The organism is Pseudomonas sp. BRG-100 (genome assembly GCF_000737955.1).
Lineage (GTDB): Bacteria > Pseudomonadota > Gammaproteobacteria > Pseudomonadales > Pseudomonadaceae > Aquipseudomonas > Aquipseudomonas synxantha_A.
The window spans coordinates 5,968,323-6,083,665 of sequence record NZ_JPRX01000001.1; the positions used below are offsets into that span (position 1 = coordinate 5,968,323).

Genomic DNA, 115,343 nt, shown 5'->3' on the forward strand with positions numbered 1-115,343 from the left:
ACAGCACGATCTGGCCGTCTTCAACTCGCTCGGCCGCCAGGCGCGCGAGGTGGCGTTTGACTTCGGTGGTTTCGCCGACACGAGTGAAGAAATCCTTGCCGGTGTCCTTGGGACGAGGCAGGGCACCGCCGTGTACGCGCTGCAATAAACCGGCGGCGGCGAGTTCGCCGAGGTCGCGGCGGATGGTGTCCTGGGACACGGCGAAATGCTCGACCAGCTCGGAAGCCGTGACCTTGCCGTCGCGTTCGAGCAACAACAGGATCTTTTGTTTACGCAGGGAAGGCAGGTCAATGGCTTGATGAACGTTATGCATGTTTATGCGCTTTATTGCGGGTTTATGCGAGATTAGTCATCAGCTTCGAGAAACGCAACGGCTGGTTGCGTGGGCGATGGCCGGTTACTCTCTGTGTTCAGTTCAGGGAGAGGTGACCCGATGTCGTTGATCACAACCATCGAAGACTTACGCAAGCTGGCGCAAAAACGTGTGCCCCGGATGTTCTACGACTACGCCGATTCCGGCTCCTGGACTGAGAGCACCTACCGCGCCAATGAAAGCGATTTTGCGCGCATCAAGTTCCGCCAGCGCGTGGCGCGCAATATTGATGAGCGTTCGATCCGCGCCAGCATGATTGGCCAGGACATGGCCATGCCCGTGGCCCTGGCACCTACCGGCCTGGCAGGTATGCAACATGCCGATGGCGAGATCCTGACCGCACGAGCCGCTGCGGCGTTCGGCCTGCGCTACACCTTGTCGACCATGAGTATTTGCTCGCTGGAAGACATTGCCGAGCATGTCGGCCAGCCATTCTGGTTCCAGCTTTATGTGATGCGCGACCGTGGGTTTATCGAGCAACTGATCGAACGCGCCAAGGCTGCCGGGGTGGATGCGCTGGTGCTGACGCTGGATTTGCAGATCCTGGGGCAACGCCACAAGGACTTGATCAACGGCTTGTCGGCGCCGCCCAAACTGACCCTGCCCAATATCCTCAACATGATGACCAAACCGCGCTGGGTCATGGGTATGCTCGGCACCCAGCGGCGTGGCTTCGGCAATATCGTCGGGCATGTGAAGGGCGTGGCCGACATGAGTTCGCTGTCGTCCTGGACTGCCCAGCAATTTGACCCGCGCCTGAGTTGGGACGATGTGGAGTGGATCAAGCGGTGCTGGGGCGGCAAGTTGATTATCAAGGGCATCCTTGACGTGGAGGATGCGCGCCTGGCGGCCGACTCCGGCGCGGATGCGTTGGTGGTGAGCAACCACGGTGGTCGGCAACTCGATGGCGCGCCGTCGAGTATCAGCCAGTTGCCCGCCATTGTTGAGGCCGTAGGCAACCGTATTGAAGTGTGGCTCGACGGTGGTATTCGTTCCGGCCAGGACGTGCTCAAGGCCATGGCGCTGGGCGCCAGGGGCACCATGATCGGTCGCCCGCACTTGTATGGCCTGGGGGCGATGGGTGAGGCGGGCGTGACCAAGGCGCTCGATATCATCGCCCGTGAGTTGGACGTGTCGATGGCGCTGTGTGGCTATAACGATATACGCGATGTGAACCGCGAAATTTTGCTGCCTGGCACCTTTCCTGAAAGTGCTGCCTGAGCAAAAAAACGTAAAAATATAAAAAGAGTTGTCCACGAAAACCGTGGGTATCTCTGTGGATAACTTTGCGAAGGCCCGGCTGCGTTGGCGATTTGCGTGAAGATCATTATTTGATCAACTTGTGTTTCGGGCCAGTATGGGCAGGGTTTGCGCTTGACAGCCAAACGCGAACCCAGTGTCGAAAAGTGTATTTATGACGCGTTGTCGCGCCCTGTGGAGTGTGTCACTTCCCGGGCGGGTATCTGCGTGCGCATCAGGTTTTCCAGCGCCTTGCCATAGTTGCGAGCGGCCAGGCTCATGCTGTTGTTATGGCTGGCACCGGGCACCCATAACAATTGCTTGGGTTGCTGGGCGGCTTCAAATAATTGCTGGCTGAAGCGCGTGGTTACGTGCGGTAGCTACAAAGTTGTGTAGATATTTATGCGGTGATGACCAGGCAGTTGATCGCCGACTGACGGTTGTTGTCAGAAATTTCCTACAGGAGTACAAATGTACTCCATGACCAACCTGACTCCCCGCCGTACCGCCATCCTGACCTTCATTCGCGAGCGCATCGCGCACCAAGGCCAGCCCCCCAGCCTCGCTGAGATCGCCGAGGCGTTCGGCTTCGCCTCGCGCAGCGTCGCCCGCAAGCATGTGGTGGCCTTGACCGAAGCCGGCTTCATTGAGGTCAACCCCAACCAGGCCCGTGGCATTCGTTTGCTCAATCAACCCGCGCGTCCCGAGTGGCTGGATGTCCCGGTACTTGGCCGCGTGGCGGCTGGCCGGCCCATCGGTGCCGATGCGGACGTGCACAGCCACTTGCAACTGGATCCGGCCACTTTCACCAAGACCCCTGACTACCTGCTGCGAGTACAGGGCGATTCGATGATCGAAGATGGCATTCTCGACGGCGACCTGGTGGGCGTACGTCGCAGTGCCGAAGCCTTGAACGGGCAGATTGTGGTGGCGCGTCTGGATGGTGAGGTCACCATCAAGCGCTTCGAGCGCAACGGCGAGCGGGTGCGTTTATTGCCGCGCAACCCGGCATATCAACCCATTGTGGTCGGCCCCGACCAGGACCTGGCCATCGAAGGGGTGTTCTGTGGCCTGGTGAGGCAAGGCTGATGGGCGCCGTGGTTGCCCTGGACTCGCTGTTCAATGGCGGGCGAGTCTGGAAGGGCCGGCCCGCCGCACCACCGGCCAGCGTGCACCCCACGGGGCTGGCGGCGCTGGATGCGGTGCTGCCCACTGGCGGCTGGCCGGAAGCGGCCTTGAGTGAAATCCTCATGGCCAAGGACGGGGTGGGCGAATTGCAACTGGTGCTGCCAACCCTGGCACGCTTGTCGGCCCTGGGTGAGCGCATTGTGCTGGTGGCGCCGCCCTATACGCCGTATCCCCATGCCTGGCAGAGCGCCGGGGTAGATGTGCGTCAGCTTTCCATTATCCAGGCCCAGGAGCGCGATGCGCTGTGGGCGGTGGAACAATGCCTGCGCTCCGGCAGTTGCGGTGCGGTGTTGTGCTGGCCGCGCAAGGCCGATGATCGGGCCTTGCGGCGCTTGCAGGTGGCGGCGGAAACCGGACAGACCCTGGCATTTGCCTGGCGCTCCTTGAATGAGGCGGTCAATGCCTCGCCCGCGGCCTTGCGCCTGGCGGTCGAGGCAAAGCCTGCACAAGTGCGCGTGCTCAAGTGCCGGGGCGGGTTGGCCCATCCGGCACCGATTGCCCTGGCGGGGCATTGAGGTTGCCATGCGTTGGGTCTGTATCGTATTCCCGCAATTGGCGCTGGACGGGGCGCAGCGTGTGCATCCCGAACCTGACCAGCCTCTGGCACTGCTGGCCGGCACGCCGCAGCGGCGTGTGCTGCAAACCGTCAACGCCGCCGCCCGTGCCCTGGGCTTGCGCCCTGGTCAATCGTTGACGGCAGCCCATGCCCTGGCCAAGGGCTTTGCCTGTGTGGAATACGACCCTCTGGAAATCGAGCGCTTGCAGCAGTTGCTTGCCGCCTGGGCCTACCGTTTCAGTTCCCAGGTCAGCCTGTATTACCCGCGCGCCTTGTTGTTCGAGATCGAATCGAGCCTGGGCCTGTTTGGGCCCTGGTCGCAGTTCGAGGCGCGCTTGCGCAAGGAGTTGACCGACCTTGGCTTTCGTCACCGCATCGTCGCAGCGCCCAATCCGGCGGCGGCGCGGGTGTTGGCAAACCTTTACGATGGCCTGGCCGTGGCCGATGACAACGCCTTGATGCAGGCCCTGGCGCCACTGCCTGTCGACCGCGCCGGTCTTGACCCGCAGGCCGCCACCGCCTTGTCACGCATGGGCCTGCGCACCCTGGCCCAGGTGCAGGCATTGCCGCGGCATACCCTGGCGCGACGCTTTGACGCCAGCCTGCTCAAGCACCTCGACGCCTTGAGCGGGCAACGCCCCTTGGCCCTGGCGTTCTATCAGCCGCCGGACCAGTTCGAGGCGCGCATCGAGTTGAACTTCGATGTGCAATCCCACCAGGCCTTGCTGTTTCCATTGCGGCGCTTGACCGGCGACTTGTCGGCCTTCCTTTGCGGGCGCGACAGTGGCGTGCAGCGCTTTGACCTGCACCTGGAACATGCCCAGGCGCCCGACAGCGTGATCAAGGTGGGCTTGCTCAGTGCCGAGCGTGAGCCTTTGATGCTGTTCGAACTGGCCCGTGGCCGCCTGGAACAGGTCCAGGTCACCTCGCCGGTGCGCGGTTTGCGTCTGGTGGCCGAGGACTTGCCGGTGTTCGTGCCCCAGCGCCAGGACCTGTTCGACGACCGCCCGCAGCAAACCCTGCCGTGGGAACAATTGCGCGAACGCTTGCGTGCGCGCCTGGGGGATGAGGCGGTGCAGGGCCTGCGCTTTCACGCTGACCATCGTCCCGAATGCGCCTGGCAAGCCGCGACCGACAGCCGTCCATGCCCGAGCTTGAACAAGGTGCGGCGCCCCGGCTGGTTGCTGTCCGAACCGACGCTGCTGGCCGAGCAGGGCGTGCACATTCTGATGGGCCCGGAGCGCATCGAATCCGGCTGGTGGGATGGCGCCGATATCCGCCGCGACTATTACCTGATCCAGACCCGCGCCGGCCAGCAAGGCTGGGCCTACCGCAATGTGGGGTGCAGCGATGGACTGTGGCTGCAAGGCTGGTTTGCATGAGCTCTGTAGGGGCGAGTAGCGCATGAGTTACGCCGAACTGCATTGTCTGTCCAACTTCAGCTTCCAGCGCGGTGCCTCCAGTGCACTGGAGTTGTTCCAGCGGGCCAAACACCAGGGCTACAGCGCCCTGGCAATCACTGATGAATGCACCTTGTCGGGCATCGTACGGGCCTGGCAAGCAGCGAAAGCGGTGGATTTGCCGCTGATTATCGGCAGTGAAGTGCGCATCGAAAACGGCCCCAAACTGGTGCTGCTGGTGCAAGACCTCAACGGCTACCAGCATCTGTGCCGTCTGATCACCCTGGCCCGTCGCCGTGCTGAAAAAGGCCGTTACCGCCTGCTGCAGGAAGACTTCGAGCAACCATTGCCCGGCCTGTTGGCGCTGTGGGTGGCGCAGGACCATGACACCCAGGCCTCGATCCAATGGCTGTGCCGCACTTTCAACAGGCGCCTGTGGCTGGCAGTGCAGTTGCATTGCGGCCAGGACGATGGGCGTCACCTGGAGCAGCGCCTGGACCTGGCCGCCCGGTTGCAGATCCCGGCGGTGGCTTGCGGCGATGTGCACATGCATGCTCGTGGCCGCCGTGCCCTGCAAGACACCATGACCGCCATCCGCCATCACGTCGCGGTGGCCGACGCCGGTACCTTGTTGCATCCCAATGGCGAGCGGCACTTGCGCAGCCTCGATGCCCTGACCGCGCTGTACCCGCAAGCGCTGCTTGACGAAACCCTGGCGATTGCGCGGCGTTGTACCTTCGACCTCAGCCAGTTGCGCTATCACTACCCACGCGAACTGGTGCCGACAGGTCATGACGCCGCCTCCTGGTTGCGTGCGGTGACCGAAGAAGGCATTGCCCGGCGCTGGCCCGAGGGCGTCGATGCCAAGACCTTGCAGCAGATCGACAAGGAACTGCTGCTGATCAGCGAGTTGGGCTACGAAAATTATTTCCTCACGGTGCACGACATCGTGCGCTTCGCCCGCAGCCGCTCGATCCTGTGTCAGGGCCGTGGCTCGGCGGCCAATTCGGCGGTGTGTTTTGCCTTGGGTATCACCGAAATCAACCCGAGCTTGAGCGACTTGCTGTTCGAGCGCTTCCTTTCCAAAGAGCGCAATGAACCGCCGGACATCGACGTAGACTTCGAGCACGAGCGCCGCGAAGAAGTGCTGCAATACGTATTCCAGCGCTACGGCCGCAATCGTGCAGCGTTGACGGCGGTGGTCAGCAGCTACCACGCCGCCGGCGCAGTGCGCGATGTAGCCAAGGCCCTCGGGCTGCCACCAGACCAGATCAACGCGTTGGCCGACTGCTGCGGGCGCTGGAGTGATGACGCGCCACCTCTTGAACGTCTGCGTGAAAGCGGTTTCGATCCGGACAGCCCACTGCTGCGCCGCGTGTTGACGCTCACCCGGCAACTGATCGGCTTTCCCCGGCACCTGTCCCAGCACCCCGGCGGTTTCGTGATTTCCGAATACCCGCTGGACACCCTGGTGCCAGTGGAAAATGCGGCCATGGCCGAGCGCACCATCATCCAGTGGGACAAGGATGACCTCGACGCCGTCGGCCTGCTCAAGGTGGATATCCTCGCCCTCGGTATGCTCAGCGCAATCCGCCGCTGTTTCGATTTACTGCGTCGGCATCGCAACCTGGATTTGAGCCTGGCAGGCATCCCAAAGGAGGATCCGGCGACCTACGCCATGATCAGCAAGGCTGACACCATCGGCGTGTTCCAGATCGAATCGCGGGCGCAGATGTCGATGTTGCCCAGGCTCAAGCCGCAAACGTTCTATGACCTGGTGATCGAAGTCGCCATCGTGCGCCCTGGGCCGATTCAGGGCGGCATGGTGCATCCGTATTTGCGCCGCAGAAACAAAGAGGAAGCAGAAACCTATCCTTCACCCGAATTGGAGGCCGTGCTTAAACGCACCCTGGGTATCCCTTTGTTCCAGGAACAAGTGATGCAGATCGCGATGGTCGCCGCCGACTACAGCCCTGGCGAGGCCGACCAGTTGCGCCGCTCCATGGCCGCCTGGAAACGTCACGGCGGCCTGGAGCCGCACCAGAAGCGCCTGCGCGACGGTATGCTGGGCAACGGCTACACCGAAGCCTTTGCCGCGCAGATTTTCGAGCAGATCAAAGGCTTTGGCAGCTATGGTTTCCCCGAGTCCCACGCGGCCAGTTTTGCCCTGTTGACCTACGCCAGTTGCTGGCTCAAATGCCATGAACCGGCGGCCTTTGCCTGCGCCCTGATCAATAGCTGGCCCATGGGTTTCTACAGCCCGGACCAGATTCTGCAGGACGCCCGGCGCCATCGCTTGCAGATTCGCCCGGTGGATGTGCAGGCCAGTGACTGGGATTGCAGCCTGGAGCCCATCGATGGCCAGCAACCGGCGATTCGTATGGGCTTGCGCATGATCTCGGGGTTTCGCGAGGACGACGGGCGGCGTATCGAAGCCGCACGCCACCGGCAACCGTTCAGCGACATCGCCGACCTGGACGCACGCGCCGGCCTGGATGCCCGGGCCCAGGCGCTGCTGGCGGATGCCGGTGCATTGCGCGCGCTGGCCGGCAATCGACACCAGGCGCGTTGGGACGTGGCCGGTGTGCACAAGCAGCTCGGCTTGTTTGCCGGCCAGCCAGGTCAGGATGAAACCGTGGTGGCATTACCCGCGCCCAGCGTAGGCGAGGACCTGCAAGCCGATTACGCCACGCTGGGCACCACCCTTGGGCCGCACCCCTTGGCCTTGTTGCGCGCCGAGCTGCGCAAGCGACGCTGCCGCAGTTCCCAAGAGTTGCTGGCGGTGGAGCATGGGCGCAATGTGAGCATCGCCGGGTTGGTGACCGGTCGCCAGCGCCCTGGTACGGCCAGTGGCGTGACCTTTGTCACCCTCGAAGATGAATTCGGCAACCTCAATGTAGTGGTCTGGCGCGACCTGGCCGAGCGCCAGCGCCGGGCGCTGGTGGGGTCGCGCCTGCTCAAGGTGGATGGGCGCTGGGAGGCGGTGGGCGAGGTGCGGCATTTGATCGCAGGGCGCCTGACCGATTTGACGCCGCTGTTGGATGGCATGGTGGTGCGCAGCCGGGATTTTCATTGAGTTCAGTGGTTTCTGCATTCCAGCGTACACAAGATGAAACCATCCACCGTCGGCGCGCTCCAAAACTTGCGATCGTCCTCTCCTGCGCACAGAGCCCAATGATGCAATTTTTATCCAACCCCCACGGCTGTGAAGGCTGGGCCGGCGAAATGGCTCAGCGGATACGCACCTTTGACTGGTCAACTACCGACCTTGGCCCTTTGGATCAGTGGTCCACAAGCCTGGCTTGCACCGTGCAAATGATGCTGGCCTCACCCGTACCGATGGTGATGCTGTGGGGGCGGGCGGGGTACATGATCTACAACGACAGCTATTCGGCATTTGCCGGCGGGCGCCATCCTTACCTGTTGGGCACGCCGGTGGAACTGGGCTGGCCGGAAGTGGCCGAGTTCAATCGGCATGTGGTGGATACGTGCCTGGCGGGCGGTACCTTGTCGTTCAATAACAAGGAACTGGTGTTGTCGCGTCACGGCCGACCGGAAAGCGTGTGGCTGGACCTCTACTACAGCCCGGTGGCGGGTGACAACCAGCAGCCGGCCGGCGTGCTGGCGATTGTGGTGGAAACCACCGAGCTGGTGAAGTCCGAGCGGGTGCGCCAGGAGCTTACCCATAATCTGGAGCAACGCGTGGCCGCCGAGGTGCAGGCGCGCTCTGCCGCCGAAGACCAGTTGCGCCAGTCACAAAAGCTGGAAGCGATTGGCGGCCTGACCGGGGGCGTGGCCCATGACTTCAATAACCTGCTGCAAGTGATCGCCGGCAATCTGCATTTGCTTGCCCGGCATGAGCCGGACAATTGCCAGGTGCAACGTCGCGTGACCGCGGCCATCGCGGCAGTCGAGCGTGGGGCCAAGTTGTCATCGCAATTGCTGGCGTTTGCCCGTCGCCAACCGTTATCACCCGCGGTGTACAACCCGCAGCGCATTTATGCCGGCCTGGGCGAGTTGCTGCAACGGGCGCTGGGGGAAACCATCCATATCGACGTGCAATTGCCCCAGGACTCCTGGTGCATCAATGTCGACCGCAACCAGCTGGAAAACGCCTTGCTCAACCTGGCAATCAACGCCCGGGATGCCATGCAGGGCGAAGGGGTGATTCGGATCACCGGGGAAAACGTCATCCTCAACCCTGACGATTGCATCGGCAAAAGCATCAAGCCTGGCGAGTATGTGCGCCTGGCGGTGGCCGACACCGGTGTGGGCATGTCCCAGGCCACCCTCAAGCGCGCCTTCGAACCCTTCTTTACCACCAAACGCGAAGGCCACGGCACCGGTCTGGGGCTGAGCATGGTGTTTGGTTTTGTGCGCCAAAGCGGCGGGCATGTGGATATGTGGAGCGAGGAGGGCAAGGGCTCACTGGTGCAGATGTACTTCCCCCACAGCCTGGAGCCCGAGTGCCTCGACGACTACAGTGACGTGGACCCGCAAGGTGGCGGCCAGGAAACCATCCTGGTGGTCGAGGACAACGAAGGCGTGCGCCTGACGGTGGTCGAGTTGCTGCAGCAGTCGGGTTATACCGTACTGACCGCCGAAGATGGCGACCGCGCGATGCAGGTGTTGCAGCGCGGCGAAGCGCCGGACCTGATCTTCACCGACGTGGTGATGCCAGGCCGGGTCAAGAGCACTGACCTGGCCACTTGGGCGCGTACGCAGAACCCGCCGGTGGCGGTGCTGTTCACCTCCGGCCACACCCGCGACATCCTGTCCTCCAATCATTTGCTCGGCGCCGACATCCACTTGCTGAGCAAACCCTACAGCCCTGATGCCCTGACTCAACGCGTGCGCAGGGTGCTCAGTGCAAGACAAGGTTGCCCATGACATCACAGCGCAACATCCCTGCGGTTACCGCCCAGCAACCGGGCTTTGTCAGGGTGCGTGGCGCCCGTGAACATAATCTGCGTAACGTCGATGTGGATATTCCACGCGATGCCCTGGTGGTGTTTACCGGGGTATCCGGCTCCGGCAAATCGTCCCTGGCGTTTTCCACCGTGTATGCCGAGGCGCAGCGTCGCTATTTCGAATCGGTGGCGCCCTATGCGCGACGCTTGATCGACCAGGTGGGCGTGCCGGATGTGGACAGCATCGAGGGCTTGCCGCCGGCGGTGGCCCTGCAACAGCAACGTGGCACGCCGAGTGCGCGCTCTTCGGTGGGCAGCGTCACCACGCTGTCGAGCTTGATCCGTATGCTGTATTCACGCGCCGGCAGCTACCCGCCGGGGCAGGCCATGCTGTATGCCGAGGACTTTTCCCCGAACCTGCCCCAGGGCGCGTGCCCGCAATGCCATGGCTTGGGCCGCGTGTATGAAGTGACCGAAGCGCTGATGGTGCCCGATCCGTCCTTGACCATCCGCCAGCGTGCGGTGGCGTCCTGGCCGCTGGCCTGGCAGGGCCAGAACCTGCGCGACATCCTTGTGACCCTGGGCTATGACGTCGACATCCCCTGGCGTGACCTGCCGAAAAAACAGCGCGACTGGATCCTGTTCACCGAAGAAACCCCCACCGTGCCGGTATACGCCGGCTTTACCCCGCAGCAGACCCGCGATGCGTTGAAACGCAAGCTCGAACCCAGCTACCAGGGCACTTTCAGCGGCGCACGGCGCTACATCCTGCACACCTTCGCCCATACCCAAAGCGCACTCATGAAAAAGCGTGTGTCGCAGTTCATGCAAGGCAGTGCCTGCCCGTTATGCCACGGCAAGCGCCTGACCCAGGCGGCACTGTCGGTGAAGTTTGCCGGGGTGGATATTGGAGAGTTGTCGCAACTGTCCCTGGCGCAATTGGCCCAATTGCTGCGGCCGGTGGCGGCGGGGCAGGACAAGATGAAATTGTCGGTGGAAAAGCGCCTGGCAGCCCAACGCATCGCCCAGGACTTGCTCGAGCGGGTGAACACCCTGATCGAGTTGGGGCTGGGCTATCTGTCGCTGGAACGCAGCACGCCGACCTTGTCCTCCGGAGAGTTGCAGCGTTTGCGCCTGGCCACCCAGTTGGGCTCACAGCTGTTCGGCGTCATCTATGTGCTGGACGAGCCCTCGGCGGGCCTGCATCCGGCGGATGGCGAAGCGTTGTTCAGTGCGCTTGAGCGCTTGAAGGCCGCGGGCAATTCATTGTTTGTAGTGGAGCACGACCTGGAAACCATGCGCCGCGCCGACTGGTTGATCGACGTGGGCCCGGCAGCCGGTGAACATGGCGGGCAGGTGCTGTACAGCGGGCCGCCTGCGGGGTTGGAGGCTATCGAGGCGTCGCAGACCCGTGAATACCTGTTTGCTCCACAGCGCCCGGCCAACGTGGCGCGGCGCGAGCCCACTGCCTGGCTAAAGCTCGAAGGCGTGACGCGCAATAACCTCGATGACCTGAAGGTGGACTTCCCGCTGGGCTGCTTTACCGCGGTAACCGGTATTTCCGGCTCGGGCAAATCCAGCCTGGTCAGCCAGGCGTTGCTGGAACTGGTGGCCACGGGCCTTGGGCGCGTGCTGGAAAATGACGACGAGCCAAGCCTGGAAGACGCCGCACCGCAAGCCAGTGGCGGGCGCATCAGTGCCGGGCTGGAACACATTCGCCGCCTGGTGCAGGTGGACCAGAAACCTATCGGCCGCACGCCGCGCTCTAACCTGGCGACCTACACCGGGCTGTTCGACAACGTGCGCAAGCTGTTCGCCGCTACGCCGGCGGCCAAGAAACGCGCTTACGACGCCGGGCAGTTTTCGTTCAATGTCGCCAAGGGGCGGTGCCCGAACTGCGAGGGTGAAGGCTTTGTCAGCGTTGAGCTGCTGTTTATGCCCAGCGTGTACGCGCCATGCCCCACTTGCCACGGTGCGCGTTACAACCCCGAAACCCTGGCGATCAAATGGCAGGGTTTGAACATCGCCCAGGTACTGGGCTTGACGGTCGAGCAGGCAGTGGAAGTCTTTGCCGAGCAGCCTGGCGTACTGCGCTCGTTGCAGGTGCTGCGCGATATCGGCCTGGGCTATCTGCGCCTTGGCCAGCCGGCCACCGAACTGTCCGGCGGTGAAGCCCAGCGCATCAAGCTCGCCAGCGAACTGCAACGCAACGCCCGCGGCGCTACGTTGTATGTGCTCGACGAGCCGACCACCGGCTTGCACCCCAAGGATGTCGACCGCTTGCTCAGCCAGTTGAATCAACTGGTCGATGCGGGGCATACCGTGGTTGTGGTCGAGCATGAGATGCGCGTCGTGGCCCAGAGTGACTGGGTGATTGACATCGGGCCGGGGGCAGGGGACCTGGGCGGGAAGGTGGTGGCGTGTGGTACGCCGCACAAGGTTGCCAAAAGCAAGCACAGCCGAACCGCGCCTTATCTAACCCAGGCGCTGATCTAGCAGTTGTTGATGACCAAATGTGGGAGGGAGCAAGCCCCCTCCCACATTAAGCCAAGCGCTAGTCAGTGAGATTATGCTGGATCTGCTCCTTGGCCAGCTTCACCACATTCTCCACGGTAAACCCGAACTTCTCCTGCAACTTGGCCAATGGCGCCGACGCGCCAAAGCTGTTCATCACCACCTTGGCACCGGTTTGCCCGACATAGCGATCCCAACCCAGGGGCCCCGCCTGTTCCACCACCACCCGCGCTTTTATCGCAGGCGGCAAGACGCTGTCGCGGTAGGCTTGATCCTGGTCTTCAAACAACTCCCAACTCGGCATCGATACCACTTGCGCGGCCACGCCTTCGCCCTTGAGTTGCTCGTAAGCAGCCACCGCCAGGCTGACCTCACTGCCTGTCGCGATCAGAATGACTTCAGGCTTATCCGCAGCGGCCATTACATAGGCACCTTTGGCCGCACCGGAGGCGCACGCATACTGGGTGCGATCCAGGGTTGGCAGCGCCTGGCGCGACAGCACCACGCAGCTTGGCCGATGGGTTTGCGCCAGGGCCACCTTCCACAACTCCAGGGTTTCATTGGCGTCGCCCGGGCGCAGAGTCAGCAGCCCTGGCGTGGCGCGCAGTTGGGTCAGGTGTTCGATCGGTTGGTGCGTCGGCCCGTCTTCACCCACGCCGATGGAGTCATGGGTAAACACGAAAATCACCGGCAATTCCATGATCGCCGCCAGGCGGATCGGTGGCTTCATATAGTCGCTGAACACCAGGAAGGTCGAGGTGTACGGGCGCAGGTAGGACAACGCCATGCCATTGGCAATTGCGCCCATGGCGTGCTCGCGGATGCCGAAGTGCAGGTTTCGCCCGCTGTAGTCATCGGCGCTGAAGCGCCCGGCGCCGTCGAACGTCAGGTTGGTTTTGGTCGACGGCGACAGATCCGCCGAGCCGCCCAGCAACCAGGGGATCTGTTGGGCGAAGGCATTCAATACCTCGCCGCCGGAGGCCCGGCTGGCGACGCCCTTGGCATCGGCGGCGAAGCTGGGCAGGTGCGCCTGCCATTGCTCGGGCATTTCGCCGGCGCGCATTCGGTGCAGTTCATCGGCCCGTTGCGGGTCGAGGGATGCCAGGGTCTGGTTCCATTCGGCGAACAGCGGTTCGGCGCGTTCGCAGAGGGCATCACGCAGTACCGTGCGGGCTTCGTCGGGCACCAGGAAGCTCGAATCCTGCGGCCAGCCATAGGCAGCCTTGGTCAGGCGAATCTCGTCTTCGCCCAGAGGCTCGCCGTGGGCGGCGGCGGTGTTGTGCTTGTGCGGCGAGCCATAGCCGATCACGCTGTCGACCACGATCAGGGTCGGCGCGCCGGTATTGGCCTTGAAGGTTTCCAGCGCCACGCTCAACGCCTGCAAGTCATTGGCGTCGGTGACGTGCTGGGTGTGCCAGCCGTAGGCCTGGAAGCGCTTGATCACGTCTTCGCTGAAGGCCAGTTCAGTGTGGCCCTCGATGCTGATGGTGTTGTTGTCGTAGATCCAGCACAGGTTATCCAGCTTCAAGTGGCCGGCCATCGAGGCCGCCTCGCTGCTGATGCCTTCCATCATGTCGCCGTCACCACACAGGGTGTAGACGTCGTAGTCGAACAGTACCTGGCCGTCGCGGTTGAAGCGCTCGGCCAGCCAACGCTGGGCCATGGCCATGCCCACGCTGTTGGCGCAGCCCTGGCCGAGCGGGCCGGTGGTGGTTTCCACGCCGGTGGTCATGCGGTATTCGGGGTGGCCTGGGGTCTTGGAACCCATCTGCCGGAACTGCTTGATATCGTCGAGGCTGATGGCCGGCTGGCCGGAGCGCTGGCCGTGGGCGTCAATCTCCACCACACCGGCCAGATGCAACAGCGAATACAGCAGCATCGACGCATGCCCCACTGACAACACAAAACGGTCACGGTTAGGCCAATCGGGATGTTCGGGGTGATAACGCAGGAAGCGACTCCACAACGTATAACCCACCGGCGCCAGGCCCATGGGCGTGCCCGGATGCCCCGAATTGGCCTTCTGTACAGCGTCCATGGCCAGGGTGCGAAGCGTGTTGATGCATTGAGTGTCGGCAGCAGTGGCAGCGTGATTCATGAAACCTGTCTCCCTCGGGTGGCGATCTACAGTGGAGGGCAGGGCACGGCAAAGGTTTGATCCCATCGCATGCTGCACGACGAACGGGACTGTATTGACCTCAAACATGACAAGACCCATTGGAATGGGCTAGCTTCAAGGGCGTAGACCATTGATCAATTTGTGGAGGTACGCCATGCCAGTGAAACACGACCTGTATGAGGACTTGGGTGTCAGCAAGGAAGACGTTCACAAGCGCAGGGCGGACGACAAACGGCTGGATTCGCTGCTCACTCAATATGACGATGCCGACGCGAATGTGCTGGAGGCGGAAAAAGCCAGTGCCAGCGATGAGAAAGTGGAAAACCTGAAGAAGAAACGGCTGCTGATCAAGGACGAAATCGCCGGGCGATTAGGCTAGGCGCAAAACGGCAATATTTGTTCAGATTTGTATGCGGGACATCGCAGGACTGTGTCTTTATGATGCGCCCCGTCCACCCGGCTCTGGGGACTGTTGCGGCGCAAGGATTGTGCCGCTGAGCCGGGGAGGACACCCTATTTCAGGCCAGCAGTGTGCCCAGGCATTCATCAATGGAACGCTGCTGCGTCTCGCCGTAAAGCTGCAACTCATCAATCGTCTTGCGCCCCAGCGCCTGTTCGAATTGCGCCTGGTTGGCGTTGGCCGCGTAATGACTTTGCGCCGCATCCCCCAGGTTTGACTGGAAAATCCCCGCCGCACTGACCGGCAGAAAATCCTCATACACCAATGGCTCCACCGCCACGTGATCGGCGTTGACCAGCGCTTGCAACGTTCGCGGCTGCTCGGGCTGGCCGCGTGCCGCCAGGCCTTTTGCGGTAACGAAGTAACGAAAGTACGCCAGGCCCTGCTCGCGCATCTGTGCGGGGGTATCCGGGAACGCCGTAAAGTGCCGTTCCATCAATTGCACATAACGCTCGGCGTTGGCCTCGTTGGGGAACGCGCCGAGTTCATCGCGGGCGGCGTTCAGCAGTTGGTCGTACAGGGCGCGGCCTTTAGGCGTGAGCGCTACACCGCGTTGTTCGATTTCGCCAAAGCGTGCGCTGTGGCTGCCGTGGGCGTCGGTGAACGCGATCGGTTCGTCGAGCGCCTTGAAGCTGGTCTGGCGCAGCAGGATCGGGCAATGGCGCCGGGGTGGGCCTTCGATCACGGCTTTGGGCGTAATGCCTTTGCCGGGCATGGCGGCCTGTACCTGGTCGATGTCCAGGGTGCGTGGCGTGAGATGGTTGATATGCGGGCCCCTGAAGGCGACCACGTCGGCGATCAGGCGGTGCTGGTTGCTCAGTTGCTCGTATTGCGCGCCTGTCACGGTGGCGGTGTTATGCCAGCGGAACGTCTCCAGCGCCTCGTCGATGAAAGCCTGGGCGTCGCGGGCATTCAAGCCGCCCTGTGTTTCGGCCTGTTCGATCAGCGCCAGGGCGCCGGGGGTGAAGATCGAGCGCTTGGCCAGGGCACTTTCGGCGAAGGTGCGCAGCTCCAGGTTTTCGATCAGCTCCAGGCGCAGCAGCGAGGTGAACACCCGGAACGGGCTGGTTTGCAGCGCGTGCTCATGCACGGCGCGAAAGGCCGTGGAATGCACCGGCACACCGGCGGGGGTGAGGTCGTAGTAGCCCACCGGTTGCATGCCCATCACCGCGAACAGGCGGCTGATGGTCGCCAGTTCTGCGGCAGTGCCCAGGCGGATGGCGCCATGGCGCTCCATGTCCAGGCGCTGGATTTCGCCGGTACGCTGCAACTGCTGCACCAGCTCAGGTTGGCTGTCGAGTACGCGCGCATTGGTTTGGGCCACCAGTTCCAGCAGCGCGCCGTACAGAGGTACTTCATCGCGGTACATGTCGGACATGGCCTTGGAAAAGCCCTTGCGGATCTCATCGGGGCTGACATGTGCAGTGGCGTGCATAGAAAAATTCCTGATGGCTGTGGCGAGCAAAATGACCTTTGCCCGATTTTGTTGAGGCGCAGGCCGGCTTGCAAACGAAGATTCTTCTGGACTTCATTCTGCAAATGAATGAGATGCCATGAACAGGAGCAAACCCAGCCCCAGCGGCTTGTCAACGCCTGGTGCTGTGAGTCTTCATGTGCAACCGGGCACCATTGGGTTCTACACTGCGCCTCACTGTGTAGGTGATGGAGGACTCAATGACGGCCGTACCCGCAAACCGCCTGCTTGACACGATTGAAGGCCAGCGCCTGGCGACGCAAGATGCCGAGCGTTGGCGTGAGTGGGGCCCGTACTTGAGCGAACGCCAGTGGGGCACCGTGCGCGAAGACTACAGCGCCGATGGCGACGCCTGGGCCTACTTCCCCCATGAGCAGGCGCGCAGCCGCGCTTATCGCTGGGGCGAGGACGGCCTGGCCGGTTTCAGCGACAAGGCACAACGCTGGTGCCTGGGCCTGGCGCTGTGGAACGAACGGGATGCGATCCTCAAGGAGCGCCTGTTCGGCCTCAATAACGCTGAAGGCAACCACGGGGAAGACGTCAAGGAACTGTACTTTTTCGTCGATGGCGTACCGAGCCATGCCTACATGCGCATGCTCTACAAATACCCCCATGCCGCCTTTCCCTACGCCGACCTGATCGCTGAAAACGCTCGCCGCGGGCTGGGCGATACCGAGTATGAAATCCTTGATACCGGCGTATTTGAAGACAACCGTTACTGCGACATCAGCGTCGAATACGCCAAGCACCAGCCCGACGATATTTTCATGCGTGTCACCGTGCACAACCGCTCGGAGCAGCCGACACGCCTGCAGGTGCTGCCCCAGCTGTGGGCGCGCAATGACTGGAGCTGGACCTTTGATGCGCCCAAACCCAGGTTGACGCTGGACGGCGACCGCGTGCTCGCCCTTCATCATGAGATGGACGATCGCCAGCTCACCGCCTGGGGCCAGGATGGGTGGCAATGGTTGTTCTGCGAAAACGAGAGCAACTTCGCCAAACTGGGCGGGCAGCCGACGTCCGGGCCGTTCAAGGATGGCATCAACGATTACGTGGTGGAGGGTGATCAAGGGGCCATTCGCGGTGACGCGGGCACCAAGGTGGCGGCGCGATTCAGTCTTGAATTAGCGGGCCTGGAAAGCAAAAGCCTCTATCTGCGCTTTGCCCCTCTGGACGCCCCCGAGGTCAACGCACGCAAGTTGTTCGAACAGCGCCGCCGCGAGGCCGATGACTTCTACGCAGCCCTGCAACAGGGTATCGCCAATGACGATGCGCGCAATGTGCAGCGCCAGGCCCTGGCCGGCTTGCTGTGGTCCAAGCAGTTGTACTATTTCGACGTCAACCAGTGGCTCGACGGTGATCCGGCCCAGCCTGCGCCGCCGCCCGAGCGTTTGCATATCCGTAATACCCATTGGCGCCACCTGTCCAACTTCGACATCCTGTCCATGCCCGATACCTGGGAATACCCGTGGTACGCCTCCTGGGACCAAGGCTTCCAGGCGGTGGCCATGGCGCTGATCGATCCCGGCTACGCCAAGCAACAGCTGCTGTTGCTGGTTAAAGACCGTTTCATGCACCCCAACGGCCAATTGCCCGCCTACGAATGGCGCTTCGACGATGCCAACCCGCCAGTGCATGCCTGGGCCAGCTGGCGCGTGTATCAGCAGGACAAGGCGCTGACCGGCGTGGGCGATATGGACTTTCTGGAGCGGATCTTCCACAAGCTGCTGCTGAATTTTTCCTGGTGGGTCAACCGCAAGGACGCCGAAGGCCGCAACCTGTTCCAGGGTGGTTTTCTGGGCCTGGACAATATTGCCTTGTTCGACCGCTCGGCCACGCTGCCGCCGGGTTACCAGTTGGACCAGGCCGATGGCACTGCCTGGGTCGCGGCCTATGCCCTGGATCTGATGCGCATCGGGCTGGAGCTGGCCAAGCGCAACGCCGTGTACGTGGACATTGCGGTAAAGTTTTTCGAGCACTTCCTGTATATCGCCGGCGCCATCAACCGCGTCGATGACAGTGCCGAAGGCTTGTGGGATGAGCAGGACCTGTTCTTCTACGACGTACTGCACCGTCCCGACGGCCAGAGCGAACCGGTGCGTTTGCGGTCTATCGTCGGCCTGATGCCGCTGTTCGCTGTGCTGGTGCTGGAACAGCGCGAACATGAAGGCTTGGAAGGCCTGCGCGAGCGTCTGCTGGGGTTTATGCATCACCGGCCCGACCTGGCCAAACTGGTCTCGCGCTGGAACGAACCGGGGCAGGGCAATCGCCTGTTGTTGGCGTTGCTGCGTGGCGAGCGTACCAAGGATTTGCTGCGCCGCATGTTGGATGACCAGGAGTTCTTGTCGACCTTCGGTGTGCGCGCCTTGTCCAAGACCTTTGCAGAGCAACCCCTGGCGCTGAAGATGAATGGCGACACCCTGTGCGCCAGTTACCAGCCCGGCGAATCCGACTCTCGCCTGTACGGCGGCAACTCCAATTGGCGCGGGCCGCTGTGGATGCCGGTGAACTACATGCTGATCGAATCGCTGCGTGAATTTCACCGCTACTACGCGGATAACTTCTCAGTGGAATACCCCACAGGCAGCGGCTATCTGGCGTCGCTGGAAGACGTGGCCGACAGCCTCAGCCAGCGCCTGACCGGATTATTCCTGCGCGATGAAAATGGCCTGCGGCCATCCATGGCAGGGTATGCGCAGCTGGAGGCGGACCCGGCCAGCCGCGATCTGGTGTTGTTTCATGAATACTTTCATGGCGAGACAGGGCGAGGGTTGGGGGCGTCGCACCAGACGGGGTGGAGCGCCCTGGTCGCCTTGCTGCTGCAGCCAAAGGTCTAGCACCCATGGCGCGCATAGGTGTCGGTAGCTACACCCCTTTGGCGCCGCGCCGCGTGCGCTCGATCTCTTCAAGCAAGCTATCTATGCCCGCCAGGCGTGCGCGGTTGTCATGTTCCCAAGGGTGAAACCCCGGTTTGAAATAATGCAGCCACGGCCTGAGCATCCGCGGGAACACGCCCTTGGGACCGTACAAGTACTTGACCATGCGCCACAGCCCCTTCAACGTGCCGCCCGAGGTGCGGTCGGCAATCAGCAGCCGCACGTGGAAGTCCAGCACCACTAGCCAGAACATGACGGTGGTGGTCAGCATGGTGCCGGTGCGCAGCAGGTAGCGTGCGGGGCCGGGTTTGATCACCTGGTTCCATACATCGAAGGCTACGGCTTTATGTTCGGTTTCTTCCAAGGCGTGCCAATACCACATCTGCTGGTAACCCTTGAGTGAATCACCAAAGCGCGAGGGGTCGCTCAACAGGATTTCCGCCAGCATCGCAGTGTAGTGCTCAAGGGCGATGGTCACCGCCAGGTTGAACGACGGCGGCAGGTGTTTCTTCTGCAAGTCGAGGAAGAACTTCAGGCGTCGGTCGAGGGTGTGCGCCGGCAAGCCCGCCGCTTGCAGCAGGTCGTTATAGGCCACATGTTCGCGGCTGTGCATGGCCTCCTGGCCTATGAAACCCTGGATTTCCTTTTTCAGTTCGGGATCGTCGATCTGCCCGCGGTAGTGGCGCACGCTGTCCATGAAAAACAGCTCGCCCTGGGGAAACAGCAACGACAGGGCGTTGAAGAAGTGGCTGATGACCGGCCCTTGTTCATGCCAGTCTTTGATGCGCTCGGCAGGCAAGGCAAAACGGATATCGCGACGGATCGGCAACATGCTGCGTCCTCCTGTTCAGAGATGGGACTGGTCGTTGGTTTCAAAGACCTGTGTGCGCGGCTCGGGCGCCATGCGTTTGCTGGCAAACACCACCAGTGCCTGATAGGCCGACGGCAGGCAACGGGCGAGCAGGTCGAGAAAATAGGCGTCGCGGCCGATCAGCACACGGCGCTTGTTTTTGCGTACACCTTGCAGGATTACTTTGGCGGCCTGGTCGGCGTCGGTAATGAACAGCTTTTCGAAATCGGCGCGGGCCTGTTGTTCGCTGTGGATGAGGAAACCGGTCATGTTCGCGTCGATACGGCTGCTGCGGCAGATATCAGTACGAATACCACCGGGGTGCACACAGGTGGCCGATACGCCGCAGCGTTGCAGGTCGAGTTCCTGGCGCAGAGCCTCGGTGAAGCCGCGCACAGCAAACTTGGTGGCGTTGTAACCGCTCATGCCGGGTTGGGCGAACAGGCCGAACACGCTGGAAGTATTGACTATGTGGCCTTCGCCGCTGGCCTTGAGATACGGCAGGAACGCCTTGGTGCCATGCACCACGCCCCAGAAATTGATGCCGACGATCCATTCCAGGTCGGCGTAGTCCACGCCTTCGACGGTACTCGACAGCGCCACCCCGGCATTGTTGAACACCAGGTTGACCTGGCCATGTTCCGCGGCACAGCGTGCAGCCCAATCCTGCATGGCTTGGCGGTCAGAGACGTCCAGCACCTGCGTGGTAACGGTCACGGGCGACAAGGTCGATGTGCGGATCAGCTCCAGGGTCTGTTCCAACCCCTGGTTGTTCTTGTCGGCCAAGGCCAGGTGGCAGCCTTCGCGTGCCAAGGCTAAAGCCAATGCGCGGCCCATGCCGGAGGCTGCACCGGTGATCGCCGCAACGCGGCCATTGAATGACTTCATGACAGGCTGCCTTCTGTTGCGGAGTGAGGGGCTGGTACGGGACGTGGCAGAGCGGGCGCCGGCAACGGGCTGGCGACGTAGTCCTTGAGCGCAAAGTGACGGGTGAGCTGTTTGAAACGCCAGGTAGAACCGGGCCACAGCGTGGTGTTCTTGCCGGTGCGTGGGTCCAGGTACCAGCTCTGGCAGCCGCCGGTGTTCCAGATGGTGCGCTTGAGCTTGTCCTGCAACTGGTGGTTGTAGGCGTGCTCTACGGCGGGTTTGACCTCGACCGTGGCAATGCTCTGGCGCCGCATATGTTTCAAGGCATCGAGGATGTAGGTGACCTGAGCTTCGATCATCAGGATCATCGAGTTATGCCCCAGGCCGGTGTTGGGTCCGACGATCAGAAACAGGTTGGGATAGCCCGGCACGGTGGTGCCTTTGAAGGCATGGGCGCCGTCGCTCCAGGCGTCCATCAGGTCGATGCCGTCGCGGCCGATGATGCAGTCTCGCGGCAAGGGGTCGCTGGCCTGGAAGCCGGTGCCGAAGATCAGGCAGTCAGCGGGATGCTTGATCCCGTCGGCGGTGATCACACCATCAGCTTCGATGCGCAGCACCCTGTCGGTGACTACCTCGACATTACTGCGCGACAGCGCCGGGTAGTAGTCATTGGAGATCAGCACGCGCTTGCAGCCGATGGTGTAGTCCGGCGTCAGCGTCTTGCGCAGGGAAGGGCGGGCCACTTGTTTGCGCAGATGCCGCAGGGCGATTTTCTGCACCATCTTCATCAGGCGTGGGTGCAAGGCAAAACCCACCACCCGGCCTTCCAGTGCCCAATAAAACGCGCCGCGCACCAGCTTTTGGGTGAACGGCAAGTGTTTGAACAGCCAGCGTTCAAGCGTTGAAATCGGCCGGTCCGGTTTGGGCATGATCCAGGGCGGCGTGCGCTGGAACAGGTCCAGGTGCGCCACCTGTGGCGCGATCTGCGGCACGAACTGGATGGCACTGGCGCCGGTGCCGATCACGGCCACGCGCTTGCCTTTCAAAGAGTAGTCATGGTCCCACTGCTGGGAGTGAAAACGCTTGCCCTTGAAGCTGTCCAGCCCCGGGATATCCGGCAGCGCCGGGCGAGACAGCCCGCCCATGGCCGAGACCAGCACCCGTGCGCTGACTTGGCGGCCATTGCTGAAGCTAAGGTGCCAGCGCTGCTGTTGCTCATCAAACACCGCACGTTGCAGGGCCATGCCAAAACGCAGATAGGGCGCCAGCTCAAAACGTGTGGCGCAGTGTTCCAGATAGGCGCGGATCTCAGGTTGTGTCGCGAACTGTCGCGACCAGTCCGGGTTGGGCGCGAAGGAAAATGAATACACATGGGACTGCACGTCACAGGCGCAACCCGGGTAGTGGTTATCGCGCCAGGTACCGCCGAGGGTCTCGGCCTGTTCGGCGATGAAGAAGTCGGTGAGCCCGGCCTCCTTGAGCTTGATCGCCATACACAGGCCAGCGAATCCCGAGCCAATGATGGCAATGTCAATTGAATCACTGTGGGCAGTCATGGGCGTGCCTCATAGATAGAAAGCGGGTGGCCATCGGATGTGCTCCTCTTTTTGTTTTGTCTTTTAGATAGAACACCATTGCAAAGGAAAATTGAATTAATTATTTTAAAAAAGATTTTAAATAATCTACCTGAAAATTTCGCCTACGCTAGGACCTTGTTCCGCATGTGCGATTTGTCCGACGGACGAGCGTGGTATGCAGGGCGCCCAGGTCCAAGGGGTGGACGATGGCTGAGGCCTTGATCAATTCCGGTCGGGTCGCCAGCAGCAGGGAAGCAGAGGACCGAGCTATGGCTGTGGAATGGGTTGTCGCTGCGGGAGTGCTGGCCGGCGCCAGCGCGGCGTTATGGGGCTTGAGTGCCTGGATGACGCGGCGCATTGAAGCGCGGGTTCCGATCAACGGGCGTTTCGTCGAGGTGGATGGCGAGCGCTTTCATTATGTCGAAGAGGGCAAGGGCCCGCCGCTGGTGATGATCCACGGGCTGATGGGCAGCAGCCGTAACCTCACGTATGCCTTGTCTGGTCAGTTGCGTGAGCATTTTCGCGTGATCACCCTTGACCGGCCGGGGTCCGGCTATTCCAGCCGACACAGTGGCACGGCCGCAGACTTACCGGGTCAGGCCCGACAAATCGCGGCCTTTATCGACACGCTCGACCTGGGCAAGCCGTTGGTGCTGGGCCATTCCCTGGGTGGCGCGGTTGCTCTGGCGCTGGCCCTCGACCATCCCCATGCGGTATCCGGGTTGGTACTGGTAGCGCCTTTGACTCACCCGCAACGCATGTTGCCGCTGGTGTTCCTGTCATTATCGGTGCGCCCGGCCTGGCTGCGACGCTGGATGGCCCACACCCTGACGATGCCCGTTGGCCTGCTGAGTAAAAATGCGGTGGTCAAAGGCGTCTTCGGCCCCGATGCCGCACCGCCGGACTTCGCCACCCGGGGCGGCGGGCTGCTGGGCATGCGTCCGGACAACTTCTATGCCGCGTCCACCGAAATCAACCGGGTCAACGACCACCTGCCCGACATGGTCAAGCGCTACCCGCAACTGACCTTGCCCATCGGGCTGATCTATGGCACCCGCGACAAGGTGCTCGACTTTCAGAAACACGGCCAGGCCCTGGCGAGCAAGGTGCCAGGGCTGAAAATGCAAGTGGTCGAAGGCTGTGGGCATATGTTGCCGATCACCGCGACAGAGCGAGTGGTGGCGCTGGTGGAGCAGGTCGCCAAGCGCGTCAGGCCCGGGGCAGGCATCCGGCTGTTGCACCCTCCCAAGGCCCTGGCGAGTAGATAAGGGTGCACCCGACTCGCGGTTCAAAGGCGTTGATGCCTGTCCTAGACACCTGACCAGACGGCTGAAAAAGAGACTGCCCGGTCACGGTAAAAAGGGCTGGAGAAACTAGTTGACGACCTAACGATTCCGCGCTATTTATTTAAAAAAATTATTTCAATGTGTAATTTGAAATTATTTTTGAAATGCCTAAGAGCGAATAAAATAATGAAAAAAACGCCTTTTATCGCATGGTTGATTTCTCGGGGCAGTCAGCGCTCCGTAAACCTGTTGGCTGCCCCGATGCACACCGAATGTGTACGGAGGTTGCCATGAATCAGACCCTGGCCGCCCCGCACGTCTGGACCGACGCAAAGCGCCACCTGTGGTGGCTCGGCATCATGCCACTGGCAACCCCCTTGCTCTCCGGCGCCCTGGCGATCGGCACCGGCGTACAGCAATTGTGGTGGGTGGGTGTGCTGGTGATCTTCGGCTTGATCCCCCTGATCGACGGCCTGCTCGGCGAAGATGTCAGCAACCCGCCTGAATCTGCCGTCAGCAACCTTGAATCCCAACGTTACTATCGCTGGATCGTCTACACCGGCGTGCTGTTTGTGATCTCTTCAGTGATTATCACCGGCTGGCTGGCCGCCGGTGGCATCGACTGGATCATCAACGGCGGCCTGCTGAACGCCACGGCCACACTTGAGCCGTCGAGCTGGCTGGCCAAGGCTGCTGCATTCGTCACCGCACGCACTGAACTGCATGGCCACATCAGCGTGTTCACTTACCTGGGTATGGCAATGTCCACCGGCGCTGCCACGGGCATCGCGATCAACACCGCCCATGAACTGGGGCACAAACCCAAGCCCCTGGAAGTGTTCCTGGCCAAGGTCACCCTGGCGCCGACGTTCTACGGGCACTTCTACACCGAACATAACCGCGGCCATCACGTTCGGGTCGCCACCCCGGAAGATCCCGCCAGTTCGCGGCTGGGGGAAAGTTTTTGGGCATTCCTGCCGCGTTCGGTGTGGTTCAGCGCCGTGTCGGCCTGGAACCTGGAGCGCGAACGCCTGCGCAAACTCGGTTTGCCGGCCTTGCACTGGAAGAACGCCGTGCTCAGTGCCTGGATGTACAGCGTGGTGTTGTGGGGCGCGATGATTGCCTGGTTGGGCGCGGCGGTGATTCCGTTCCTGATCATCCAGGGCATCTACGGGTTCTCGTTGCTGGAGGTGGTGAACTACGTCGAGCATTACGGCCTCAAGCGCCAGAAGTTGCCCAATGGCCGTTACGAACGTTGCTCGCCGCGCCATTCATGGAACAGTAACCGGATTGTCACCAATATCTTCCTGTTCCAACTTCAGCGGCATTCCGATCACCATGCCAACCCCACGCGCAGTTATCAGTCGTTGCGCCACTTCGATGAGTCACCGCAACTTCCGTATGGTTACGCGAGCATGATTGTCTGGGCCTATGTGCCTTACTTGTGGCGACGTCGTATGGACCATCGGGTGCTCAATCATTATGCCGGGGATATCACCCTGACCAATCTTCAACCGTCACAGCGTTTGAAGTATCTGGAGAAGTACAGCAACAGCGCCAAGCCGTTTTGAAATGAAGTAAGCAGTACGTGCGTACTCGGGATCTGTGTATCGCGCAGGTCCTTGTCGCCCCCAGTATCAGGTGCAAGAACGTGGTTTGACCCTACAAAAATAATTTCAAGGGAAGGACGTACACCATGCAAAGTTCTGCCAAGTTCACCGCCCATATCCTGCTGGCAGCGATGGGCCTGATTGTTTATCACCAGGCCCAGGCTGCCCGTATCGAACCTGCTGGCAGTGCCTTCACGGCTCAAGGGCCCATCAGCTTTTCCAAAGGCAAGCTGATCAGCGCCGACTGCATGATCAAGGTGGCCGGCAAGGTCGCGGCCGATGGCTCATCGGTGAATGTCGATAAAGTCGAGTTTGACGGTGGCCTCAAATGCAGTCGTGTCGAAGCGATCAATTTGCCCTGGGTGCTGGTCGCCAAAGATACAAAGAGTGGCTCGATGTCCAGGATCAGCGTCGATGTGCACGCCTTTGGCCTGGGCGGCAAGTGCGGCCCTTCAACCGCCGACGGTACTTGGGATAACGCCACCGGCAAGTTGGAAGCCGCCAATGTTGCTATTGGCGAAGACTGCAAGATCAACACGGTATCCATCAAGATGCCGCCCAACTTCAAAGTGGTCGAATAAACCGTTCCAACTGTTGCAGCGGTAAATGCATTGAAATTTGGCTGGAAAGGGAAGTTCTGCAGTTTCACCGTGACCTCTCGATCATGGCCATTACCCCTGGCGAAATGAATCGCCATAACATGTGAGGAAAAACAATGAAAAGCTTGAAAACTCTCGTGTCGTTGACTGCCCTGGCTGTTTGCATGGGTGCTGCTTCGATGGCCAGTGCGGCTTCAATCAGCCCGGAAGGCCCTTTCACCACGACCGCAGGCTCCATCGTGGTGCAGTCACCGTCGTCGTTCGGGGGCTCTGTGACCTGTGGCATTACCTTCAGCGGCAATGTCAGCGGCGGCGTTGCGACTATCAACAATGCCTCGCTGACCGGCGGTGGCCTGTGTGCATTGCCCACCTTGAAAAGCATCCCGTCGCCAGGCTGGAAGCTGACGGCCTTGTCGGGCACTACCGGCCAAGTAGAGAACGTTGGTTACACCATTAAAAAGACCATCGTAATCCCAGGTACCGACTGCGGTCCATCCACTATCAGCGTGGCCTGGAATGCTGCGACTCACACGCTTACGGCTGCCAACCAGGCTCTGAGCGGTGGCTGCAACGTGGTCTCGCTGACCACCACTGCTGCTGGCCTGACCGTCAATCCATAACGGCTGCTTGTTGCTGGATAAAGGGTTGATCACCCGCTGAAAGGCCGGCACCTCGCCAGAGGTGCCGGCTGACGTGGAAAGCCGGCCATGCCGGGAGCGCATAATAATAAGGAGTGCCGCATGATCAGTAAGAAACAACAGGCTCAAACACTGCTGGGGCTGGCAATATTGGGAGGCTTGATGACGACTGCGTCCGTGCAGGCGGGTGGTTTCTCCACGCCGACTTATGGTGCTCCAGGCTGGGGCCGGGCATTCGGCGGCGGCTCTCTGTTCAAGAATGATCCAAGCTCTGCCTACAACAACCCGGCGGCCATGGCGTTCGTCGACCAGTCCGTGGTTCAACAGACCGTTGACTATGCTCGGGTCAAAATCAAATACAGCGGCCAAGCCTATGATTACACCGGTAACCCGGTCAGTAATACGGCGGTAATGCCTGATGGCAGCTTTGACCCCAGCACTGCAGCACTCAATAACAACGATGGCGGCCAGGGTGGTTTCACCGCCTGGTTGCCTACCGGCTTCCTCGTTATTCCAATCGGTGACCGCTTTGCATTCGGCCTCAGTCAGGTCGTGCCGCAAGGTATGCGCACCACCTGGAATGAAAACTCCAAGTTTCGCGACTTCGCCGTGGACACCAAAATCGAGACCGTCGGTCTGACGGGCTCCTTATCCTTCAAGGTGCGTGACGACTTCTCCATCGGCGGGGGCCTTATCGTTCAGCGCAGTCAAGGCTTCGTCAGCCAGAATGTTGACCTGTTTTCGGCCGCGTCAGTCTCACCAGGCTTGGGTAACGGGGCATTTCCGGCGGGCGTCGGCACCGCGCTGATGCGGGTGAAGGTCGATAACATCTCCACTGGCTGGTTTACCGGTGTTGTCTGGAAGCCGACTGATCGAGACTCGCTGGGCCTTAACTATCACGCCAAAATCAAAAACAAGCTGACAGGCAAATACAGCGTCCGGGCTGATGCCTTGAACAATGGCCTGATGACTGACGATACGATCTTCGGTAACGGCAAGACGCTGGTCGAAACGGCTTATCCGGGCCTGACGCTGTACCCCGGTGGCGCCCATGCCAGTACTCAGTTGGATATTCCAGCCACCGCGGCGCTCGACTGGGTGCACCAGTTCAACGACCGCTGGACCTTGGGTCTCAGCGCCATGTGGACCCAATGGTCGTCCTTCAAGGACCTCACGCTCAAGTCTCAGGGTTCGACTATCGTCGCCATTCCCTATAACTACAAAGATGCGTGGATGTACTCGGTGGGGGGAGATTTCAAGGCAACGGACGAGCTGACCTTGCGCGCTGGTGTGGCCTATGACCAAACGCCAACCCGCAATTCGACGCGCGATCCGCGTATTCCTGACGGTGACCGTTATTTTCTCTCTTTGGGTGCGGGCTACGATATCAAAGCCGTTCCTGGCTTGACTCTGGACGCCGCGTACTCGCATCAATTTGTCGAGAAGGTCAACATCAAGACCCAGAACGTAGACCGACTGGGCGGTGGCAGGCTTGACGGCAAGGCCGAGTCCTCAGGCGATATTGTCAGCCTGTCAGCCACGTACAAGTTCTGAGCCCACCCTGACAGCGAGTACCAGAGCATCTGGTGCTCGCTGCTCAACGATTTTGATAACTGTTTTGAGGCCTTCGTTCGGCCTCAAATTATTGCGTCCAATGATTAAATAAAAATTTCAAAACATAATTTGAATTTAGTCTTTCAAGTTTGTAGTGTGGTTTTACGCCGCCGCGCAGCTCGACCTGCCTGTGCTCTGGCCACATCCCGAATCAAGTAGAGGTATCCCTATGCTTATCTGGTTATTGGTGGGTTTCGCAGCAGCGATTGCCCTGGCGTATCGACAAGCCGCCGCTACCCTGTGGCTGGTCACTGGCCTGGTTTGGCTGGCAGCGGGTTACCTGTTCAACGTCGTGGCCGGCCTGGGCACCGCCGTCGCGGCGGTACTGGTGGTGTTGCCGGCCCTGGTGCTGGCGCTCAAACCCCTGCGCCGCACTCTGTTGACCAGCAAGGCCCTGGGCCTGTTTCGCACGATCATGCCGGCGATGTCCGACACCGAGCGTGCGGCCATCGAGTCCGGCACTGTGTGGTGGGATGCCGAGCTGTTCAGCGGCAAGCCCAACTGGCAGCGCCTGTTGCAAGCCGCGCCGGCCAGCCTGAGTGCGGAGGAGCAAGCCTTTCTCGACAATGAGGTCGAAACCCTGTGCGACATTGCCAACGACTGGGAAACCACCCAAGTCTGGCAGGACATGTCCCCCGAAGGCTGGCAATACACCAAGGACGCCGGGTTCCTCGGCATGATTATTCCCAAGCAGTACGGAGGCAAAGGCTTCTCCCACTACGCCCACTCCCAGGTGGTGATGAAGCTGTCGACTCGCTGCTCGGCGGCGGCGATTTCGGTGATGGTGCCCAACTCCCTGGGCCCGGCCGAATTGCTGCTGCATTACGGCACCGACGCCCAGCGCAATTACTACCTGCCGCGCCTGGCGCGGGGCGAAGACATCCCGTGTTTTGCCTTGACCAGCCCGTATGCCGGCTCTGACGCGGGTGCGATCCCGGACCTGGGCATTGTCTGCAAAGGTCTGCACGAAGGCGAAGAAGTGCTGGGTTTCAAAGTGACCTGGGACAAGCGTTACATCACCCTTGGCCCGATTGCCACGGTATTGGGCCTGGCATTTCGCGCCGAAGACCCGGACGGCCTGCTTGGCGCGGCCGGTTCCCTGGGTATTACCTGTGCGCTGATCCCGACTTCTCATCCAGGGGTGAACAGCGGTCGTCGTCACTGGCCGCTGAATGCGGTGTTCCAGAACGGTCCTACCACCGGCAAGGACGTATTCATTCCACTGGAGTGGGTGATTGGCGGCCGTGAACAAGTCGGTAACGGCTGGCGCATGTTGATGGAGTGCCTGGCCGCGGGCCGGGCTATTTCCCTGCCTTCGGCTAACGTTGGCCTGGGTAAAGTCGCCGTGCGCGGCACTACAGCCTATGCGGCGATGCGCAAGCAGTTCGGCTTGCCCATCGGCAAGTTCGAAGGGGTGCAGGCTCCGTTGGCGCGCATGGCCGGGCACCTGTATGCCTGCGATGCGGTGCGCAAGGTGTCGGTAGCGTCCCTGGATGCCGGTGAGAAACCTTCAGTGATCTCAGCCATTGCCAAATACCACGTCACTGAGCGCGCGCGCATCATCGTCAACGACGGCATGGACATTGTCGCCGGCAAGGGCATCTGCATGGGGCCCAATAACTTCCTCGCCCGTGCCTATCAGCAAAGCCCCATCGCCATTACGGTGGAAGGCGCCAACATCATGACCCGCTGCCTGATCATCTTTGGCCAGGGCCTGATTCGTTGCCACCCCTATGTGTTGCGCGAAATGGAAGCGGCGCGCAACCCGGACCGGCGCAAGGCGCTGGAAGACTTCGACAGCGCGATGTTCGGCCATGTGAGTTTTGTACTGGCCAACACCGTCCGCGCAGCGGTGCATTCCCTGACTGGCGGGCGCCTGCTTGCCGCGCCTGCCAAGACCGACCCGGCGCTGGCGTCCTACTACCGTCAGGCCAATCGGCTGTCGGTGGTGCTGGCGTTGATCTCGGACATTTCCATGGGCGTGCTCGGGGGGGCCCTCAAGCGCAAGGAAAGTATCACCGGGCGTTTGGGGGATATTCTGTCGCAGCTGTACATCCTGTCGTGCGTGCTCAAGCGTTTCGAGGACGACGGCCGGCCCCAGGCAGATCTGCCGCTGGTGCATTGGGCGGCGCAGGACGCGTTGCTGCGCGCCCATGAAGCCTTGGCTGAGGTGCTCGACAACTACCCGTCGAAACCAGCGGCGAGGGTGGTGCGCGCGTTGAGTTTTCCGTTTGGCATTCCCCTGCACAAACCGTCGGATCGTCTGTTGGCGCAAGTGGCCGATGTGGTGCAAACCCCAGGGGAAACCCGCGACCGCTTGCTGGCCAATTCCTACATCCCGCGCCCGGAAATCGACAAGCTGGCCTACGGCGAATTGGGCTTTCGTTTACTGCCACAGGTGGAGTCGATCGAGGCTCGGCTTAAACCCGCCATCAAGCAAGGTTTGCTTGGCCCGCTGCCGATTTCGTCCACGGCCTTTACCGAATGGCGCGTCAAGGCGCGGGCGCTGGACTTGATCAGCGACGACGAGGACGCCTTGCTGGGCCGCTATGTGGAATACGCCGATCACGGTATCCAGGTGGATGACTTCCCCCAGGACTTTGGTTTGCTGGAGGCGTTGCAGCAGCGCAAGCAGGCGCTCGAACCGGCCGCCAAACGGCGCAGCAGCCAAAGCGAAAACGCCCCAGTGAATTGACAGTGTGGGAGGGGGCTTGCCCCCTCCCACATTTGATTGGGTTTACAAGGCAAATGTGTGGCGTGAGTGAGTGCTTACCATGAGTGACAACTACCTTTCATTCGTCAACTCCCCCTGGGGCCGTCGCCTGGCCCAGGCTATTGGCTTGCCGCAACCCTTGCCGCTGCAGCGTCATCGCAGCGGCCAGGCCGGGCTGGCCAACCCGGTGATCATCGCCGGGGCAGGGCGCCTGGCGGCGTCGGTGCTGCGTATCTTCAGCGCCACCGACACCGTCGCCGCCACGGCGGCAACCCTCAAGGCACCGTCCACGGTCAAGGTGCAAGGCGCAGTGTTTGATGCCAGTGGCGTGGTCGATCTGCAACAGTTGGACGAGCTCTACCTGTTCTTCCACGCCAATGCCAAACGCCTAGGCCAACATGGCCGAGTGGTGGTGCTCGGCACCGCGCCGGAACACTGCAAGGACTTGCCCCAAGCCATCGCCCAGCGCGCCCTCGAGGGTTTGGTGCGCTCGCTGGCCAAGGAGCTGCGTCGGGCGATCACCGTGCAATTGTTGTATGTGGCGCCGGGTGCCGAGGAGGCGTTGGACAGCAGTTTGCGCTTCTTCCTGTCACGCCGCTCTGCCTATGTCTCGGGGCAGGTGGTGCGCCTGGAAAGACCTGTGGATGGCAACACCACCGTCAATTGGGACAAACCCTTCGCCGGTCACCGTGCCTTGGTCACCGGTGCTTCCCGAGGCATCGGCCTGGCTATCGCCCAGGTGCTGGCGCGTGACGGCGCCCATGTGGTGTGCGTGGACGTGCCCCAGGCCCAGCAAGCTTTGCAACAGGCCGCCGCCAGCGTCGGCGGGTCGTCGTTGCCCCTGGACATCACCGCCGCCGACACCGCCGCGCTGTTGCAAGCCCATGTCAGCCAATACGGTGGCTTTGATGTGGTGGTGCACAACGCCGGGATCACCCGTGACAAGACCATCGCCAAGATGACCGAAGCCGCCTGGCGCAGCGTGATGGCGGTCAACCTGCAGGCACCGTTGCAGCTCAGTGAAGCCTTGCTCGACAACCAGGGCATCAACGCCGGTGGGCGCATCATCTGCGTGTCGTCGATCTCAGGGATTGCCGGCAACCTGGGGCAAAGCAACTATGCCACCTCCAAGGCGGGCGTGATTGGCCTGGTGCAAGGTCTGGCACCGCGTGCGGCGGCCCGGCAGGTCACAGTGAATGCGGTGGCGCCCGGCTTTATCGAGACCCAGATGACCGCGAAGATCCCGTTGATGATCCGTGAGGCGGGGCGGCGCATGAATTCATTGTCTCAGGGCGGGCAGCCTATTGATGTGGCCGAGACTATCGCCTGGCTCGCTCATCCTGCGTCGGGCGGAGTGAATGGCCAGGTCGTGCGAGTGTGTGGCCAAAGCCTGTTGGGAGCCTGAAGCGATGGACTATGTGACGCAGATTATCGACCCGCCGCCGTCGCGCACGCAGTTGCTGCTCGACGGTATGCGCGCTATGCGCAAGCCCAAGCTCGACGGTGCGCCGCTGTTACCCACGGCGTGCCTGGTGCGCGCTGCGGTGGCGCTTTCCCCCGCGGGTATCGCCGCTTACGCACGGGCCTGTGGCTTTCGTCCCGAACAGGGCGTGCCGCTGTCCTACCCCCATGTATTGGCCTTTCCCTTGCACTTGATGCTGCTGACCCGGCCAAGCTTCCCGTACCCGGCCAGCGGCATGGTGCATCTGGCCAATCGTATTCGTCAGCACCAGCGCCTGCACCAGGGCCAGGCGTTGCGCGTGGAGGTGTACTGCGAGCGCTGGGTCGCGCATCCCAAGGGGCAGGCATTGAGTATCGCCACCCGTGCCTTCAGTGCGGGCGCGCTGGTGTGGGAAAGCGACAGCCTGTACCTGCGCCGTAACGTCAACAACCCCGTGGGTGAGCCATGGAATGACCCATTGCCATTGCAGGAGGAAGGCTTGTTGCGCACCCAGCGCTGGGTGCTTCCCGCCGACCTGGGGCGACGCTTTGCCAAGGTCTCGGGGGATTTCAATCCGATTCACACCTCGGTCATTGGGGCCAGGCTTTTTGGTTTTCGCCGTGCCATCGCCCATGGCATGTGGACGCTGGGCCGTGCATTGGCGGCGCAACAACCGCCCGGTGGCCTGGAGCAGGCGCAAGCGCATTGCGATTTCAAGTTGCCGATTTTCCTGCCTGGCCAGGTCGCCCTGTGGAGCCACCCGGTGACTGGCCCACGCCGTGAGTTCGAAGTGCGCAATTTCGCCGGGGACAAACCCCATATGCGCGGGCTGTTTATTTGGAAAGAGAACCAGTGATGAGTGACTACAGCTTCAACCCGGCGCCAACTCGCCGCGTGGCGATTATCGGCGGCAATCGCATTCCGTTTGCTCGCTCCAACACGGTGTATGCCCATGACAGCAACCAGGATCTGCTGGTCGCCGCTCTCCAGGGCCTGGTCGACCGTTACAACCTGCATGGCCAACGCCTGGGCGAATTTGCCGCCGGGGCAGTGATCAAGCATTCGCGGGATTTCAACCTGGCCCGTGAAGCGCTGTTGTCCACCACACTGTCGCCGCAAACCCCGGCCTATGATGTGCAGCAAGCCTGCGGCACCGGGCTTGAAGCTGCGCTGCTGGTGGCGAATAAAATCGCTCTGGGCCAGATCGAAGTCGGCATTGCCGGTGGCGCCGACACCACCTCCGACGCGCCTATCGGCATCAACGAATCCTTGCGCCATACCTTGCTTGCGGCCAATCGCGCCAAGGGCATGGGCGACAAGCTCAAGCAACTCCTCAACGTGCGCCCGTCGATGTTGTTCAAGCCGCTGCTGCCGCGCAATGGCGAGCCGCGTACGGGGCTGTCCATGGGCGAGCACTGCGAAGAAATGGCCAAGCGCTGGCAGATCAAGCGCCTGGCCCAGGACGAGTTGACCCTTACCAGCCACCAACGATTGGACGCGGCCTACAACCGCGGTTTTTTCGACGACCTGATCAGTCCCCATCGCGGCCTGGCCCGCGACAATAACCTGCGTGCCGATATCAGCCTGGAGAAACTGGCGGGCCTGTCGCCGGTATTCGACCGCCAGAACGGCACCCTCACTGCCGGCAACTCCACGCCCTTGACCGATGGCGCTTCGGTGGTGCTGCTTGCCAGTGAAGAATGGGCCACTGCCAATGGCTGGCCGGTGCTGGCCTACTTGCGCACGGGTGAGACGGCGGCGGTAAATTTTGTCGACGGCACCGAGGGCCTGCTGATGGCACCGGCCTACGCCGTGCCGCGCATGTTGCAACGGGAAGGCTTGAGTTTTGCCGACTTTGATTTATTCGAGATACACGAAGCGTTTGCCGCCCAGGTGCTGTGTACGCTCAACGCGTGGGAAGACCCTGAATATTGCCGCGAGCGGCTCGGCCTTGATGCACCCCTGGGCACCATCGAGCGCAGCAAGATGAACGTCAACGGTGGCTCACTGGGCTGCGGCCATCCGTTCGCGGCCACTGGCGGTCGGCAATTGGCGGCGCTGGCCAAGGCGATCCATGAACGCGGTGGTGGCCGCGGCCTGATCTCGATCTGTGCGGCGGGTGGGTTGGGCATTACCGCCATCGTCGAAAAGTAACGCTTTTAAAAACAACAATAAGGACACTGCCATGAACGCTATCAGCCTGGAACACACCGAACGTATCTGGTTGAACACTTACCTGCCCGGCGTTCCAGCCGATATCGAGGCCGGGATCGAGGAGTATCCGTCGCTGCGTGAAGTGTTCCTGGAGCATCTGGAAAAATTCAGCGAGCGGGTGGCCTACGTCAGCATCGGCACCGAAATGACCTACGCCGACTGGCGGGTTCAGGGCATCGCCTTTGCCGCTTGGTTACAGGGCCAGGGCGTAAAAAAGGGCGACCGCGTGGCGCTGATGATGCCCAACTGCTTGCAATACCCGATCTGCCTGTTGGGCTCGATCCTGGCCGGTGCCGTGGTGGTCAACGTCAACCCGTTGTACACCGCCCATGAACTCAAGCACCTGCTCAAGGACAGCGGCGCCGAAACCGTGGTGATCTTCGAGAACTTCGCCCACACCCTGGAAAAAGCCATGGCCGGCAGCAGCGTCAAGCGCGTGGTGCTCGCGGCTATCGGTGATTTGCTGGGGACCTTCAAGGGCGCGGCGATGAACTTTATCCTGCGCCGCGTGCAGAAGCAGGTGCCGGCTTTCAAGCTGCCCGGTGCGCTGCGCTTCAAGCAGGTGCTTGAACAGGGCAGGGGGCTGCACCACTTGCCGGTTGCGCTGGATCGCGATGAGCTGGCCTTCCTGCAGTACACCGGCGGCACTACCGGCGATGCCAAGGGCGTGATGCTCAGCCATCGCAATATCATTGCCAACCTGCTGCAAGCCAAGGCCTGGGTCGGCGACCAACTGGACCAGCACAAGCAGGAAACCAATGTGACCCTGCTGCCGCTTTACCACATCTTTTCGCTGACCGTGAATTGCCTGATGTTCATGTGCCTGGGCGGGCGCAATATCCTCATCGCCAACCCGCGGGACGTGAAGCGGGTGCAGATGATCCTGCGCAAGGAGCGCTTCAACGGGATTGCCGGGGTTAACACGCTGTTTAATGGCTTGCTGGAGAACAAGGAATTCTGCTCGCGGGATTTTTCCGACCTGCGCCTGGTGATCGCCGGCGGTATGGCCACCCACACCGCGGTGGCCAAGCGCTGGAAGGAGGTGACCGGGCTGCCGATCATCGAAGGCTACGGGCTGACCGAGTGTTCGCCCGTGGTGAGCATCAGCCCTATCGATATTTCGCGTATGCGCGAGATGGAATTTACCGGCAGCATCGGCGTGCCGTTGCCGTCGACCTGGGTGCGTTTCATGCGCGAAGACGGCGAGCTGGCTGACATCGGCGAGCAAGGCGAGCTGCAAGTACGCGGCCCGCAAGTGATGCAGGGCTACTGGAAGCGGCCCAAGGAAACTGCTGAGGTATTGGATGCCGACGGTTGGCTGTCCACCGGCGATATCGGGGTGATGGACGGGCGCGGCTATATTCGCCTGGTGGACCGCAAGAAGGACATGATCCTGGTCTCGGGTTTCAATGTGTACCCCAATGAAATCGAGGACGTGGTGGCGATGCACCCGGGTGTCGCGGAAGTGGCGGCGATCGGTGTGGAAGATGCCGTGAGTGGGGAGAAGGTCAAGATCATCGTGGTGCGCAAGGATCCGGCCCTGACCCAGGAGCAGATTCTTGCGCATTGCCGGGAATACCTGACGGGGTACAAGGTGCCCCGGTATGTGGAGTTCCGCAGTACCGAGCTGCCCAAGACGACGGTTGGCAAGGTACTGCGGCGCGCATTGCGCTGACTCGGTTTACCGGGGCTGGCCAATCGTCAGAGGTAACCATCGTCGGGGAAATTGAGACCAATGACATCCTGGCTGTGGATCGGTCGGATGCTTTTGATCAAGAAATCAGTCTTGCCATTTCCCGTCAAATCGACACCGAGGAAGTACCTATTGGTTTTTGGGTTGAATGTCAGGATGGTATCGCCCGGTTGTCCGCTGTACTGACTGACGTAGTTGAGTTGGACTTGCGAATTTTCGCTCAGGCTGCTCAAGTCGATTTTGTCTTGGCCTGTGGTGAAGTCCATAAGCAAGTCAGCGTTGTTGCGCGGGGAGTCGCCGGCGGCATGATAAGTAAACGTGTTGGAGCCACCGTTGCCGGTCAGTATGTCGGCTCCGCCACCTCCAGTCAGGACGTTGTCCGCACTGTTTCCGGTAATACGATCGTTGCCTGTGCCGCCTTTCGCGTTTTCGATAAGGGTTTGGGCGCTGATGTGCACGTTGTTAGTCAAACCACCCACGCTGGAGCGTGAATCCGGGGTCAGGTTGATTCGCTGGTTTTGCGCGAAGCCAGAGAAGTCCAGCGTGTCATTGCCTTGTTTGTCGTGCACGCTGAAACCGGGCCTGTCGGTGGGAGACGTAAGGCTGGTTTCGGGCTTGCCCGTGTTGGAGTTGAAGCCGTAGACAGTGTCGGCGGCTGTGGATTGCGCAAGTGGAGGCGTAACCGGGGGTGGCGTCGTGGGTACCGGAGTGGGAACGGAAGGGCGTGTAAGTTTTGATTCAGGTGGCACCACTGGGGTGGCATTCGTCAAAATATCTGTGGGCTTTATGGGCTTTTCACTCAGAATCACCAGCATGGAATAGGGGTCGCCAGTTACATTCATGATCAGCCTGTAGCGCTTGATACTCTCATCGTAGTCCAGCGTCAGTTCACCTTTCTTCCCCGTGTGCCAGTCAACAAGCTTGGGTTTCTGGATGCCCGCATCTTTCAACATGGTTGACAGGTCAATCTTGTCGATGCCACTTGTGAAGTCTGTGAGTGTATCGGGGTTTTCACCAGGTGAGTCGCTGACACTGTTATATACAAAGGTATCTGCGCCACCTCCACCGGTCAGCGTGTCGCCGCCAGCACCTCCCCTCATGCGGTTGTTGGCGTTATTGCCGATCAGCACATCGTGCCCCGAGCCGCCAATGGCATTTTCAATAACAACGCCCTTGGCAATTGATACATTACCCTCACGGCCGCCGACATCCGAGAGTGTTCCCGCGTTCAAGTTGATCCTTTGATTTTTTTTGAAACCGGAAAAATCCAGAGTGTCTTCACCGCCGTTATCCCAGACACAAAAGAACGGCAAGTCGTTGGGGGAGGTCAACGTGTAGTGGTCGCGCTCTGTGTTGGAGTTGAAACCGTAGGTCGTATTGCCTTTACGGGTTTCGTCGTTGGCCTTGTATCGCAAATGAGCGCCGGCAATATCGTGCATCATCGGGGTTTGGGAAGAGTCCGATACGAACGAGTTTTTATTATTTTCATTGGGGCGAAACAGGCTAAAGTTATAACTCATAGTGCTATAGACGTCGCTGCTTTGAGGGAGGTCAAGATCCGGATGCTCAAGTCCCAAGGTGTGCCCGATCTCGTGGACCATTGCCGCATGCAGCCCGGCCCCTTCATTTTTTCCGATATTTACGTCCTGAGCGCCGTAAGCATTTGGCAACGTAGCGTCACCGCCCCCACCTGAGACTTCCCGAACTGACAGGTGAGTGTCAGCATTTTTGCCATTTTCGACAAAATTGACTTTTATAACATCTTCCCAAGACCGAAGTGCCTGCCTGAATGCTCTCTTTTTGGTCTCGCTGAATTCGGTAAATGCATAGGACACAGTGAGTTGTCCGTCACCATTGCGATCTTGTATTTTATAGTTGCTGCGAGTGAGACTTTTAGCAACTTCATTGGGAGGATCGGAAGAGAGCGAGTTGCTAGCGGATAAGTTGCAAGTTTCGGTTGTCACAGAGAACGATTTTGCGGGCGGGCAGTAAGCGCGAATCGACGACATGATTGAGACCCTTGAGTAAGTGGGTATTAGTTGCTGGCCATGCTTGCAATTGATGTTGAAGGCGGGGGTAAGTTAGACGCTTTTGGGAGGCTGCTCTAGGGGTACAGTATTTCGATATATGATTGTGTTGTTAGGTAACTGTGATCATGTTGCTAGTGTGCTAGGTGTTGTCGGAATAATTACTTTGTGGGGGAGGTGCCAAGATAGTTAAGCGAAGGGCGAGGGTTATCTTGTCAGATAGAATGGGCGTTGAATGGCTCGTGCGCTCATATTTTCGTTATTTAGAAAACAAGCAATGAGTGCGTGCATAGAACATACAACAATGAGTGACGTCGCCCGTAGACAGGGCGACGTGATTGATCATTTGCACCGTGATTGATTAAAGTGCGCTGACCTTGACCCAACGTTCTTCGAGGGCCGCCACGCGAATCGCTGTCGCCAACCGCTCCACCTCCCATGCAGCATCAAAGTCCGTGCCATCCGCACCTTGCCCCGCAAGCGCCATGATCAACTCCTGCACCTCCAGCGTCTTCAACTCGTTGTAGCCCAACTGATGCCCCGCCGCTGGGCTGAACGCCGCATAGCCGGGCAGCGCAGGGCCTGCCAAGACGCGTTGAAAGCCGTCCTGGCCGACACGGTGCAGGCGCAGTTCATTCAAGCGCTCCTGATCGAACGCCAAGGTGCCTTTGGTCCCGCTTATCTCAAAGCACAGGTGGTTTTTGTAGCCGTGCTTGAGCCAGCTGCTGCTCACCGTGCCGCGCGCACCGTTGGCGAAGCGCAGCAGGGCGTGCACCTGGTCATCCACGGCGATGGATTTCAAATCAGCGCTGCCTTGGGTCGCGGGACGCTGAGCATGCACTGTCTGGGTATCGGCACACACACTGACCACATCGCCGACCAGGTAACGCGCCATCGACAGCAAATGGCTGCCCAGGTCAGCCAGAGCACCACCGGCGTGTCCCACTTCGCAACGCCACGACCACGGCGAGACCGGATCGGCCATGAAGTCTTCGCTGAACTCACCCTGGAAGCTGATGATCTGGCCCAGCTCACCCCGGGCTAGCATCTGGCGCGCCAACACGATCATCGGGTTGTGCTGGTAGTTGTAGCCCACTCGCGTCACCACCCCGGCGTTGCTGGCTGCACGGCGCATGGCATCGGCTTGCTCCAGGCTGATGGCCAGGGGTTTCTCGCAGTACACCGCTTTGCCCGCCGCAATCGCGGCCATGGCCATGGGGTAGTGCAGGTGGTTGGGGGTGGTGATGGCCACGACATCGACCTTAGGGTCCTCGATCAGCGCCTGCCAATCACCATGGGCCTGGTCAAACCCCCAGGCCGTGGCGCAGCGTTGGGCTCGCTCGGTGTCGGCATCGGCCAGGGCAGCAAGCTTTAGCTGTACCGGCAACTCGAACACTGTGCGCGCGTTATTGAACGCTAACGCGTGGGCACGGCCCATGAAGCCTGTGCCGATCAAGCCGATTCCGAGTTCACGCATAGCCGTGGTCCTTTGATTATTGTTTTCAGGGATGGCATTAATGGAATAAAAATTCGCAAATATCAATAGTTGGAATAAAAATTCACTCATCACTTCAGTTGATATGAACCTATTCAGCCGTAGCCAAACGCCGCCAGTTAACAAAAGATAACGTAGCGCCGATTGTCAGACGATTCCAAAGCCCGATAGGATGGCCCGTGCTGACTCCAGGCGCTCTAGATTGCAGGTTTCAACGTCCTGGAAGATAAGCCGACCTAAAAATAATAAATGGGAGAAAGGTCTATGAGTGAGCCTGTCATGGGTTGGGTAGTTTGCCGCCCACGCGCCGCACGCAGGGTTGCGTTGCTGGCCACAGCGCTCTCGCTGCTTGCCGGTGCGGTGTTGTCTACGCCCGTACTGGCCGCCAGCGATACCTCCGCCGCCGCGGTATTTGCGATTCAATCCCCCAAGGCCGCCAAAGGCTTGATGATCGATGTGGTTCACGCCGGCAAGCGGCTGGTGGCGGTCGGTGATCGTGGGCATATCCTGTATTCCGATGACCAGGGCAACACCTGGACCCAAGCCAAAGTTCCCACCCGGCAACTGCTCACGGCGGTGTTTTTCGTCGATGACCAACAGGGCTGGGCTGTCGGCCATGATGCGCAAATTCTTGCCAGTTCCGATGGCGGCGCCACGTGGACCCAGCAATATGAAGACCTCAAGCGTGAAGCGCCGTTGCTCGATGTGTGGTTCAACGATGCCAAGCACGGACTGGCCGTCGGCGCCTACGGTGCGTTGATTGAAACCACCGACGGCGGCACCACCTGGGCCGACGTCAGTGACCGCCTCGATAACGAAGACCAGTTTCACCTCAACGCTATCGCCCGGATCAAGGACGCCGGCCTGTTTATCGTCGGCGAACAGGGCAGCATGTTCCGCTCCAGCGACGATGGCCAAACCTGGGAGAAACTCGAAGGCCCCTACGAGGGCTCGTTGTTTGGCGTGATCAGTACGGCGCAGCCGCAGACCCTGCTGGCTTATGGCTTGCGCGGCAATCTCTACCGCTCCACGGATTTCGGCAGCACCTGGGAACAGGTCGAACTCAATGCCACACGCGGTGCGCTTGAGTTCGGCCTGTCTGGCGCCACCTTGCTTGATGATGGCGCCATCGTCGTCGTCGGCAACGGTGGCAGCGTGGTGGTCAGCCATGACGACGGCCAGACGTTCAGCGTGTTCAATCGCCCGGACCGGATTTCACTCTCGGCAGTCACAGCCGCAGGCAATGGCAACTTGATTCTGGTGGGGCAGGGTGGCGTTCGTGTCGCCACGCCAGCCGGCGCCGAACTCGTAAAACAATAAGAAGGGCGGGGAACGCATGAGCAGTCATCACAACGATAAAGCGACCTTTCTTGAGCGCCTGATTTTTAACAATCGCCCGGCGGTGATCGTCATCTGCCTGCTGGTGAGTATTTTCCTGTTCTGGCAGGCGACGTTGATTCGCCCGTCTACCAGCTTTGAAAAGATGATCCCCCTCAAGCACCCCTTCATCGAAAAGATGATGGAGCACCGCAACGACCTGGCCAACCTGGGCAACACCGTGCGCATTTCGGTGGAGGCGAAGGATGGGGATATTTTCACCAAGGACTATATGGAGACTCTGCGTCAGATCAATGACGAGGTGTTCTACATCTCCGGCGTCGATCGTTCGGGCCTCAAGTCGCTGTGGAGCCCCAGCGTGCGCTGGACCGAAGTGACCGAAGAAGGCTTTGCCGGCGGTGAAGTGATCCCGCAGAGCTACAACGGCTCGCCGCAAAGCCTCGACCAACTGCGCAACAACGTGCTCAAGTCCGGCCAGGTCGGGCGTTTGGTGGCTAACGATTTCAAATCGAGCATTGTCGATATCCCGTTGCTGGAGTCCTACCCGGACCCGCAGGACCAGGGCAAGCTACTGGCCCTGGACTACCAGAAGTTTTCCCACGAGCTTGAGGACAAGATCCGCAACAAGTTCGAGGCGCAAAACCCTAATGTAAAAATCCACATTGTCGGCTTTGCCAAGAAAGTCGGAGACCTGATCGACGGCCTGATCATGGTGGTGCTGTTCTTTGGCGTGGCCTTTGGCATCACCTTGGTCCTGTTGTTGTGGTTCACCAACTGCCTGCGCAGCACCATCGCGGTGTTGAGCACCACATTGGTGGCGGTGGTATGGCAGTTGGGCCTGATGCATGCCGCCGGTTTCGGGCTGGATCCCTACTCGATGCTGGTACCGTTCCTGATCTTCGCCATCGGTATTTCCCACGGCGTACAGAAGATCAACGGCATCGCCCTGCAGTCCGGTGAGGCCGACAACGCCCTGACGGCTGCGCGCCGCACGTTCCGGCAACTGTTCCTGCCGGGGATGATCGCGATTCTCGCGGATGCGGTTGGCTTTATTACCCTGCTGATCATTGATATCGGCGTGATCCGTGAACTGGCCATCGGCGCATCGATCGGCGTGGCGGTGATCGTGTTCACCAACCTGATCCTATTGCCGGTAGCGATTTCCTATGTAGGGATAAGCAAACGCGCCATCGCCAAGAGCAAGAAAGACGCGAACCGCGAACATGCGTTCTGGCGCCTGCTGTCCAAATTCGCCAGCCCGAAAGTTGCGCCGGTCTCGATTTTCCTGGCCTTGATCGCCTTTGGTGGCGGCCTGTGGTACAGCCAGAACCTGAAGATCGGCGATCTCGACCAAGGCGCACCGGAACTGCGCCCGGACTCGCGCTACAACAAAGATAACAACTTCATCATCAGCAACTACTCCACCAGCTCCGACGTGCTGGTAGTGATGGTCAAGACCCGTGCCGAAGGCTGCTCGCGCTATGAAGCCATGGCGCCCATCGACCAGTTGATGTGGAAGATGCAGAACACCGAGGGTGTGCAGTCGGCGATCTCGTTGGTGACCGTATCCAAACAAATGATCAAAGGCATGAACGAGGGCAACCTGAAATGGGAAACCCTGTCGCGTAACCCCGATGTGCTGAACAACTCCATCGCCCGTGCCGATGGCCTGTACAACAACAACTGTTCCCTGGCGCCGGTGCTGGTGTTCCTCAACGATCACAAGGCCGAAACCCTCGACCGTGCGGTGCACGCTGTGCAGGACTTCGCCAAGGAAAACAACAAGGACGGCCTGGAGTTCATCCTCGCTGCTGGTAACGCAGGGATCGAAGCCGCCACCAACGAAGTGATCAAGGAGTCGGAACTGATCATCCTGATCCTGGTGTACCTGTGTGTGGCGACCATGTGCATGATCACCTTCCGGTCCTGGGCGGCGACTTTGTGCATTGTGCTGCCGCTGGTGCTGACCTCGGTGCTGGGTAACGCGCTGATGGCGTTCATGGGTATTGGCGTCAAGGTTGCGACCTTGCCGGTGGTGGCCCTGGGCGTGGGGATTGGCGTGGACTACGGTATCTACATCTACAGCCGTCTGGAAAGTTTCCTGCGTGCAGGTTTGCCGCTGCAAGAGGCGTACTACCAGACGTTGAAGTCCACCGGTAAAGCTGTGCTGTTCACCGGTCTGTGCCTGGCCATTGGTGTGTGTACCTGGATCTTTTCGGCCATCAAGTTCCAGGCCGACATGGGCTTGATGCTGACCTTCATGTTGTTGTGGAACATGTTCGGCGCGTTGTGGCTACTACCCGCACTCGCGCGGTTCCTGATCAAGCCTGAGAAACTGGCGGGGCAGAAGGGCAATTCGTTGTTTGCGCATTAAGCCAATGCAAAAAGCCGCACTGTGCGGCTTTTTGCAGAGCGTCAGTTGATCAGCCTCACAGCTCCAGAAAGAGCTTCTGGTCCAGCGGGGCTGTAATACTGGCTTTGGTTATTTTCTCCACGACGCCATTGTTTCCTGCTTCTCTAATCAAGTCCTTTTGGGTCTTGTAGCGTTGGGATGGGATTTTCAGATGCGCAGCGTTGTGGTCGGCTCGCTTCCAGCCTTTCTGCGGATAGTGGAAGTGGGCATACCACAACGGTTCGACTTCGCCTTTTTTGCGAACTTGGTACTCGGTGAGAAAGTCGTTTGGCTTTAATTGGAAGTCCCGCTTTACCAGGTTGATATCGACAAAGCGATGGGTCCACAAGAAGTCGACATTTTCCGCTGTCGGCGGCTGAACCAGAAAGCCGTCTGCGGCGTGTTGACGGGCCTTTTGCAGCAGCTCATCTGCGGCGGCCCTCCATTGTGCAACTAAGTCGGCGGTTTCCGGTCTGGCTCTATGGCTGGCTTCGGCTTGATCCGCTGTCTCCCTGAGTTTATTGGCCAGCGGTTCTAGCATATCGTTCCAATCCTTGGGGGTAACAGTATCGCGCCGCGCCGGATCGTTAAGTTTGCGTTTCTGGAAAAGAATTGACTGCTCCTCTTTCGCCGCGTCACTCATCAGCTTTTGTGCCTCGCTCTTATAGTTCGCCAGGGACCTCGGGGGGGAGGCAAGGCGGGGAGGTGTGGGCTGCCCACGGATGATCTTCACCCACCCACGATCATTCGCGTGTTCGCTGTAACTCGCCACGGGTTGGCCGCTTTGTGGGTCTATCACATCGACAATGTCAAAGGTCTGGCCCGGTTCCGGAGCGCGCAGGGTGCCGATCAAGGTCTCATTGTCTTCAGTCTTGAATACGCGTTGATTACTCGGTTTGGCCCGTTGGTCGCTGCGTGGGGGCGCTTTTGGAATTAGAAACTGCTCTTCTTCGACGACCTGGACCAACTCGGCTTCCGCTTCGGCGATGAGCTTATTGAGTACCTCGGTGAAACGCTGGTGGTATTGCGCCCGAAAGAGCTCTGGGTGCTCCTCCTGCATAAGGAGGCTGTCGCTCAATACCTGTTTGTATTTAGTGATAATGGTAGTCAGCGCGGCATTGCGTTCGCTCAAGGTGTAGCCGGTGTATTGGTGCAGATCATTAAAAGCGACTATTTCGGTTTTCAGGGATTCTGCCAGGAAACGCTTCATCTGCAGGTGGTCAGTTGCCCCTGCGCTGCGGGCAGACCATGTCGTGGTTAGTAATTTGAGGAACGACATCCTATTCAGTTTTGATGTCAGTATTCTGGCGGCGGGAGGGGAGGTGTAACGCTCTTTGATGTACTCCTCGGCTTTTTTATTACCGAAGGGGGAGTCGTTCTTCCACTGATCAAATGTGTCACTGACCGCCTGCTTCGACGCCAATAGGTTTTCAGTAGCGTGATAGGCCATTTCGGACACTTCCATCAATTCATCGTAAGCGATCTCGGAGTCGTTATTGGACTGCCGTATCAACTCCTCCAGCGAGGCGCCGTTCACTCCAACGTGGCGGGCGTCGTTGGCCAGCTTCGTGTAAACGTCATCTATTTCAGTCAGGGCGTGCAGGACTTTTTCGTACACCTCTGAGCGGTCCTCTTTGAATTTGGACAGGTCGTCGACCCCGCCGAATTTTTTGGGTGCAATGATTTCAATGGCTTTTTCGCCAGCCACCTTTAGGGTTTGTGTCAGCGGCTTGAGCGCCTGAAGTTGCTGGTCCAGGTTGCTCTTGAGCCGCTCGGAGGCCTCGTACTGTTCTAGATAGGGCGCAAGAAATCGCTGTGCCGAACCCTCACTCCTGGATAGGTTGCGAAGCGTCTTGAGTTTTTTTCGAGCGGTCTCGTAGTCGGAGAGGCTGGTTTGGATTTCTTTGAGTGCGCTTGTATGGGCTTCTACCACTTTGGTCAATTCCCGCGTGCTGCGCTGAAAGTTCGCCTTTGCTTGCTTCTGCGCTAGCAGGTTTTTTTTGACCATATCCTGCGGGCTCTCGTTTTTTGGCATGCCTCCCTTGAGCTTGGGTGCCACGTCAAAATGCCAACGACCCTGGGCATCGCGTTGTATTGGCGGTGCCGTACGTGCCTTGTTCTGTTCATCAATAACGTACGGGCCATCCAGGTCGGTCGCTACGCGATACCAGTGATTGTCGATGTTGGCATACAGCTTATCGTTCACTTGGTACAGACCTTTTTTGATGCCTTCGGCGATGGGCAATCCAGGGGCGGTCGGAGCCGTTACTTTGAACGAGTCTATGTGTGCAAGCAGGCTTGGCGTCAATCCACGCGGGCTGGATAAGCGGATATCGATGGCCATACCGTTGTCGCCAAAATTGCCGGAGGAGGGAGGTGTCGGGTCCTGACGGATCACAGCCTGGCGAACTATCGGCTGATTGCTGTCGCGAGGGCGCGGACCGCGGCTGTCGGAATGGGCGTCCTGCTCGAAGTGTTCAAAGGACTGCGCTGGTTTGCCAGGTTCGCCGGTCGGAGCATGGGTCAGCGTCATGCCCAAATTGATCAGCAGGTCGATCACCGCCGAAGTCGGGTCCGGGTCGCTTGGTGTGGAGAGCCGCTTGATGTCCTCTTCGCTGTTGGCCAATTGCAGTAACCAGCCCGCCATAGCCCCCGGCCCGCGCAATACCGGCAGCAACGTGTTGAACAGCAGCCAACCGAGTTCCTTGTGCGAGGCCCAGCGGCTTTCAGCGTCGGAGGTGGATTGGCCTTCCGCCAGGGTGACGAGGCTGTTGGCGTTGGATCGGAACCAATGCGTGAACAGACCACCGTTGAGCTGGTCCTGGCGTAGCGTGGTGGCCTCAGCATAGCCGTCGACGGCGAGGGTGGTGGGCTTGGGCGTGGTGGGTGGGTCGAACTCATTGAATACGGTGAAGCGTGCAATATTGGGGGTGCGAAAACCGCCATTGCCATACACCGCTCTGACCTTGTCATCCTTCAACCAGGCCAGCACGCTGTCTTGCAACGCACCCGGCTGGCGGATGGCTTCCAGCAGCGCGTCGCGGCTTGCAAACTCCAGCAACGCGGGCTTCAGTTGCGCACGATAGAGAATATGTGGGCCGCTGGTGCCGGCCACTGGTTCGATGATGAACATGTTGTCGACAACGTCTGGCGTTGCCCCTGGTTTGCGCACAAATGCCAGGGGGCGCACGGTAATCTCCTGTCCGTCCACCTGTTTGCTGCCCGCACCGGGCTGGGTGAGTGCTTCAATAAAGCGGTAACCCTGGGCGCTCATGCTGGCTTCGCCCTTGAGCTTGAGCTCCAGCGCCTGCATGGCGAGCTGGATCGGTACCTGCTCGACAAAACGCGCTGCCCGGTCCCGGGATTGCTGGGTCTCGCTGAGCAGTTCGCGATTGAGCAGTTGTGGGTAGTGGCGACCGATATCCACGCTGCTGATCAGGTTCTTGAGCATCTGCGGCATTTGCGGATCGCTGACCGGTTGCCCACGCAGATGGACTTCCATCTCGCCCTTGGGCAAGCCGGCGAGATTGTTCAGAGCCATATCCACCAGGCTCATCTTCACCCGCTCGATGTAGCCGCTGCCCAGATTACCCACGGCGACCTTGAACACCACCTCCACATCCTTTGCCGTGTAGCCCTTACCGGACAATTGCTCGTCCAGTTGCTGCTGGGCGTAGGTGCGGATATCGGGAATGCCGTCGAGAAACGTCCGGCCGTTGTTACGTTGTACGCTGCTGGCCAGTGCCAACGAGTGACGCCGGTAAGTGTCACGATCTGCTTCGCTGGCGTTTTTGAGCCAGCCTGGCAAATTATCGCGCAGCCGCCCAAGCTCGGCCGCATTTGCAGCATAGGCTCCGGTGAACCAGGGGCTCGGGTCGCTTGCACGGAAGAAGGCCTGCTCCAGTTGATCAGGCGTGCCCGACGTTGGGAGCTCAATGGATGCGACGTTTTCCACCATGGCATTGAGGATGAGCGCCGCTTGTGTATCAAAAATGTTTGTATCGATTTCCTGGCGCTTCCAATTCAGGCTGTCGAAAACAAACACTTTCTCCAGGTTTCTCCCCCAGGCTTCGCCGAATGCTTGCAATGATTCATACGGTGTGACGACTCCAGCGGGGGTTGTATGCAGCACTTGCGTACGGCCGTCGACTTCTCGTGTGATCAACAGATCCGGGCTCAGTTGAGCTGAATTGCTGGCGCCATGGCTTACGGTGGTGTCGAGGATAAATACCTTGGCCGCTGCGTTGCCTTTTGCGGCTTGGCGGTGCACTTGATCCGGGTAGGTGGCGAGCTGATCGAGAGTCTCGCGTTGCGTGTCGGTGAGCCCGGGTTGTTTCAATGCGGCGGTTCGCAGGGTGTCCCTGAGTGTGTCGCTCAGCCATAGCCAACGGTTTGTCTCAAGGTTGGGGATGTCCTGGGTGTTATAGGCGTTGCCGTTGAAGTGGCGAACCAGCGCTTGTTCGAAACCGCTTTTGAGAGTGGTTCGCAGGCTGCGGATGATCAATTCGATGGCTTGCATATCGATGCCCGGCACCAGCGCTCCCGCCAAGGGCCCCGGTTTGAGCATATGGCCCGTGGCTTGATCAATCAGCGTGCAGGCCAGTGAGTGTTTATCGGTAAAGTCCAGCTCGCCGTCGCGGGTCAGGTGCTTGAGTGCTACGTCCAGCAAAGGGGTCAAGCAGTACTGGGGGGGATTGTTGGAAATGGGTTCGGCCAACGCTGTGTATCGAGGGTCAAACGCCAGGGTGGGATACAGGTTTTTGATGGCGTCGCTGAGCAGGTTCGACACCACTGAGCGCAACGTGGGCCGGCCAGCGAACTGGTGTGCAACCGTATTGGCTGTGATGTCGGCAGCGGGCTGCGGCGTTGAGACCGTAGCGGCCGGCGTTGGGCTTAGCGGCACAAAGCTCAAGCCGGATCTGAGCGATGACGACCCCGGCGATGTTTCGTAATGGACGCTGGTATCGCGCCGGGATCTGCGCAGTGATTGATCGTGGTCCGTTTGGAGCGACGCCTCGGAGTGGCTGCCAGGGGGTATTTCGAGCACTTTCCCCGACTTGTGGGTAACGGGGGGAGCGGTACGGGGCTCAAGGTGTAGTCGGAAAGTCGTGAAGGGTGGTTTCCATGGATCATCGTGTAGCTTCCTTGTCGTTGAGATCTTGCTCGGCGTAGCGATTTGACCCTGAACGCCTAAAGCGAACAGGCGAGCGAAAATTAACGACCGGTGCTTAACCGTCAAATGAACAATGAGTAATCAGCTGTTTCCGGCAACGCTGTATCAGCGGCAAAAGCTGATAATGCGCAGGCCGACGTAGGGGGAGTAATTATGGCGGCATGTGAACGCCCCCGATGGTTGAACGCAGCGTTTAGGCCGATGCAACAATTTGGCCTATCATGAGGTCTTTCCTCTGAACGACTGATGTGATGACTGCCGAATCTGCCACCCTGCCGGACACCCTTGAAACCAGCGACATGCTTGAAATCGATGGCTTGCACGCCTTTGACTTCGAACTCGATAACGAGAAGTTGCTGATCACCGCCATGGACGGCCGTGCAGAAAAACGCTGGGCGTTCAGCCTGGCCCAGGTGCAGACGGCCACGTTCGACGGCACCCTGCAAAGCTGGACCCTTACCGGTGAATCGGGCGAGCACCGCTTGATCTGCATGAGCGCCTTCACCGGCAACAATAACGATGAGGATGTAGCCGATGATGATGCGTAAATTCTGGCCCTTGCTGATGGCGGGCAGTGTCGGTGCCATGTCGGTGCAGGCTGCACCGGCTGACACCTATGAGCTGCTGGTGGGCAGCTATACCGCCGGCACCAGCGAAGGTATCTACCGCCTGCAATTCGACAGCCGCACCGGGCAGTTCAGCGGCAAGCCGGTGCTGGCTGCCAAGACGGCCAACCCGTCGTGGTTGACGGTTTCCAAGGACCAGAAGTACCTGTTTGTGGTCAACGAGAACGGTCCAGGCCAGAAAGACCCGGTGGGTCGTGTCAGCAGTTACAGAATCGACCCGCAAAATCATCAGCTCACCCTGATCAACCAGGTGCAGAGCCTGGGCAACGAGCCGACCCATTCCAGCGTCGCCGCCGATGGGCGTCACCTGTTTGTTGCCAACTATTCGGTACTCGAAGACCCGGGCGGCAGCCTGGCGGTGCTGCCGGTAGGCGCCGAGGGCAAGCTGTCGGCCCCGGTGCAGTTGAGCGGGCATCCGGCCAGCCGGGTAAATCCTGAGCGCCAGGCGTCCAATCACGTGCATTCCGTGGTGTCGTCACTGGATGGCAAGTACGTATATGTGCAGGACCTGGGCGCGGACAAAGTGTTTGTCTACCAGTACGATCCCAAGGCCAATCACGAATTGCCGCTGACGCCGGCCAACCCGGCCTCGGTGCAACTGCCACCCGGCAGCGGCCCACGTCATTTGCTGTTCAGCGCCGACGGCAAACACGCCTGGCTGACCACCGAAATGAGCGCTCAGGTCGCGGTGTTCGATTACAGCGATGGCAAGCTGACGCAAACCCAGCTGCTGGACTATGCCGCTGGCCAACCGGTGTCCGACAAAGCCGGCGCGGCGCTGCATGCGTCAAGCGACGGCAAGTTCCTCTACGTGAGCAACCGCGGTACGGCCAATCAGTTGCTGGTGTTCAGCATCGACCCGGCCACCGCGCACCTCAAGGAAATCCAGCGTCGCTCTGTCGAAGGTGATCACCCTCGTGAGTTCAGCCTCGACCCGAGCGGCAAGTTCCTGCTGATCGCCAACCAGAAAAGCAATGAAATCGTGGTGGTTGAACGCGACCCCAAGACCGGTTTGTTGGGTAAAACCGTGCAGCAATTGCCGATCGATGCCCCCAGCGACCTCAAGTTCCTGGTGCGTCAATAAGCCACAGGCCCCGCAGTGCGGGGCCTGAGCCTTTGTATTAATTCGGTTGATAGCGGCTACTGTTTCAAAGCATTTCTAAGGTCCAACCCTCGGGCGTAAGTTTGGTTCCAAGGCCTCCACCGGCCACTCAACCAAACGAACACAAGGGTTACCGCCATGAACTTGAATCTCTTCTCCATCATCGCCGCTTCCGCTGTTTCCGCCACCGTGGCATTGCCTGCCAACGCCAGTGTGGAAGTCACTGACAAGAAATCCAGTGTCACGGCCTACACCCAGAAATACCTGCAACAGAGTGCCAATTTCTATGCAGCGCTGGATCACAAGACTCAGCACTGAGCTTCAGACAATAGAGGCCTGATGTGGGAGGGGGCTTGCCCCCGATGAGCATGGGTATCTACACAACTTTTGTAGCCACCGCCGAGCGTAACCACGATGCGAAGCGAGCCGCTCTTGATCTTGATCTTGATCTTGATCTTGATCTTGATCTGCTTTTGATCTTAAGCGCCCCGTCAAACCACGCTGGCGGATTACGGGCACACCGAGCCTAGGCGAGGTGCCGAGTGGTGGGGCAAGAGCGTTTTGCTTACTTTTGCGCTTTTCAAAAGTGAGCCGCTGTAAGAGCGGAACCAATAGTAGCCGTTGCCTAAATAACGGATATGTACTCGGTTTGATCCGGCATCCTGGTCGGCCCTGAGGCCGCCATCGGGAGCAAGCCCCCTCCCACAGGTACAGCGCCATACCAGAAGTTGTGTAGATACCTATGCCCCGATGAGGGAGTATCAGTAAGCACACCTGTGACTGACCCACCACTATCGGGAGCAAGCTCCTCCCACATTTAGTCGAGTAAAACTCAGGTTTTTGCCATCACCGCAATAAACAGCGGTGATTCCAGAAACCGTTGAAGCCACGCCTGCAACCGGTAGTACGGCGTCCCCGCAAACCACTCGCGATCTACATGGGCAAACTGGCGCACGAACGGCACAACGGCCGCATCTGCCAGGCTCAGGTGATCGGCAAGCAAATACTCCCGCTCTGTCAGCAAACCCTCCAGCTTGCGCAAAAACACCTCGCCCTCGGCCCGATAATGTTCCATCGGTTGCTCCGGGTAGCGTTCGGCGTACTTGTATCGATTCAAGTGATGTTTGAACACCTGATCGTTCTCGCTAATCAGCGCCAATACCGCAGGCTCACCCTGCAACAACCAATCCTCGGGATCGTGCTGTGCCAGCGCCCACTGCATGATCTCCAGGCTTTCTTCGATCACTCGGCCTTCGACGCTCAACACCGGCACCGTGCCCTTGGGCGACAGCGCCAGCATCTCGGTCGGCTTGGCTTTCAGGCTCACTTCGATAATGTCCACCGGCACGCCTGAATAGCGCAGCGCCAATCGCGCCCGCATTGCATAAGGGCAGCGCCGGAACGAATACAGCAGCGCCTGGCTCACTTGACCTCCAGGGTGCTCAGGCCATTGCCCTGGCGCTTGACCTGGATTTGCACCGGGATACGCTCGTGCATTTCCTGAACGTGAGAGATCACCGCCACCTTGCGGCCCTGAGCCTGCAAACCATCCAAAGCGTCCATGGCCAATTGCAGGGACTCGGGGTCGAGGCTGCCGAAACCTTCATCGATAAACAGCGACTCGATCTTCAAGGTGCTTGAGGCCATGGACGCCAGGCCCAAGGCCAGCGCCAATGACACCAGGAAGGTTTCGCCACCGGACAGTGAGTGTACCGAGCGCAATTCGTCACCCATCTCCGTGTCCATCACCAACAGCCCGAGCATACTGCCGCCGCGTTTAAGCCGGTAGCGGCGCACCAGTTGGCGCAACTGCACGTTGGCATGGTGCACCAGCAAATCGAGGTTGTAGGCCTGGGCGATCTTGCGGAAGGTGTCGCCGGTGGCCGAACCGATCAACGCATTCAGGCGCGCCCAGCGCTGCCATTCTTCATAGGCCTTGGTGATCTGTTCGGCCAGGGCCTGGTTGGCGTCCTGGCGGCGTTGATCTTCGGCTTGGCGGGCGCGCAGTTCGGCGCAATGCTTCTCGCCTTCGGCCAGCCGCTGATTGAGCGCCGCCAGGGTGTGGTCCAGTTGATCGGCGTCGAGATTGCCGTTGTGCAAGGCCTGGTGTTCGGCCAAGCGCTGTTCGCGCTCTTGCAGCAGCACCTTGGCTTGCTCGACAGTTTTTTCGCTGCTGTTCAGGTCCTGGCGTAGCTGCGCGATCTGAGCCTCATCGAAGGCTAATAAACGTGACAGGCCCTGGTTATCCAGATCGGGGTGCAGCGTGCGCCATTCATTGATGCGTGTTTCAAGCGCTTGTTGTTCCGCTTGCAGCGCGTGCTGGCGGTCCTGCTGGGCCTTAAGGTCAGCAGCCAGTTGGACCAGGGCCGTGTGCACGGTGTGCAGCTCGTGGTTGGCGTCGGTCTCGCTTTGGCGTGACTGCGCGACGGTCTGCTCCAGTTGCTGCTGCCAGTGTTCGGCGCTGGCGTGGTCGCCCAGCAAGGCGCTGAGTTTTTCTTGAACAGCTTGTTGCTGTGAGGCCACTTCGGTGACTTGCAGCGTGAGCGCGTCGAGCTGCTGCTGGCGATGTTGCTGGTGGGTCTGCTGTTTCTCGATGGCCTGCTGGCGCTCCTGCTGCTCGGCCAGTTCATCGCGCTGATGGCCCAACTGCTCAAGGCGTTGACTGACCTGCTGGTCGAGCTGCATGAAGGTCGCCGCAGGCGCACTGCGCAAACCCTCCAGGGTTTGGGTGGGCAACAGGGTGGCGAAGGTGGCGAGTTCTGCGTCGAGGCGTTCGCGGTCCTTGGCCAATTCCCGTTGCTGGTCCACCAGCAACTGCCGGGTTTGCTGGCTGGCCTCCTGAGCGGCTTGCAACTGCTGCTGAAGGCGCCCGGCGTTTTGTTGCAGGTTGAGCAGGGCGTCCTGGCGTTGTTCGTCCTGAGTGAGGCTCTGGGTCAGTTGGGCCAGTTGCTGAGCCAGCCAGCCGCTGCGTTTGGCCGCGTCCTGATTGAACAACGAGGCGTACAGCGGATGGGCCTCCAGGCTCTGTGCCAGGCCTTGCTGTTGTATCGCCAGCTGTTCCTGTTGGCGCAGGAACTCCTTCTGTTCGGCGATCAGTCCACCGACTTCACCGCGCAGTTCATTGAGTTTTTCCTTGAGGTCGTCGACCGCCTTTTGCGCCGTGGCTTCTTCGTTCTCGTCATGGCGACCCAGGCTCTGCAACAGGGCTTCGGGCTGGTGATACGGATGCTCGTGGCTGCCGCACACCGGGCAGGGCTGGTCATCCTGCAATTGCGCGCGCAACTCTTCGACGCTGGCGCTGCGGGCCAGGCGCTGACGTTCCAGCAGTTGCTTGGTCACCGTCAGGGTTTGCTCAGCCACGCTGAGTTCGGCCTTGGTTTGCAAACCGCTCTGGTTCAGTCGCTCGCGGCGTTGCGCGGCATCGGCGAGTTGTTGTGTCAGCGCGCCTGTCTGTTGATCCAGTTGCTGCTGGCTGTCCCACAAGCGGGCCAGGTCTTCGAAAGCACGCTGTTGCTTGCGATTATCCTGCAGCAGGCTGGCCAGCAACTGAATTTGCTCGGCCACCGCGTGGGGTTCGGCACCGGCTTCCTGATAGAGCAGGTCGAGCGCTTCGCGCTGTTGGGTGAACTGATCGGCGGCGGCGCTGGCACGCTGTTCGAGTTGCGGCAGTTCGGCCTCGCCCTTGTTGAGGCGATTGCCGATCACCATCAGCTGTTGCAGACGGTCGCGGTAGGCGTTCCAGGCTTCGCTCAGCGGGGCAAGGGCGGTGCTGTGCTCAAGCTCGGCAGCCAGGCGGTGCAGGCGCTCGGCGACTTGGGTTTGCGTGTCTTGCAAACCCTTGAGCAGGGCGTGGCCTTCGTTGCAGGCGCTTTGCTGTTGTTGTTTTTCTTCGCTGCGCTTGGCCAGTTCCCGGGTCAAGTGGGCGAGGGTGTTCTGTTCTTCAACGGCCTGGCGCAGCAGGGGAGCCGCCTCGGCCTGGTTTTTCAGGGCGTCGGCCAGCGCCGCTTGGGCGGCCACTTGCTGTTGTTGCGCCTGGTCCTGGCGGGTATGCAGGGCGACTTGCTGCTCCAGCTGTTGCTGAATCTGTGCCGCGAGTGGCGTCAGCAGGGTGCCGAGTTCAGCCTGGCGCAGGAAGTGATGACGTTGCGGTGCCAATTGCTCCAGGCGATTGAGGTCCTGGCGTTGCGGGCCTTGGCTGTCCCACTGCTGCTGGGCCTGCTGCAGTTGTTCGACGGCGCTGAGCTGGCGCTCTTGCCACTCACGCAACTCTTTAAGCCAGGTGTGCTGCAACTCCAACTGCTTGAGCTGGGCCTGCTGAGTCTTGAGTTGTTGCTGGGCCTCGGCCAACTGTTGATCGAGTTCGGCGCGAGCTTCAGGTGCCAGGGGTACTACGCCGGTGGCCTGGTCTTGCAGCTGTTTGTGAGCATCCCTGGCCTCCTTGGCCTTGTCGAACGCACGTCGACCCAGTTGGGTGTACAGCGCGGTGTCGGTGAGCTTTTCCAGCAGTTCGCTGCGCTCATTGTCATTGGCCTTGAGGAAGGCGCTGAACTCGCTTTGCGCCAGCAACACCGCACGGGTGAACTGCTCGAAGTTCAGGCCCAGGGCCAGCTCAAGCTGAGTCTTGTATTCGGTTTTCTGGCTGGCCAGCAGTTGCTCGCTGTCCAGGTCGATCAAGCTTTGCCGGCTGTTCTGCAACTTGCCGCTGGCCTTGTCGCGGGCGCGGTTGGCTTCCCAGCGCGCGCGGTAGCGACGGCCACTGACGCCGACGAAATCCACTTCGGCATAACCGCCGCCGGTGCCGCGCCGAATCAGCGTGCGCGGATCGCCAATGGAAATATCGGTGTCGGCGTCCGGCATCTTGGCCTGGCCGGTATCGCCCAGGCGCGGCACCGCGCCGAACAATGCCAGGCACAATGCGTCAAGCAGCGTGCTTTTACCCGCGCCGGTCGGCCCGGTGATAGCGAACAGGCCCGCACTGGCCAGGGGCTCGGCGGTGAAGTCGATCTCGAACGGGCCGGCCAGGGAGGCGAGGTTTTTCAGGCGGATAGCGAGGATCTTCATGGCTGTTCGTCCTCCTGTTGCACTTCCTGGAGCAGCACGGCGAAACCCTTCAGGGTTTGTTCATCCACTTCGCTGCCATAGCTGTCCTGCCAGGCACGGCTGAACAATTCCTGGGGCGTGAGCTGGTCGAGTTCGATCAAGCGCTCATCGTCGCTTTCGCTGTTGCCGCGCTGGCCGGCGTATTCGGCGGCGATGCGCACCAGGCGCACGGCTTTGCCTTGCAGGGCAGTTTCGATCTGCTGGCGCAGGTCTGGCTGTGGTTCGTCGAGGCGTACCCGCACTTCCAGCCAAGGGTGACGTTGGGTTTCGGCCAGCAGGTCGATGTCCGGCAGGTCGCGCAGCTGCTTGAGAATGTCCGCCAGCGGTGCGGCTTCCAGACGTTGCAGGTTGACTGAACGGGGGATCAGCAGCGGTTCGACGCCCACCAGCCGTTCACCCTGGAACGTCACGTCGAGCACCTGATGCTTGTAGCCAATCTCGGAAAACGACAGCGGAATCGGCGAGCCGCTGTAGCGAATGCGCTCTTCGCCATTGACCTGTTGCGGCTTGTGCAAGTGGCCGAGGGCAACATAGCCGACGGTTTTGTCGAACAGGCTGGCCGGCAGTGCCTCGGCATTGCCGATGATCAGGCTGCGCTCGGAGTCTTCCGATACCGACCCCCCGGCCATGTGCGCATGACTGATGGCTATCAGTGCCTGGCCTTTTTTGCGTTTGGCATTGGCGGCGGCGATCAGCCATTCATGCACCTGGCCGATACCCCGCAAGTAGTCGTCTCCCAGATGCGCACCGGTAACTTCCGCCGGGCGCAGGAATGGCAGCGCCAGGCACCAGGCGGCAATCTTGCCTTTGGCATCCGGCAAGGGGATCAGCAGGCGTTCTGCGTCCAACTGGCCATCGTCGAGCCACAACACCCGGCCCAGGGCATGAGTGCGCAGGCGGCGCATCAATGGCGCGGGCAGCTCGATACGCGAGCCGGAGTCATGGTTGCCGGCGATCATCACAATCGTCAGCGTCGGGTTTTGCTCGTGGGCGCTGATGATGAAGTCATACAGGCGTTCCTGGGCCTTGAGCGGCGGGTTGACCGTGTCGAAGATATCGCCAGCGATCAACAGCGCATCCGGGCGCTGGGCCTTCAGTTGGCCCAGCAGCCACTCAAGGAAACAGGCATGTTCGAAGTCGCGTTCCTGGCCGTGGAGGTTTTGGCCCAGGTGCCAGTCGGAGGTGTGAAACAGACGCAAGGCGAACTCCGTGGAGAAGATGAAAAGGAGGGGAGTTTACCTGTAAACACGCACACAGTGCCTGCAAGTGGCCCAGACCCGATATAGCAGAGGACTTGCCCCGATGACGGTGAATCAGATATGGATTAATTGGCTGATCCACCGTTATCGGGAGCAAGCCCCCTCCCACAGGGGTTATGGGTGTTGACGGGGTTGGGGGGGGGCAGGCAGGCCATTGCGCGGGCCATGTCGCGTTGGGCGCCAGCCGTGGGGAACGGTTGGGCAGGGGAGGACCACACACTCACGTGGACGCCTTAATTAACCTTCGGAATCAGAGACTCACCATGACAGTTTCAATAAATGCATCCCCTATTAGTCCTTTTCACGTGATGCCTCAGCAGGTGAACCCTGAAAAAACCTCACCCTCGTCCAGCCATCGGCAAGCGCGAAGCGCTGAGGCCCAAGCCGGCGCCCCTCACGCGCGTCCTTTTGGTGGAGTGACCGACCGGCAACTGATAGGGCTGGTCCGCGACCACTTTCGCGAGTTCGCCGCCGGGGCGACAGACAGCTACGTAAACTTCAATGAATTGAAAGAAGCGGCCGGTCTGATAGCCAGCGACAGGTCATTTTCTCCAGAGGCACACCACACGGCACTGGAGTTGTTGTCACGCCCCGAACTGCTGCGCAAGCTGGATATCGGCATCAGCTTCTTTGGTGGCCCCGGCAAGGAAGATGGCCGGTTCGATATGGATAACCTGAACTATCTGTACAAATTCCCCCATCGTGAATGGAAGGTGCCGCGCCGTAATCACTAACATCCAGATGGATGTCGAACAGGCGACACCGCGCAACTGTGGGAGGGGGCTTGCTCCCGATAGCGGTGGGTCAGTTAAAGATGTATCAACTGAAACTCTGCCATCGGGAGCAAGCCCCCTCCCACATGAGTTTGCGGTATTACTTGGGATACAACGGCGGCAAGCTGGTGGTGTCGGTCGCCGGGTCCTGCTCGCGTTCGGCCACGGGGATGGCCTTGATCGCACGCCACAGGTCTTCACCCAGCCAGTACTGGCCGCTTTCGCTGTACAGCGCGCCGTTCAAGCCATCCAGGGCATCTGACAATGGCACAAACCGCGCCGCCATGTCGGCCAGGGTTTCCGGCTGTTGACGCGCCCAGGCATCGAGGGCCTGGCGGGTGGCTTGCGGATCGTTGGCCTGGGTGGCGCGCTTGAGGTCGTCGAGCAGGGTGCGCGGGCTCGGGCCGGTTTGCGCGGCGCGCTGTACGGCCGGCTGCCGACGGGCGCGCCACCACAGGCCGAAGCCCAGCAACGTGGTGCATGCCAGGATCAGTGTGCTCAGTTGCCACAGCCACAGGCGCTCATCGTCGGGTGCAGTGATGATGGTCGGCGTGGCGGGTGCGTCCACCACCAGGCTGGGATTGACCGCCACTTGCACAGTGCGCGCCGGCAGGCTGGTGCGTTCCAGGTGATCTTCGTGGGTGTTCCACCACACCACTTCCACCGGCGGCAGTTCCAGCTCGCCGGCGCGGGTTGGCACCAGGGCTTCGCGGTCTTCACGGCTGCCGATCAGGCCGCGGTCGCTGGTCTGGTTGCCCAGTACCGGTTGGTCCGGGTAGCGGCGCAGGCCGTTGACGTCGGCGCTGGGCAGCGCCGGCAACTGTGCGCTGGATAAGCCCTCGGCCTGCACGGTGAGGCTGCGAGTCAGAGAGTCGCCGACCTGCACGTGGTCCGGCGTAGGGTTCCAGCCTTCGCTCAGGGTCAGGCTGCGCGCCGGCAGCCAGGGAGCGTCGGCGGGGTAGAGGTCCGGCTTGGGTTTGATCGTCAACGGCAGGGCCGCAGAGCTGACGTGGATCATCTTGCCCGGCTTGGTGCCCTGCAGTGTGTTTTCCTGGGGTGGGCGCGATTCGACCAGGGTAGCGCTGAAGGTCTGCGCCGGAATCACCACCGTGCCGCTGTGCTGCGGGTAGACAGCGTAGCGGGTCTCGATCACGCCATGGCGGATGCTGTTGATGACCTTCTCATAGGTACGCGACTCGCCCAGTTGTTCGACACGTGCATCGGGAATCTGCAAGGGCGTGAGGCTGCTGTCGTCATACAGCGATACCGAGTGGTACACGCGTACGGTCAACAGCGCTTGGGCCTGGACGTACACGGCGGTCTGGTCGAGGTTGGCCTCGATAAATACTGGGGCCAGCTCGGTGCTGGTGTTCTGGCTGGCGGTTTCGACCACTTGCAGGGTGATCGGCTGGGTCTTGAGTGCGCCCACTTGCAACGGCGGGATGATCACGTTGCCGTTTTCCTTGGGCAGCAGGGTGATGATCCAGCGGGTGGTGGCGTGGTTATCGCCGCCCAGGGTGGTGAGCTGGTTGATCTGGCGGGTGCCGCTGACTTCAAACTGTGCGTCCAGGGGCGACAGGTCCGGCTTGCCGAATTGGGTTACATCGCTGGACTCCACCGTCAGCTCCACCGTTTCCCCGGAGTTGAGGCGGTTACGGTCAACGCTGGCAACCAGGTTCGCCGCCTGGGCGTGGCCTGCCGACAACGCGAGCAGAAGCAAAAGGGTGGTGCGGCGGCTCATCGAGTCGTGTCCTGATGTTGTTGCTGTTCGTACCAGAATTTGCGCCGCAGCAGCTCACCGGGATTGTCCGGGATCTCTTGCAGCCATTGCTCCAGCGCCTGGCGGCGCTCACCTTCAAGGCGGGTGTCGACAGGGCGCAGGGGCGGCGTGGTGGTGTGCTCGTCGCCCAGTTCGCTGCCCGGCACTTCATTGTGGCCTGGCTGTGGGGCGCCGCCGGCCTGAGTTTCACCGCTGCTGGCTTCGCCCTGGCCCTGGGGCGATTGTTCGCCGCTCTGGCCCGTTTGCCCGCTGGCCCCCGGTTGCGCAGTTTGGCCGGGTTGGGGGCTTTCGTCATCTTCGTTTTTTGCAGGCTGGGTCGGCTCGGGCTCGGCTTGCTCTTGCATCAGGGTTTCAACCAGGGCCTTGTTTTTCAGCGCCGGTTGCAGATCGGGCTGGGCTTCCAGGGCTTGCTCGTAGGCGTCGATAGCGGCTTCAAGTTCACCGGCTTTGGCCAGGGCATTGCCTCGATTGTAGTGGGAATAGGCGTCGTTGCCCTGGGCAAAACGTTTGATCGCCTCGGCGTAATTGCCGGCTTCGTACAGGGCTACACCTTGCCATTGCGGGTCTTGAAAGTGTTCGGCGGCTTCGGCTGGGCGCTTGTGCTTGAGCAGGTATTGACCTTGCTGGTCGGGGCGCAGCCACAGGTCCTGAAGGCCAAAGGCGTAACTGGGTTGTGGCGCGCCCAGCAACAGCAACGGCAGGCAGAACAGCCAGCCGCGACGCCCGGCGCAGGCGGCCAGCAGTAACAGCGGCAGCAGCAGCCAGTAACCCTGATCGGCCCAGGTGTCCAGGTGCAGCACTTGGCCGTCGTTGCGCAGGGCTTGTACGCTGTCGAGCATACCCAGTTGGCGCAGGTCCTTGTCATCCAGGCGCGCTGCACGGTAGCGGCCACCCATTTCACTGGCGAAGGCCTTGAGCGTCGGGCTGTCGAGGCGTGGCACCAGGATCGCGCCCTGGTCGTCCTTGAGGAACTCGCCGCTTTCCTGGGTCACCGGTGTGCCTTCACGGCTGCCGATGCCGAGGATCGACAAGGGCGGTGCCTGGGCGCTTTGCAGTTGCAGGCGGATGCCCTGGCGCTCCTGTTTCGACAGCGAGGAGCCGATCAGCAGCAGGCGCCCCTGGCCGAGCCCGCCTTGCTTGAGCAGGCCGAGGGCTTTTTCCACGGCCAGATCGGCGCGATGGCCGGGCTCGGGCATGATCGAAGGGCGCAGGGCCTCCAGCAGATTGCGGCTGGTGGCCAGGTCGTCCGACAGCGGCACCAGCGTATGGGCGCTGCCCGCATACACGACGATGGCGGTTTGCGCATCGGTGCGTGCTTGCAGCAGGTCATACAGCTTGCGCCGCGCCTGCTCCAGGCGGTTGGGCGGGCTGTCGGTGGCAAGCATTTCCGGGGTCAGTTCCAGCAGTACCACCAGCGGGTCAGCGGGTTTCTGACTGGGCTGTTCAACCCGTTGCCAACTGGGCCCCAGCAACGCCAGCACGGCCAACAGCCAGGCGATGCCCAGCAGCACCCACGGCGATTTGCTCTCGCGGCCGTTGCCGCCACTGAGCAGTACGGCATGGAAGGCCGGTGGCAGGATCATCTGCCAGCGGCCGGCGCGCTTTTGTCGGTGCCACAACTGCCACAGCAACCAGCCGAGCAGCGGCAGCAGCAACAGCCACCAGGGCCGGAACCAGTGCGGCCACAGGGCGATCATCGACGTCTCCGCAAACGCAAGCGCTTGAGGCGCTGGCGCCATTCAGGGTGTTGTTGCAGGAAGATCCCTTTGCTCGACAGCTTGTTGAACCCGCGTTGCAAGGCGTTGTTGGGCCAGCGTTCCTGGATCACCAGCAACAGGCTCAAGATCAGCGCCAGCGCCAGCGGGCCGCTGTACAACGCCTGGGCCGGTCGCGCTTGGGTGGGTTGTTGTTCGACGGGCTCCAGGGTGTCGAGGGTCTCCTTGATTTGCTGCAGTTCCTCGCCGTCATGGGCGCGGAAATATTGACCGCCGGTGGCCTCGGCCATCGCCTTGAGTGCCGGCTCGTCGAGGTCCAGGCTCGGATTTACGCCGAGAATGCCCAGGGAACCGGTTTGCTCCGGGTCGGCGCCAATGCCGATCGGGTAAATCTTCACGCCTTCTTCGGCCGCCAGTCGCGCTGCCGTCAACGGGTCGATCTGCCCGGCGTTATTGGCGCCGTCGGTGATCAGGATCAGCACACGGCTTTGCGCCGGGCGTTGGCGCAGGCGTTTCAAGGCCAGGCCAATGGCATCGCCGATGGCGGTGTTCTTGCCGGCAATGCCGATACGCGCTTCGTCCAGCCAGGTACGTACGGTGCGCCGATCAAAGGTCAGCGGTGCCTGCAGGTAGGCTTGAGTACCAAACAGGATCAAGCCCACGCGGTCACCTTCGCGTTCTTCAAGAAAGTCCCCGAGCAGGTGTTTGACCAGGGCCAGGCGACTCACGTCCTCACCCTGCCAGTGCATGTCGGGGAAATCCATGGAGCCTGACACGTCGACCGCCACCAGCAAGTCCCGGCCACTGGCGGCAATTGGCAAAGGCTCGCCCAGCCATTGCGGGCGTGCGGCGGCAGTCAACAGCAGCAGCCACAGCACCACGAAGGGGGCCTGCTGGCGCCAGCCTGGCAGGTTGGCGCGGGCGCGACGGCGGGCCAAGCCTTCGAGGTCGCTCAGGTAGCTGACTTTCAATGCCGGTTCGCCGCTGTCGGCCACGGGCAGGATCAGGCGCATCAACCAGGGCAATGGCAACAGGGTAAAGATCCACGGCCAGGCGAACTCAAACATGTTTGCGGATCCAGGTGTCGACAGCTTGAGTCAGGCCGGCGATGGCTTTGTCGTCGAGTTTGCATTCGGGCTTGTAGGCGCCTTCCACCAGTACCATCCAGCGCGTCAGGCCGGCGGCGGGGCAGCGGTTGTCGAGGAAGGCCAGCCATTTGCGGCCGTTGAGGGTATGGCTCTGGCTATACGGGTAGTCGTTACGGCACAGGCGCTTGAGCAGGCCGTTGAGTTGTTGCAGCCAGGCACCTGCGGGCGCGCCGTCGTAGGGCTTGGGCATCAAGGCCAGTTCGGCGAGGGCGGCGATGCGCAGCGGGTCCAGCGGTTGTTCGGCGCGGGCCACGGGGCGGCGGGTTGGCAGGAAGCGGCGCAACCACCACAGGCCCCAGCCGAGCAGCGGGATCACCAGCAGCAACAGCCACCAGCCGGGCGCAGGCGGCCAGAAGCCGATGGCCGGCGGGGCGATCAGCGGTTGCAGTTGGTCCAGGCTGCTCATTGTTTTTTAACCGGGCGTTGCGGGTTGAGGTACTCGCGCAGTTGCTCGACCATTTCACTCTGTGTGCTCAACGGCATCAACAATACCCGCAGCTTTTGCGCGAGCCGTTCCCAGCGGGCGATACGCGCTTCGGCCTGGGCTTTGTAGGCCTGGCGCAAATCAATGTTCAGGGTGTCCAGTTCCAGCTGTGCGCCGCGTTCTGCAAAGCGCAGTAACCCGGCGGCGGGCAGGGCGTGATCAAGGGGGTCGGAAATGGGCAGCAGCAACAGGTCGCAATGTCGCGACAGCAGGCTCAGCTGTTGCTCGGCGCTGTCAGTCAGCGCCCGTTCATCGCAGATCACAATCCCCAGGCTGCCCGGTCGCAACACTTCACGGCCACGGCGCAAGGCCATGCCCAGGGCATCAGCTTCGGGGCGGCTTTCGGTGTTCAGGCTCTGGTTGACCCGCACCAGGCGGTTAAGCAGCTGCAACAGGCTTTGTTTGCTGCGTCGAGGCTTGATTTCGTAGTGCTCGCTGTCGCCGAACACCAGTCCGCCGACCCGATCGTTATGCCCCAGGGCCGCCCAGCCGATCAGGCTGGCCGCTTGTGCGGCGAGCACCGACTTGAACATCTGCCCCGAGCCGAAGAACAGACGGCAGCTTTGCTCCACCATGATAAAGATCGGCCGTTCGCGTTCTTCGTGGAACAACTTGGTGTGCGGTTCCTGGGTGCGCGCTGTCACGCGCCAGTCGATGGTGCGCACGTCGTCGCCCGCCTGGTACACCCGCACCTGATCGAAGTCCACACCGCGCCCGCGCAGCTTGGAGTGGTGCAGGCCGATCAACGGGCTGCGCTGGCCGGGCGTGGAGAACAGCTGCACTTCGCGCACGTGGTGACGCATCTCAATCAGTTCACTGAGGGTTACGCGTATACCATCGCTGGCGTTCATCGGCTTCAAGCGACGGCAACAACGTCAAGAATGCGTTGCACCACGCGGTCCTGGTCGATCCCGGCAGCTTCGGCTTCGAACGACAGGATGATGCGGTGACGCAGCACGTCGAACAGCACCGCCTGGATATCCTCGGGGCTCACGAAGTCGCGACCGGCCAGCCAGGCGTGGGCGCGGGCGCAACGGTCCAGGGCGATGGAGCCTCGGGGGCTGGCGCCATAGGCGATCCACTCGGCCATTTCCGGGTCGAACTTGGAAGGCGTACGCGTGGCCATGACCAGTTGCACCAGGTATTCCTCTACCGCATCGGCCATGTACAGGCCAAGGATTTCCTTGCGGGCGGCAAAGATCGCCTGTTGGCTGACGCGCCGCTCGGGCTTGGTTTCGCCATTGAGCGCTTCGCCGCGGGCCTGCTGAAGGATGCGCCGTTCGACGGCGGCGTCCGGGAAACCGATCTTCACGTGCATGAGGAAGCGGTCGAGCTGGGCTTCGGGCAGAGGGTAGGTGCCTTCCTGCTCGATGGGGTTCTGCGTGGCCATCACCAAAAACAGCGGCGATAGCTCGTAAGTGCTACGGCCCACGCTGACCTGGCGCTCGGCCATCGCTTCAAGCAAGGCCGACTGGACCTTGGCCGGGGCGCGGTTGATTTCGTCGGCGAGCACCAGGTTGTGGAATATCGGCCCCTGCTGGAACACGAAACTGCCGGTTTCCGGGCGATAGATCTCGGTGCCGGTGATGTCGGCGGGCAGCAGGTCGGGGGTGAACTGGATACGATGGAACTGCGCTTCGATGCCTTCGGCCAGCTCCTTGATCGCCTTGGTCTTGGCCAGCCCCGGTGCGCCTTCGACCAGCATATGGCCGTCGGCGAGCAGGGCGATCAGCAGGCGATCGATGAGTTTTTCCTGGCCGAGAATCTGCGTAGAAAGAAAGGTTCGCAGCGCAAGCAGCGCTTCACGATGTTCCATCGATGACGGTTCCTGGAAAGATGAGCCTGATGGTGGAGCGCGAGCGCCAGGCTTGGGAGGCTTACTTTAATGCATCGAAGGGGGTGACGACTAACGACGTCACGGGTATTTTCAGAAAAACTTGTAGGCTTTTGGTGTGGGAACACGGTCAATGTGGGAGGGGGCTTGCCGCCGATGCCCGTGTGTCGGGCACCGATGTATTAACTGGCCCGCCGCTATCGGGGGCAAGCCCCTTCCCACATTTGAACCAGGGTGCAGCTCAAGTCCGGATGAAAGTGCCAGTGCCTGCGAGGATTTTCTGCAAGGTTTCCTCCACTTCAGCCAGGTCGGATGCGGCCGTGGCGTGGGTGATCTCCAGATGATCCACGCCACCCAATGCATCGGCATCACCGGCTGCAAGTTCGATCAGCAACGTCGTGGCACTCAAGGTGATCTTCAGCCCATCCAGCGTCGACGGCTCGTAATCCCAGGTCAGTTCCACTTCCTCTTCATCCGGGTAACGGCTCAACATGAACATTTCGCCGTTCTTGCCGTGGCAGCAAAGCATGGCCATGTTGTCTTCTTCTTCGTCGCACGGGGTGGCCATCAGGGCGTCGGTTTTCAGCTGCAGCATGGGAAATCCTGTGTGGAGGAGGGCGTTGCGCTGGCAATTGTGCCATTGCGGCGAATTTTATGCTGCAGGGTGTGTCAGACCCAGGGCATGACCTGGCTTGCGGTATCAGTCATTTTCGGTACTCAGGGGGTTGAAATACGCAGGTTTTTTGCCCGAAAAAACGCGGTTGCCCAAGTTGCAACCTATTGCCTGCTTACCGATGACCGAATATGTCGCAGCGTCGCAAGCAGCGGTCTTCCTACACTCGTTAAGCTGCGCAACGGATGTGCCCCGCGCCCGGCGCCTGACCTGCCCGTCGTACCGTCACCCGGCAAGGTGTGCATCTTGTGGAAGTTGTATGTGACCTGACTGTCCTGTCCAGCTTCACCCACCTGTCGGCCTGATTCGTTTATCGTGACCCACGAACAGAGCTGACGGTCTCCCCGCAAGGGGATAACACGCGACGCTTCCATCAATAACAAGCCCAAGCGGAGTACCACAGATGGCGTTCTTCACCGCAGCCAGCAAGGCCGACTTCCAGCATCAACTGCAAGCGGCACTGGCGCAGCACATCAGTGAACAGGCACTGCCACAAGTGGCGCTGTTCGCTGAGCAATTCTTCGGCATCATTTCCCTGGACGAACTGACCCAGCGTCGCCTTTCCGACCTGGCCGGTTGCACCCTGTCTGCCTGGCGCCTGCTTGAGCGCTTCGATCACACCCAACCGCAAGTGCGGGTCTACAACCCCGATTACGAACGTCATGGCTGGCAATCGACCCACACCGCGGTCGAAGTGCTGCACCATGACCTGCCATTTCTGGTGGACTCGGTCCGTACCGAGCTGAACCGCCGTGGCTACAGCATCCATACCCTGCAAACCACCGTGCTCAGCGTGCGCCGTGGCAGCAAGGGTGAGTTGCTGGAAATCCTGCCCAAGGGCACCCAGGGCGAAGGCATCCTGCAAGAATCGCTGATGTACCTGGAGATCGACCGCTGCGCCAACGCCGCCGAGCTGAACGTGCTGAGCAAAGAGCTGGAGCAGGTGCTGGGCGAAGTGCGCGTGGCCGTGGCCGATTTCGAACCGATGAAAGCCAAGGTCCAGGACCTGCTGGCCGGTATCGACGCCAGCGCATTCACGATCGACGGTGAAGAAAAAGCCGAGATCAAGAACTTCCTGGAATGGCTGGTGGGCAACCACTTCACCTTCCTGGGCTATGAAGAGTTCGTGGTACGTGACGAGGCGGACGGCGGTCATATCGAATATGACGCCAGCTCCTTCCTCGGTCTGACCAAGCTGTTGCGCGCCGGCCTCACCGCCGAAGACCTGCGCATCGAAGACTACGCCGTGGCCTACCTGCGTGAGCCGACGGTGCTGTCGTTCGCCAAGGCTGCACACCCAAGCCGCGTGCACCGCCCGGCGTATCCGGACTACGTGTCGATCCGCGAGATCAGTGCCGACGGCAAGGTCATCAAGGAACACCGCTTCATGGGCCTCTACACCTCCTCGGTGTACGGCGAAAGCGTGCGAGTGATCCCGTACATTCGCCGCAAGGTAGCGGAAATCGAGCGTCGCTCGGGCTTCCAGGCCAAGGCGCATCTGGGCAAGGAACTGGCCCAAGTGGTTGAAGTGCTGCCCCGTGACGACCTGTTCCAGACCCCGGTCGACGAGCTGTTCAGCACCGTGATGTCGATCGTGCAGATCCAGGAACGCAACAAGATCCGCGTGTTCCTGCGCAAAGATCCGTACGGTCGTTTCTGCTATTGCCTGGCCTATGTGCCGCGCGATATCTACTCCACCGAAGTGCGCCAGAAGATCCAGCAAGTGCTGATGGATCGCCTCAAGGCTTCGGACTGCGAGTTCTGGACCTTCTTCTCCGAGTCCGTGCTGGCCCGTGTGCAACTGATCCTGCGGGTCGACCCGAAGAACCGCCTGGACATCGACCCGCTGCAACTGGAAAAAGAAGTGGTGCAAGCCTGCCGCAGCTGGCAGGACGACTACGCCAGTCTGGTGGTGGAGAGTTTCGGCGAAGCCCACGGCACCAACGTGCTGGCGGACTTCCCCAAAGGCTTCCCGGCCGGCTACCGCGAGCGTTTCGCCGCGCATTCGGCCGTGGTCGACATGCAGCATCTGAACAGCCTCACCGAAGCCAACCCGCTGGTGATGAGCTTCTATCAGCCGCTGGGCCAGGTCTCCGGTCAGCGCGAACTGCATTGCAAGCTCTATCACGCTGACACCCCGCTGGCGCTGTCCGACGTGCTGCCGATCCTGGAAAACCTCGGCCTGCGCGTGCTGGGCGAGTTTCCGTATCGCCTGCGCCATGCCAATGGCCGTGAGTTCTGGATCCATGACTTTGCATTCATCGCCGCCGAAGGCGTGAACCTGGATATCCAGCAGCTCAACGACACCCTGCAGGACGCATTCGTGCACATCGTGCATGGCGACGCCGAGAACGATGCATTCAACCGCCTGGTATTGACCGCCGGCCTGCCATGGCGTGACGTTGCGCTGCTGCGTGCCTACGCCCGTTACCTCAAGCAGATCCGCCTGGGCTTTGACCTGGGTTACATCGCCAGCACCCTGAACAACCACACCGACATCGCCCGCGAGTTGACAAGGTTGTTCAAGACCCGCTTCTACCTGGCACGCAAGCTCACTGCCGACGACCTGGAAGACAAGCAGCAACGCCTGGAACAGGCGATCCTCACCGCCCTGGACGACGTTCAGGTGCTCAACGAAGACCGTATCCTGCGTCGCTACCTGGACCTGATCAAGGCGACCCTGCGTACCAACTTCTACCAGACCGACGCAAACGGCCAGAACAAGTCGTACTTCAGCTTCAAGTTCAACCCGCACGCGATCCCCGAGCTGCCCAAGCCGGTGCCGAAGTTTGAAATCTTCGTGTACTCGCCCCGTGTTGAAGGCGTGCATCTGCGCTTCGGCAACGTCGCTCGCGGCGGCCTGCGCTGGTCCGACCGTGAAGAAGACTTCCGTACCGAAGTGCTCGGCCTGGTAAAAGCCCAGCAAGTGAAAAACTCGGTGATCGTGCCGGTGGGCGCCAAGGGCGGCTTCCTGCCGCGTCGCCTGCCATTGGGCGGCAGCCGGGACGAGATCGCGGCCGAGGGCATCGCCTGCTACCGCATCTTCATTTCCGGCCTGTTGGACATTACCGACAACCTGAAGGACGGCGCCCTGGTGCCACCGGCCAACGTCGTGCGTCATGATGACGATGACCCCTACCTGGTGGTGGCGGCGGACAAGGGCACTGCAACCTTCTCCGACATCGCCAACGGCATCGCTATCGACTACGGTTTCTGGCTGGGTGACGCGTTCGCTTCCGGCGGTTCTGCCGGTTACGACCACAAGAAAATGGGCATCACCGCCAAGGGCGCGTGGGTCGGTGTGCAGCGTCACTTCCGTGAGCGCGGCATCAACGTGCAGGAAGACAGCATCACCGTAGTGGGCGTCGGCGATATGGCCGGTGACGTGTTCGGTAATGGTTTGCTGATGTCCGACAAGCTGCAACTGGTCGCGGCCTTCAACCACCTGCACATCTTCATCGACCCGAACCCGAACCCGGCCACCAGCTTCGTCGAGCGCCAGCGCATGTTCGAGCTGCCGCGTTCGTCCTGGACCGACTACGACACCAGCATCATGTCTGAAGGCGGCGGTATCTTCTCGCGCAGCGCCAAGAGCATCGCCATCTCGCCACAGATGAAAGAGCGTTTCGACATCCAGGCCGACAAGCTGACCCCGACCGAACTGCTCAACGCCTTGCTCAAGGCGCCGGTGGACCTGTTGTGGAACGGCGGTATCGGTACCTACGTCAAGGCCAGCACCGAAAGCCATGCCGACGTGGGCGACAAGGCCAACGACGCGCTGCGTGTCAACGGCAACGAGCTGCGCTGCAAGGTGGTGGGCGAGGGCGGTAACCTCGGCATGACCCAACTGGGTCGTGTGGAATTCGGCCTCAATGGCGGCGGTTCCAACACCGACTTCATCGACAACGCCGGTGGCGTGGACTGCTCCGACCACGAAGTGAACATCAAGATCCTGCTCAACGAAGTGGTGCAGGCCGGTGACATGACCGACAAGCAGCGCAACCAGTTGCTGGCGAGCATGACCGACGAAGTCGGCCACCTGGTGTTGGGCAACAACTACAAGCAGACCCAGGCCCTGTCCCTGGCCGCACGCAAGGCTTACGAGCGCGCCGCCGAGTACAAACGCCTGATGAGTGACCTGGAAGGCCGTGGCAAGCTGGACCGCGCCATCGAGTACCTGCCGACCGAAGAGCAGCTCACCGAGCGCGCTTCGACCGGCAAGGGCTTGACCCGTCCGGAGTTGTCGGTGCTGATTTCGTACAGCAAGATCGACCTCAAGGAAGCGCTGCTCAAATCCCTGGTGCCGGATGACGAATACCTGACCCGTGACATGGAGACCGCGTTCCCACCGAGCCTGGTGGCCAAGTTCTCCGAAGCCATGCGTCGCCATCGCCTCAAGCGCGAGATCGTCAGCACCCAGATCGCCAACGACCTGGTCAACCACATGGGCATCACCTTCGTGCAGCGACTCAAAGAGTCGACCGGCATGAGCCCGGCGAACGTCGCCGGTGCCTATGTGATCGTGCGCGATATCTTCCACCTGCCGCACTGGTTCCGTCAGATCGAAGCCCTGGACCACCAGGTGTCGGCCGACGTGCAACTGGAGCTGATGGACGAGCTGATGCGCCTGGGCCGTCGTGCTACGCGCTGGTTCCTGCGCAGCCGTCGCAACGAACAGGACGCCGGGCGTGACACAGCGCACTTCGGTCCGCACCTGGCGGCGTTGGGCCTCAAGCTCGACGAACTGCTGGAAGGTCCGACCCGTGAAGGCTGGCAGAACCGTTACCAGGCCTACACCCAGGCCGGCGTACCGGAATTGTTGGCACGCATGGTTGCAGGCACTACCCACCTGTACACCTTGCTGCCGATCATCGAAGCCGCCGACGTGACCGGGCATGACGCCGCCGAAGTGGCCAAAGCCTACTTCGCCGTCGGCAGCGCCCTGGACCTGCCGTGGTACCTGCAGCAGATCAGCGATCTTCCTGTGGCCAACAACTGGCAGGCCCAGGCCCGTGAAGCCTTCCGCGATGACGTGGACTGGCAGCAACGGGCGATTACCATTTCGGTACTGCAAATGGCCGATGCGCCACAAGACATGGAAGCCCGCGTGGCCCTGTGGCTTGAACAGCACCAGGACATGGCTGATCGCTGGCGTGCCATGATGGTGGAAATTCGTGCTGCGGTTGGCACGGACTACGCCATGTACGCGGTGGCCAATCGTGAGTTGCTGGACCTGGCGTTGAGTGGTCAGTCGGTGTTGCAGCCGGCTTGATGCTTCGGTAAACCCAAAGCCCCCGCATCGTGAGATGCGGGGGCTTTTTATTTGATCTGGAATGCGATCAATGTGGGAGCTGGCTTGCCTGCGATAGCGGTGGGTCAGTTAATAATCGAGTCACTGGTACACCGCTATCGCAGGCAAGCCAGCTCCCACAGTTTGAACTTCATTCGGAATCAGTGGTGTTTGAGTAGCCGGGTTTCCAGGTGATCCAGGTGCTGGGTCATCAGGGCGACAGCCGTGTGGGCGTCGCGCTGTTCCACGGCATCCACAATCGCCATATGCTCCTGCCACGCACAATACGTGCAGGCCTTCGTTTCAAATTGCGCAATGATCAACGACGTCAACGGCACCAGGCTGTTGAGAAACTGTGCCAACGGCGCATTGCCTGCCATGTGCGCCAGTTGCAGATGAAACTCCCCAGAAAACCGGATCGCCGGCCCACGCTGGTCACGCTCAATGGCGTCGCGCTCCTGCGCAATCAGCTCGCGCAGTTGGCGGATTTGCATCGCTGTGGCCTGGGCGCAGGCCAGTTGCACCACGGTCATTTCGGTCAGGCGCCGTGCTTCAAGAATCTGCCGTGTGTGCTGGGCATCCGGCGCGGCGACCTGGGCGCGCTGGTTGGGGCGCAGGATGACCACTTGCTGATGGGACAGCTTGGCGAGCACCCGGCGAATCACGCTGCGGCTCACGCCAAAGAGTTCGCCCAGGCCTTCTTCGGTGAAGCGGCTGGCGGGCGCAATGCGTTGCTCAAGGATCGCGTCGAACAAGCGCGGGTAGATGTCGTCAACCGAAGGCTTCTTGCCCGACACCAGGCGCAGGCAGGGCAGAGGGTCACGTTGCAGGGCGTGGACGTTCATGGCCGGTCTCCAATTATTCAGCTGCCCAGATGGTCATCCGGGATATTCAAGCGAATGCCCATGCGCAAGCCTTCCTGCAGGATGTGCCGACGCATTTCGGCACTGGCCAGGGCGCTGTTCTTGTTGCGGATGGCGCGTACCACGGCTTCGTTCTCTTGCAGGCGTTCGGCCAGGTGTTCAGGGGAGTTGCGCAATACCTGGGCGCTTTGTTTGAGCGCGGTGCTGGTTTGCTGCACCACGTTCTGGAAGATCGGGTTGGAGGTCAGGGCAAACAGTTCTTCGTGAAAGTCGATGTAGGCGTTCATGCCCGCCTCGGCGTCGCCGGCATCCAGGGCTTCGCGCATGTCCATCAGCGTCAGGCGCAGTTGGCCGATTTCCTTGCTGCTGATGGATTGGGCGACCAGGCCGACGATGAAGGGTTCGAGGGTATAGCGCAGTTGCAGGATGTCTTCCAGGCTGGCGTCGGCCACCGCGTCGCTCGACTGCGGCTCGCTGACGCTGGTTTCCAGTACCACCACACCTTTGCCCGGCATGGAACGCACCAGGCCCAAGGTCTCCAGCACGATCACCGCTTCACGCAGGCTCGGGCGGCTGATACCCAGTTGCTCGGCCAGCTCACGCTGGCCTGGCAGCATTTCACCGCGGCGCCACTGGCCTCGCGCCAAGGCGGCGCGCAGTTTTTCTACCACTGAATTGACGACGGTTGAGGTGCTGATCACGTCGAAGGCTCCTTGATGTTGCTCATACAGTATTCAGTCTGGCAAAGGGCCAATGTGGGAGCTGGCTTGCCTGCGATGACTGAGTGTCAGGCACTACATTTGACGCTGACTCACCGCTATCGCAGGCAAGCCAGCTCCCACATTGGATGGGTGTTGTCCTAGAACTCCTGATGCGCCGGCAGCACCGGCTTCTTGGCCTGAAAGGCATAGCCCTGCTGGCCGTCGAGCACCTTGTTGGCACGCTGGATATCGATATCTTTTTCCCAGCGAGCAATCGCCACGGTAGCCACGCAGTTGCCGATCAGGTTGGTCAGCGCACGACCGATCCCCATGAACCAGTCCACCGCCAGCACCAACACCAGGCCCACCACCGGAATTGCCGGGATCGCCGTGAGTGTCGCCGCTAGAATCACCAATGCCGAGCCCGGAATGCCGTGGGCGCCTTTGGAGGTGATCAACGATACCAGGAGGATGGTCAGCAAGTCGGTCATCGACAGCGGTGTACCGGTGGCGTTGGCGATAAATACGATGGCCAGGGTCAGGTAGATCGAGAAACCGTCGAGGTTGAACGAGTACCCGGTGGGAATTACCAAACCCACGGTGGAACTGCCAATGCCCAAATGTTCCAGCTTGCGCATGATCTGCGGCAGCACAGCGTCGGACGAAGCGGTGCCCATCACGATCAGCAGCTCTTCGCGCAGGTACTTGAGCAGCGGCAGCATCCGCAGGCCGGACAAGCGCATTACCAGCCCGAGGATCAGCGCGACAAAGGCAAAGCACGTCAGGTAGAACAGCCCAACCAGGCTGCCCAGGTGTTGCAGCGAGTCCAGGCCGTAGGTGCTGGTGGTGAACGCGATGGCACCGAATACGCCAATCGGCGCCAGGCGCACGATCATGCCCATGATGCGGAAGATCACATGGCTAAGCTCATTGATCAGCCGCGAGATACCGCTGGCCGCTTCGCCCACCAGGTTCAGCGCACTGCCGAACAGCACCGAGAACAGCAGCACCTGCAACACGTTGTTATCGGCAAACGCACCGATCACCGAGTTGGGAATCAGGTCCATCAGGAACTGGCTGGTGCCCTTGATGTGTTGGCCCTTGTCGGCCAGCTCATTCAAGCCGGCGGAAGAGAGTTGCTCAAGATGAATATTGGCGCCGCTGCCGATGCCGGTGCTGAAGGCCATGATCAGGCCAAGCACCAGGGCGACGGTGGTCAGCACTTCAAAGTAGATCACCGACTTGAGCCCGATACGCCCGACCTTCTTCAAATCGCCGGCGCCGGAAATACCGCTGACCACGACACAGAACACGATCAGGCCGATCAGCATTTTGATCAGCTTGATAAAGCCGTCGCCCAGGGGTTTGAGTTGTGAGGAAAATTCGGGAAGGGCCAGGCCGCAGGCGATGCCGAGCATCAGGCCAATCACGACTTGCAGGAAAATCGAACGCGAGCACCATCTGAGCATGGGAGGGATCTCTATTCGGTGCCCTGGTGGTTCCAGGGCTTAATTGTTGTGGTCTTACCGGTAAGTCCAGTGCGCGGCCAGTCTACGCTTGGTTTTTTTCAAACAACAAGTAAATATTCAGCGGTTGGCAGGTCCCGGTCTGACCAGTTGGTCGGTAAGTACGGTGCTTGAGCGGTTGACGGGGATTAATTTTTTTTGCGTATCATCGCCTTGGGCATACGAGGTGATGGATGGACCAATCAGGGCTTACAACCGACGAAGCAGGGCGCATGTATTGCGCCTGGCGCACTGCAGCGCCTGCGTACCTGCATTACCACGACCACGAGTGGGGTGTGCCGGTGGCGGATGACATCGCGTTGTACGAGAAGATCTGCCTGGAGGGGTTTCAGGCGGGGATGGCGTGGATCACCATTCTGCGCAAGCGCGATAACTTTCGGCAGGCGTTCGAGGGTTTTGATTTTCGCCGGGTGGCGCAGTACGGCGAAGCGGACATTGAGCGGTTGATGAGCGAGCCGGGCATCGTGCGCAATCGGGCAAAGATCATCTCGGCCATCAACAACGCACGCCGGGCCTGTGAACTGGTGGAGGAGACCGGCTCGCTGGCGCGCTGGCTGTGGGCGTTCGAGCCCGGCGCAGAAGAGCGGCCGGCAGTGGTGGACATGGCTTACTGGACGGCCAATCCGACCTCAGCGGCTTCGATGCGCTTGTCCAAGGCCCTGAAGAAACGCGGCTGGACCTTCGTCGGCCCGACCACGATGTATGCGTTGATGCAGGCGATGGGGATGGTCAATGATCATCTGGAGGGTTGCGAGTGCCGGCTGCGCATTGAACACCAGCGCGACCTATTCAAACGTCCCTGACCAGACACGGTTAAAACTGTGGGAGCAGGCAAGCCAGCTCCCCCATGGGTTTTGTGGTGTTGCTGATTATTTGGGAAGCGGGGTGAGTACCTCAGCCTTGTCATCCAGCACCATCACCACCAGCAGCCTGGCCGGTTGGGTCTGGCTGGCATTGCTTGACTCAAAATGCCGCGAGCCGGCCGGTTCGTAGAACGATTGCCCGGCTTTGTAGGTGATCGCCTTTTCATCATTGACCCGCGAGGTGATCGCGCCTTCGAGCACATAAGCCACCGCAGTGCCGGTGTGGCTATGGGGCACGGTGGCCTGGCCGGGGGCATAGTCCACGGTGAGCATGATGGTTTTCTTGCCGGGCACGTTGGTCAAGGGGTGCTCCTGCAGCACCTTGAGCGTTTCCTGGTTGTATACCGGGTCGTGGGCAAATGCGCTGAGGGAGGTGAGCATCAGCGTGGTGGCGAGCAATCGTTTCATGATCAGGATTCCGCGTAGTTCGAGACCTCTTCACCCTACGCCGTAGCCTGTACGCCACCAATGACCAATACGCCGGAAAACCCCTTAGCCAATCTGCCGGAGAATATCGCGCACCTTGTCCAGCGCCGGATCGATGTCCAGGGTCTCGATGGCGCCGAAGCCGAAAATCAGCCCCGAGCGTAATGGCACGTCTTGGAAGAATACGTCCAGGGGGTACAACCCCACCTCGACCTGACGCGCCTGTTCTATCAGCAATGGGATATTCAACGCCACCTTGCACAATGCCGCCAGGTGAAAGCCCGCCACCGTCGGAACCGCCTCGAACCACGGTGACAGATCGCCCGCCAGACGCTGCAGTATTCGTTCGCGACGCCCCGCGTAGATGCTGTGGCAACGGCGAATATGCTTGAGCAGGTAGCCTTCGCTGATGAACTTGGCCAATGCCCACTGCGGCAGGGTAGAGCTGTGCTGGTCGGTCAACTGCTTGGCCTTGAGCACCGCGCCATAGATCGCTGGCGGCAGCACCGCGTAGCCCAGGCGCAACTCGGGCAACAGGGTTTTGGAAAAGGTCCCGACGTAGGTGACCACGCCTCGGGTGTCCAGGCTTTGCAGGGAGTCGGTGGGGCGCCCTTCGTAGCGAAATTCGCTGTCGTAGTCGTCTTCGATGATGATCGCACCCAGCTCGATTGCGCGGTCCAGCAGTGCCTGGCGGCGCCTCTGACTCATCGGCATGCCGAGGGGGAACTGGTGGGACGGGGTTACGTAGATCAGACGGGTGCCATCGGGGATCTGATCGACCTGGAGGCCCTGTTCGTCGACGGCCACGCTGGCGACGCTGGCGCCCATCGCTACGAACATTTGGCGCGCGGGGCTATAGCCTGGGTCTTCCATCGCGACCATGCTGCCGGGTTCCAGCACCACGCGGGCAATCAGGTCCAGCGCCTGCTGCGCGCCATTGGTGACCACGATATCGCTGGCGCGGCATTTGACCCCTCGGGAAAACGCGATATGCCCGGCGATGGCCTCGCGCAATGCCGGTAACCCTTCCGGTTGGCTGTAGAAACCACTGTTCTGGGCGATACGGCGCAGCGCATCCTGGGTGCAGCGTCGCCATTCGTCCTGGGGGAATTGGTTGCGTGCAGTCGCGCCGCCGATAAATTCGTAGCGCAGGATGCCCTCACGGGACGGGTGGCCCATGGGCGAGGGCAGTGCTGCCCACTTGCCCAGGTTGGCGGCGCAGGCCAGGTCGGTGGCGGTTTGCACACGATCGGGTTGGGGCGCCCACGCATTGACGAAAGTGCCGCGGCCGATCTTGCCGATCAGCAGGCCTTCGTACGTGAGGGTGGTGTAGGTATCCGACACCGTCTTGCGCGATACGCCCAGTTGTTCGGCGAGCAGTCGGCTCGGTGGCAGTTGCGTACCCGCCGACAGTCGCCCGGTGGCGATAGCTTCGCGCAGTTGCTGATAAAGCTGGGCAGCCAGGTCCTTGCGGCCATTGATGACGAGGTGCAGTTCCATGTTTCATCCTGGAGACAGATCGATCCGCGCCAAGGTTACGCGCAAATCGATCTGAAGAAACCAGGCAGTGTCAGGACAGGAAGCCGCCGTCTACATTCAACGACACACCGGTGGTGTAGCTCGACGCATCGCTGGCCAGATACAACACCGCGCCGGCCATTTCGCTGGGGTCGGCGACGCGCTTGAGGGGGATCTGTGCCAGGGCCACTTTCAGGATCGAATCGTTCTTGACCAGCGCCGAGGCGAATTTGGTATCAGTCAGGCCCGGCAGCAGTGCGTTGCAACGGATGCCGAATGCCGCGCATTCCTTGGCGAACACCTTGGTCATGTTGATCACGGCAGCCTTGGTGACCGAGTAGATGCCCTGGAACACGCCCGGCGAAATGCCGTTGATCGACGCCACGTTGATGATGCTGCCGCCGCCGTTCTCGCGCATCAGCTTGCCGGCTTCCACCGACATGAAGAAGTAACCGCGGATATTCACGTCGACCGTCTTCTGGAATGCGCCAAGGTCGGTATCCAGCACGTTGCAGAACTGCGGGTTGGTCGCGGCGTTGTTGACCAGAATATCCAGGCGGCCGAACTGTTCGCGGATGCCGGCGAACACCTGGGTAATCTGCTCCATTTCACCGATATGGCAGGCAATCGCCGTGGCCTTGCCGCCGTCGGCAATGATCGCGTCGGCGACGTGCTGGCAACCTTCCAGCTTGCGGCTGGAGACGATCACGTGGGCGCCTTGCTGGGCCAGCAGCTTGGCAATGGCCTCGCCGATACCACGGCTGGCGCCGGAAACGAAGGCGATCTTGCCGTCAAGGTCAAACAGGTTGGTCTTGGACATAAGGGTTCCTTGTGGTTGCGATCAGAGCGCTGATTTGCCAATGACATTCAGGCTCATTTGCTCCAGCAGCTTGTTCATGTGGATGAACTGCGCAAAGCGTTTGTCCTGGGTCTGGCCGTGGAAAAAGCGGTAGTAGATCTGCTGCACGATGCCGGCCAGCCGGAACAGGCCGTAGGTGTAATAGAAATCGAAATTGTCGATCGCAAGCCCCGAGCGCTCGGCGTAGTAGTCGACAAACTGACGGCGGGTGAGCATCCCCGGGGCGTTGCTCGGCTGGCGCCGCATCAGTTGCACCGGCGCCGGGTCTGCGGCTTCGATCCAGTAGGCGAGGGTGTTGCCCAGGTCCATCAGCGGGTCGCCCAGAGTGGTCAGTTCCCAATCCAGCACACCGATGATTTGCATCGGGTTATGCGGGTCGAGGATCACGTTATCGAAGCGGTAGTCGTTATGCACGATGCTGGATGTGGGCGAATCGGCTGGCATTTTGTCGTTGAGCCAGGCGCGCACCGCTTCCCATTTTGGCGCATCAGGGGTCAGGGCTTTTTCGTAGCGCTCGCCCCAGCCACGAATCTGCCGCGCCACGTAGCCTTCAGGCTTGCCCAGGTCGGCCAGGCCGCAGGCACTGTAGTCGACTTGATGCAGTTCGACGAACTTGTCGATAAAGCTTTTGCACAGCGCTTGAGTCTTGGCCGCGTCCAGGCCCAGTTCGGGCGGCAGGTCAGAGCGCAGGATGATGCCGTTGACCCGTTCCATCACATAGAACTCGGCACCGATCACTGATTCATCGGTGCAGTGCACGTATGCCTTGGGGCAATACGGAAAACCATCTTTGAGCTGGTTGAGAATGCGGTATTCGCGGCCCATGTCGTGGGCGGACTTGGCCTTGTGGCCAAACGGCGGGCGACGCAGCACGAATTCCTGGCCTGGATATTCCAGCAGGTAGGTCAGGTTCGATGCGCCGCCGGGGAACTGACTGATCGCAGGCGTGCCGTTCAAGCCCGGAATGTGGGCCTTGAGGTAGGGATCGATCAGGCTGGCATCAAGTTCTTCGCCGGGGCGAATCTGGGTCGATTGGTCGTTCAGCGCCATGCTTATCCCTTCTGCTTATTCTAAAGGCCTTGGACTATTTCCTAATCTAATGCGCACCGCCGCCCAGCGACAAGGTCGGGGCGGCTTAATAGGTTAGCGTGTTGAAGGGTGATCAGCGTGCCTGATCGGTCATTTTGCGGGCGCTGGCAGCGCAACCGGCGTGAGCACAGGACGGCCGGCGAAGTATTCCACCAGGTTGTCGGCCACCCGCTGCACGGTGTCATGGGCAGCCTCCGGTGACAGGCCGGCCACATGGGAGGTCAGGACGGTATTGCTCAGGCGCTTGAGGGCGTCGGGCACCTTGGGTTCGTCGTCGAATACATCCAGCGCGGCGCCGCCGATACGCCGTTGCTCCAGGGCAGCCACGAGGTCAGCGGTCACCACCACGCTGCCGCGGCCAATGTTCACCAGATAGCCATTGGGGCCCAACGCATCCAGCGCATGTTTATCGATCAGATGGCGAGTGCTGGCCCCACCTGGCGTGGCCAGGATCAGGAAGTCCGAGGTGCGCGCCAGTTCGACGGCCGTTGAACAGTAGGTGTAATCCACGTCATCGCGGGGTTGGCGGTTGTGATAGCTCACCTCCATGCCGAAGCCGAGGGCGGCGCGCCTGGCGATTTCCATCCCCACGGCACCGAGCCCGAGAATTCCCAGTTGCTTGCCGGCCAGGGAAGGGCGCATGACCTTCGGCCATTCGCTGCGCCGCACGGCGGCATCGGTCTGGGGAATCCCGCGCACCAGCGAGAGCAGCAGCGCCATGGCGTGATCGGCCACCGAGGGGGCGTTCACGCCGGCACCGTTGGTGACCACGATCCCACGGTTGCTTGCCGCTTGCAGGTCTACATGTTCGTAGCCAGCACCGATCACGCAGATGATCTCCAGCAATGGAAGCGCGGCGATTTCCTCGGCATACAGCCCCAGCGGCCCGCGGGTCAGCACGGCCTTGATCTGCCCTGCGTGGGCCTTGATCGCCTGGGCCCGTTCTGCGGGCGTCGGCGCCAGGATCACGTGAAAGTCATTGCTTTCGATGATTTGCAGGTATTCGTTGATGGTTTCAACCAGGACTAGAACGGTGGTGGGCATGGGGCAGCTCTCCGGTGAGTTCGATGCTCGGATTATGCTGCATTTGTGTTGTGTGAAATGCTGAGGGCGCAGAGAAAGCGCCACTGATTTTGCGAAAAGTGCCAGCGTCTCGGCGAGTGGGAGACGCTGTTTGCGCGCGTGCGAATTATTTAGCGGGTACGGGCTTGCGCACCTTGCTCTGTTCGGCCGCTACGATGTCCATGTAATCGTAGGTAGGAAAGAACTCCGTCCTGAAGGGGCCCCATGCAGAGCGTTCGATGGCGAGATTGACTTCCCGCAGGCGCGAGGCGGGGAAGCGTAGAACGATGACGTGACCGATCCCCATGGCGATGTTCCAACTGACAATCTCTACCCCTTCAGGAGGGAATACTTTAAAGAGTTCCTGTTCGGTGAGTTTTGTTCTTATTTCGTTCAAGTTGCGAGATTGGTCATGTTTGAGGAAGACGGTCAACATGACCGCATTGTCAGCGCTGATGGCGACAGGTTTTCCTGACGTGGAAGCCTGCGCATGAAGGCCGCCTGAAACAAGGGTAGAGAGCAATAAAACAGACGCCAATAAAGGCTTTAATAGTGTTTTCATTGAGTGAGGCCTTTTATGAGTATTGTCGCTACTCGTGGGATGAGTGTTGAGGGTTAGTGGGTGGGGGTGGTTTTGACTGATCCGGTATAGGGCGCATGAACCACATGTATTCGAACAAGAGGGTTGGCGTCTATCATGTCGCGCGGCACTTCACGAGAATAAGTGAATTCCTGATTGTTCAACGTCTCAAGTTTTCTGACGATGGTTTTCGTTGCACCTTTATCCGGTATCAGGATATGGTTTTTCTTGTCACCCGTTACCATGAAGTAACCGCCGCCGCCGTTGTCATATTTTGATAGCCCGGTATCGGTGTAGAAAAATTCGTAGCGATTACGTTCAGGGTCCCACACTGATATTCCAACGACACCTGGGTACTTGTCCTTTACGTCGATCTCCGGGGCGCCTTCTATATAAACTTTTGTCGTCAGCCAGCGGGGGGATGTACCCAGGGCACTTGCGTCTGAGTTTTCTACTGCCGGTTGTGCTTGGCTGGCCAATGGGCTGAGTATTCCGGTGGCAAGTATCAGGGAGAAAATAAGGTTGTGTTTGTTCATCTAGTCGCTCCTGATGAGTGAGGTTTTTAATTCTGCTGTGGTGGGTTTAGATGCTTTTGTTTTTTTGAACTGGACTGGAATATAAACGTGATAGAAGGGGCTCTCAATGCCTGGGAAAACCCTTGCAACAAATGCCGCAATCATTAGAGCTTCAATCGAGAGGCGTTGATTAACTGTATGTAAGAACTTTCTTATATGTGAGGGTGTTTAACTTTAATTGATATTGGGTCTCTGTCAGCGGCTCCCCAATGGCGAACTTTGAGTGACTGGGTTTATTTAAACAAAGCTTCGTCGGCCTTGCGTGATCGACCCTCCCAATGCCCCGCTGGCAGGGGCGTTCGTGAGGTGGGTAAAGGCGGTGGACATCTGGCGTTGAATCAACTGAGCCGCCCCATGGGCTGCCTTCCAGCCTTTGCACTGCATTACCGTTCCTCATCTAAGTCTTTGCTTATTCAAGAGAATCCCGGACAATCCGGCCCTTGTTACGGCCAGGGCGCTGCCTGTCAGGTTTTTCTGACTCGTGCTGGCCATGTGAATGCGGAGATCCGACCGGATGAATGATCAGGCCAATAGCGTCGACGAACGCTATGCAACGACACCTGCAACCCTCACAAGCTGGAGCCGCCAGGACACCACCTGGATGCTCGGGCTATTCGGTACCGCCATTGGCGCCGGTACTTTGTTTCTGCCAATCAACGCGGGCCTGGGGGGCTTCTGGCCGCTGGTGATCCTGGCGTTACTGGCGTTCCCGATGACGTTCTTTGCCCACCGTGGGCTGACCCGTTTCGTGCTGTCTGGCCGTGAAGGCTCAGACATCACCGACGTGGTCGAAGAGCATTTCGGTATCAAGGCGGGTGCGTTGATCACCTTGCTGTATTTCTTCGCGATCTTCCCGATCCTGCTGATCTACAGCGTGGCACTGACCAATACCGTGAGCAGCTTCATGGAACACCAACTTCACATCATGCCGCCGCCTCGTGCGATCCTGGCATTTGTGCTGATCCTCGGCCTGCTGGCCGTGGTGCGCTGCGGCGAGCAAGTGATCGTCAAGGCGATGAGCCTGATGGTGTATCCGTTTATCGTCGCCCTGCTGTTCCTGGCCGTGTACCTGGTGCCGCACTGGAATGGCGGCATTCTCAGCACTGCCAGCGAGGTGCCAGCACCGTCGGCGCTGCTCAATACGCTGTGGCTGGCGATTCCGGTGATGGTGTTCTCGTTCAACCATTCGCCGATCATCTCGGCTTTCGCGGTTGACCAGAAACGCCAGTACGGCGCACACGCCGAGGAGCGCAGTTCGCAGATCCTGTCCCGCGCTCACTTGTTGATGGTGGCGATGGTGCTGTTCTTCGTGTTCAGCTGCGTGCTGACCCTGTCGCCCGCGCAACTGGCCGAGGCGAAAGCGCAGAACCTGTCGATCCTGTCGTACCTGGCCAACCACTTCGACAACCCGACCATCGCCTTTGCCGCACCGTTGATTGCGTTCGTGGCGATTGCCAAGTCGTTCCTGGGCCACTACATCGGTGCCAGCGAGGGTCTCAAGGGGCTGGTGGTCAAGACCGGTCGCCGCCCGGCACCGAAGACCTTGGACCGCATGACCGCCGCCTTCATGCTGGTGGTGTGCTGGATCGTCGCCACGCTTAACCCAAGCATCCTCGGTATGATCGAGACCCTGGGTGGGCCGGTGATTGCGTCGATCCTGTTCCTGATGCCGATGTATGCGATCCGCAAGGTGCCGGCCATGGCCAAGTACCGTGGGCAGGCATCGAATGTGTTTGTCACCGCCGTCGGCCTGGTGGCGATTACGGCATTGGTGTATTCGCTGGTTGCCTAAGCCCTGATGCGGTCTATCTGACTGCACAGCTCTAAAAGTGTGGGAGCTGGCTTGCCTGCGATAGCTATGTGTCAGTCATTACATTCATGACTGATACACCGCTATCGCAGGCAAGCCAGCTCCCACATTGGTTTTGTGTTGGCAGTAAAGGTTAGTTCCAGGCATAAAAAAACGCCGCGTATCTTGCGATACGCGGCGTCTTTTACATCAACACACCCTTAAGCTTGAATCACCGGGATGTTGGCGCTTGCTGCGATCTTGCGGAACTCGGCGATCTGGTCGAAGTTCAGGTAGCGGTAGACGTCACTGGCCATGGTGTCCAGTTTCGCTGCGTAGCCCATGTACTCTTCGACAGTCGGCAGGCGACCCAGGGTAGAGGCCACTGCCGCCAGTTCGGCCGATGCCAGGTAGACGTTTGCACCGTCACCCAGGCGGTTCGGGAAGTTACGGGTCGACGTCGACACGACGGTGGAGTTCGGTTCTACACGTGCCTGGTTACCCATGCACAGCGAGCAGCCCGGCATTTCCATGCGTGCGCCAGCCTTGCCGTAGATGCCGTAGTAGCCTTCTTCGGTCAACTGGTGAGCGTCCATCTTGGTCGGCGGCGACAGCCACAGACGCGTCGGCAGTTGGCCCTTGACCTGCTCCAGCAGCTTACCGGCAGCGCGGAAGTGACCGATGTTGGTCATGCACGAACCGATGAACACTTCGTCGATTTTCTCGCCGGCAACGCTGGACAACAGACGGGCATCGTCCGGGTCGTTAGGCGCGCAGAGGATCGGCTCGTTGATTTCCGACAGGTCGATCTCGATGATTTCGGCGTATTCGGCGTCGGCATCGGCTTCCATCAGTTCCGGGTTGGCAACCCAGGCTTCCATCGCTTGGGCGCGACGTTCCAGGGTGCGGGCATCGCCGTAGCCTTCACCGATCATCCAGCGCAGCAGGGTGATGTTGGAGTTCAGGTACTCGGTAACGGACTCTTTGGACAGCTTGATGGTGCAACCGGCAGCCGAACGTTCAGCCGAGGCGTCGGACAGCTCGAAAGCCTGTTCCAGCGTCAGATCGTTCAGGCCTTCGATTTCCAGGATGCGGCCGGAGAAGGCGTTTTTCTTGCCTTTCTTTTCTACGGTCAGCAGGCCAGCCTGGATCGCGTAGTAAGGAATGGCATGAACCAGGTCACGCAGGGTGATGCCAGGCTTCATCTTGCCTTTGAAGCGCACCAGGATCGATTCCGGCATGTCCAGTGGCATCACGCCAGTGGCTGCGGCGAACGCGACCAGACCGGAACCGGCCGGGAACGAGATGCCCATCGGGAAACGGGTGTGGGAGTCACCACCGGTACCGACGGTGTCCGGCAGCAGCATACGGTTGAGCCAGCTGTGGATGATACCGTCGCCCGGACGCAGCGATACACCGCCACGGGTCATGATGAAGTCAGGCAGGGTGTGGTGGGTGGTCACGTCGATCGGCTTCGGGTACGCCGCGGTGTGGCAGAACGACTGCATCACCAGGTCGGTCGAGAAGCCCAGGCACGCCAGGTCTTTCAGTTCATCACGGGTCATGGGACCGGTGGTGTCCTGGGAGCCCACGGTGGTCATCTTCGGCTCGCAGTAGGTGCCAGGGCGAACGCCTTTGCCTTCCGGCAGGCCGCACGCCTTGCCGACCATCTTCTGTGCCAGGGTGAAGCCCTTGCCGGTGTCGACAGGCGCTTCAGGCAGCTTGAACAGGTCGGTAGGGCCCAGGCCCAGTTCGGCGCGGGCTTTGTCGGTCAGGCCGCGACCGATGATCAGCGGGATACGGCCGCCGGCGCGAACTTCGTCCAACAGTACCGGAGTCTTCATTTCGAAGGTGGTCAGGACTTCGTCGGTGCCGTGTTTGCAGACTTTGCCAGCATGAGGGTACAGGTCGATCACGTCGCCCATGTTCATGTTGGTGACGTCGAATTCGATTGGCAGTGCGCCAGCATCTTCCATGGTGTTGTAGAAGATCGGAGCGATCTTGCTGCCGAAGCAGAAACCGCCAGCACGCTTGTTCGGCACGTAAGGCACGTCGTCACCGAAGAACCACAGTACCGAGTTGGTGGCCGACTTACGCGACGAACCGGTACCGACCACGTCACCGACGTAGGCGATCGGGAAGCCTTGGCCGCGCATTTCTTCGATCTGCTTCATCGGGCCGGTCTTGCCTTGCTCGTCCGGCACGATGCCTTCACGAGCCATTTTCAGCATGGCCAGGGCGTGCAGCGGGATGTCAGGGCGGGACCAGGCGTCAGGCGCCGGGGACAGGTCGTCGGTGTTGGTTTCGCCGGTAACCTTGAACACGCGCAGGCTGATCTTGTCGGCCAGGGTAGGGCGGTTGCGGAACCACTCGCCGTCAGCCCAGGACTGGATCACGCCTTTGGCGTGTTCGTTGCCGTTGCGGGCTTTTTCGGCGACGTCGTGGAACGCATCGAACATCAGCAGGGTGTGCTTGAGTTGGGCGGCCGCGACGGGCGCCAGGGTGGCGTCGTCCAGCAGCTCGACCAACGTCACGATGTTGTAGCCGCCTTGCATGGTGCCGAGCAGTTCAACAGCGCGTTTCTTGTCGATCAGGGGGGAAGTGGCTTCGCCCTTGGCCAGGGCAGACAGGAAACCGGCCTTGACGTAGGCAGCTTCGTCAACGCCTGGTGGAATGCGGTTGGTGATCAGGTCAACGAGGAATTCTTCTTCGCCAGCCGGAGGATTTTTCAGCAGCTCGACCAGGCCTGCGGTTTGTTCGGCGTTAAGCGGCTGGGGAACGATACCCAGTGCTGCACGCTCTTCGATATGTTTGCGGTAGGCTTCAAGCACAGTTATTACCCTCATCAGTGGTCCCACGGGACGCTCATCCAGAAATGAACGGCACGCATGCGCTCAGGGGCTTTTTGGGCCGCAAAGCCAGCGCTGCCGGCATTCCTTTACAGAAGCTGCTTTCAAAGTTTTACGCCTGCAGAACGGAGCTGATGAGGGTTGGCGTGGGCTCTGACCTACCGGGTCGAAACCACGCCAACACCGTTCTGAAGGAACGACTGTGCTCGTGACGCTTTGAAAACAGCTTCCAGCGGATTATTGGCGCCTTACAAGGCCGGGTGATTCTACGGCAAAAAAATCTAAAGGTAAGTTGCCTGGCCAAGTTTGCTGGGTGATCAACCTTAGACAAAGGGCTAACATGGCGCACTGTTTCGCTGATTTGCGTGTTGTCGCCCATGTCCAACCAAACCATCAAGACCCCCTGCGTCGGCCTCTGCTCCACGGTCTACGGCGACCTCGTGTGCCGCGGCTGCAAGCGCTTCCACCATGAAGTGATCCAGTGGAATGGCTATAACGAAGAAGAAAAGCGTGCAGTCTGGCTCAGGCTTGAGCAATTGCTGGTGCAGGTGATGGCCGGCAAAGTGGAGGTGTTTGACCCCAAGACCCTGCGCGGGCAGTTGGAGCAACGCAAGATCCGCTTCGTGCCGCACCAGTCCGAGTATTGCTGGGCCTACCAGTTGATCGCACGCGGGGCGCGGGTGATCAATAACCTTGAGGCGTACGGCATGGTGCTGTTGCCGGAGTTTCGCGACTGGCCCTTGCCGGACCTGCGCGATGCGATTGACCGGGAGTTCTTTATCCTCTCTGAAGCGCATTACCAGCGCTATATCGCCCCGGGATTCTTGAAAGATGCGCTGGGCTAACTGATTGACGAGCTCAATGTGGGAGCTGGCTTGCCTGCGATAGCGGTGTATCAGAAGCAAATGCGCCAGCTGACCCACCGCAATCGCAGGCAAGCCAGCTCCCACATTTGATCTCCATTGCCTGAAGGATCGGTGTCAGGGCTTGGTCGCAAGCTCTTGCAGATGATCCATCAACGTCTGCGGCTTGAGCACCAGCACGTCGCTTTCCCCCGCATCCAGCACCACCTCCGCCGTATTACCGATCAACGCCCCCGAAATCCCGGTGCGGGCCACGGTGCCGATGATGGTCACCGCCGCGTGCAGCTGATGGGCCATATGCGGGATCAGCACATCGGCCGGGCCTTCCTTGATATGCAGGTGCCTGCCGTCCACGTCGAACTCGTCCTGGAATGCCTTGCATTGTTCGCGATAGCGCGCCTCGATGGTTTCCTTGAGCTGGAAGGTCGGGTCGGCTGCCGACAGCATCGGTGACGGGTGGGCGCTGATCACATGCAGTTGCGCCTTGGCCAGGCTGGCGATATCAAAGCCATGGTCGATGATCGCATTGTGCAGTGAGCGGTGCTCGCTGTCGGTATTGCCCACATCGATGGCCGCCAGAATCACTCCGCCCGCCCATGGCGTAGCGGTCTTGACCAACAACACCGGCGTGGGGCAATAGCGCAGCAGCTTCCAGTCCGCCGGCGTCAACAGGGCTTTTTTCAGCGGGCTGTCGGGAAAATGCTGTTTGATCACCAGGCCGCAGCCTTCGGCTTGCTGCACCTCGATAATGGTGTCATGCAGGCTTTCGTTCCACGCCTGCTCGGTGGTTACGCTGTAACCGTCGTTCTTTAAACCCTCCTTGAGCACACTCAACAGCGCCGAATGCTCGTGTTTCTTGTCGCAGACCAGCAAGTGCAGATGTGCGTCGGTCACCCCGGCAATCAGCTTGCCACGCTTGAGGGCCAGGCTTTCCGAATGCTCGGGCTCGATGACCACCAGGATGCTGCGGATGGCTTGCATGATCGGGATCTCCAGGAAGGGGCATGCAACAACTATAGTTGCTGCCCGCCAGACGTCATGTTGATGCACATCAAGGCCGGTGGCTGGTGGTCTGCGGCGGGGTCGGTATAATCGGCGCCCTTTTGTGATCCTTTGCCCGTGAGCCCGATGAACCTGCCCGAAATCCACGAATTCCTCGGCTGCCGCACCCCCGATGCCTGGGTCCAGGCCGCTCTGGCCGATCAGGAAACCCTGCTGATCGACCACAAGAACTGCGAATTCAAAGCCGCCAGCACCGCCCTGAGCCTGATGGCCAAGTACCACGGCCATGTTGACCTGATCAATATGATGTCGCGCCTGGCCCGCGAAGAACTGGTGCACCACGAGCAAGTCATGCGCCTGATGAAGAAGCGCAAGGTTGAACTGCGCCAACTGCACGCGGGCCGTTATGCCTCGGGTTTGCGCAAGGTGGTGCGCAGCCACGAGCCGGTCAAGCTGGTGGACACCCTGGTGGTCGGCGCTTTTATCGAAGCACGCAGCTGCGAGCGTTTCGAAGCATTGGTGCCGCATTTGGACGAAGAGCTCGGCAAGTTCTACTTCGGTTTGCTCAAAAGCGAGGCGCGGCACTTCCAGGGTTACTTGAAGCTGGCCTACCAGTACGGCGACGCCAAGGACATCGCCCAGGTGATCGAGCGGGTGAGGGCGGCCGAGCAGGAGCTGATCGAATCACCCGACATCGAGTTCCGCTTTCACAGTGGCGTGCCAGCCTGAGGCCACCGCCACGCCGATCAAGGCGGTGATCCCGGCGAGCAGCAGGATCACCATTTGCGTGCCCAACGGCGCTGCCAGCACGGCGATCATCAGGCCCGCCAACGGCTGTGGCAGGTTGTTGAGCAAGGTGATCACGCCTACCGTCTTGCCGAAATCCTGCACCGGGATCACTTTTTGACGGGTGCTGCGCAGGTACACGTTGAACATCTTGTCGAAGCCCGTCACCAGCAGGAAGCCCACGGCATACGCCCACACACCGGGGCTGACGGCGGTGATCAGCGCGCCGACTGCAATCATCGAATACGACAGCCCACCCATTACTTTCAACGGCAGTGATGAGCGTGCCAGGTAAAACAGAATCCCGATGGTGACCAGCGCGCCGGCGGCTTGCAGCAGGGCGTAGGCATCCTTGTCGGCGGCGTATTGGCCGGTAACCATGGCGGCCGAGGTGGCCAGTGTGACCCCGATAATCAGGTTCACGCCGACTGCCAGAATGATGATGCGCTTGAGTTCCACCAGGTTGCGGATGTGGCCAAACGCGGTGCGCAGCGGTTGCAGCCAGATACCCGGGTGCTGCCCATGGCTTTGCGGGCTCACCGTGGTGTTGCGCTGCCAGATCAGCATTGCCAGGTCAGCGAGAACAAACAGTGCGGCGATGGCCAGCACCACCCAGGGCCAGGCCCAAACCTGCAGCATCAACGCTGCCAGCAACGGCCCGAGCACCAGGCCGCTCTGGTCGGCAATCTGCGAATAGGACAAGGTCTTGGCGTAGGTGTAATGCTGGAAGACATGCGGCATCACCACCTCCCGCGCCATGATGCCCTGAGTGGTCAATACCCCGCACAACGCGGACAGCATCACCAGCCAATGGATCCCGTCGAACAGCCCATACAGCGCCACCGCCACCACGCAGGCCAGTGCCCGATACACCTGGCTGATATGCAGAATGCGTACGGGTGAAAACCTGTCGCACAAGGCTCCGCACACCGGAAATGCCAGATAGCGCGGCAGCGATTCGACAAAAAACGCCAGGCCCGCCCACGACACGCTTTGAGTGGTCTGGAACACGATCAGCGGCACGATGAACAGCAGGATCTGGTCGGCCAGCCGCGAGAGGAACAGCGAAACGAAGAACGCCAGGTAATCCTTGCGCATACAACTCCTTGAGAATGGCGTTAAAGATTGCAGGCTATTTGTTAAAAACTCTTAAAAGCATGAAGCTTCATCAGCTCGTACTGGCCAGCTGCTTCTGTGCGCCTGCTTGCCACCTATAATGCGCGCACTTCAATCTGCGTTTCTACACTGAGAACTTATGGAAAACCTGGGTCTGGGCAAGGTCCTGCTCGTTGAGGACGATGAAAAGCTGGCAGGGCTGATCGCGCAGTTCCTGTCGCAGCATGGTTTTGAGGTGCGTGTCGTGCACCGGGGCGATGAAGCCCTGGCAGCGTTCCTGGACTTCAAACCCAGGATTGTCGTGCTCGATTTGATGCTGCCAGGCCAGAGCGGGCTGCATGTTTGCCGCGAAATTCGCAATGTGTCAGACACGCCCATCGTGATCCTGACGGCCAAGGAAGACGATCTGGACCATATCCTGGGCCTTGAGTCTGGGGCTGACGATTACGTGATCAAGCCGATCAAGCCGCCGGTGCTGCTTGCACGTTTGCGTGCGTTGCAGCGCCGCCAGGTGCCCGAGCCCGCGGCGCGGGGTGCCCTAGAGTTCGGCCGCTTGTCGATTGATCGCAGCTGCCGGGTCGTCAGCCTGGGCGGTCAGACCATCGATCTGACGACCATGGAGTTCGAGTTGCTGTGGTTACTGGCCAGCAGCTCGGGCAAGATCCTCTCGCGCGATGACATCCTCAACCGTATGCGTGGTATTGCCTTTGATGGCCTCAATCGCAGCGTTGACGTCTACATCAGCAAATTGCGCGGCAAGCTCAACGACAACCCACGCGAGCCGGTGTGCATCAAAACCATCTGGGGCAAGGGTTACCTGTTCAATCCGTTCGCGTGGGAGGTTTAGATGCTGCGCTTGTATCTGCGCCTCTATGTGATCCTCGCGCTCGGCCTGGCCGGGTCGGTCTGGCTGGTCAACTATGGCCTGGACGCGTACATGCCCGAGTCCAACGAGACCTATAACCGTGAAGCCTTGCGCGGCCCGGCGTGGGCCCTGGTGGAACAATTGCGACCGGTACAGGGAGAGGCGCGCCAGGCACGCCTGGCTGAGCTGCAACCGCATTATGGCTTGCGCCTGAAACTGGTGCAGCGCGACGCCCAGCACCTGAGCGAGCGCGAACAGAAACTCCTGGCGAGTGACCAAGTGGTGGTACGCGAGGATTTTATGAAGTTCCTGTCAGCGATTGACGGCGGCCCGCAATTACTTGAGATCCAGCTGCCGGAAGAACCCAAATGGCTGTATTTGTGGGCTTATGGCTTTCTGGGCGCAGGCCTGGCCATCGTCCTGTATTTCTGGGTACGCCCGCACTGGCGTGACCTGGAGCATATCCGCCTGGCGGCGCAACGTTTTGGTGACAATGACCTCGGCTCACGCATCCTGTTGCCAAGGCGCTCCACCGTTCGCGAACTGGCAGGGCACTTCAACCAGATGGCCGAGCGCATCGAGAGCCTGATCGCCAACCAGCGCGAACTCACCAACGCCGTATCTCACGAATTGCGCACGCCGATTGCGCGCTTGTCGTTTGAACTTGATCAACTGCGCCAGCAGATCGATCCACGCCAAAGCAGCGAGTTGATTGCCGATATGTACGCCGACCTCGGCGAGCTGGAAGAAATGGTTTCCGAACTGTTGACCTACGCCAGCCTGGAGCGCGGTGCCACCCAGGTCACCCGCGAGAACATCGAAGCCCACAGCTGGCTCGACAGCGTGATCGGCAGTGTGGCCCTGGAGGCCGAAGCACAGGGGGTGCAGTTATCGCTGCGTACCTGTGAGGTCGACTTTATCCGCATCGAGCCACGCTTTATGGCGCGGGCGGTGATCAACCTGCTGCGTAACGCCATCCGTTATGCCGATCGCCGCGTGGAAGTGTCGCTGGTCAAGTTCGGCAACGGCTATGAAGTACGGGTCAATGACGATGGCCCAGGCGTGCCGCTGGAGGGCCGCATCAAGATCTTCGAACCGTTCCTGCGCCTCGACGCCAGCCGCGACCGCCGTACTGGAGGGTTTGGCTTGGGCCTGGCATTGGTCAAACGCGTCAGCCAGTGGCATGGCGGGCACGTGGAAGTGCTGGATTCGGAGTGGGGCGGGGCGTCGTTTCGGATGACCTGGGCGTATGGCGAGTAACACCTTTTGAATACTGCACTGCCCCTCCCACATTTTGATTGGGTTACCAACTTGAATCAGAAGGTGTATTCCACCATCCCCATCACCGACGTCTGCAAGCGGCGCTCCACAATCGGGCTCTTGCCCGCTTTATCCGCCAGGTACTGCACATCCAGCAGCGTCGAGAACTGTGTGTGCTCGCTGATTGGCAAGCTCCACGTAAGGTTCATGCCATTGCTGATATTGCCGCCGCTGGCCTTGTATGCCTTGAAGCGGCTGCGCGCGGCTTGGCCGGTGGTCACGCCGTACCAGGTCTGCAGGTAGTCGCGGTCACCAAAGTGGCTGTTGATGGCGGTATCGACGGAACCGTAACGGCCTTCATAGAGATTGGTCCCCAGGCTCAACTCCAGATGGGTAAAAGCCTTGCCGGTGTCCTTGTGTTTATCTTCTTCAAGCGCATGTTCCAGGGTGGCGCCAATGATCACAGCGCCGAGGTTGTAGGCGGCACTCACCCCCAATTGCGGGCGTGACTTGATCTCGCCCATGCCTTTGAGGCGTTTGGAGCCGGCATGCATGCTTTCGTTTTTATCCTTGCGCGAATCGCTTGCGCCAACGTATGCGCTGAAGCTCAAGGCATTGCCTTCATAACCCCAGCCCAGGCCAGTATCAGTGTCGAGGAAGACGCCCCAAGGGCTGATGATTTTGCCGCCCAGCACAGGCGCCGTCATGCGTTCGTCGCTGCCACTGTAGCGGGGGGCGTTGGCTATGCCGGCCTTGAGGCTGTATTGCCAGTCTTCGGCAAGCGCCGTGTCGGCGGCGGCAAGCAGGCACAGTGAGGTCACTGACAGGCACAGTTTTTTTGCGTGCATCAGGTGTTTCTCCAGGTTAGAAATTCAAGGGTGTGTGGGGGGACTGGGTGCGTTTGAAGGAATAACCCGAAGCGCTCAGCCCGTTGACCTGGCGGCTGACGGTGTCGCCCAGGCCATAGCCGGTGCCGGCGAGTACCGCGTGGGCGTTGTCGACCGGCAGCAGGATGTAGTCAGTCAGAGGCTCGTCGTGCAATTGGCCGCGTATCACCAGGAAGCCATCTTCCAGGCGCACACTGATGCCGCTCAACGGTGCGTCGGGTTCATGGCTGTTGAGTACCTGATAGGTGCCGATGGTGTCGGCCCAAGCCGTAGACAGGGTCGGCGGCTCGATGCGCTCACCGATAGCAATGCGTTGGCCGTGGCTGCGGGCCGTGAGCATCTGCCGGCCTTGTACCGTCACTACATCAAGCTGGATGCGACCCAGGTCGCCCAGGTCCTTGAGCCAAAAACCCAGGACCTTTTTCTGCGCACGCAGCCAGCCCTGGTCATCGCGCAACAAGTCGAAGGTGTAGCCGGCCAGTTCGCCAGCCAGGCGCTCACGGTCATCCTTGATACGGAATACGCCCCAGGGGGTCGCGTAGAACCCGGCCAGGCGCTTGCGGTCGACGGCCGCTGGCACGTGGCGCAGTTTCAGACCGTGGCTGGGAGCCTGGCAGTCGTCGGCGCAGGGGCGCTCGCCGGTTTGTGCCTCAAGCATCAGGCGCAGGCTGTCGATGGACAGCGACACCACCATCTCTTCGGCATTGCTGTCGTTGGCCATGATGATCACGGCCAGTTGCTGGTCCGGCAGCAGAGTCACCTGGGCGGCGAAATCATCGCCGCCGCCGCTGTGCTGGTAAGTACGCACACCGGGGGCAATCGGCTCGTCACCGCATGGCGCCAGAAACCAGCCCAGGCCCATCTGGCAGTCAAAATCCAAGGCGTTGCCGGTGTTTTGCTGGGTGAACATTTGATCTATTGAAGCGCTGCCCAGCACGCGGTTGCCCTTGTAGGTGCCTTTGGCAAACAACATCTGCACGTAGTGACTCAGATCCTTGGGGCTGGCCCACAGGCCACCGGCGGCAAGGTCGCGTACCTGCGCGTCGGTGCTGGCGTTGCCGTCCTCATAACCCAGGGCGCGAAAGCTCAATTGCGCGCCGGTGCCGAGGAAACTGGCCTGGTTCATGTGCAAGGGGGTCAAGAGGCTGCTTTGTAGCTGGGCTTCGAAGCTTTTGCCGCTGCTGCGCTCGATGGCGGCACCCACCAGCGAATAGCCGAGGTTGGAATAAGCCACCTGAAAACCGGGCGGGCTGCTCAGCCATACGCCCGACACGCGCATCGGCATCTGCCCCATGGCATAGGTGCTGTGCAGGTCACGCAGGTGCTCACTGGGCAGGCCGGATTGATGGCTGAGCAAACGCCGTAACGTGATGGCGCGATCTGCTTCGGCCTGGTCGTCATGAAAGCGCGAGCGTACGTAAAATTCACGCAGGGTTTGCTGGATCGGTGCATCCAGTGCCAGGCGCTGTTGCTCCACCAACTGCAGCGCCGCTGTGGCGGTGATCAGTTTGGAAATCCCCCCGGCGCGAAACGCCGTGTTGGGCGTAACCGGCACGCCCTGGGCCTTGTCGGCCAGGCCAAAGCCACGGGCCCAGATCAACTCCTGGCCATTGACCAGGGCAATCGACAAGCCTGCCACATTTTCCCGGACCATCTCCCGGGGTATGCGTGTTTGCAGGTAACGGATGATCGCGCCGTAATCGCCTTTTTGAATCGGCGGCGGAGCAGGCGGTTGCGAGTGGCAACCGATACTGCTCAGCAGGCAACCCAATAGCGGAATACCGCGCAGTCTGCGAAACATCAAGAGCACCCGAATGATGATTTGGATGCTGAAATGCTAGGGCGGCGGGGGCTGAGAATCTTTGAGTGCTTTGTCGGGAAACTGTCAAAGACTGTTAACGGCCAACTGTAGGAGCGAACTTGCTCGCGCCTACAGGATCAGGGCATCAATGTGGCGATCAGTGCCCGAATGGTCCCCGGCAATGCCTCCAACTCGCGCACCAGAATGCTGCGCTCGCGAATCGCCCAAGGCTCGTCCAGCTTCACCGTCACCAACTGCATGGTGCGGCTGTGGCGCTGGGCGGCGGACTCGGGAATGATCCCGATGCCCACGCCGGCCTCGACCATCCGGCAGATCGCCTCGAAGCTCGACACCTGGATGCGCAGCGACAACTGCTTGCCCAGGCGCTCGACGTGTTCGCGCAGGAAACTCAGCAGCGTGCTGCCTTCATGCAGGCCGATATGCTGGTAGGCGAGGGTTTGTTCGAGGGTGACCGAAGGCTGATCGGCCAAGGGATGCCCGACGGGCACCATCAGCACCAATTCATCCGTACTGAAATGCAGCACCTGCAAGCCAGCAGCTTCCACGGGACCGGCAATAATGCCCATGTCGCTGGTGCCATCGAGTACGCCGCGCACGATGTCCCGAGACAGGCGCTCCTGCAGGTCGACGGTCACGCCTGGGCGCTGGGACAAAAAGCCCGCCAGCACTTCCGGCAAGAACTCGGTGACCGCCGTGGTGTTGGCGAAGATGCGGATATGCCCGGCTGAGTCCACGCCGTATTGGGTGAACTCGCTTTTCAGGTAGTCCACCTGACGCATGATCAATCGCGCATGGTGCAACAGGCGCTCGCCCGCCGGGGTGATCTCCACGCCACGGCTGTCGCGGTACAACAGGCGGGTGTCGAGCTGACCTTCCAGGGCCTTGATTCGCGCACTCGCGGCGGCCGGCGACAGAAACGCGCGCTTGGCGCCCTGGGTCAGGCTGGGGGATTCGGCGATATGGATAAACAGGCGCAGGTCGGCGAGATCAAAGTGCATGCAAGACTCCCGGTACAGGGTGGCAGCGTTCAGCATAACCGAACGCTGGTTTATTGAAATGCAAATTCTCAGAACGGGCAGGCCCTTGCATGATCGGCAGCAGACACCCACTGCCTGAGGATCTGCACCCGATGAGCGCCACTGATTGGATCGGCCGAAGCGAGACTGCCCACGATCACCTGAGCCATAACCTGCTCAAGCGCATCGCCGCCACGTTCGGTGAAGGGGTGCCTGCCGACGGTGCAGCCGTACCCGCATTGTGGCAATGGTGCTTTTTCCAGGACCCGCTGCCGGAGTCGGCCCTGGGCAGCGATGGCCACCCGGCTCGCGGCGGGTTCTTGCCACCGGCCGATAACCGTAATCGCATGTGGGCCGGTGGGCGTATCGAGTTTGTGCACCCGCTGCGAGCCGGCGAGGCGGCGACCCGCGTGTCGACCATCACTCAGGTCGAAGAAAAGACCGGTCGCACCGGTTCGCTGTTGTTTGTCACGGTGCGCCACGACTATTCCCAGGCCGGGCGCCTGGCGATCCGCGAGGAACAGGACATCGTCTATCGCGAGCCCACGCCGCCCAAACCCGGCAGCGGCGATGCCCTGGTCCGGGGCGAATGGACAGAAGCGGTGGAACCGACACCAACCCTGTTGTTCCGCTACAGCGCCGTGACCTTCAACGGCCACCGCATCCATTACGACTATCCCTATGTCACCGCCACTGAAGGCTACAGCGGCTTGGTGGTGCATGGCCCACTGATCGCTACCTTGAGCCTGCGCGCGTTCTGCCGGGCGCACCCTGAAGCCACGCTGCGCCGTTTCATCTATCGCGGCGTGCGCCCGTTGATTGCACCGCAGCCGTTTGAAGTAGGCGGGCGCATCAGCGCAACCGGCGTCGCAGAACTTTGGGCCGGCAACGCTGAAGGTCTGGCGCAGACCGCCCAGGTGCATTTCGAATAACCCAAGAACAACAGGCGGAGAGCCGCGCATGAACCCCAATGACAACGAAGAACTCAATGCCATCCGCGAAGGCGTGCGCGCCTTGTGCGCCGAGTTCGATGCCGCCTACTGGCGCAGGATCGACGAAGACAAAGGCTTCCCCGAAGCCTTCGTCAAGGCCCTGACCGCTGCCGGCTGGCTGTCGGCAATGATCCCCGAAGAGTACGGCGGTTCCGGCCTGGGCCTGGCCGAAGCGTCGGTGATCCTCGAAGAGGTCAACCGTTGCGGCGGTAACTCCGGCACCGTGCATGGCCAGATGTACAACATGTTCACCCTGTTGCGTCACGGCAGCGCGGCGCAAAAGCGCTTCTACCTGCCCAAGCTGGCCAGCGGTGAACTGCGCCTGCAATCAATGGGCGTCACCGAGCCCACCACGGGCACTGACACCACCAAGATCAAGACCACCGCGATCAAACGCGGCGACAAGTACGTGATCAACGGCCAGAAAGTCTGGATCTCGCGAGTGCAGCATTCCGACCTGATGATCCTGCTGGCGCGCACTACACCCTTGGCCGAGGTGAAGAAAAAGTCCGAAGGCATGTCGATCTTCCTGGTCGACCTGCGCGAGGCCATCGGTAACGGTCTGACCGTGCAGCCCATCGCCAATATGGTCAACCATGAGACCAACGAGCTGTTCTTCGACAACCTGGAACTGCCGGCCGACAGCCTGATTGGCGAAGAGGGCAAGGGCTTCAAATACATCCTCGATGGCCTGAATGCCGAGCGCACATTGATTGCCGCCGAGTGCATCGGCGACGGCCGCTGGTTTATCGAAAAGGCCAGCGCCTATGCTCGCGACCGCGTGGTGTTCGGCCGGCCAATCGGGCAGAACCAGGGCGTGCAATTCCCGATTGCCGAAGCGCATATCGAGATCGAAGCGGCCGACTTGATGCGCTGGCGTGCCTGCGAGGAATACGACAGCGGCAAGAACGCCGGGGCCAGCGCCAACATGGCCAAGTACCTGGCGGCCAAGGCGTCGTGGGAAGCAGCCAACGCTTGCCTGCAAACCCACGGTGGCTTTGGTTTTGCCTGCGAATACGACGTGGAACGCAAATTCCGCGAGACGCGCTTGTACCAGGTGGCGCCGATTTCCACCAACCTGATCCTGTCCTACGTGGCCGAGCATCTGCTCGAACTGCCACGCAGTTTCTGAGGGCCTGAGCATGCGTCATACCCAAGCCCTGTGCCAATTCCTCGCTGATCTGACCTACTCGCAGTTGCCCGAGCACGTACTGGATCGCATCGAGGAGCTGTATCTGGATTGGCTCGCCTCGGCGCTGGCCAGCCAGGGCGCACACCCGATTCCCCTGTTCGAGCGCTATGCGCAGAAGATGGGGCCGAGCAGCGGCCCGGCCCAGGTGATCGTCAGCGGCGCCAGCAGCAGCGCGTATTTCGCGGCACTGGTCAATGCGGCATCGTCGCACCTGGTGGAGCAGGATGACCTGCACAACAGTTCGGTGCTGCACCCGGCCACGGTGGTGTTTCCAGCCGCGCTGGCGGCCGCCCAGGACCTGGGCAAATCGGGTCGCGATCTGCTGCTGGCTGCGGTGGCCGGTTATGAAGCCGGGATTCGCATCGGCGAGTTCCTGGGCCGCTCGCACTACCGCATCTTCCACACCACGGCCACCGTCGGCACCCTGGCGGCGGCGGTCGCCGTGGGCAAATTGCTCGATTTCAACCAGGAACAGTTCATCAACCTGCTCGGCAGTGCCGGCACTCAAGCGGCAGGGCTGTGGGAGTTCTTGCGCGATGCCGCCGACTCCAAGCAACTGCACACCGCCAAAGCCGCAGCGGATGGCTTGCTGGCGGCTTACCTGACGGCCGATGGATTGTCCGGTGCGCGCAATATCCTTGAAGGCGATCAAGGCTTGGCGGCGGGCATGTCGAGTGATTCAGAGCCGAGCAAGTTGTCCGCTGATTTGGGTAGCCGCTGGGCGCTGGTGGAAACCTCGTTCAAGTTCCACGCCTCCTGCCGCCACACCCATCCCGCTGCGGATGCGCTACTGGACGTGATGCAGCGTGAAGGCTTGAGCGCGGCGCAAATCTCCCGAGTGGAAACCCGCGTGCATCAAGGCGCCATCGATGTGCTCGGCCGGGTGACGGTGCCGGCCACCGTGCACCAGGCCAAATTCTCCATGGGCACCGTGCTTGGCCTGATCGCGGTGCATGGCAAAGCAGGGTTGCCCGAGTTCCATCAGCTGGCGTTGACCGACCCTGCGGTCGCGGCCTTTCGCGACAAGGTCAGCATGACCCTCGACCCCGAGGTCGATAGTGCCTATCCGCAACGCTGGCTGGGCCGTGTCATCGTCACCACCACTGACGGGCGCACGCTGCACGGTGCCATCGACGAGCCCAAGGGCGACCCGGGCAACACCTTGAGCCGCGCCGAACTGGCGGATAAGTTCCAGCGCCTGACTCACTTCAGCGGCGCCCGTACCCCCGCCCAGGCCAGTGGCCTGATCGAGCAGGTATGGAACCTGCGTAACACCGCGTCCATGGCCCATTGGCTTTGAGGGATTTGTCATGAGTAATCAACGACCGCTGGACGGCATCACGGTTGTCAGCCTGGAACACGCGATTGCCGCACCATTCTGTACCCGCCAATTGGCCGATCTCGGCGCCCGCGTGATCAAGGTCGAGCGCCCCGGTGCCGGTGACTTTGCCCGGGGCTATGACGAACGCGTGCGCGGCCTGGCATCGCATTTCGTCTGGACCAACCGTTCAAAGGAAAGCCTGACCCTGGACCTCAAGCAGGACGAGGCGGGCGCCATCCTTGAAGCGCTGCTGGCCGATGCCGATGTGCTGGTGCAAAACCTTGCACCCGGCGCGGCGGCGCGCATGGGCTTGTCGTTCGAGGTACTGCATCAACGTTTTCCAAGGCTGATCGTCTGCGATATTTCCGGCTATGGCGAAGGCGGGCCCTACGAGAAAAAGAAAGCCTACGACCTGCTGATCCAGAGCGAAGGCGGCTTCCTGTCGGTGACTGGCGGCCCGGGTGATGAGCAGATGGCCAAGGCCGGCTGCTCCATCGCGGATATCTCCGCGGGCATGTATGCCTACAGCGGCATTCTTTCGGCGTTGCTGCTGCGGGGCACGACCGGTAAGGGCAGCCGTATCGATGTGAGCATGTTGGAAAGCCTGGTGGAGTGGATGGGCTACCCGATGTATTACGCCTTCGACGGCGCGCCGCCGCCCCCGCGTGCGGGCGCGGCACATTCGACGATTTACCCCTATGGGCCGTTTCCCACCGGTGATGGCGGCACGGTGATGCTCGGGTTGCAGAATGAGCGCGAGTGGGCGGCGTTCTGCGACAAGGTACTGTTCACCCCGGCGCTGGCGACGGACGAACGTTTCAGCGCCAACTTCAAGCGTTCGGCCAACCGCGAGGCGCTGCGCCAGATTATCGTGGACAGCTTTGCCCGGTTGGACGCCGAGGCGGTGATTCAGCGTCTGGAGGATGCGCAGATCGCCAGCGCGCGAGTCAACGATATGCAAGGTGTATGGGCCCACCCTCAACTCAAGGCCCGCGACAGTTGGCGTGAAGTCGACAGCCCGGCCGGGCCGTTGCCCTCGTTGCTGCCACCGGCGCGTAACGCCGCGTTTACCCCGCGCATGGATGGTGTGCCGGCGCTGGGGCAACACAGCCAGGGCATTCTCGACCAGCTGGGTTATTCCGGTGAAGCCATCGACAGCCTGCGTGCGCGCGGCGTTATCTGATCAGGAAGTGTGCGATGCCAAAGCCTTTAGTTCGTTCAGCGTTGTTTGTGCCGGGCAGCCGCCCGGAGCGGTTCGCCAAAGCCTTGGCCAGCGGCGCCGACGCAGTGATTGTGGATTTTGAAGACGCCGTGGAAGAGCCGCTCAAGCGCCAGGCCCGGGGCAACCTGGGGATGTTCCTGCAGGCCCACCCCGAGGCCCAGGTGTGGGTGCGCATCAATGCGCCGGAACACGTCGAGCATTTTGAGGATGTGGCGTTTTGCAAGGCTCATGCAAATGTCGCGGGTGTGCTGCTCCCCAAGGTCGAGAGCGCAGCCCAGGTCGCCGTAGTGGCTGCCACCGGCAAACCCATCTGGCCGATCATCGAAAGCGCTCGCGGCTTGTTGGCGGTGGCCGAGATTGCCCATGCTCCGCTGGTAGAGCGGCTGTCGTTCGGTGGCTTGGACCTGGCCCTGGATCTGAACCTGAGCAGCCATTCCCGCGCTGCTGAGTTTGCCCTCGACCAGGCGCGCCTGTCACTGATCGTGCATTCCCGCGCCGCCGATCTGGTGGCACCGCTGGACGGCGTACATCCGGCCATCGACGACCCTGAGGGCCTGCGCAGTTCGATCCGGCACGCCTATGAAATGGGCTTTGCCGGGGCGTTGTGTATTCATCCCAAGCAGGTGCCGGTGATTCACCAGGCGTTGGCGCCCAGCGCCGAAGAACTGGCCTGGGCCAAGCGGGTAGTGGAGGCGAGTGCCCATGGGGCAGGGGCCTATCAGATTGATGGGCAGATGGTGGATGCGCCGGTGTTGCTGCGGGCACAAAGACTGCTGGCTGCCCAACCCTGACTGGATAAGCCTTCCCACAGGATCGACATGCTCCTTGAGGTTGGTGTTCGGCCAGGCCGAACGCAGGTATCTAAAATTCGAAATTCTCAATATGCAGCACATCAGGCACTTTGCCTTACAACACAACAATAAGAAGGTGATTTCCCATGCTCAAGCTCTCTCGGGCGCTGCTGTGCGCCGCCACCTTGTTCGCCGCGGGCCTGGCCCAGGCGGCTAACCCGATTGTGATCAAGTTCGCCCACGTGGTGGCCGAGAACACGCCCAAAGGCCAGGGCGCGCTGCTGTTCAAGAAGCTCGCCGAAGAACGCCTGGCCGGCAAGGTCAAGGTCGAGGTGTACCCCAACTCGTCGCTGTTCGGCGATGGCAAGGAAATGGAAGCGTTGCTGTTGGGTGACGTGCAGATGCTGGCGCCGTCCCTGGCCAAGTTCGAGCAGTACACCAAACAGGTGCAGATCTACGACCTGCCGTTCCTGTTCAACGACCTGGCTGCCGTCGACCGTTTCCAGGCCGCCCAGGGCAAGCAACTGCTGACTGCAATGCAGGACAAGAACATTCTCGGCCTGGCCTATTGGCACAACGGCCTCAAGCAACTCTCCGCCAACAAGGCCCTGCACGAACCCAAGGACGCCCGTGGCCTGAAGTTTCGCGTGCAAGCCTCCAGCGTGCTTGAAGAGCAGTTCAAGGCGATCCGCGCCAACCCGCGCAAGATGAGCTTTGCCGAGGTTTACCAGGGCTTGCAGACCGGCACCGTGAATGGCACTGAGAACACCTGGTCGAACTATGAAAGCCAGAAGGTCAACGAGGTGCAGAAGTATTTCACCGAGTCCAACCATGGCCTGATCGACTACATGGTGATCACCAACGCCAAGTTCTGGAACGGCCTGGCGCCGGATGTGCGCAGCACGCTGGAGCAGATCATGGCCGAAGTCACTGTCGAGGTGAACAAGCAGGCCGAAGCGCTGAACCAGTCGGCCAGGCAGAAGATCATCGATGCCAAGACCAGCGAGATCATCGAACTGACCCCCGAGCAACGCACGCTCTGGCGCGAAGCCATGCGCCCGGTTTGGCAGAAGTTCGAAGGCCAGATCGGGGCTGAGCTGATCAAGGCAGCGGACGCTTCCAACCAATAATCCCAGGGTGTACTGAGATCCAATGTGGGAGGCGGCTTGCTCCCGATAGCGGTGGATCAGAGACAGATCTGCAAGCTGACACATTGCTATCGGGAGCAAGCCCCCTCCTACATTTGGGCAAGTTCCACCCTGGTATTTCATTTGCCTCGCGAGGTTTTGCCATGCAAACGCTAAGGCGCGTCTGGGAGCACCTGGAGGAAGGCTTTATTGCCTTCCTGCTGGCCGCCATGACCCTGGTGACATTCGTCTACGTCATGCTCAATAACATCTACACCCTGTTCTTTTCCCTGGCCGACAAGTGGGCCTTGAGCAGCGACTTCTTCAACGCGGTAGGCGACGCCACCATGACCTGGGCCCAGGACATGACCTGGAGCGTGGCGCTGACCAAGGCCATGTTCGGCTGGTTGATTTTCTTCGGCATTTCCTACGGAGTACGCACCGCCGGCCACCTGGGCGTGGACGCGCTGGTCAGGTTGACCAAACGCCCGGTACAACGCTTGCTCGGGATGCTCGCCTGCCTGTGCTGCCTGGCCTACGCCGGCCTTTTCATGGTCGCCAGCTACAAGTGGGTGAGTGCGGTAATGACCGCACATATCGGTGCCGAGGACCTTGACCAGTTCGGTATCGACGTCGGTGACATCGTGGTGATCGTGCCTATCGGTTTTGCCTTGGTATTGATTCGCTACCTGGAAATTTTCTACCGCATTTTTACCCACCGCCAGGTCGGGTTGGGATTGGCCGATGAGGCCGGGGAGGCCAGCAAGTTGGCCGGCAGCCATGAGGAGCGTCATTGATGGCCGTGCTCTGTCTGTTTCTGCTGTTGTTCGTGTTCATGTTCCTTGGCGTGCCGATTGCGATTTCCCTCGGGCTGTCCGGCGCGGTGTCGATCCTGATGTTCAGCCAGGACTCGGTGAGCTCCCTGGCGATCAAGCTGTTTGAAACCAGCGATGCCTACACCTTCCTGGCGATCCCGTTCTTCCTGCTGTCCGGTGCCTTTATGACCACTGGTGGCGTGGCTCAGCGGCTGATCGACTTTGCCAATGCCTGTGTCGGTCATATCCGTGGCGGTCTGGCGATTGCGGCGGTGCTGGCCTGCATGTTGTTTGCCGCGCTGTCCGGCTCGTCACCGGCCACGGTGGCAGCGGTGGGCTCGATTGCCGTGGCAGGCATGGTGCGTTCCGGTTATCCGAAGGAGTTTGGTGCGGGGATCATCTGCAACGCCGGGACCTTGGGTATCCTGATTCCGCCTTCGATTGTGATGGTGGTGTATTCGGCGGCGACCGAAACCTCAGTGGGCAAGCTGTTCATGGCTGGGGTGATCCCGGGACTGTTGCTGGGCCTGATGTTGATGATCGCGATCTACATCGTCGCGCGTATCAAGAAGCTACCCGCGCAACCACGGGCGACGTTCCGCGAGTGGCTCAGTTGCGCACGCCGGGCGTTCTGGGGCCTGTTGCTGTTGGTGATCATCCTCGGCGGTATCTACAGCGGCATGTTCACCCCGACTGAAGCCGCAGCGGTGGCGGCGGTGTACTCGGCGTTTGTCGCGCTGTTCATCTACAAGGACATGACGCTGCGCGACTGCCCCAAGGTGCTGCTGGAGTCGGGGCGCTTGTCGATCATGCTGATGTTCATCATCGCCAACGCCATGCTGTTTGCCCATGTGCTGACCACGGAGCAGATCCCCCAGGAAATCACTGCGTGGGTGATCTCCGAAGGGCTGACGCCGATTGGTTTTCTGATCATGGTCAACGTGGTGCTGCTGATTGCCGGCAGCTTTATGGAGCCTTCGGCCATCGTGCTGATCCTGGCGCCGATCTTCTTCCCGATCGCGATGAAGCTCGGGATTGACCCGATTCATCTGGGGATCGTGATGGTGGTGAATATGGAAATCGGCCTGGTTCATCCGCCGGTGGGACTGAACCTGTTCGTGACCTCGGCGGTGACCGGGCTGACATTGGGGCAGACCATTCGCGCGGCGATGCCGTGGCTGATGATTTTGCTGGTGTTCCTGATCATGGTGACTTACTTGCCATTCATTTCCCTTGCGCTGCCGCATTGGCTGGGGATGTAAGGTGGGAGGGATTGCCCCCTCCCACATTTGTTGATTGTTTCGGCCTTACTGATCCATCGCACTCAAGATCGCATGGGCCACTTTTACCCGCTCGGCATTCGGGTAGTTCTTGTTGGCCAGAATCACCACGCCCATATCCTTGCTCGGCACATACGCCACATACGCACCAAAGCCACCGGTAGAGCCGGTCTTGTTGTACAACACGTTGGCCGGCTGCGCCTGGGCCGGGTTGAGCCAGGTGACCTTGTGCGGCTCCATTGCCATCGGTGTTGAGTTACCGTCGATCAACGCTTGCAGGGTGATGGGGTAGGGGTAGCGCTCCCAGCCCAGGCCCTGGGTCATGCCGTTCACGGTGTAGTAGCCAGCGTGGGTGGCGGCGATGGCCTGTTGCACGGGCTGTTCCAGGGTTTGCGGGTGCATGTTCGCAATGACATAGCGGGCGAGGTCCTGGCTGGTGGTCTTGAGCCCGTAGGCTTCACTGTCCAGCGCGCCGGGGCTGACGCGCACAGGTTTTTGCTGCTTGTCATAGCCTTGGGCATATTGGCTGGCTTTGTCCGTGCGCACGCTGACATACGTGTTGGTCAACCCTAGCTTGGGCAGCAGCGTCTTCTCCATGGCAACGTTGAACGGCTGGCCCAGGCTTTGCGCGGTCAGGTAGCCGAACAGGCCGATGCTGGGGTTGGAGTACAAGCGTTGTTCACCCGCAGCGTAAGTCGGCTTCCAATGCTGGAAGTAGCCCAGCATGGTCGATGCACTGTCGGCTGCATCCGGAAATTGCAGCGGCAAGCCGCCAGGGGTATAGGTCGCCAGTTGCAGCAGGCTGATGCGATCGAACGCGCTGCCGGCCAGGGACGGCAAGTACTGGCTGGCTGTGTCCGACAGCTTGAGCTTGCCGATGGCCTGGGCATAACCACCAAGGGTAGCGGTGAAGGTTTTACTTACCGAGCCGATTTCGAACAGCGTGTTTTGAGTGACCGCGGCCTGGGTGTCCTTGGCGGCTACGCCGTAATTAAAGTATTGCACCTTGCCCTGGTTCACCACCGCGACTGCAAGGCCGGGGATGCCTTGCTGTTGCATCAAGGGTTTGACGTTGCTGTCCACGACCTGGCGTATATCGGTGGCGGCCATACAGCCGCCGGATACGAGCAGCAAAGCTGAAACCAGGTACTTTGGCTGATATTTCATGGTGATTCGCTTCCATGTAAAAGTGGCAATGATGATCAGAGCCTGCGCAGGCGTGGCAAATCTAGGTGGATTTTATACCCGGAGCAAACGATGATATCTCGCACCAGCCATTAGAAAAATTGGGGTAAGCCTTGTTGCGTTCCCATCTGCCCCTCAATGCCCTGCGCGCTTTTGAAGCCTCGGCGCGCCATTTGAGCTTTACCCGCGCGGCCATCGAGCTATGCGTGACCCAAGCCGCAGTCAGCCATCAAGTCAAAAGCCTCGAAGCGCAGCTCAATGTCACGCTGTTCAAGCGCCTGCCACGCGGCCTGATGCTCACTCGCGAAGGCGAAACCCTGCTGCCGGTGTTGCGTGAAGCCTTCGACCGCATTGCCCACACCCTGGGCCAGTTCGAGGGCGGTCACTACCGCGAGGTGCTGACAGTGGGCGCGGTCGGCACCTTCGCAGTGGGCTGGCTATTGCCTCGTTTGGCGGATTTCCACAGCCGCTATCCGTTTATTGATTTGCGCCTGTCCACCCACAACAACCGCGTTGATGTCGCTGCCGAGGGCTTGGATTACGCCATTCGGTTTGGCGCAGGCGCCTGGCATGGCACCGAGGCCTGCCCTTTGCTGGAAGCCCCGCTGACGGTGTTGTGCGTGCCGCAGATTGCCGAGCAATTGCACAGCCCGGCCGACGTGTTGAAGCACACCTTGCTGCGCTCTTACCGTGCCGATGAGTGGAGCCTTTGGTTGCAGGCTGCCGGGTTGCCGGCAGACACCCTGGTGCCGCGCAGTATCGTGTTCGACTCTTCGCTGGCGATGATGGAGGCCGCCCTGCAAGGCAGCGGTGTGGCCCTGGCGCCAGCGTTGATGTTTTCACGCCAGTTGGAAAGCGATGTGATCCGCCAGCCGTTCGATGTGGGGATCACGACCGGCAGTTATTGGTTGACCCGTTTGCAGTCACGCAACGAGACACCCGCGATGTCGGCGTTCAAGGGGTGGTTGCAGACGTGTATTGAATAAGAATGTGGGAGGGGCGGCTAGGCGAGGTATTTGCGGAACCAGCCCAGGGTGCGCTCCCAGGCCAGGTTGGCTGCTGCCTCGTCATACCGCGGCGTTGAGTCATTGTGAAAACCGTGGTTGGCGCCTTGGTAGATGTAAGCCTCATACGTCGTGCCCGCAGCTTTCAACGCCTGCTCATACGCCGGCCAACCCTCATTGATCCGCGTATCCAGTTCCCCGAAATGCAACATGATCGGTGCCTTGATGCGCGGCACGTCTTTGGCCTCGGGTTGGCGCCCGTAGAACGACACCGCAGCGCCCAGTTCCGGGTAGGCCACCGCCGCCGCATTGGTCACGCCGCCGCCGTAACAGAAGCCGGTGATGCCGACTTTGCCGGTACTGCTGTCGTGGTGCATCAGCCATTCGATGGCGGCGAAGAAGTCGTTCATCAGTTTGGTCGGGTCGACAGTCTGTTGCAGCGCCACGCCTTTTTCATCGTTGCCGGGGTAGCCGCCCACGGACGTCAGGCCATCGGGTGCCAGGGCAATGAAGCCGGCTTTGGCCAGGCGCCGGGCCACGTCTTCGATATAGGGGTTCAGGCCACGGTTTTCATGCACCACCACCACGGCGGGCAGTTTTGCCGCAGCCTTGGACGGGCGCACCAGGTAGCCGCGCACCGTGCCGTTGCCCTTGGGCGAAGGGTAGGTGATGTAGTCGGCGACGATATCCGGATCGGTGAATTTGACCTGTTCGGCCAGGGCGTAGTTGGGGCTCAGGGCTGCCAGCAGCGCCGAGGCGGTGAGGCCGCCCAAGGTGAACAGCGCGGCACGGTCGAGAAACTCGCGGCGGTTGATCTTGCCGTGGGCGTAGCCGTCGTAGAGTTCCAGCAGTTCGGGAGCAAAGTCCTTGGCGGTAAGACGGGGCATGGGTGCAGTCCTCGATCAGCGGTTGCAGTCACTGTAGACCAGGATCACGCCTCGCGACCATGGGCGGCCGCGGCCAATTGCCCGGTGTCGACGCGTACGAAAACTGAATCGCCGATGGCCGTGAGCACGTCACCGGCATACACCTCGCAGACCACGCGGCTTTTGCGCCCGATGTCGCCTTCGACCCGTGCGCGCAGGGTCAGCGGCACGCCCATCGGTGTGGGCTTGATGAATTTGATCCCCAAGTTGCCGGTGACGCAGTCGATGCGCGGCAGGCTGCCGGGTTCGCGCTGTTCGGCGCGGTAGTGGTAGGCCATGGCGGTCCAGTTGGAATGGCAATCCACCAGCATGGCGATCAGGCCGCCGTAGACCAGGTCTGGCCAGCCGCTGTATCTGGCTTCGGGTTGATGCTCGGCGACCACGTGTACGCCATCTTCGGCCCAGCGGCTCTTGATATGCAGGCCATGGGGGTTGCTGCTGCCGCAGCCGTAGCAGATGCCTTCTGGAGCGGTGATGTCTTGGAGAGAAGCGGTGGTCATGCAAAGTCCTTGTTATTGTTCAGGCGACTTCCCTGTTTAGCAGGCCACGCGTCAGCGGGCAAACTTCTTCGCCCCGGCCACGCAGCCGATCACCGCGAACGTCACCAGCACCATGCCCAGGCTGACCTGCTCATGCAGCAGGCCCGCGGCCAGCGCCAGGCCGAAGAAAGGTTGCAGCAGCTGCAACTGGCCGACTGCGGCAATGCCGCCCTGGGCCAGGCCGCGGTACCAGAACACAAAGCCGATCAACATGCTGAACAGCGCCACGTACCCCAGGCTCAGCCACGCCGGCAGGCTAATGCCGCTGAGGGTCGAAGGCGCCAGCAGCAGGCTCAACGGTGCCACCAGCGGCAGCGACACCACCAGCGCCCAACAAATCACCTGCCAGCCGCCCAGGCTGCGCGACAGCTTGGCGCCTTCGGCATAACCCAGGCCGCAGACCAGCACCGCCAACAGCATCAACAAGTCGCCTGCAGGGGCGGCGCTCAAGCCTTGGGCAAAGGCGTAACCCATCACCAACAGGCTGCCCAGGATGGAAAACAACCAGAACACTGGCTTGGGTCGCTCGCCGCCACGCAGCACGCCAAATACCGCCGTGGCCAGGGGCAGTAGGCCGATGAAGACGATTGAGTGAGCCGAGGTCACGTATTGCAGGGCCAGGGCTGTGAGCAGTGGGAAGCCGATCACCACGCCCAGAGCGACGATCACCAAGGGAGCCCATTGCTGACGGGTGGGGCGTTTTTCCTTGAATAGCCACAACAGGCAGCCCCCCAGCAGGGCGGCGAGGGTGGCGCGGATCATGGTCAGGAACACCGGGTCGAACTCCATGACCGCCAGGCGCGTGGCCGGCAGCGATCCGCTGAAAATCACCACGCCGATAAAACCGTTGATCCAACCCTGAGTGCTGACATCCAGGGTGCCGAAGCGGGCGATGCGTTCCATGGCGGTATGTCCGAAAGTGGGGTTGCGTGCGGCTCATCCTAGGGCTGAAGATTAGGACAATCAAAAAATTGTCATGGATACATCCCGATGCCCCGTGCGCGCTACAAATTGCTGGTCGATACCTTCGCCGAGGCCATCCGCAGTGGGCAGATGCCTGCCGGCGCGCGCTTGCCCACCCATCGTCAGTTGGCCGCTGAGCATGGCTTGGCACTGGTCACCGCGAGCCGGGTGTACAGCGAGTTGGAAGCCATGGGCCTGGTCAGTGGCGAGACCGGTCGCGGTACCTTCGTGCGTGAAATCACCTTGCCGCCGGGGCAGGGCAGCGGGCAGATGACGGTGGCGCCGGGCCTGCTCGACCTGAATTTCAACTACCCGTCCTTGCCTGGGCAGGCCGAGCTGTTGCGCACGGCGTTGCGCCAGTTGGCGTTGTCGGGCGATCTGGAGGCACTGCTGCGTTACCAGCCCCATGCAGGGCGCGTGCATGAGCGCGCCGCCATGGCCCGGCACTTGTTGAATCGAGGACTCACGGTGGCCGCCGAGCAGGTACTGGTGGTCAGCGGCGCCCAGCACGGCTTGGCGGTGACCCTGATGACGTTGCTCAAGCCTGGGGATGTGATCGCGGTGGATGCGCTGACTTATCCGGGCTTCAAGGCGCTGGCCGAAACCCTGCACCTGGAAATCGTCGCCATCCCGGTGACCACGGCCGGCCCGGACCTGGACCATCTGCATAGCCTGTGTCGCCAGCGCCCGGTACGTGCGGTATACAGCATGCCAACCCTGCATAACCCGCTGGGCTGGGTACTGAGCCTGGAGCAGCGCGAGCGTTTGGTGGCGATTGCCCGGCAGCACAACCTGATGATCGTCGAGGATGGCGCCTATGCGTTTCTCGCCGAAGATGCACCTGCGCCGTTGGCGGCACTGGCCCCGGAGCGCACGGTGTATGTGGGTGGGCTGTCCAAGAATGTCGCCGCCGGTTTGCGCATAGGGTTTATCGCGGCGCCTTCAGCTTGGGTGAGCAGGTTGGAACGTACGATCATGGCCACCACTTGGAGCGTGCCAGGCGTGATGAGTGCGATTGCAGTGGCCTGGCTCGAAGACGGTACGGTGGCGCAACTGGAAGCGCAAAAACGCGCGGATGCTCAAGCCCGCCAGGCATTGGCAGCCCAAGTGCTGATGGGCGTGCGGTATGTCAGCCATCCGTCATCGTATTTTCTGTGGCTGCCATTGGCAGAAGAGGCTCGTGCCGATCAAGTCGCCATGACCTTGCAGCGCGAAGGCATTTGCGTGTCCACCGCCGAACCGTTCGCAGTCTCGGCCCAGGTGCCCCACGCACTGCGCGTGGCCCTGGGGTCGGTGCCGATGGCGCAGTTGCGTGGGGCCCTGGAGACGATACGCAAAGTGGTGGCGTGGTGAGCTGCCCTCAGTATTTGTAAGCCTGGCGCCCGATCAGCAACCACTTGCCGTGTTGCTTCTGCCAGACCTGGAAGTTGTCGATATCGGTTGGCGTGTCCACGCCACTGTTCACCGCCAAGGCATGGAAGTGGTTGCGCACCAGGGCGGTATCGCCATTAAGTGTGATGGTCTGGTTCTGCATTTCCAGAGTCTTGAAGGCGCTGGTGTGGGTTTGCAGGTCGGCGATAAATTGCGCCTTGTTCTGCACTTTGCCGCTGGAGTGGCCGTAGGTGAGCGTGTCGGATGTCAGCGCGTGCAGTTGCTTGACGTCCAGGTGCAACATGGCTTGGGTCAGTTGGTCGACTGCCTGGGCCACTTCCTTTTCAGCAGGGGCGGCGGCGACGTAGCCGGAAAACAGGCACAGGAAGCCGATCAGCACTTTGAGGTTGGGCATGGGTGTTCCTTGTTTTTGTTGGGTGGATACGACGAGGTATGTCGTCGTACAACCATGCAATAATTTCGGCAGGGAAGGAAAGTGAAATTTTGAGGTGGTCTGAAATGATTCGAGGTTAGAGTGGTAACCACCACCCCATAGCCGAGGTAAAAATGGCTTTTGACTGGCACAGCGACCCTCTCACCCGTGGGACACCGGTGACCCCAGGCTATAAAAACACTCAGAACGTGCGCCGTTTCATGCGTGAACAGTGCGGGCCGACGTTCAAGTTCAACCGCCCCTTTATGGCGTGGATTCTCAATGGCGTCCCCAAGACTATGGGTGATGTGGTGGACGAGTGGCAGCGTCGCGAGGTGACGCTGCCCTAAGCCACGGTGCTTGATTGCAAATACAGCAAAATGTGGGAGGGGGCTTGCTCCCGATGGCGGCCTCAGGGCCGACCAGGATGTTGGATCAGGCCGAGTACATATCCATTGCTGCGGTAACGACCACTATTGGTTCCGCTTTTACAGCGGGTCACTTTTGAAAAGCGCAAAAGTAACCCAAACGCTCTTGCCCCACCACTCGGCACCTCGCTTCGGCTCGGTGTGCCCGTAATCCGACATGGATTTGGGGGGCCGCCGCCACGCGCCATCCATGGCGCGTGGCGGCTAAACCGGCATCCCTGCCGGTTTACCCCCCAAATCCCTGTCGAATTCCGGCCAGCGTGGTTTAACGGGGCGCCTCAGATCAAAAGCAGATCAAGAGCAAGATCAAGAGCGGCTCGCTTCGCATCGTGGTTACTGTTGGCGACTGCAAAGTTGTGTAGATACCCTCCCATATTTGAATTGCGTTTATTCGCTGGGCAGCGGCGGTGTGCGCGGAGGGATCACGCGTTTGCTGCCGGTGGCTTCAAACGCTGCGGCAAAGCGCAGCAGCGCCGAATCATCATAAGCACGTCCGGCAAACGTCAGCCCCACCGGCATACCGATATCCGCCATCACGCCCATCGGCACGGTGACGGTGGGCACGCCCAGGTGGCGAATCGCGAGGTTACCGTTGGCCACCCACACGCCGTTGCTCCAGGCGATGTCGGCAGACGCTTCGTTCACGTCGGCATCGGCCGGGCCTACATCGGCTACGGTCGGGAACAGCACGGCGTCGAGGCCGAGGTTGTCCATCCAGTCTTCCAGATCCAGGCGTCGGGTTGCTTCCAGGCCACGCAGGCCATCGGGCACGGTACCGATCTGGTCCCACGGTGTGATGCCGCGTTGGGCCATGCGCACGTATTCATCCATGCCGGCGGCGAGGTCGTCTTCACGGTTGGGCAGGGTGCCGGGGTCGTGGGGGAAGATCTTTGGTCCGTCCACATCCGCCAGGCGGTTGAGCGCCGGATCGTTGTTGGCGCGCAGGAAGTCATCGAAGGCCCAGGCAGACAGCTCCCACAGTTCGTCGTGGAGGAACTCCTTGGACACCAGGCCACGGGTAAACACCGTTGGCGCGCCGGGGCGGTCGCCTTCGCAGTTGGATACCAGCGGGAAATCCACCTCGATCACTTCGGCGCCGGCGGCCTCCAGCGCCTGGCGGGCGGCTTGCCACAACTCGATCACCGTGGCGCGGGTATTGATCCTTTGCCCGGTGGGCCCGCCGATACCGGGTTTTTCGCTGGTGCCGGCGTCGGGGTCGGCATTGATGTACATGCGCGGCACGCCAAAGCGCTTGCCGGCAAGGCTTTCGCTGCTGGTGGCCAGTGCGGCGTATGAGGTCGGGCGCACCGAGGTGACGCTGGGGATCGGCACCCAGGGTTGCAGGCGCCACAGGTCGCCGCGCTTGTCGGGGTCTTCGGCCACCACGACGTCGAGCACTTCCAACAGGTCGGCCATGGTGCGCGCATATGGCACCACGACGTCCATCGTCGGGGTCAATGGCCAATTGCCGCGTACCGAAATCACCCCACGGGAAGGCGTGTAGGCACACAAACCATTGTTGGAGGCCGGGCCGCGGCCACTCGACCAGGTTTCTTCAGCCAGGCCAAACGCTGCAAAGCTGGCGGCGGTGGCAGTGCCCGCGCCGTTGGAAGAACCGGACGCAAATGGCGCGGTCAGGTAGTCGGCGTTGTAAGGGCTTTCGGCGCGGCCATACACGCCACGCTGCATACCGCCATTGGCCATCGGCGGCATGTTGGTCTTGCCCAGGCAGATCGCGCCACCGGCACGCAGACGCTCAATGGTGAAGGCATCGCGCTGGGCCACCAGTTTGGCAAACGCCGGGCTGCCGGATGCGGCCGTCAGACCTTTGACCAGGTAACTGTCCTTGGCCGTGTAGGGAATACCCTCCAGCGGTCCCAGGGTCTGGCCCTTGGCGCGGCGCGCATCCGACGCCTCGGCTTCTTTCAGGGCGTCAGGGTTGCGCACCACCACGGCGTTCAGCGCCGTAGCTGTCTGCGGGCCATCGTAGGCATCGATCCGTGCCAGGTATGCCTGGACCAGTTCAACGGCCGTGGTCTGCCCGGCTTCAAGCGCAGCGCGCAATTGGGCAATGGAGACTTCAGTAACTTGCATCACGTTTTTTCGCCGCCTTCACGTGGGGGGATGGCGGCAGTCTACGTACAGATATTTCACAAAACCAGCTAAGGTGGCCGCGATGACTACCATTGCGCTTCAAGGAAGAGACCATGCACAGACCCTATATTGCTCTGGTTGCCCTGCTGGGATTTACCCTCTACACGGCGGCGACGATGCTCACGGCCGAGCAATCACTGCTGGCATTTGGACGCGAGCTGATGTCGCGGCCTGATACCGCACAGGTGGTGATTGACCTGTATTTGATGGCGGTGCTGGCGTGTGTGTGGATGTACCGGGACGCGCGCGGACGAGGGCGCTCCGTGGCGTCGTTGATCCCGTATTTCCTGTTGACGGTGGTGTTCGTGTCGGTAGGGCCGCTGCTGTATATCGTCGTTAATGGGTTTTCGCGACGCACCTGACGGTAGACGCCAACGACAGTAACCACGATGCGAAGCGAGCCGCTCTTGATCTTGATCTGCTTTTGATCTTAGGCGCCCCGTCAAACCACGCTGGCCGTAATTCGACAGGGATTTGGGGGGTAAACCGGCAGGGATGCCGGTTTAGCCGCCCCGCGCCATGGATGGCGCGTGGCGGCGGCCCCCCAAATACCTGTCGGATTACGGGCACACCGAGCCTAAGCGAGGTGCCGAGTGGTGGGGCAAGAGCGTTTTGCTTAATTTTGCGCTTTTCAAAAGTGAGCCGCTGTAAGAGCGGGACCAATAGTGGCCGTTACCCAAATAACGGATATGTACTCGGTCTGACCCAGCATCCTGATCGGCCCTGAGGCCGCCATCGGGAGCAAGCCCCCTCCCACAGTTTCGGCGTCGCACCAAAGTTGTGAAGATACCTATGCTTACCGGGCGCAAGTCCCTCCCACAGTTTGATCAGGTAAATACTCACCTGCCTTCGTTCAAACGCCTTTGGTCGAAGGCAGCAGTACCGTCAAGATGCCCACCAACGGCAAGAACGAGCACAGTTTGTAGACGTATTCGATCCCGTGGTTATCGGCAAGCAACCCCAGCAACGCCGCGCCAATCCCGCTGAAACCGAACATCAGGCCGAAGAATATCCCAGCGATCATGCCCACGTTGCCCGGCACCAGTTCCTGGGCAAACACCACAATGGCCGAGAACGCCGAGGCGATGATGAAACCGATGACCACGCTGAGTACGGCGGTCCAGAACAGGTCGACGTAGGGCAGGGCGAGGGTGAACGGCGCGGCGCCGAGGATCGAGAACCAGATGACTTTCTTGCGGCCGATCTTGTCGCCGATCGGGCCCCCGGCGAAGGTGCCGACCGCCACCGCGCCAAGGAACAGGAACAGGTACATCTGCGAGCTGGCCACCGACAGCTGGAATTTTTCAATCAGGTAGAAGGTGAAGTAGCTGGTCAGGCTGGTCATGTACCAATACTTGGAGAACACCAGCACGGCCAGAACCACCAGGGCGAAAGTCACGCGGCCTTTGGACAAGCCATGGGTCGCCTGGCTGCCCTGTTTGAGCTTGAACAGATTGAGATGGTGACGGTACCAGCGACTCAAGCCATACAGCACCAGGATCGCGAACACCGCAAACAGGCCGAACCAGGCGATATGGGGCTGGCCGTAGGGAATGATGATCGCTGCCGCCAGCAAAGGGCCGAACGCGCTGCCGGTGTTGCCGCCGACCTGGAAGGTCGACTGCGCCAGGCCATAGCGCCCACCGGACGCCAGGCGTGCGACCCGCGAGGTTTCCGGGTGGAAGGTCGACGAGCCGACACCCACCAGCCCCGCCGCGAGCAGAATCGCCGGGAAGTTGCCGACAAACGCCAGCATCAAAATACCGATCAAGGTGCACACCATGCCCGCCGGCAACAGCCAAGGCTTGGGGTGGCGGTCGGTGTGATAGCCGATCCACGGTTGCAGCAGGGAGGCGGTCAACTGGAAGGTCAGGGTGATCAGGCCGACCTGGGTGAAGCTCAGGCCGTAGTTGGCCTTGAGCATCGGGTAGATCGACGGCAGCACGGCCTGGATCAGGTCATTGATCATATGCGCCAGGGCGCAGGCGCCGAGGACGCGCATGACCAGAGGGCTTACCTGGGGTGTCGTGGTGGCAGCGGCGGGTGTCGCGGTGAGGCTCGACATGCGGGCATTCCATACAAGGCAGCGAACAGGGGCAGACAGTACTTTAGCTGGCAGCCATTTCTAATTGTTTCGAAAGCTATGCTAAATTCGAAGAAAATGCCTGTCTCGCGAAATTCGGGCATAAACCATCGCAAAAAGGGCGAAACAATCAAATCCCTAGACAAATTTCTCCAAGAGATCGATGAAGGCGATTGGGCCGTCATCAGCTCGGCCACCGATTATCCGGAAAACTGGGTGATCCCGGAACACAGCCACAACAAGCATCAACTGCTCTATGCCATTGGCGGGGTGATGGTGGTGTATTCGGCGCTGAATCAATGGACGGTGCCACCCAACCGTGGCTTCTGGATGCCGTGCGGGCAAGTCCATTCGCTACGATGCGTGGGCACGTTGAAGATGCGCAGCGTGTTCGTGCGCCCGGACAGCTTCCCGAACCTGCCAGCCGAGCCGAAGACGGTGACGGTTTCGCCGCTGTTGAGTGAACTGATCAAGGCCTCGGTCAGCCTGAAGCCGCCGTATGCCGAGGACTCACGCGATACCAGGATCATGCACCTGATCCTCGACGAACTGGCGATCCTGCCGGACTTGCCGCTGTCCCTGCCGCAGCCTGCCGACCCGCGCCTCAGCCAGATTTGCCTGGCGTTGCAGGACGAACCGGGGGATGCCTCCACCGTCGCCGATTGGAGCGCGCGCCTTGGGCTGGATCAAACCACCATTCAGCGCCTGTTTCGCAAGGAAACCGGCATGACCTTCGGCCAATGGCGCCAGCAGGCGCGGCTGCTGCTGGCGCTGGAGCGC

The 115,343-nt window shown here is 60.7% G+C and carries 87 protein-coding genes and 1 pseudogene (2 of these 88 cut by a window edge); 45 read left to right on the plus strand and 43 right to left on the minus strand.

What is annotated here, in order from left to right:
* Nucleotides 1-313: the 5' portion of a DeoR/GlpR family DNA-binding transcription regulator gene (locus JH25_RS01040; protein WP_032880789.1), read on the minus strand. It extends 470 nt beyond the left edge of the window; only the first 313 of its 783 coding nucleotides appear in the window; the start codon lies at nt 311-313; its stop codon lies beyond the left edge, outside the window.
* Nucleotides 314-433: 120 nt separating this feature from the next.
* Between JH25_RS01040 and JH25_RS01035 the strand changes: the two genes are divergently transcribed.
* Entirely contained in the window at nt 434-1,594 is a 1,161-nt protein-coding gene (locus JH25_RS01035; protein ID WP_032880790.1) for an alpha-hydroxy acid oxidase, read from the plus strand.
* A 191-nt stretch (nt 1,595-1,785) separates the two neighbouring features.
* Here JH25_RS01035 and JH25_RS29160 read toward each other — a convergent pair.
* Nucleotides 1,786-1,986, minus strand: a pseudogene (locus JH25_RS29160) (alpha/beta hydrolase); the annotation flags it as partial.
* A 97-nt stretch (nt 1,987-2,083) separates the two neighbouring features.
* Between JH25_RS29160 and lexA the strand changes: the two are divergent.
* From lexA to uvrA, 6 genes are all read left to right on the plus strand, one after another.
* A complete protein-coding gene (lexA, locus tag JH25_RS01030) occupies nt 2,084-2,701 on the plus strand; it encodes a transcriptional repressor LexA (protein ID WP_032880791.1) in 618 nt (205 codons plus the stop codon).
* Nucleotides 2,701-3,315: a translesion DNA synthesis-associated protein ImuA gene (gene imuA / locus JH25_RS01025; protein ID WP_032880793.1), complete on the plus strand. Its 615-nt coding sequence runs from the start codon at nt 2,701-2,703 to the stop codon at nt 3,313-3,315. The genes lexA and imuA overlap by 1 nt, the downstream gene beginning before the upstream one ends.
* Before the next feature lie 7 nt (nt 3,316-3,322).
* On the plus strand, nt 3,323-4,738 hold the full coding sequence (locus tag JH25_RS01020) for a Y-family DNA polymerase (RefSeq protein ID WP_032880794.1): 1,416 nt from the start codon (nt 3,323-3,325) through the stop codon (nt 4,736-4,738).
* Between the two features lie 22 nt (nt 4,739-4,760).
* Complete coding sequence (locus JH25_RS01015) at nt 4,761-7,832, plus strand: error-prone DNA polymerase (RefSeq protein WP_032880795.1); 3,072 nt, start codon at nt 4,761-4,763, stop codon at nt 7,830-7,832.
* Between the two features lie 101 nt (nt 7,833-7,933).
* Nucleotides 7,934-9,646 carry an ATP-binding protein gene (locus JH25_RS01010; RefSeq protein WP_032880797.1) on the plus strand — a complete coding sequence of 571 codons (1,713 nt, stop codon included), beginning with the start codon at nt 7,934-7,936 and terminating at the stop codon, nt 9,644-9,646.
* Nucleotides 9,643-12,162: an excinuclease ABC subunit UvrA gene (gene uvrA, locus JH25_RS01005; protein WP_032880798.1), complete on the plus strand. Its 2,520-nt coding sequence runs from the start codon at nt 9,643-9,645 to the stop codon at nt 12,160-12,162. Before JH25_RS01010 ends, uvrA begins: the two co-directional genes overlap by 4 nt.
* A 58-nt stretch (nt 12,163-12,220) precedes the next feature.
* On the opposite strand, the gene tkt is transcribed toward uvrA, so the two are convergent.
* Complete coding sequence (gene tkt / locus JH25_RS01000; RefSeq protein ID WP_032880799.1) at nt 12,221-14,278, minus strand: transketolase; 2,058 nt, start codon at nt 14,276-14,278, stop codon at nt 12,221-12,223.
* Between the two features lie 175 nt (nt 14,279-14,453).
* Here tkt and JH25_RS00995 point away from each other — a divergent pair, with 175 nt between their 5' ends.
* The gene (locus JH25_RS00995; protein WP_032880801.1) at nt 14,454-14,678 is read left to right on the plus strand and encodes a DUF465 domain-containing protein; all 225 of its coding nucleotides are present in this window, start codon (nt 14,454-14,456) and stop codon (nt 14,676-14,678) included.
* A 139-nt stretch (nt 14,679-14,817) separates the two neighbouring features.
* Here JH25_RS00995 and hglS read toward each other — a convergent pair whose 3' ends face one another.
* Nucleotides 14,818-16,194 (minus strand): 2-oxoadipate dioxygenase/decarboxylase HglS, encoded by a 1,377-nt coding sequence (gene hglS / locus JH25_RS00990; protein ID WP_032880803.1) that lies wholly within the window; start codon nt 16,192-16,194, stop codon nt 14,818-14,820.
* 239 nt (nt 16,195-16,433) lie between these two features.
* On the opposite strand from hglS, the gene JH25_RS00985 reads away from it, so the two are divergent.
* The gene (locus tag JH25_RS00985) at nt 16,434-19,070 is read left to right on the plus strand and encodes an MGH1-like glycoside hydrolase domain-containing protein (protein ID WP_032880804.1); all 2,637 of its coding nucleotides are present in this window, start codon (nt 16,434-16,436) and stop codon (nt 19,068-19,070) included.
* 28 nt (nt 19,071-19,098) lie between these two features.
* Here the strand turns inward: JH25_RS00985 and JH25_RS00980 are convergent, their stop codons facing one another.
* Genes JH25_RS00980 through JH25_RS00970 form a run of 3 tightly spaced genes read right to left on the minus strand, consistent with a single transcriptional unit; the run spans nt 19,099 to nt 22,382 of the window.
* Nucleotides 19,099-19,941, minus strand: coding sequence for a metal-dependent hydrolase (locus tag JH25_RS00980; RefSeq protein WP_032880805.1), 843 nt, complete (start codon nt 19,939-19,941; stop codon nt 19,099-19,101).
* 15 nt (nt 19,942-19,956) lie between these two features.
* Nucleotides 19,957-20,847, minus strand: coding sequence for an SDR family NAD(P)-dependent oxidoreductase (locus JH25_RS00975; protein WP_032880806.1), 891 nt, complete (start codon nt 20,845-20,847; stop codon nt 19,957-19,959).
* A complete protein-coding gene (locus JH25_RS00970; protein WP_032880807.1) occupies nt 20,844-22,382 on the minus strand; it encodes a flavin-containing monooxygenase in 1,539 nt (512 codons plus the stop codon). Before JH25_RS00970 ends, JH25_RS00975 begins: the two co-directional genes overlap by 4 nt.
* Before the next feature lie 290 nt (nt 22,383-22,672).
* Here JH25_RS00970 and JH25_RS00965 point away from each other — a divergent pair, with 290 nt between their 5' ends.
* From JH25_RS00965 to JH25_RS00920, 10 genes are all read left to right on the plus strand, one after another.
* The gene (locus JH25_RS00965; RefSeq protein ID WP_032881324.1) at nt 22,673-23,671 is read left to right on the plus strand and encodes an alpha/beta fold hydrolase; all 999 of its coding nucleotides are present in this window, start codon (nt 22,673-22,675) and stop codon (nt 23,669-23,671) included.
* 308 nt (nt 23,672-23,979) lie between these two features.
* A complete protein-coding gene (locus JH25_RS00960) occupies nt 23,980-25,260 on the plus strand; it encodes an alkane 1-monooxygenase (RefSeq protein WP_032880808.1) in 1,281 nt (426 codons plus the stop codon).
* 125 nt (nt 25,261-25,385) lie between these two features.
* On the plus strand, nt 25,386-25,880 hold the full coding sequence (gene praA, locus JH25_RS00955) for an alkane oxidation protein activator PraA (protein ID WP_032880809.1): 495 nt from the start codon (nt 25,386-25,388) through the stop codon (nt 25,878-25,880).
* A 134-nt stretch (nt 25,881-26,014) separates the two neighbouring features.
* Nucleotides 26,015-26,518 carry an alkane oxidation protein activator PraB gene (praB, locus tag JH25_RS00950; protein ID WP_032880810.1) on the plus strand — a complete coding sequence of 168 codons (504 nt, stop codon included), beginning with the start codon at nt 26,015-26,017 and terminating at the stop codon, nt 26,516-26,518.
* A 120-nt stretch (nt 26,519-26,638) separates the two neighbouring features.
* Nucleotides 26,639-28,090, plus strand: a complete 1,452-nt coding sequence (locus JH25_RS00945; RefSeq protein ID WP_032880811.1) for an outer membrane protein transport protein — start codon at nt 26,639-26,641, stop codon at nt 28,088-28,090.
* A 229-nt stretch (nt 28,091-28,319) separates the two neighbouring features.
* Nucleotides 28,320-30,845: an acyl-CoA dehydrogenase gene (locus JH25_RS00940; protein WP_032880812.1), complete on the plus strand. Its 2,526-nt coding sequence runs from the start codon at nt 28,320-28,322 to the stop codon at nt 30,843-30,845.
* Nucleotides 30,846-30,924: 79 nt separating this feature from the next.
* Nucleotides 30,925-32,268 carry a 3-oxoacyl-ACP reductase gene (locus tag JH25_RS00935; protein ID WP_032880813.1) on the plus strand — a complete coding sequence of 448 codons (1,344 nt, stop codon included), beginning with the start codon at nt 30,925-30,927 and terminating at the stop codon, nt 32,266-32,268.
* Between the two features lie 4 nt (nt 32,269-32,272).
* Nucleotides 32,273-33,160, plus strand: a complete 888-nt coding sequence (locus tag JH25_RS00930; protein ID WP_032880814.1) for a MaoC/PaaZ C-terminal domain-containing protein — start codon at nt 32,273-32,275, stop codon at nt 33,158-33,160.
* Nucleotides 33,160-34,458, plus strand: a complete 1,299-nt coding sequence (locus tag JH25_RS00925) for an acetyl-CoA C-acetyltransferase (protein WP_032880815.1) — start codon at nt 33,160-33,162, stop codon at nt 34,456-34,458. Before JH25_RS00930 ends, JH25_RS00925 begins: the two co-directional genes overlap by 1 nt.
* Before the next feature lie 31 nt (nt 34,459-34,489).
* Nucleotides 34,490-36,193, plus strand: a complete 1,704-nt coding sequence (locus tag JH25_RS00920) for an AMP-binding protein (protein WP_032880816.1) — start codon at nt 34,490-34,492, stop codon at nt 36,191-36,193.
* A 26-nt stretch (nt 36,194-36,219) separates the two neighbouring features.
* On the opposite strand, the gene JH25_RS00915 is transcribed toward JH25_RS00920, so the two are convergent.
* Nucleotides 36,220-38,220: a M10 family metallopeptidase C-terminal domain-containing protein gene (locus JH25_RS00915; RefSeq protein WP_032880817.1), complete on the minus strand. Its 2,001-nt coding sequence runs from the start codon at nt 38,218-38,220 to the stop codon at nt 36,220-36,222.
* Between the two features lie 379 nt (nt 38,221-38,599).
* Complete coding sequence (locus JH25_RS00910; protein ID WP_032880819.1) at nt 38,600-39,715, minus strand: Gfo/Idh/MocA family protein; 1,116 nt, start codon at nt 39,713-39,715, stop codon at nt 38,600-38,602.
* A gap of 297 nt (nt 39,716-40,012) precedes the next feature.
* Between JH25_RS00910 and JH25_RS00905 the strand changes: the two genes are divergently transcribed.
* The gene (locus JH25_RS00905) at nt 40,013-41,053 is read left to right on the plus strand and encodes a WD40/YVTN/BNR-like repeat-containing protein (protein ID WP_103734985.1); all 1,041 of its coding nucleotides are present in this window, start codon (nt 40,013-40,015) and stop codon (nt 41,051-41,053) included.
* A 16-nt stretch (nt 41,054-41,069) separates the two neighbouring features.
* Nucleotides 41,070-43,445, plus strand: a complete 2,376-nt coding sequence (locus JH25_RS00900) for an efflux RND transporter permease subunit (protein ID WP_005787841.1) — start codon at nt 41,070-41,072, stop codon at nt 43,443-43,445.
* 55 nt (nt 43,446-43,500) lie between these two features.
* On the opposite strand, the gene JH25_RS00895 is transcribed toward JH25_RS00900, so the two are convergent.
* On the minus strand, nt 43,501-48,366 hold the full coding sequence (locus JH25_RS00895; protein ID WP_236648097.1) for a dermonecrotic toxin domain-containing protein: 4,866 nt from the start codon (nt 48,364-48,366) through the stop codon (nt 43,501-43,503).
* A gap of 521 nt (nt 48,367-48,887) precedes the next feature.
* On the opposite strand from JH25_RS00895, the gene JH25_RS00890 reads away from it, so the two are divergent.
* The 3 genes from JH25_RS00890 (at nt 48,888) to JH25_RS00880 (ending at nt 50,682) form a co-directional block, all read left to right on the plus strand.
* Nucleotides 48,888-49,184: a DUF5629 family protein gene (locus JH25_RS00890; RefSeq protein WP_032880822.1), complete on the plus strand. Its 297-nt coding sequence runs from the start codon at nt 48,888-48,890 to the stop codon at nt 49,182-49,184.
* Nucleotides 49,171-50,346, plus strand: a complete 1,176-nt coding sequence (locus tag JH25_RS00885) for a lactonase family protein (protein ID WP_032880823.1) — start codon at nt 49,171-49,173, stop codon at nt 50,344-50,346. The genes JH25_RS00890 and JH25_RS00885 overlap by 14 nt, the downstream gene beginning before the upstream one ends.
* Nucleotides 50,347-50,502: 156 nt before the next feature.
* Nucleotides 50,503-50,682, plus strand: coding sequence for a hypothetical protein (locus JH25_RS00880; protein ID WP_032880824.1), 180 nt, complete (start codon nt 50,503-50,505; stop codon nt 50,680-50,682).
* Between the two features lie 514 nt (nt 50,683-51,196).
* Here JH25_RS00880 and JH25_RS00875 read toward each other — a convergent pair.
* From JH25_RS00875 to JH25_RS00865, 3 genes are read right to left on the minus strand one after another with little or no spacing between them, the layout of a single operon-like run.
* Nucleotides 51,197-51,790: a glutathione S-transferase gene (locus JH25_RS00875; protein ID WP_032880825.1), complete on the minus strand. Its 594-nt coding sequence runs from the start codon at nt 51,788-51,790 to the stop codon at nt 51,197-51,199.
* Complete coding sequence (locus JH25_RS00870) at nt 51,787-55,425, minus strand: AAA family ATPase (RefSeq protein ID WP_032880826.1); 3,639 nt, start codon at nt 55,423-55,425, stop codon at nt 51,787-51,789. The genes JH25_RS00875 and JH25_RS00870 overlap by 4 nt, the downstream gene beginning before the upstream one ends.
* Nucleotides 55,422-56,663, minus strand: coding sequence for an exonuclease SbcCD subunit D C-terminal domain-containing protein (locus JH25_RS00865; protein WP_032880827.1), 1,242 nt, complete (start codon nt 56,661-56,663; stop codon nt 55,422-55,424). Before JH25_RS00865 ends, JH25_RS00870 begins: the two co-directional genes overlap by 4 nt.
* A 323-nt stretch (nt 56,664-56,986) precedes the next feature.
* Here JH25_RS00865 and JH25_RS28910 point away from each other — a divergent pair, with 323 nt between their 5' ends.
* Entirely contained in the window at nt 56,987-57,457 is a 471-nt protein-coding gene (locus JH25_RS28910; protein ID WP_177327417.1) for a hypothetical protein, read from the plus strand.
* Between the two features lie 139 nt (nt 57,458-57,596).
* On the opposite strand, the gene JH25_RS00855 is transcribed toward JH25_RS28910, so the two are convergent.
* From JH25_RS00855 to JH25_RS00825, 7 genes are all read right to left on the minus strand, one after another.
* Nucleotides 57,597-59,237 (minus strand): BatD family protein, encoded by a 1,641-nt coding sequence (locus JH25_RS00855; protein WP_032880828.1) that lies wholly within the window; start codon nt 59,235-59,237, stop codon nt 57,597-57,599.
* Nucleotides 59,234-60,973 (minus strand): tetratricopeptide repeat protein, encoded by a 1,740-nt coding sequence (locus tag JH25_RS00850; protein ID WP_032880829.1) that lies wholly within the window; start codon nt 60,971-60,973, stop codon nt 59,234-59,236. Before JH25_RS00850 ends, JH25_RS00855 begins: the two co-directional genes overlap by 4 nt.
* Nucleotides 60,970-62,058 (minus strand): vWA domain-containing protein, encoded by a 1,089-nt coding sequence (locus tag JH25_RS00845; RefSeq protein ID WP_032880830.1) that lies wholly within the window; start codon nt 62,056-62,058, stop codon nt 60,970-60,972. Before JH25_RS00845 ends, JH25_RS00850 begins: the two co-directional genes overlap by 4 nt.
* A complete protein-coding gene (locus JH25_RS00840) occupies nt 62,051-62,545 on the minus strand; it encodes a DUF4381 domain-containing protein (protein ID WP_017136650.1) in 495 nt (164 codons plus the stop codon). Before JH25_RS00840 ends, JH25_RS00845 begins: the two co-directional genes overlap by 8 nt.
* The gene (locus JH25_RS00835; RefSeq protein WP_005787858.1) at nt 62,542-63,474 is read right to left on the minus strand and encodes a DUF58 domain-containing protein; all 933 of its coding nucleotides are present in this window, start codon (nt 63,472-63,474) and stop codon (nt 62,542-62,544) included. The genes JH25_RS00840 and JH25_RS00835 overlap by 4 nt, the downstream gene beginning before the upstream one ends.
* Before the next feature lie 5 nt (nt 63,475-63,479).
* Nucleotides 63,480-64,439 carry an AAA family ATPase gene (locus JH25_RS00830; protein ID WP_005787860.1) on the minus strand — a complete coding sequence of 320 codons (960 nt, stop codon included), beginning with the start codon at nt 64,437-64,439 and terminating at the stop codon, nt 63,480-63,482.
* 259 nt (nt 64,440-64,698) lie between these two features.
* Nucleotides 64,699-65,052 carry a hypothetical protein gene (locus JH25_RS00825; RefSeq protein WP_032880831.1) on the minus strand — a complete coding sequence of 118 codons (354 nt, stop codon included), beginning with the start codon at nt 65,050-65,052 and terminating at the stop codon, nt 64,699-64,701.
* Between the two features lie 481 nt (nt 65,053-65,533).
* Here JH25_RS00825 and JH25_RS00820 point away from each other — a divergent pair, with 481 nt between their 5' ends.
* On the plus strand, nt 65,534-70,402 hold the full coding sequence (locus JH25_RS00820) for an NAD-glutamate dehydrogenase (RefSeq protein WP_032880832.1): 4,869 nt from the start codon (nt 65,534-65,536) through the stop codon (nt 70,400-70,402).
* 179 nt (nt 70,403-70,581) lie between these two features.
* Here the strand turns inward: JH25_RS00820 and JH25_RS00815 are convergent, their stop codons facing one another.
* The 3 genes from JH25_RS00815 to JH25_RS00805 all read right to left on the minus strand — a co-directional run bounded on the left by JH25_RS00815 (nt 70,582) and on the right by JH25_RS00805 (nt 73,468).
* Nucleotides 70,582-71,265, minus strand: a complete 684-nt coding sequence (locus JH25_RS00815; RefSeq protein WP_032880833.1) for a GntR family transcriptional regulator — start codon at nt 71,263-71,265, stop codon at nt 70,582-70,584.
* 17 nt (nt 71,266-71,282) lie between these two features.
* The gene (locus tag JH25_RS00810) at nt 71,283-71,984 is read right to left on the minus strand and encodes a FadR/GntR family transcriptional regulator (protein ID WP_014718317.1); all 702 of its coding nucleotides are present in this window, start codon (nt 71,982-71,984) and stop codon (nt 71,283-71,285) included.
* Between the two features lie 158 nt (nt 71,985-72,142).
* Nucleotides 72,143-73,468 (minus strand): C4-dicarboxylate transporter DctA, encoded by a 1,326-nt coding sequence (locus tag JH25_RS00805; RefSeq protein ID WP_177327440.1) that lies wholly within the window; start codon nt 73,466-73,468, stop codon nt 72,143-72,145.
* 215 nt (nt 73,469-73,683) lie between these two features.
* On the opposite strand from JH25_RS00805, the gene JH25_RS00800 reads away from it, so the two are divergent.
* On the plus strand, nt 73,684-74,313 hold the full coding sequence (locus JH25_RS00800; RefSeq protein ID WP_032880834.1) for a DNA-3-methyladenine glycosylase I: 630 nt from the start codon (nt 73,684-73,686) through the stop codon (nt 74,311-74,313).
* A gap of 66 nt (nt 74,314-74,379) precedes the next feature.
* Here JH25_RS00800 and JH25_RS00795 read toward each other — a convergent pair whose 3' ends face one another.
* From JH25_RS00795 to JH25_RS00765, 7 genes are all read right to left on the minus strand, one after another.
* Nucleotides 74,380-74,781 (minus strand): cupin domain-containing protein, encoded by a 402-nt coding sequence (locus JH25_RS00795; protein WP_032880835.1) that lies wholly within the window; start codon nt 74,779-74,781, stop codon nt 74,380-74,382.
* 84 nt (nt 74,782-74,865) lie between these two features.
* Nucleotides 74,866-76,299: a MocR-like pyridoxine biosynthesis transcription factor PdxR gene (pdxR, locus tag JH25_RS00790; protein ID WP_032880836.1), complete on the minus strand. Its 1,434-nt coding sequence runs from the start codon at nt 76,297-76,299 to the stop codon at nt 74,866-74,868.
* Between the two features lie 70 nt (nt 76,300-76,369).
* The gene (locus tag JH25_RS00785) at nt 76,370-77,137 is read right to left on the minus strand and encodes an SDR family oxidoreductase (protein WP_032880837.1); all 768 of its coding nucleotides are present in this window, start codon (nt 77,135-77,137) and stop codon (nt 76,370-76,372) included.
* A gap of 21 nt (nt 77,138-77,158) precedes the next feature.
* A complete protein-coding gene (locus tag JH25_RS00780) occupies nt 77,159-78,226 on the minus strand; it encodes a phosphotransferase family protein (RefSeq protein ID WP_032880838.1) in 1,068 nt (355 codons plus the stop codon).
* A gap of 129 nt (nt 78,227-78,355) precedes the next feature.
* Nucleotides 78,356-79,309 (minus strand): 2-hydroxyacid dehydrogenase, encoded by a 954-nt coding sequence (locus tag JH25_RS00775; RefSeq protein WP_032880839.1) that lies wholly within the window; start codon nt 79,307-79,309, stop codon nt 78,356-78,358.
* 145 nt (nt 79,310-79,454) lie between these two features.
* Nucleotides 79,455-79,889 (minus strand): hypothetical protein, encoded by a 435-nt coding sequence (locus tag JH25_RS00770; RefSeq protein ID WP_032880840.1) that lies wholly within the window; start codon nt 79,887-79,889, stop codon nt 79,455-79,457.
* Between the two features lie 53 nt (nt 79,890-79,942).
* Complete coding sequence (locus tag JH25_RS00765) at nt 79,943-80,443, minus strand: DUF4822 domain-containing protein (RefSeq protein ID WP_032880841.1); 501 nt, start codon at nt 80,441-80,443, stop codon at nt 79,943-79,945.
* A gap of 553 nt (nt 80,444-80,996) precedes the next feature.
* On the opposite strand from JH25_RS00765, the gene JH25_RS00760 reads away from it, so the two are divergent.
* Nucleotides 80,997-82,274, plus strand: a complete 1,278-nt coding sequence (locus JH25_RS00760; RefSeq protein WP_005787881.1) for a serine/threonine transporter — start codon at nt 80,997-80,999, stop codon at nt 82,272-82,274.
* 218 nt (nt 82,275-82,492) lie between these two features.
* On the opposite strand, the gene acnB is transcribed toward JH25_RS00760, so the two are convergent.
* Nucleotides 82,493-85,102, minus strand: a complete 2,610-nt coding sequence (gene acnB / locus JH25_RS00755) for a bifunctional aconitate hydratase 2/2-methylisocitrate dehydratase (protein ID WP_005787883.1) — start codon at nt 85,100-85,102, stop codon at nt 82,493-82,495.
* A 395-nt stretch (nt 85,103-85,497) separates the two neighbouring features.
* On the opposite strand from acnB, the gene JH25_RS00750 reads away from it, so the two are divergent.
* Nucleotides 85,498-85,965 (plus strand): DUF1289 domain-containing protein, encoded by a 468-nt coding sequence (locus JH25_RS00750; RefSeq protein WP_005787885.1) that lies wholly within the window; start codon nt 85,498-85,500, stop codon nt 85,963-85,965.
* 135 nt (nt 85,966-86,100) lie between these two features.
* On the opposite strand, the gene JH25_RS00745 is transcribed toward JH25_RS00750, so the two are convergent.
* Nucleotides 86,101-86,964 (minus strand): universal stress protein, encoded by an 864-nt coding sequence (locus JH25_RS00745; RefSeq protein ID WP_032880842.1) that lies wholly within the window; start codon nt 86,962-86,964, stop codon nt 86,101-86,103.
* A gap of 147 nt (nt 86,965-87,111) precedes the next feature.
* Between JH25_RS00745 and JH25_RS00740 the strand changes: the two genes are divergently transcribed.
* Complete coding sequence (locus tag JH25_RS00740) at nt 87,112-87,714, plus strand: tRNA-(ms[2]io[6]A)-hydroxylase (RefSeq protein WP_032880843.1); 603 nt, start codon at nt 87,112-87,114, stop codon at nt 87,712-87,714.
* On the opposite strand, the gene JH25_RS00735 is transcribed toward JH25_RS00740, so the two are convergent.
* Nucleotides 87,670-88,869 carry an MFS transporter gene (locus tag JH25_RS00735; protein WP_032880844.1) on the minus strand — a complete coding sequence of 400 codons (1,200 nt, stop codon included), beginning with the start codon at nt 88,867-88,869 and terminating at the stop codon, nt 87,670-87,672. The two genes, JH25_RS00740 and JH25_RS00735, sit on opposite strands and share 45 nt — an antisense overlap.
* Nucleotides 88,870-89,026: 157 nt before the next feature.
* Here JH25_RS00735 and JH25_RS00730 point away from each other — a divergent pair, with 157 nt between their 5' ends.
* The gene (locus JH25_RS00730) at nt 89,027-89,734 is read left to right on the plus strand and encodes a response regulator (protein ID WP_032880845.1); all 708 of its coding nucleotides are present in this window, start codon (nt 89,027-89,029) and stop codon (nt 89,732-89,734) included.
* On the plus strand, nt 89,735-91,012 hold the full coding sequence (locus JH25_RS00725) for an ATP-binding protein (RefSeq protein WP_032880846.1): 1,278 nt from the start codon (nt 89,735-89,737) through the stop codon (nt 91,010-91,012).
* Between the two features lie 56 nt (nt 91,013-91,068).
* Here the strand turns inward: JH25_RS00725 and JH25_RS00720 are convergent, their stop codons facing one another.
* The 3 genes from JH25_RS00720 to JH25_RS00710 form a co-directional block, all read right to left on the minus strand.
* Nucleotides 91,069-91,860 (minus strand): MipA/OmpV family protein, encoded by a 792-nt coding sequence (locus JH25_RS00720; protein WP_032880848.1) that lies wholly within the window; start codon nt 91,858-91,860, stop codon nt 91,069-91,071.
* A gap of 16 nt (nt 91,861-91,876) precedes the next feature.
* A complete protein-coding gene (locus JH25_RS00715) occupies nt 91,877-93,700 on the minus strand; it encodes a serine hydrolase domain-containing protein (RefSeq protein ID WP_032880849.1) in 1,824 nt (607 codons plus the stop codon).
* Between the two features lie 137 nt (nt 93,701-93,837).
* Nucleotides 93,838-94,719 (minus strand): LysR family transcriptional regulator, encoded by an 882-nt coding sequence (locus tag JH25_RS00710; RefSeq protein WP_032880850.1) that lies wholly within the window; start codon nt 94,717-94,719, stop codon nt 93,838-93,840.
* A gap of 131 nt (nt 94,720-94,850) precedes the next feature.
* On the opposite strand from JH25_RS00710, the gene JH25_RS00705 reads away from it, so the two are divergent.
* The 8 genes from JH25_RS00705 (at nt 94,851) to dctM (ending at nt 103,459) form a co-directional block, all read left to right on the plus strand.
* Nucleotides 94,851-95,669 (plus strand): FAS1-like dehydratase domain-containing protein, encoded by an 819-nt coding sequence (locus JH25_RS00705; protein WP_032880852.1) that lies wholly within the window; start codon nt 94,851-94,853, stop codon nt 95,667-95,669.
* Between the two features lie 28 nt (nt 95,670-95,697).
* The gene (locus JH25_RS00700) at nt 95,698-96,861 is read left to right on the plus strand and encodes an acyl-CoA dehydrogenase family protein (RefSeq protein WP_032880853.1); all 1,164 of its coding nucleotides are present in this window, start codon (nt 95,698-95,700) and stop codon (nt 96,859-96,861) included.
* Nucleotides 96,862-96,871: 10 nt separating this feature from the next.
* On the plus strand, nt 96,872-98,221 hold the full coding sequence (locus JH25_RS00695; protein ID WP_032880855.1) for an MmgE/PrpD family protein: 1,350 nt from the start codon (nt 96,872-96,874) through the stop codon (nt 98,219-98,221).
* A 10-nt stretch (nt 98,222-98,231) separates the two neighbouring features.
* Nucleotides 98,232-99,425 (plus strand): CaiB/BaiF CoA transferase family protein, encoded by a 1,194-nt coding sequence (locus JH25_RS00690; protein ID WP_032880856.1) that lies wholly within the window; start codon nt 98,232-98,234, stop codon nt 99,423-99,425.
* Between the two features lie 14 nt (nt 99,426-99,439).
* Nucleotides 99,440-100,255 carry an HpcH/HpaI aldolase/citrate lyase family protein gene (locus tag JH25_RS00685; protein ID WP_005787904.1) on the plus strand — a complete coding sequence of 272 codons (816 nt, stop codon included), beginning with the start codon at nt 99,440-99,442 and terminating at the stop codon, nt 100,253-100,255.
* Between the two features lie 146 nt (nt 100,256-100,401).
* Nucleotides 100,402-101,385 carry a TRAP transporter substrate-binding protein gene (locus tag JH25_RS00680; RefSeq protein WP_032880858.1) on the plus strand — a complete coding sequence of 328 codons (984 nt, stop codon included), beginning with the start codon at nt 100,402-100,404 and terminating at the stop codon, nt 101,383-101,385.
* Between the two features lie 161 nt (nt 101,386-101,546).
* Nucleotides 101,547-102,179 (plus strand): TRAP transporter small permease, encoded by a 633-nt coding sequence (locus JH25_RS00675; protein WP_032880859.1) that lies wholly within the window; start codon nt 101,547-101,549, stop codon nt 102,177-102,179.
* Nucleotides 102,179-103,459: a C4-dicarboxylate TRAP transporter large permease protein DctM gene (gene dctM / locus JH25_RS00670; RefSeq protein ID WP_032880861.1), complete on the plus strand. Its 1,281-nt coding sequence runs from the start codon at nt 102,179-102,181 to the stop codon at nt 103,457-103,459. The genes JH25_RS00675 and dctM overlap by 1 nt, the downstream gene beginning before the upstream one ends.
* 45 nt (nt 103,460-103,504) lie before the next feature.
* Here dctM and ampC read toward each other — a convergent pair whose 3' ends face one another.
* Nucleotides 103,505-104,644, minus strand: coding sequence for a class C beta-lactamase (gene ampC / locus JH25_RS00665; RefSeq protein WP_032880862.1), 1,140 nt, complete (start codon nt 104,642-104,644; stop codon nt 103,505-103,507).
* Nucleotides 104,645-104,775: 131 nt separating this feature from the next.
* Between ampC and JH25_RS00660 the strand changes: the two genes are divergently transcribed.
* Complete coding sequence (locus JH25_RS00660; protein WP_032880863.1) at nt 104,776-105,648, plus strand: LysR family transcriptional regulator; 873 nt, start codon at nt 104,776-104,778, stop codon at nt 105,646-105,648.
* A gap of 17 nt (nt 105,649-105,665) precedes the next feature.
* Here the strand turns inward: JH25_RS00660 and yghX are convergent, their stop codons facing one another.
* From yghX to JH25_RS00645, 3 genes are read right to left on the minus strand one after another with little or no spacing between them, the layout of a single operon-like run.
* Complete coding sequence (yghX, locus tag JH25_RS00655; RefSeq protein ID WP_005787912.1) at nt 105,666-106,553, minus strand: YghX family hydrolase; 888 nt, start codon at nt 106,551-106,553, stop codon at nt 105,666-105,668.
* A 44-nt stretch (nt 106,554-106,597) separates the two neighbouring features.
* A complete protein-coding gene (locus tag JH25_RS00650) occupies nt 106,598-107,092 on the minus strand; it encodes a PaaI family thioesterase (protein WP_032880865.1) in 495 nt (164 codons plus the stop codon).
* Nucleotides 107,093-107,143: 51 nt separating this feature from the next.
* Complete coding sequence (locus tag JH25_RS00645) at nt 107,144-108,034, minus strand: DMT family transporter (protein ID WP_032880867.1); 891 nt, start codon at nt 108,032-108,034, stop codon at nt 107,144-107,146.
* A gap of 87 nt (nt 108,035-108,121) precedes the next feature.
* Between JH25_RS00645 and JH25_RS00640 the strand changes: the two genes are divergently transcribed.
* Nucleotides 108,122-109,447 carry an aminotransferase-like domain-containing protein gene (locus JH25_RS00640; RefSeq protein WP_032880869.1) on the plus strand — a complete coding sequence of 442 codons (1,326 nt, stop codon included), beginning with the start codon at nt 108,122-108,124 and terminating at the stop codon, nt 109,445-109,447.
* A gap of 7 nt (nt 109,448-109,454) precedes the next feature.
* Here JH25_RS00640 and JH25_RS00635 read toward each other — a convergent pair whose 3' ends face one another.
* Nucleotides 109,455-109,880, minus strand: coding sequence for a nuclear transport factor 2 family protein (locus JH25_RS00635; RefSeq protein ID WP_032880870.1), 426 nt, complete (start codon nt 109,878-109,880; stop codon nt 109,455-109,457).
* 152 nt (nt 109,881-110,032) lie between these two features.
* Between JH25_RS00635 and JH25_RS00630 the strand changes: the two genes are divergently transcribed.
* Nucleotides 110,033-110,248, plus strand: a complete 216-nt coding sequence (locus JH25_RS00630) for a DUF6434 domain-containing protein (RefSeq protein ID WP_032880871.1) — start codon at nt 110,033-110,035, stop codon at nt 110,246-110,248.
* Nucleotides 110,249-110,713: 465 nt separating this feature from the next.
* On the opposite strand, the gene JH25_RS00625 is transcribed toward JH25_RS00630, so the two are convergent.
* Complete coding sequence (locus JH25_RS00625; RefSeq protein ID WP_032880872.1) at nt 110,714-112,423, minus strand: amidase; 1,710 nt, start codon at nt 112,421-112,423, stop codon at nt 110,714-110,716.
* A gap of 110 nt (nt 112,424-112,533) precedes the next feature.
* On the opposite strand from JH25_RS00625, the gene JH25_RS00620 reads away from it, so the two are divergent.
* Nucleotides 112,534-112,842 carry a DUF2834 domain-containing protein gene (locus JH25_RS00620; protein WP_032880873.1) on the plus strand — a complete coding sequence of 103 codons (309 nt, stop codon included), beginning with the start codon at nt 112,534-112,536 and terminating at the stop codon, nt 112,840-112,842.
* A gap of 491 nt (nt 112,843-113,333) precedes the next feature.
* On the opposite strand, the gene JH25_RS00615 is transcribed toward JH25_RS00620, so the two are convergent.
* Nucleotides 113,334-114,545 (minus strand): MFS transporter, encoded by a 1,212-nt coding sequence (locus JH25_RS00615; RefSeq protein ID WP_032880874.1) that lies wholly within the window; start codon nt 114,543-114,545, stop codon nt 113,334-113,336.
* A gap of 96 nt (nt 114,546-114,641) precedes the next feature.
* Between JH25_RS00615 and JH25_RS00610 the strand changes: the two genes are divergently transcribed.
* A protein-coding gene (locus JH25_RS00610) for an AraC family transcriptional regulator (RefSeq protein ID WP_032880875.1) crosses the window boundary here: on the plus strand, nt 114,642-115,343 show its 5' portion. 120 nt of this gene lie beyond the right edge of the window; the window shows 702 of its 822 coding nt (coding positions 1-702); the start codon lies at nt 114,642-114,644; its stop codon lies beyond the right edge, outside the window.

What these genes read in the sequence shown, in the direction of transcription:
- JH25_RS00800 (WP_032880834.1), top strand. Translation starts at nt 73,684, where the DNA reads ATGGACCAATCAGGGCTTACAACCGACGAAGCAGGGCGCATGTATTGC.
- JH25_RS00850 (WP_032880829.1), bottom strand. Translation starts at nt 60,973, where the DNA reads ATGATCGCCCTGTGGCCGCACTGGTTCCGGCCCTGGTGGCTGTTGCTG.
- JH25_RS00960 (WP_032880808.1), top strand. Translation starts at nt 23,980, where the DNA reads ATGAATCAGACCCTGGCCGCCCCGCACGTCTGGACCGACGCAAAGCGC.
- JH25_RS00710 (WP_032880850.1), bottom strand. Translation starts at nt 94,719, where the DNA reads ATGCACTTTGATCTCGCCGACCTGCGCCTGTTTATCCATATCGCCGAA.
- JH25_RS00760 (WP_005787881.1), top strand. Translation starts at nt 80,997, where the DNA reads ATGAATGATCAGGCCAATAGCGTCGACGAACGCTATGCAACGACACCT.
- JH25_RS00985 (WP_032880804.1), top strand. Translation starts at nt 16,434, where the DNA reads ATGACGGCCGTACCCGCAAACCGCCTGCTTGACACGATTGAAGGCCAG.
- JH25_RS00905 (WP_103734985.1), top strand. Translation starts at nt 40,013, where the DNA reads ATGGGTTGGGTAGTTTGCCGCCCACGCGCCGCACGCAGGGTTGCGTTG.
- JH25_RS00795 (WP_032880835.1), bottom strand. Translation starts at nt 74,781, where the DNA reads ATGAAACGATTGCTCGCCACCACGCTGATGCTCACCTCCCTCAGCGCA.
- JH25_RS00650 (WP_032880865.1), bottom strand. Translation starts at nt 107,092, where the DNA reads ATGACCACCGCTTCTCTCCAAGACATCACCGCTCCAGAAGGCATCTGC.
- JH25_RS00720 (WP_032880848.1), bottom strand. Translation starts at nt 91,860, where the DNA reads ATGCACGCAAAAAAACTGTGCCTGTCAGTGACCTCACTGTGCCTGCTT.
- JH25_RS00700 (WP_032880853.1), top strand. Translation starts at nt 95,698, where the DNA reads ATGAACCCCAATGACAACGAAGAACTCAATGCCATCCGCGAAGGCGTG.
- JH25_RS00890 (WP_032880822.1), top strand. Translation starts at nt 48,888, where the DNA reads ATGACTGCCGAATCTGCCACCCTGCCGGACACCCTTGAAACCAGCGAC.
- imuA (WP_032880793.1), top strand. Translation starts at nt 2,701, where the DNA reads ATGGGCGCCGTGGTTGCCCTGGACTCGCTGTTCAATGGCGGGCGAGTC.
- JH25_RS01020 (WP_032880794.1), top strand. Translation starts at nt 3,323, where the DNA reads ATGCGTTGGGTCTGTATCGTATTCCCGCAATTGGCGCTGGACGGGGCG.
- JH25_RS00845 (WP_032880830.1), bottom strand. Translation starts at nt 62,058, where the DNA reads ATGTTTGAGTTCGCCTGGCCGTGGATCTTTACCCTGTTGCCATTGCCC.
- JH25_RS00920 (WP_032880816.1), top strand. Translation starts at nt 34,490, where the DNA reads ATGAACGCTATCAGCCTGGAACACACCGAACGTATCTGGTTGAACACT.
- JH25_RS00690 (WP_032880856.1), top strand. Translation starts at nt 98,232, where the DNA reads ATGAGTAATCAACGACCGCTGGACGGCATCACGGTTGTCAGCCTGGAA.
- JH25_RS00940 (WP_032880812.1), top strand. Translation starts at nt 28,320, where the DNA reads ATGCTTATCTGGTTATTGGTGGGTTTCGCAGCAGCGATTGCCCTGGCG.
- JH25_RS00730 (WP_032880845.1), top strand. Translation starts at nt 89,027, where the DNA reads ATGGAAAACCTGGGTCTGGGCAAGGTCCTGCTCGTTGAGGACGATGAA.
- JH25_RS00615 (WP_032880874.1), bottom strand. Translation starts at nt 114,545, where the DNA reads ATGTCGAGCCTCACCGCGACACCCGCCGCTGCCACCACGACACCCCAG.
- JH25_RS00635 (WP_032880870.1), bottom strand. Translation starts at nt 109,880, where the DNA reads ATGCCCAACCTCAAAGTGCTGATCGGCTTCCTGTGCCTGTTTTCCGGC.
- JH25_RS00765 (WP_032880841.1), bottom strand. Translation starts at nt 80,443, where the DNA reads ATGAACAAACACAACCTTATTTTCTCCCTGATACTTGCCACCGGAATA.
- JH25_RS00715 (WP_032880849.1), bottom strand. Translation starts at nt 93,700, where the DNA reads ATGTTTCGCAGACTGCGCGGTATTCCGCTATTGGGTTGCCTGCTGAGC.
- JH25_RS00935 (WP_032880813.1), top strand. Translation starts at nt 30,925, where the DNA reads ATGAGTGACAACTACCTTTCATTCGTCAACTCCCCCTGGGGCCGTCGC.
- JH25_RS00840 (WP_017136650.1), bottom strand. Translation starts at nt 62,545, where the DNA reads ATGAGCAGCCTGGACCAACTGCAACCGCTGATCGCCCCGCCGGCCATC.
- uvrA (WP_032880798.1), top strand. Translation starts at nt 9,643, where the DNA reads ATGACATCACAGCGCAACATCCCTGCGGTTACCGCCCAGCAACCGGGC.
- tkt (WP_032880799.1), bottom strand. Translation starts at nt 14,278, where the DNA reads ATGAATCACGCTGCCACTGCTGCCGACACTCAATGCATCAACACGCTT.
- lexA (WP_032880791.1), top strand. Translation starts at nt 2,084, where the DNA reads ATGTACTCCATGACCAACCTGACTCCCCGCCGTACCGCCATCCTGACC.
- JH25_RS00680 (WP_032880858.1), top strand. Translation starts at nt 100,402, where the DNA reads ATGCTCAAGCTCTCTCGGGCGCTGCTGTGCGCCGCCACCTTGTTCGCC.
- JH25_RS00785 (WP_032880837.1), bottom strand. Translation starts at nt 77,137, where the DNA reads ATGTCCAAGACCAACCTGTTTGACCTTGACGGCAAGATCGCCTTCGTT.
- JH25_RS00820 (WP_032880832.1), top strand. Translation starts at nt 65,534, where the DNA reads ATGGCGTTCTTCACCGCAGCCAGCAAGGCCGACTTCCAGCATCAACTG.
- JH25_RS00915 (WP_032880817.1), bottom strand. Translation starts at nt 38,220, where the DNA reads ATGTCGTCGATTCGCGCTTACTGCCCGCCCGCAAAATCGTTCTCTGTG.
- JH25_RS00995 (WP_032880801.1), top strand. Translation starts at nt 14,454, where the DNA reads ATGCCAGTGAAACACGACCTGTATGAGGACTTGGGTGTCAGCAAGGAA.
- yghX (WP_005787912.1), bottom strand. Translation starts at nt 106,553, where the DNA reads ATGCCCCGTCTTACCGCCAAGGACTTTGCTCCCGAACTGCTGGAACTC.
- JH25_RS00855 (WP_032880828.1), bottom strand. Translation starts at nt 59,237, where the DNA reads ATGAGCCGCCGCACCACCCTTTTGCTTCTGCTCGCGTTGTCGGCAGGC.
- hglS (WP_032880803.1), bottom strand. Translation starts at nt 16,194, where the DNA reads ATGCACGCCACTGCACATGTCAGCCCCGATGAGATCCGCAAGGGCTTT.
- JH25_RS00750 (WP_005787885.1), top strand. Translation starts at nt 85,498, where the DNA reads ATGTCCAACCAAACCATCAAGACCCCCTGCGTCGGCCTCTGCTCCACG.
- JH25_RS00780 (WP_032880838.1), bottom strand. Translation starts at nt 78,226, where the DNA reads ATGGCGCTGAACGACCAATCGACCCAGATTCGCCCCGGCGAAGAACTT.
- JH25_RS00695 (WP_032880855.1), top strand. Translation starts at nt 96,872, where the DNA reads ATGCGTCATACCCAAGCCCTGTGCCAATTCCTCGCTGATCTGACCTAC.
- JH25_RS00775 (WP_032880839.1), bottom strand. Translation starts at nt 79,309, where the DNA reads ATGCCCACCACCGTTCTAGTCCTGGTTGAAACCATCAACGAATACCTG.
- JH25_RS01035 (WP_032880790.1), top strand. Translation starts at nt 434, where the DNA reads ATGTCGTTGATCACAACCATCGAAGACTTACGCAAGCTGGCGCAAAAA.
- praA (WP_032880809.1), top strand. Translation starts at nt 25,386, where the DNA reads ATGCAAAGTTCTGCCAAGTTCACCGCCCATATCCTGCTGGCAGCGATG.
- JH25_RS00620 (WP_032880873.1), top strand. Translation starts at nt 112,534, where the DNA reads ATGCACAGACCCTATATTGCTCTGGTTGCCCTGCTGGGATTTACCCTC.
- JH25_RS00880 (WP_032880824.1), top strand. Translation starts at nt 50,503, where the DNA reads ATGAACTTGAATCTCTTCTCCATCATCGCCGCTTCCGCTGTTTCCGCC.
- JH25_RS00870 (WP_032880826.1), bottom strand. Translation starts at nt 55,425, where the DNA reads ATGAAGATCCTCGCTATCCGCCTGAAAAACCTCGCCTCCCTGGCCGGC.
- JH25_RS00630 (WP_032880871.1), top strand. Translation starts at nt 110,033, where the DNA reads ATGGCTTTTGACTGGCACAGCGACCCTCTCACCCGTGGGACACCGGTG.
- JH25_RS00675 (WP_032880859.1), top strand. Translation starts at nt 101,547, where the DNA reads ATGCAAACGCTAAGGCGCGTCTGGGAGCACCTGGAGGAAGGCTTTATT.
- JH25_RS00975 (WP_032880806.1), bottom strand. Translation starts at nt 20,847, where the DNA reads ATGAAGTCATTCAATGGCCGCGTTGCGGCGATCACCGGTGCAGCCTCC.
- JH25_RS00745 (WP_032880842.1), bottom strand. Translation starts at nt 86,964, where the DNA reads ATGCAAGCCATCCGCAGCATCCTGGTGGTCATCGAGCCCGAGCATTCG.
- JH25_RS00980 (WP_032880805.1), bottom strand. Translation starts at nt 19,941, where the DNA reads ATGTTGCCGATCCGTCGCGATATCCGTTTTGCCTTGCCTGCCGAGCGC.
- JH25_RS00930 (WP_032880814.1), top strand. Translation starts at nt 32,273, where the DNA reads ATGGACTATGTGACGCAGATTATCGACCCGCCGCCGTCGCGCACGCAG.
- praB (WP_032880810.1), top strand. Translation starts at nt 26,015, where the DNA reads ATGAAAAGCTTGAAAACTCTCGTGTCGTTGACTGCCCTGGCTGTTTGC.
- JH25_RS00815 (WP_032880833.1), bottom strand. Translation starts at nt 71,265, where the DNA reads ATGAACGTCCACGCCCTGCAACGTGACCCTCTGCCCTGCCTGCGCCTG.
- JH25_RS00830 (WP_005787860.1), bottom strand. Translation starts at nt 64,439, where the DNA reads ATGGAACATCGTGAAGCGCTGCTTGCGCTGCGAACCTTTCTTTCTACG.
- JH25_RS00970 (WP_032880807.1), bottom strand. Translation starts at nt 22,382, where the DNA reads ATGACTGCCCACAGTGATTCAATTGACATTGCCATCATTGGCTCGGGA.
- JH25_RS00965 (WP_032881324.1), top strand. Translation starts at nt 22,673, where the DNA reads ATGGCTGTGGAATGGGTTGTCGCTGCGGGAGTGCTGGCCGGCGCCAGC.
- JH25_RS00685 (WP_005787904.1), top strand. Translation starts at nt 99,440, where the DNA reads ATGCCAAAGCCTTTAGTTCGTTCAGCGTTGTTTGTGCCGGGCAGCCGC.
- pdxR (WP_032880836.1), bottom strand. Translation starts at nt 76,299, where the DNA reads ATGGAACTGCACCTCGTCATCAATGGCCGCAAGGACCTGGCTGCCCAG.
- JH25_RS01015 (WP_032880795.1), top strand. Translation starts at nt 4,761, where the DNA reads ATGAGTTACGCCGAACTGCATTGTCTGTCCAACTTCAGCTTCCAGCGC.
- JH25_RS00825 (WP_032880831.1), bottom strand. Translation starts at nt 65,052, where the DNA reads ATGCTGCAGCTGAAAACCGACGCCCTGATGGCCACCCCGTGCGACGAA.
- ampC (WP_032880862.1), bottom strand. Translation starts at nt 104,644, where the DNA reads ATGAAATATCAGCCAAAGTACCTGGTTTCAGCTTTGCTGCTCGTATCC.
- JH25_RS00740 (WP_032880843.1), top strand. Translation starts at nt 87,112, where the DNA reads ATGAACCTGCCCGAAATCCACGAATTCCTCGGCTGCCGCACCCCCGAT.
- JH25_RS00735 (WP_032880844.1), bottom strand. Translation starts at nt 88,869, where the DNA reads ATGCGCAAGGATTACCTGGCGTTCTTCGTTTCGCTGTTCCTCTCGCGG.
- JH25_RS00770 (WP_032880840.1), bottom strand. Translation starts at nt 79,889, where the DNA reads ATGAAAACACTATTAAAGCCTTTATTGGCGTCTGTTTTATTGCTCTCT.
- JH25_RS00705 (WP_032880852.1), top strand. Translation starts at nt 94,851, where the DNA reads ATGAGCGCCACTGATTGGATCGGCCGAAGCGAGACTGCCCACGATCAC.
- JH25_RS00835 (WP_005787858.1), bottom strand. Translation starts at nt 63,474, where the DNA reads ATGAACGCCAGCGATGGTATACGCGTAACCCTCAGTGAACTGATTGAG.
- JH25_RS00900 (WP_005787841.1), top strand. Translation starts at nt 41,070, where the DNA reads ATGAGCAGTCATCACAACGATAAAGCGACCTTTCTTGAGCGCCTGATT.
- JH25_RS01010 (WP_032880797.1), top strand. Translation starts at nt 7,934, where the DNA reads ATGCAATTTTTATCCAACCCCCACGGCTGTGAAGGCTGGGCCGGCGAA.
- JH25_RS00910 (WP_032880819.1), bottom strand. Translation starts at nt 39,715, where the DNA reads ATGCGTGAACTCGGAATCGGCTTGATCGGCACAGGCTTCATGGGCCGT.
- JH25_RS00925 (WP_032880815.1), top strand. Translation starts at nt 33,160, where the DNA reads ATGAGTGACTACAGCTTCAACCCGGCGCCAACTCGCCGCGTGGCGATT.
- JH25_RS28910 (WP_177327417.1), top strand. Translation starts at nt 56,987, where the DNA reads ATGACAGTTTCAATAAATGCATCCCCTATTAGTCCTTTTCACGTGATG.
- JH25_RS00945 (WP_032880811.1), top strand. Translation starts at nt 26,639, where the DNA reads ATGATCAGTAAGAAACAACAGGCTCAAACACTGCTGGGGCTGGCAATA.
- JH25_RS00725 (WP_032880846.1), top strand. Translation starts at nt 89,735, where the DNA reads ATGCTGCGCTTGTATCTGCGCCTCTATGTGATCCTCGCGCTCGGCCTG.
- JH25_RS00645 (WP_032880867.1), bottom strand. Translation starts at nt 108,034, where the DNA reads ATGGAACGCATCGCCCGCTTCGGCACCCTGGATGTCAGCACTCAGGGT.
- dctM (WP_032880861.1), top strand. Translation starts at nt 102,179, where the DNA reads ATGGCCGTGCTCTGTCTGTTTCTGCTGTTGTTCGTGTTCATGTTCCTT.
- JH25_RS00885 (WP_032880823.1), top strand. Translation starts at nt 49,171, where the DNA reads ATGATGATGCGTAAATTCTGGCCCTTGCTGATGGCGGGCAGTGTCGGT.
- JH25_RS00640 (WP_032880869.1), top strand. Translation starts at nt 108,122, where the DNA reads ATGCCCCGTGCGCGCTACAAATTGCTGGTCGATACCTTCGCCGAGGCC.